The following is a 115,343-nucleotide window of genomic DNA, read 5'->3' on the forward strand; positions in this document are numbered from 1 at the left end:
TTCCAAATAAATGACATACTTAACTTTTAATGTAATGACTCCGTTTTTTACTATAAGTCGCGGGGGGATGACAAGGGTCATGGAGTGGTTTGTCTTTGCGTTTATAATTTGCCGGAATGAGAACAGGGATTAGTCGACCAAAGAAGACAGTTCGAGTCCAATCGGAATAACTAACCTAAAAAAGCTCGAAATCCTATAGTACATAAGGATTTCGAGCTTTTTGCATTCAGTCTGAATCATGGATTGTATTTACGGCCATTATCCACGCCCAATCGTATTATTCAATTTCGTACGATATTTATCTTTCCATGTTTTCGTGTCTTTCACTAATTCATCGCAGAAATCGGCCACGTCCCCACCCGTTAGATCGATGACTTTCTTGCCTTCCGCTGCACCTTCCTCAAAAAGATCGAGAATCCCACCGAAAATACGGCTGATGTCTTTCCAATCGGATAGACCGCTAGAAGCCCACATATATTTTTTGATAGCGTTGTAAGCAGTTTGATACTCGCTAGGAAGTGCATTTGCACGCTTCTCCATTGCTTTCCATTCTCGCTTGTCATCCAGGTCTCCAATAATCTTTTTTATTATACTCATATCATTTCTCCTTTTGATTTGTTTTAAGTTCGTATATTTTGTTTGAAACGAATTCCCACTTTTCCCAAAAAGACGTAAGTTTCTCTTGACCAGCTGCGTTGAGTTTGTAAAACTTTCTCGGCGGTCCCATCGTGGATGGCTTTTTCTCGATGTCCACTAAGTTATTTTTCTCAAGGCGCATGGTAATCGTATAAACTGTCCCTTCTATAACATCAGTGAAGCCAAGATCCCGCAGCTGCTGCGTGATTTCATAGCCGTACGTTTCGCCACGGCTGATAATTTCAAGCACACAACCCTCAAGTACCCCTTTCAGCATTTCTGTAATATTTTCCAATAATTGCCCCTCCATTTCGATATATAATAATATGTTATACCGGTATTATGTGTTAATGATAATAAGTGATACATCATACCGGTATATAGTATTACGTAGTACTGGATTTGTCAAGGATAAGAATGATCGGATTACTTTATCGGGTGAAGCAAAGGGGATAATCTCAAGTCATTATTAAGTAAACAGTTTTTTTGTGATGAAACAGAAATGGTGCGTTGACATTTCCTTATTACCATAAGTATTCGAGGCTTCTTTTATGACAGGTCAATTGTAGTTTTTGGGTAGGATTTATTACATGCAATCTTGTTATAATTTTCTTATTATGGTAGTTTAATAGCACTATGAAAATTATGTATCTAATCATTTGTAGCTTGTTGTTTCTATTATCTGCATGTTCCTTCACTAGTGGTGCCGAGTCTGCCGCAGGTTCTGGTGCAACCCCAGGCTATGATCCGTTAATCATAGCCCATCGGGGTGCATCTGACTTAGAACCGGAGCACACCTTTGCTTCTTATGATCGAGCAGTCAAGGATAAAGCTGATTATATTGAAATAGATCTAAGGGAGACGAAAGACGGGGAATTGATTGCGATGCATGATGAAGATGTAAACCGCACCACTGATGGAGAAGGGTTCGTGGGGGAGCTGACCCTGGATTATATTGAATCCTTGGATGCGGGGGGTGGACAGAAGGTTCCGACGCTGCGGGACATCGTTTCCCATTATAAGAACAAGGTAAAATATTATATTGAAACAAGGAGCAATGCAGATGGCAAGATCACGATGGAAGATCAGTTGTTGCAGATTTTAACAGAAAACAAGATTGATGATGACAATGTAATTATTCAGTCATTCGACGAAGCGAGCTTGTTAAAGATTCACGAGCGGAATCCAGACGTACAGCTTGTACGATTGCTTCGCAAAAAAGAAATTCAGGAGCTAACAACAGAACGCTTGAACGAAATCAGTACGTTTGCATTTGCTATTGGTACTTATGCAGGTAGTACAGATAAAGACCTTGTCAGTATGGCTCGTGATAATGGATTGGATATTCACACTTATTATTATGACGATGAAAAGGAGTTAGCGAGGGAAATGTTCCAGTTGAAAGTCGATGGTACTTTTACTAACAATCCGAAATTTGCGAGAGAGACAATGAATCCATCTAAATGATGGATTTTTTTTATAGGAGAGTTCTTAGCAATCCTGAATGTCCATTGTCATCCTTATCCCGAACCTCGGTTTCTTTTTCCATCTGCCTCGATGACTCCTCAAGAACCGCATGGACACATGTAATCCTGCCCATATTTTATTTAACTAAATGAGTGGTTTAATTATGGGGGTACAGGACTTTCAAAGATATTCATTGGCAAGGGTTACCGTTCATACCGAATCGTATCTACATGTACAGCTTTCAATTAAAGGTTCAATCAAGTCCGACCGAAGATACATATAAAGTTTCTTATATAAATATATGTTACATAAGGTTAATATTTACAAATGGTGTGCCGATAAAAAAAGAGACATAGTCAGGAGGGAATCGAATGCGTCTGAATCATCAATATATCCGCACCCAAGTCATGGCACAAAATATCTGGAAAAAGGTTTCATCTGATAAAAGTACATCTGTAGATACACAATCAGTGAGGGAAAAGGCATACAGATTGGAGACCCAATCACCTGAGATGGGTATCAATCAGATCAATTACTCTAAGACCACAGTAGCGGGAAACGAAAGGAATTTCAGCAGATTATATCAATCTGCGAATGATCGAACAGTAATAGACAAGGGAGAAGTAACGGTAATCAACTCCAAAAACCCTTATGAATCTGAGGGTGATATCAGAATCAAAATATTAGATAAAAAATACAGCAGGGTTAATGCGATTAACAGAACAAAGTCTGATCCATTAGGCTATATCAAGGATAAGTATCAAAATGCAAAGTCGCCCTATTTCAGAAGTGATCTGACAGCTGCTGAAAGACAGGCTGCTTACGATAATGAAACAGAATGGCTATTCAAAGGGAAAGCGCAAAACTATAATCTGCAGGATGCTGCATTTCGCAATATCAGGTTTAATGGGGAAGTGGAGGCTGAGAATGCCAAAGTGTATCAGCGAAGTCAGGTGAACCAGCAGCTGCAAGTATTGTTGAACAGAAACAAGATTCACATACCACAAGGCACAGAGCTTACATTTACGATTACACCGATTGACTATAAGGTGCGGGTCAGCGGAACAGATGATGAGACGCTCATCGAGCAAATAGAGCAAGTGCTGCAATCTGGTGACAATGGCACAGAGCTATTCTTACATATCATGAAAAGCCAAAGCAGTGATTCAGCACAATTTTCCGAAGAGGCATATAAAAAATATCAAGCCGCACGTGAAATGTATGACGTCACAGGCTATCGGCTGAAGAATTTAAAAGTGGTCGATGGGCGTTACGTAACACCTGATGGACGTGATTTATTAGAAGTATATAAAGAAGGGCTGGAGAAAGATCCTGTACAAAAGCATACTGCTTCCTATGCGATAGCTCACTATAGTTCGGAGCTCAGTAAAATAGCAGAAGCCGGGTATGATAACATTCCGGATTTCATCCTATCGATTGATTATAGCAATGGATCTTTACGGGATGTGGGACAAAGCAAGGGCTATGGCACCGGAGATACCAATTGGCTTGTAACTTTAAAGCATAAAACGGGTGTGAATTATTAGAAAGCTGTTCATTGAGAACGGCTTTTTCTAGATTTAAGTTCCCTATTTAAATTATTCCATTATGGTGATGCAAGAGTGATTAAATTTAGTGGATTATGTAACAGTTTTGACCCAGAGCATTGGAGCAGCAGTTGCCGTTCGTTTCCTTGTTGGTGGTATGAAAAATCATGAACGGCTCCCCTGAACCGACCAAGCTTATCTAAATAGCACATGCGAGGACTGCAGGATCACATAACGTGTTTTTGTTCACGATACACTGATTGGATTCATCCTAGCTCTCTTCATCCGCCGTGTTGTAATCAAACATTTCACTTCGCCCAGAATGATGGAAGCAGCAAGTCGGATTTCCGTTATAAAAACAGTGGAAATTCGGAAGTAGCAAGGTTACTACCAGGAAAGAGATGATCATCAAGCCCAATTGGTATAACATATGATATAATCCATATGTTTCACTATTCTCTTTTACGGTTTGTACAATTGTTACAGATGTTTGTAAGCAGTTTGCTATCAAATCAAAATAGAATAACGTGGGTAAGTTGAGAGCAAGGGGCTTTGATATGGAAAGAAACAACCGATCGATAAATGATTTACAAAAAGGTTTGAAAAATCGCCATGTGCAGATGATTGCACTGGGCGGGGCAATTGGAACCGGCCTATTTTATGGCTCTGCGTCTTCCATAGGATTAGCAGGTCCGGCTATCCCGCTTGCTTATCTGGCAGGGGGCTTGATGATTTTCCTGATCATGCGTGCTCTGGGCGAACTTTCTGTCGATACGCCAAATTCCGGTTCCATCAGTTATTATGCTTATGAGAACTTAGGAGACTTTTTCGGATTCTTCTCCGGATGGAACTATTGGTTTAATTATATAGCTGTAACGATGGCTGAATTGACGGTCGTCGGTATATATGTTCAATATTGGTTCCCGGAAGTGCCGGCTTGGCTGACAGCATTCGGCTTCCTGGTCTTGATTACTTGCATAAACCTATTAAGTGTCAAGTTGTATGGTGAATTCGAGTTCTATTTCGCTCTGATCAAAGTGATAGCTATTATCGGCATGATAGTCCTGGGCTTGGTAATCATCTTCACTGGTATTGGAAATGATGGTATACCGACTGGATTCTCCAATCTTTTTGATGAAGGAGGATTCTTGCCCAATGGGATGATAGGCGTTCTTCTTTCCATTGTACCCGTGATGTTCAGCTTTGGTGGCGTTGAGCTGGTAGGTATAACAGCGGGTGAGGTTGAAACACCAAAGAAGACGATTCCCAAGGCAATTAATCAAGTTGTTTACCGCATTTTAATCTTTTATGTAGGGTCAATGATTGTCATAACGTCTATCTTTCCATGGAATCAAATTGATGGGGAAAGCAGTCCATTTGTCCAAATACTCGATGGTATCGGTATACCCGCAGCAGCTGGAATATTGAATCTTGTTGTCTTGACTGCAGCTGTGTCGGCACACAATAGTGGTCTGTACAGTAATGGACGCATGCTGCATTCCTTAGCGAAGCAAGGCAACGCGCCACGGTTCCTGCAGCGTGTCGGGAAACGGACAGGTGCACCAGTACCAGCTATTTTACTGTCTTCGGGAGTGGCTGGAATTGCTGTTATCATTAATTACTTATTCCCGGAAAAGGTATTCGGCTACGTGATGGCTACTGCGACGGTTGCAGGTATCATCAACTGGATTATGATCGTTACCATTCACTTGGCATTTCGGAAGCGCATAGGAAAGGAAGCAGCACGCAAGCTATCCTTTAAGCTGCCGCTGTATCCTATATCCAATTATGTCGTACTCCTATTCCTTGTAGCGGTGCTTGTCATCATAGGCTTCATGCCGGATTATCGTTTGGCTCTTTATATAATGCCATTATGGATACTTATACTTGTGATAGGATATAAGCTGAAGAAAAAATGAAAAATGCGTGCCCCTAGTATAGGGACACGCATTTTTTTAATGAGATTACCGCTGAAAATGAACTAAGGACGAAGGTTTTTTTCGAAAATCAATTCAAAATAGGCGGCTGAACCGTATCCCTTGGTGGAAGGAGCGAATATCTGAATGAATCTCCATCCGCTGGCTGCATGTTTGTTGATGATGTCCTGATAATCTTCTTTAGGTTTACTGTTCCAAGTACCCAATTCAACTTTAACAAATTTGTATTCGAACATTAGTGTCACCTCTAAATGATATACGAATGAAATGGTTGATAGTTTCTAAAAGTTAACAAATTGTCTTGTGTGGGAAAGCGGTAGGAGCAAGCTTGAGTTAGAGAGATTTTGAAGAAGAATCTCATTGAACAGTTGGTACGGAAAAACCCCTTAGCATGAAAAGGGTTTAATACTACTTAATTTTATTAACTAACTCTTTAGCCTGGACAATATCAAGTCCGATTAATTGTTGAGTTTGGCGGCCGAATTAGATGACAAACTTGCGAATGGTTAATTGAAACAGGAAAAGTTACTCAATGGCTAAAGTTCAATGAGTGTACGAGGAATCTAATAGAAATAAGGATAACAAATACTATTATACTGAGAACCGAAATTGCATTGGAAGGTGTTAGTATACTAGCTGCCATACATAAAGAGCTAATACGAATAATGTTGTAAACAAGGGGCTAACTGGTATAAGACAGCTAGTACAGATAGCAATGCCATTGGAAATCGGCTTCAGTGTCAATACTATCCAATCGCTGCTCTCCGCGAGTTGTGGTTAACCGGGCATTTTAGAATAAAAAAATATCCTCCATTTTATTCACACGAAAATGGAGGAGTTATTTTTTATATTGCATTGCTTTTTTTAATAATATGATGTCTTGGTTAATATTTTTTTTGATATGGTCACTTGGGCATCTTTCAAAATCACGCATCAATCGGACTAGCTCCCTATAAATTAATTTCTTTTCATTTAAGCGCACTTCTACTATCCCCCTAACTATACTTGTATCCCCTGTTAGTATGAAGTTAAACCTTTTTATTCCTAAGGATTCATTTTACATTTTTTTTCATGTTTATATACTTTTACGCTCATATACTAGTTCAATAGACATCTACACCGATGCATATGTTTACTTGTAATTTTGTTGCAAATACAACAAAAATGCATTACTATTACATCCTACACACAAATCAAAAAGAGGTGGCTATATGAAAGAAATCCTACGGGAAATCGGGATGATTGCCAGGGCCTTAGATTCTATCAGCAATATAGAATTTAAAGAATTTGACCTTGCCAAGGGGCAATATTTATATCTTGTGCGCGTAGTTGAGAATCCAGGAATCATCCAAGAGAAGTTGGCCGAAATGATCAAAGTGGATAGAACAACCGCAGCGCGTGCCATAAAGAAACTTGAAATCAATGGCTTTATTGAAAAGCGGAATGATAAGCAGAACCAGAAGATCAAAAAACTATTCCCGACAGAGAAAGGGAAAGAGGTTTATCATTCGATTATCAAAGAAAATGATCATTCCAATATGGTTGCACTAGCTGGATTTTCTGAAAGTGAAATAGAAACTATCTATCATCTTTTGCAAAGAGTGAGAAAGAACGTGGAAATAGACTGGGAATACGTTAAAAAAGGAAATACGCGAGACTATTGAATCATAAAGGAGTTACTGTAAATGACGATAAATATAAGAAAATGCTGCCTTGAAGATGTATTGATGCTGCAGGAGATTAGTATCGAAACATTCCACGATACATTTAAAGATCAGAATTCTCCTGAGAATATGAAAGCCTACTTGGACAAGGCGTTTAACATCAATCAGTTGGAAAAAGAATTATCCAATAGCTTATCGGGGTTCTATTTCATCTATAAGGATGAAGAACTTGCTGGTTACCTTAAAGTAAACACAGGCGATGCCCAGTCCGAAAAAAAGGATGACGAGTCCTTTGAAATTGAAAGAATTTATGTAAGAACAATATTTCAAAAACAGGGGATAGGTAGATACCTGATGAACAAGGCGATAGATCTAGCAACTGGGCTGGGAAAAAAGACCATTTGGCTAGGGGTATGGGAAAAGAACCTAAATGCAATCGCTTTTTATAACAAAAATGGATTTGTTAAAACTGGTGCGCATTCTTTTTATATGGGGGACGAACAACAAACGGATTTCATACTGACTAAAACGCTTTGATGTGAGCAAGTACAGTAAGTACCATACAAATTCGAACACTGAAAAAAGCATGCCGCAACGCATGCTTTTTTATAAAAAGGAATTTAGAACAGAAGATGGAACAAATATCCCTTGAATGAAGTTGATTCAGAAGCGATTGTTGGTTCGAGTGGATTTTATATAATTTTCAGCGTCGATTTTCGCTTTTTGCGTGACGGCTGTAGAAATTTCGTCAGGAGAATGAAACAGGTCTTTAGGCGTTGTGATGGTTATAACGACTACAATAAGCAAACCAAATAAAAGCAATAACATCTTACGTCTCCTTTGTTTTTTCATTATTCTCATTATAAATATGCCTTGTGTACATTATGTGTTGTTTGCCAGCAAGGATTGTAAAATAATTTTTTTATTGACATGAGATCGATTCCAGGATGTATGCTTCAGTCGTACTTACTGCAGATGAAGGAGAGAGGCAATATGTTAAAACTGGTTGTGACAGACTTGGACGGAACTTTTCTGAATAATAAAGGGAGTTTCGACAGGGAGCTATTCAGTGAAACACATAAAATGATGAAAGAAAATGGCGTTATCTTTGCTGCTTGTACAGGGAAACAGTGTGAAAGGGTGGAAGAATTATTTGAAGGTCATTCAGATATCTGGGTGTTGGGGGATAGTGCCACTCGGATCAAAAGAGATGGCGAACTGATAAGGGATTTTCCGCTCGACAAAAAATTAGGAATTGATCTTATACATCATATCCAATCATATGAGCAAGAGTTGGTTGTTATTGCTTGTACTAAAGAAGCTGCGTATGTACGGTCTGATATACCGGAAGCAGAATATAAAATTGTTCGAGGTTCTTATAAAGAATTGAGAAAAATGAATGATTTAACTGCTATTCCATCTGAACTTGTCAAAATAACCGTATATGATAAGTTGCACAGGTCGGTCAAACTAAAACAGCATTTGCTGGATCAGACATATTCTGAACCTGTCTATATGGTTGCTTCTGAGCCAGCTTGGCTTGATATTACAGCAGCAGATGTCCATAAAGGAAAAACCGTTCAAATATTACAGGAACTTGTGGGAGCGACGAAGGCAGAAACGATGTCATTTGGTGATGGGGAGAATGACGTGGAATTGATGCATATCGCAGAATATAGCTTTGCGGTTGCAAATGCGTGTGAGAATACAAAAGCAGCAGCTAGTTTCATTACGAAGGCAAATGAAGAAAATGGTGTATTGCTCACCATTCAAAAGATGATTCATTTGATGAACTAAAATTTATTTTGTATACTTATTAAACTAGTTTAATAAGTGTGGAGAGGGGTCTTGATGATGAAAATTGAACATATTGCTGTTTGGGTGAAAGATATCGAGCAGATGAGGCAGTTTTATACACATTATTTTGGTGCAAAAAGTAACGGCTTATATGTGAATGAAAAGAAAGGTTTTTCATCCTATTTCCTTACCTTTTCGAGTGGAGCACGATTGGAATTGATGAAGAAAAAGACGATCAATGGGCAATCGCTTCCTGATCATTTAGGATGGGCGCATACAGCATTTTCTGTTGGCAGTAAAGAAGCGGTTGATAGATTGACTGAAAAACTTAAGGCGGACGGTTATGCAATCAAGGGTAATCCACGCACTACAGGAGATGGCTACTATGAGAGCGTCATTGAAGACCCAGAAGGGAACACTATCGAAATCACTATATAGAGGGGATAAAACATGACGGAGAAAGAAAAAATGGCCGCAGGAGAGTTGTACCTATCTGCGGACAAAGAACTGGTACAGGACAGATTGGAAGCGCAAGAACTCCTATACCAATACAACTATACAAGAGGATATGAAAAAAAGCATCGCAAGGAAATTCTGAAGCAGCTTTTGGGAGCAGCTGACGATACAACAACCATCATGCCGAATTTCCGCTGTGATTATGGGTTTCATATTTTTGTCGGGAAGAATTTTTATGCGAATTACGATTGTGTTATGGTGGATGTATGTAAAATACGAATCGGTGATAATTGTATGCTCGGGCCGGGTGTTCACATCTATACGGCAACACACCCTTTGGAGCCGGCAGAACGTAATTCCGGATTGGAATTTGGCAAGCCGGTTACCATTGGAGATAATGTATGGATCGGCGGGCGTGCAGTGATTAATCCAGGAGTTTCCATTGGCAATAATGTCGTCATTGCCTCAGGATCTGTTGTGACGAAGAGTGTTCCTGACAATGTTGTGGTCGGTGGTAATCCTGCGCGCGTTCTAAAGCATATAGAAGTATAAGAGGAAGTGTTCACGTTGGATGATCAAATGACGATGCAGGAACAAGTGAAGATAAATATAATTAGGGGAATAAGACGTTTGCTGATGGACCATCATAGGATGTCCAAGGCAGAAATTGCCGAAGCTCTTTCGATAAGCTTTCCCACTGCAAGCAAATTTATCGAGGAGTTGGTGAACCGAGGAGAAGTACTCTCCTTGGGCCTTACACCATCGGCAGGGGGAAGGAGGGCTCGCAGCTATGCTTATAATCCGGACTTTGCCCATGCATTATTGGTTTATCTTGAAAAAAAGGAAACGAAGTATGTCATTACGAATGCATATAAGGAGAAGATCCTTGAAGATACTGCGAAGAGCTTTTTAGAGCACGATCCCTCTATTTTAGCAGAATTTTTTAAAACAAAACTGGCAGAGAACCCTTCTATAAAAACCATCGCGATTGGCATACCAGGTGCTGTTAATGGGGACGTGATAAGCTATATTCCGGATTATTCACTTTATGCAAATCAAAATATAAAAGCTATCTCGAATCTAACAGTCGATTTAACAATCGAGAACGACATGAATGCTGCAGTACTCGGATATCAAAAACGAAATGGACTATCCCATGAAGCTTCCGTTGTGTACATATATATGGGAGCGAATGGACCAGGTGCCGGTATCCTGATCAATGGGGAATTAGTAAAGGGACACACAATGTTCAGCGGGGAAATCTCATTCATTCCTTTAAATGACGATAGCAGAGTTATTACAAAAAGTGATTTTGACAAAGATGATGAAAAGTCCATCTCATTGGTCTCAAAATTGATCCAGACCATCAGTGCATTAATAAATCCTTCGCATATCGTTTTTCATCAAGCAGAAGCCAGCGAAGAATTCTTGCATAAGGCTGCTGAAAATGTAAAGAGATATTTTCCATCTGATCATATGCCTGCGTTGTACATTAGTGATTGGGATAAAGATTATAAGGAAGGGCTTTGGCAGTTGGCGAAATTAAATTTAATATGCTTGGATATGAATTCTTGACTAAGTTAAGGCTTATATAGGTGTTTGAATTTTCTGATGTTTAGTATACTAATATAGTGACTCAATAATATTTTATCTAAAGGGGTAGCCATGAAAAACAAGATTGTGGCAGGTGTGCTTGGGATTTTATTGGGCAATTTAGGGATTCATAAGTTTTATCTGGGGAACATTGGGATGGGGATTGTGTACTTGTTATTTTCATGGACAGTCATTCCGGGTATCATTGGTTTTATTGAAGGCCTTATATATTTATTTCAGTCGGATGAAGATTTCGATGCGAAGTATAACAGGTGAAACGAATAAAAAACCGGCAGCTACGACCTGGCAATTGCCGGTTTTTTGGGAGTTTTATCTATGCCTGTTAGTGCAGGAGAAATAGGAGGATTAGTGTGAAAAGGTATAATGCAATCATTTCAGCATGTTTCTTCAGTGTGTTCTTTCTTGCTTTGTCTATTTATGAAGGAAGTAATATTTTAGATGATCCGTTTGATTGGGAACGCTCCACACCTTTTACCCAGTTATTGATCGCTGACCCATCTTTCCCAACAGATATCGTTTTCTTGGATTACTTTGTATACGCTATAAAGTTCTATCCTTTTTATCCAATCCTGGCTCTTATCAGCGGAGTTATGCTATTCGTTTTATCTCTGCCGATTATTAACCGAGATAAAAATACTATAAACATCCTGCTAGTGCTGATGGGGATTTTGGGTATCAGTTTATCGGTTTCTTTCTTTTCGGCTCAAAGCTTTGGATCCGCCGTATACCGTTACTCTTTTGTAATCATGGGGCTATTCTTAACTATATACGGCGGCGTTTCAATCGCTAGAAATCGTCGTACAGCTTAATGGAAGAAGCCGCCTTAACTCATAGGGCGGCTTCTTCCTTGTTTTAAGAGAGGTCGTAAAGGGAATAAAGGACGTTTTGCTCCTATACCGATTGTGGATGCAAGAACAAAAAAATTGTTATTACTTCAGTGCATGATCAGCCAGCGTATAAACAATTGCATCATCCGTCGGAGGATTGTGCAAACCTGCCCGTACATCCCGGAAGTGTCGCTGTAAAGGATTATTAGCAGATAAACTTCTGGCGCCAACGATTCGCATGCAAAGATCAACAACATGATTCGCATTATTCGTGACTATGTGTTTTGCGGCTGCCAGATCTGGACTCATTGCGGATCTTTTTTCAGGGTAATCGATCCACTTCCTGGCGGTCGCATAAAGAACTTCCCTGGCATTGAAGAGAGCTAGTTCTATTTCACCGATTTTCCTTCTGACCTCCGGGACTTCCTTGATTGGACCAGGCAAGGAAGCAGGTCGTAATTCGGATGCAAACTGAATTGTATAATCTCTTGCAGCTGCAGCAATACCGAGATAAACAGCTGCGATTTGCAAGTACCAGCCTCTTGGAGTTACTGTACCTTTGTTTTCTTCCACAAGCAGCGCCTCTTGATCCACGAGTACATCATCCAATATGATGTCGTCACTCCTTGTGCCTCTCATCGCGATACTGTCCCAAGTTTCCTCCACAGCTACACCTTCCAAGGAATGATCTATTAAAAAGAACCCTTTGTTGCCGGAAGGATGAATCGTCGCCGTGACAATGCTATAGTCCAATGCTGCAGCTATCGAAGCAAAGGATTTGCGACCATTGATTCTCCATTTTGTTCCTTCCGAACTTGCGATAGTGGTAGGAGCCGCTCCTCTTGAAGGGCTGCCGGTAGCATTTTCCGTCTGTGCTAAATTCAGCAGGATCTTATCATGCACGATTTTATAGCTGAGATCTTGAAAGCTATGTTCATCCCACTTCCGGTTTTCGGTATTTTCCAAGATGACACCAAGTTGCCAGCCGAATGACAGGGCTGTTGCAGCATCTCCTTGGGCAAGTATTTCTTGGATCTGTAAGTACTCTGAGAGATTCAATCCTTTGCCGTCATATTCTGGAGGGACAGTCAATGACAAGAAGTTGCTTTCTTTTAAAGCTTGGAAGTTTTCGTACGGAAATTCACCGGTCGTATCAGTATGGGCGGCACGTTCTTTAAACACTGCAGCTAGTTTTATAGCTTGCTGTTTCACTTGAGCGAACAATTCAGTTTTTTCGGCAGTCTCTCGCATCTTCATTCTCCTCATCCAATAAAATTAAAAACCTCTTTCTAAGAGAAAGAGGATACGTTTATGTACATATACTTTCTCATCTCTCAGACACATCTGTCTGCTGGAATTAGCACCTTGCTTTGTTGAAGCGGTTGCTGCAGGGTCGCAGGACCAGTTCCTACCCTGACTCTAGATAAGTGATTTATTAGGTTGTCGGCATAAATATAAATCATACACAGAATGTTGTCAATTATCAAACCAGTTTCGAAAACTCGATTGACAGGTAGAGGACTGTCCTGTATATTGAGCTTTAATTCAATAAGCATTTCTTATCCAGAGAGGTGGAGGGACTGGCCCTTTGAAGCCTCGGCAACAGACTGCTGCAGTACTGTGCCAATTCCAGCAAGCTACTAGCTTGAAAGATGAGAAGAGAGTGGACGTTGTACGCCTGCGTCGACTAAGCAACCTCTTCTTATCTGAGAAGAGGTCTTTTTATTTGTTAAAACGGAGGGATAAAAGTGGGGAAGCAAATCATTTTGAATGCATTCGATATGAATAGTGCGATGCATAACTCGCATGGGTTGTGGAAGCACCCAGAGAGTAAACGGCATCGGCAGTATAAGGATTTGAATTATTGGATTGATCTGGCGAAGCTACTCGAACGCGGAAAATTCGATGCCATCTTCTTTGCCGATGTACTGGGAATATATGATGTTTACCGGAATAGTAAAGCTCCTTCGATCCGGGATGGTCTGCAGGTTCCCCTGAATGATCCAGCGCTATTGATTTCTGCGATGGCAAGTGTAACCGCGAATTTGGGTTTCGCCGTTACAGTAAGTACTACATATGAACCACCATTTGGAAATGCGCGTCGTTTTTCCACGCTGGATCATTTGACGAAGGGCAGAGTTGCTTGGAATGTTGTGACGTCATATCTTCCGAATGCTGCGCGGAATTTTGGTTTGACCGAAATGATCAAGCATGATGAGCGGTATGAGATTGCCGATGAATTCCTGGAGGTTTCTTATAAGCTATGGGAAAGCAGCTGGGAGGAGGATGCAGTGATTGAAGATCTGCAAAACCAAGTATTGGTGAATCCTGAAAAAGTACATGAAATCAATCATGAAGGCCATTACTTCCAGGTAGAGGGACCGCATTTAAGTGAGCCTTCCCCACAGCGGACACCTGTGATTTATCAAGCAGGTACATCCGAACGTGGACGGGAATTTGCTTCCAAGCATGCAGAATGTGTTTTCGTTGGAGGGCCCACGCCTGAGCGCATCCGTTATTATGCAGAGGATATAAGGGAGAGAGCTGCCAAGCATGGTCGAAATCCAGATCATATTAAGATTTTCTCTTTCCTGAGTGTCATCGTAGCGGAAACAACAGAAGAGGCACAGCAAAAGTATCAGGAATATGCAAGTCATTGGAGTCCAGATGCTGCCAAGGCGCAATTTGGCGCAAGTGGCTATGATATTTCAGAATATGAAGAGCTAGATCCTGAAGAGCCGTTTACATATGGCAAAACAACAGAAGGAGGGCATTATAAAGCAGCCTCTTTGACAAAGGATGCAGCCAAGCAGCTGACGGTAGGCGAAGCATTGAAGCGATTTGATACCCCTGACAAAAGTTTGATAGTTGGGAATCCAGAGGAAGTAGCAAATGCTATCCAGCTTCAATTCGAGGAATCAGGAGTGGACGGTTTTAATTTGAACCATCTTGTTACACCTGGAGATTTGAAAGACTTTGTTGATCTGGTTATCCCGATTCTGCAAGAACGCGGACTATATAAACAGTCCTACAAATCAGGCACATTGAGAGAAAAATTGTTTGACTATGAATCAAGCAGACTGCCATCTGGACATCCTGCAAGCAACTATCGACTGCTGAAAACACCAACAGGAGAGGGAGATGAAAGGTGATAAAACTAGAGAATATTACAAAGAAGTACACCAGCAAGGGCAAGCAGATTATTGGCGTTGACGATGTGACATTAACCGTTGAAGCTGGTGAAGTTTTTGGGATTGTTGGGTACAGCGGTGCAGGCAAGAGTACCTTGCTGCGCTGCATCAATTTATTGGAAAAACCAACGTCTGGTAAGGTCTTTGTCGACGGAGTTAATTTGCACAAGTTGTCACCTAAAGATTTGCGAAAAGCTAGACAGTCGATTGGTATGATTTTTCAAGGCTTTCATCTAGTCTCCTCAAAAACGGTATATGAGAATGTGGCATTTGCTTTACGAGCTGCAGGAGCAGATAAAAAACAAATAAAGCAGCGAGTAGATGAGCTGCTTGCCTTGGTGGGGTTAGAGGATCGAAAACATCAGTATCCAGCACAGCTTAGCGGCGGTCAGAAGCAGCGAGTCAGTATTGCGCGGGCACTTGCGAATCAGCCGAAGATTCTTTTATGCGATGAAGCTACTTCTGCCTTGGATCCTGGTACGACAAAATCAATTTTGGCTTTGCTGAAGAAAATAAATAAAGAACTGGGGCTGACAATCGTTGTCATCACGCACGAGATGGAGGTTGTAAAGGAGATTTGCAGCCGCTGTGCAGTGATGCAGGATGGGAAAGTGGTAGAGCACGGGCCAACTTATGATATTTTCTCCGATCCTGCTAATCCTCTGACACTATCGTTTATTCAAACTGTACTTAGTTTTGATCTCCCGGAAGAATTATTGGGGGAGATAAACGGAAAGCTGGTCAGGCTGCAATTCAAAGGCAACATTGCTGCCGATGCTGTTGTATCGGATATGCTACAGGCTTTTCCGATCCGCGGCAATATACTGCACGGCAAAGTAGAATACATCCAAAGCAAGCCGTTAGGAATTTTCGTGATGGAATTGAACGGAAATGAAGCAGAAGTAAATAAAGCAATTGCTTATCTGAGAGATAAAGTAAGCAAGGTGGAGGTGTTTGATGATGGATCGCGTAATCGCCATCTTGCCTGAATTGAACCAAGCATTTCTTGAAACGCTTCTAATGGTTTCCATCGCTTTGGCTGTGGCGATCTTGATTGGGCTGCCATTTGGAATCCTATTATTTGTAACAGACCGAGGCTTGTTTTTAGAAAATGTGGTGGTAAAAAGAATAGCCGGACTAATTATTAATCTCATTCGATCGGTTCCTTTTGTTATTCTGCTTGTATTCTTACTGCCTTTCACACAATTTCTGCTCAATACGACGATCGGTCCTTTAGCTGCTTCTGTATCTTTATCTGTTGCAGCTATCCCATTTTATGCAAGGATCGTAGAATCCTCAGCCAGGGATATAGACAAGGGTGTGATTGAAGCAGCAATTGCGGTAGGTGCCTCTCCGTGGATGATTATCAGAAGTATCATCCTTCCAGAAGTAAAGCCGGGCTTAATCACAGGACTAACCATTACAGCTATCAGTCTCATTGGATATTCTGCTATGGCCGGCACAATAGGCGGAGGTGGGATCGGAGATTTGGCAATACGGTATGGATACTACAGATACGATAATACAATCATGTTCACCACAGTTATCGTGCTGATTGTACTCGTTCAACTTGTTCAATACCTAGGTGATCTCGTAGCAAGAGTCGTATCAAAAAGATGAACTTTCAGGGGGAACAAATATGAAAAAAGCTATTTTAGTGTTATTTGCCGCAGTGTTTACAGCAATTTTAGCAGGCTGTGGTTCTGGAGAAAGCAGTGCGTCATCTGATAAGAAAATCGTTTTAGGCGCAACAATTCCTTACAGCGACATGCTTGAACAAGGCGTAAAACCGTATTTAGAGGATAAAGGTTATACAGTGGAAGTAAAGGAATTCAACGACTATGTGCAGCCGAATAAATCATTGGCAACTGGTTCACTGGATGCCAATCTATTTCAGCATAAAGTATATATGGACGCCTTCGCCGAAGAAAATAATATGGACCTGACTAGCATTATCACAGTTCCAACGGCACCTATCGGCATCTATTCGAACGAATTCGAAACACTTGATGAAATAGAAGACGGAAGCACAGTTGCACTGGCTAATGATCCGACTAATCTTGGCCGAGGTCTGACTGTACTAAGAGATAACGGTCTAATAGAAATCGATGAAAGTGCCGATCCATTGCGTGTAACCGAAAAAGACGTCACAAGCAATCCAAAGAATTTAAACTTCGAACCAGTTGAAGCAGCTCAGCTGCCACGAACATTAGAATCTGTTGACTTGGCAGCTATCAACGGTAACTTCGCTATATCTGCTGGAATCGATTTATCTACAGCATTAGCACTTGATGAATTGCCGGAGGACATACAGAATCGAGTTGTCGTCTCAACTGAAAACAAAGATGAACAATTTGTTCAGGATATAAAAGAAGCTGTTGAATCAGAGGGTTTTGCCAAAGTGATAGAGGAAGAATTTGCTGAATTTCATAAGCCTGCGTGGATGGGGCAATAATTTTTTAAGAGGGGGGAATTTCCCTCTCTTTTTTGTGTATGTTTAGTATAGGAAATCTCGAATACTCCGAAGTTTAGTGAAAAGTGAGAGTGATTATCTTGAATAAACTGCAAGCCGCTGAGATTGCAAAGGGTTATGGTTTGAATGTAAAAGAAGACTCGATAATATTCAATGAGTCTGGTTTGGATTTTAAGGTTGCTTACGCTGAAGATATCAAGGGGAATGAATGGGTACTGAGGTTTCCAAGACGTGATGATGTCATGAAGAGGACGATCGTAGAAAAGAAAACACTGGATATAATCAACAAATATGTTGATTTTCAATTTCCATTTTGGTCGGTCTATGAAGATGATTTAATTGCGTACAGAAAATTGGCTGGCGTTCCAGCGGGTACCATTGACCCAGAGATCCAAAACTATGTATGGGAGATGAATCATGAAAATGTACCAGAACAATTTCATCAGACATTAGCCAAAACTTTAGCTTCTCTACACACCATACCGATAGAAGAGGCATCTAAAGCAGGATTAATAGTTCATACAGCAGACGAAGCGAGGGAATCAATGATGGATCGTATGAAGAAGGTTAAAGAAAGATTTGGAGTAGGAGAATCCTTATGGAAACGTTGGCAATACTGGGTCAATAATAAGGATTTATGGCCAGAAAGAACAGGTCTCATACATGGAGATTTACATGCAGGACACACGATGATTGATAAAGACGCAAACGTAACTGGTTTGATTGACTGGACCGAAGCAAAAGTAACGGATGTAGCAAATGACTTTGTTTTCCAATATCGAATATTCGGGGAACCACAATTAGAGAAATTAATCGCCTATTACAAGCAAGCAGGAGGGATTTATTGGCCTAATATGAAAGAACACATCATTGAGCTTAATGCTGCTTATCCAGTGGCAGTTGCTGAATTTACAATCATTTCAGGGTTAGAAGAGTATGAGCAAATGGCGAGAGAAGTATTAGAAATCGCCAATTCTTAAAGTGAGACTGATATCATCTATCTATACTCGAGAAATAAATTTGAGCTCCACTTCCAATTACAGTATAGTAAAACGTATAGCAAGTGAGATACGAATAGGTGGAATTTCTTATGATGACAAACCATGCGTTCATGGATGATTGGTTGGCTTTGGATAATTTGCAATTGAAGATCAAGAAAGAACTTGAAACTGCATTGCAAAACGAATTGGGGTTATCGATAAAAGAGTTTTATGTATTGTACCATCTCTCCAAGGCTCCCGAGAAAAAGCTCCGACTGCAAAAGCTTCAGGAATTGATCGGTTTGAGCCAGAGTGCTCTGTCCAGGTTGGTTGGGAATATGGAAGCAAAAAACTGCGGCGCTTTGCAAAAACATATGTGTACGGAGGATCGCAGAGGGACATATACTCAGTTGACAGCCTTAGGGGAAGATAAATTAAATCGCGGCCTTCTTTCCTTTTATGAAGTAATAAGTAACAATTTAGCTCAGATGGATTCTGAACGAATACTAAAGCAATTACTGCAGAAACTATAAGATGCAGGGTGGTAAAAGTACCTCATAAGGTACTTTTTTGTTTATGCCTTTTATTTGACATGAGAAATGGATAACGATAAATTGAATGTATGCGTTATGCATATAAAATGTTAGCTAAGGAGTTTTTAATATGGAAAACTTGTTCAGTACATATAAAATCAAAAATCTCGAACTGAAAAACAGAGTCGTCATGCCGCCAATGTGCCAGTATTCCGTTGAAAAGAAAGACGGTATTGCCAATGAGTGGCATTATCAGCATTATGTCAGCCGAGCAGTGGGCGGAGCCGGCTTCATCATTGTGGAAATGACAGATGTAGAGCCTGATGGAAGAATCACGGATTATGACCTGGGATTGTGGTCTGATGAGCAGGTTCCCGCTCTAACTAGAATTGTGGAAGCTGTTCATAGTCATGGGGCGAAAATTGGTATTCAGATTGCACACGCTGGGCGTAAAGCAGAAGATGCAGCTGAACCGGTTGCGCCGTCTGCAATTCCATTTGACGAGAATTCCAAAACACCTAGAGCCTTGACGACAGAAGAAGTAAAAGGCATGGTCGAAAAATTCCGTTTAGCAGTTAGACGGGCCGTACAGGCAGGCTTCGATGCCATTGAAATACATGGCGCTCACGGTTACCTCATCCACCAATTCCATTCCCCGCTTACCAATAAACGGGAAGATGAGTATGGGCAGGATCTGACGAAATTTGGTCGGGAAGTCATTCAAGCAGCTAAAGCCGAAATGCCAGCAGATATGCCGTTGATTGTGCGAATTTCAGCAAAAGAATATGTCGAGGGCGGCTATGACATTAAGGAAAGTATCGAGTTTTCGAAAGCCTATAAAGAGGCAGGAGCAGACGTCTTTGACGTATCCTCTGGTGGGGAAGGACAGATTGCTGCTTGGGGAAGACCTGGTACACATGCAGCATATCAAGTGCCGCTAGCGCGTCAAATCAAGGAAGCACTCCAAGTCCCGGTTATGGCTGTCGGAAGACTGGATGATCCAATCTTGGCCAATGCCGTCATCGGAAATGAAGATGCAGATCTTGTACAAGTTGGCAGAGGTATGCTTAGAAATCCATATTGGACTTTGGAAGCCGCTAAGCAGCTAAGAAAAGAGACGAATGTACCGAAGCAGTATGAAGCTGGATTTTAAGTAACCTTATAGTGCGCCCACCTTGCAGCAGCAGGTGGGCTTTTTTAAATTACCGGAAATGGAGGAGTGGCCTCATATTTGATGTCTTACTCATTCAGATTCATTTTTCTTAACCTATCTGGATTGTGGATCATCAACCACTTTTCGGACTCCTTTACCATCCATTCACCCATTTCATTCAAAAATGAAAGTAATTGTTCCGCATCTGGGCTGGGGTTGATTGCATAATCCAGTGCCTGTCTCATATTTGGTTCTTGATCAGGAAAATGCTTGGCAAATGCTTTATATGCGGGATATAAATCTCGGGTATATTGTTTTTCTATCTCCATTATCAGGGCAAGGCCAGCCCTGATAATGATTTTCATGATCCAAATACAACAATCTAAAATATCTTCTTTATCTTCATTGCCTTGAAGGTCATGTTTTGCTGATTCGATGTATTGCTGCAGGTTTATGATATGATCATTGGCGAGCGTTCTATCAGCTCTATAAGAAGGCAAGTGATGTCCTGCATCTTTTCCGTATACACATATGCTATGTGTTTTAATCATAAAGGGAATGATGGAAAAGGTACTCGAATTACAAATTTCCTCGATGTGGTAGAAGCTCAACTCCACCCCATTCACACAACTGAAGGCTTGGTTTATTTCGTTTTCAGCTTTGTTAACCCAAGTTAAATCCAGCTCATCCATTTTATTATTCGTGATGCATAGTGTATCTAAATCAGAAACACCGACTATTCCCAAGCCACGCGGAATAGATCCCCTGATATATATACTATGAAGGTTCGGCCCTAGCTGGTCCTTATAAACTTGAACCACCCTCTTTATCAAGTCATCATATACTGGATCTATCCATTCTTTTCTTGCCTCATTGACTATGTAACCCTTGACGTCGTTTGCGCAAAAACGTCCGATTTTTTTATTTGTACCAATTAAGCATCTCCTTCGTTTAACATTCATTATTAAAGTGACGGTGTATTGAATTTGTTGCATTCTTCCTTGTTGTTTTTGCTCAGTTCCAACTAACATCTTCACAGCTTGGAGACATGGCCCTGACCAGCTCTCTTCCCAAGCACGAGAAATCCGCCATGTAATAAGTGCGGGCTGTAATTATTTAGTTCAAAATAAAAACTATGATACACTTAAAAATAAATTTGGCAACTTATGGATGCATGAAAGGGTGTTTCTCTTGAATATACTATGGGACTTCGATGGAACATTATTTAATACATATCCTGCTTATACCAATGCATTTTCTTCCGTGTTAGGAGAAGCAATCGATAAGGAAGAGATTTATAGGAATTTAAAAATCTCTTATTCTCACGCAATTGAGCACTATAACATTGCGCAAGAGAAAGGTGCAGAAATAAAAAGTCTCATAAAAAAATTATTGCCTCAGGATTTAAGACCGTTTAATCATGTCGAAAAAATACTTCAGTATGCAAATAAAAATGTCATTATGACGCATAAGCATAGAGAAGGTGTTTTGGCTATCCTGCAATATTATGGTTGGGATAAGTACTTTTCTGACATGGTAACAATCGATGATGGCTTCCCGCGTAAGCCTGATTGTGCAGCGTATAAGTATTTGCATGAAAAACATCGTATTGATTTAGTCATCGGGGATAGGGAATTAGACTTACAGCCTGCTAAAGATCTTGGTATCGCAACTTGCATGTATCAGGGTGAAAGCTCCATAGCTGATTATCATATACAGAATTATGATGATTTCTTTAAACTGGATTTTCTAGGGCGCTAAAAAGTTGAAACTCATGTATTTGAAATGCCTGTTTCTTCATAGGTGCGAATTAATTTCCATTCACTGTCTTTCCTTTTGAACGTTTGGAAGAACAAGTTTGAAGTATCGATTAGCATACCCTCGAGAGTCATGGTTGCCCTTATGGTGGCCATGACCTCTTTTTCATTAAGTGGCAGGAGAGAAATTGGTGTTAGGATCCATTCCATCTCTTTATCTTTGAAATGATCAAAGGCTTGATGCCATCCTGCGATAGATTCTTCTTTTTCATGTGTGGAGATGATTCCATCCCTTATTTCGATTCCAAGGAAGGAATCATCGATTACTTTCTCCATAAATGTTAAATCGGAAGCTTTCCACTTCGATAGATAGCGATTAAGGAATATATGGAAGTCTTTCATTGTTTCTCGCTCCAATCTAAGGTTATTGTTAAAATTCAAATCGACTTGTTATCAGTAAGTAAAAAGAGTATTTACTCAGGTTACGTAAAGGCATACTATGATAAACTGAAATTATCAGATTGTAATAGAATTCTGGACGATAATAAGGATACTTGGGGTATATATAATATATATCGCTAAGAGAAGAACAAAAGTGTCTATTCCACGGTTTTTATTTGGCATTCTGAATGAATAACATCAAGGGTAGCAGGTTATATCTCGGCTAGGATAGAAAATAACCAGAGCTTTCATAGGAAATCCGGGAGTGATTTTATACCGTAGGCTTATTACCAGTCTTAAGCCATAATGATAAAGTTATAATCAGCTCCTCTGATCTTATTTTCAAATTCACCTCTCTTAACAAGTCCCTCTTTTTCATGGGTTCTTATTGCCCGTTTATTAAAGTCTGCGACTGCTAATTCCAGATGAGCATATTTAAGCAGCTGTCTACCTTGTTCAATGATCGCCCTGAAAAATTCTGTACCGTTACCTTGTCCCGGCAGTGATGGCTTCATTTGGGGACCGACCACCAATATCTGATTTTCATCTTCTTGTACATCATAAAATTCACAATTGCCAACAAGATTGTTTTGGTCATCGATAACGGTGAATGCCCGCTCTAGGTTTACGCTTTTTTCAGCGCGTCGATTTTTTCCTGCTGAATGTTATTATCGTAAAATGAATATATTCCCTCATAAGTCCAAGTGATGAATTCATTGATGTCCTCATTCGCTCGTCTTCTAATAAAGAATGCCATTAGTTATGTACATCTTGTTATTTTGAATGCTTACTATATTTACAACTTCTTCCTATTTATATGATAAACTAATTATACGAAAATTCATATTTATTAGATTAAATGTCATTGTCGATAGGAATGGGGATGATTATGAGAGATATAAAAGTAGTTATCGGTGCTGGTTCATACATGAATAACCCTGGCTGGATTCATACACAGGAGGAAGAATTGGACTTATTGGACGAGAGAACATGGGAGAAAAGGTTCGACGAAGGGTCCTTAAAAGCCATTTTAGCTGAGCATGTATGGGAGCATCTCACATATGAAGAAGGTGTAAAGGCAGCAAAGACTTGCTTACGTTTTTTACAGCCAGATGGTTATATTCGATGCGCTGTTCCTGATGGATATTTTCCAGATGAAAGCTACCAAAATATTGTGAAGGTTGGTGGACCCGGACCTAAGGATCATCCTGCAGCCAGTCATAAAATCGTGTATACCTATCGGACATTCACCGAGATGTTCGAAGCAGCAGGGTTCAAGATTAAATTACTTGAGTATTTTGATGAAGATGGAACTTTTCATGAGGAATACTGGGATGGAGCAGATGGTGTGATTTTTCGTTCGAAAAAATATGATCCTAGAAATCAGGGCAGGAAACTAAGCTTTCCGTCATTGATAGCTGATGCATATAAAATCTAACTGATGGCCGATATTGGTAAAGCTGCATCACAAGGTTCAAGGGAACATGATACATATGAAATCGCTGATTAAGATATTATATGTTTGGTGGAATTGATTGCAATTTTGAGGTTTCCCTAAGTTTTGCAGCTATCTTTATCGTCACTGTGTATAGCTTTTGCTTTAGGTTTAGGGAAGTATTTGACTAGATTAAGCTGACTATTTTTCATTAGAAGATAAAAGGAGCAGGTTGCCTTGACACGGGAGATCCTTAACATTCTTGGTACCTTCGCTTTTGCGACAAGCTGATCGGCATCCCGACGGAAAACATTTAGAAGCAGGATTATCTTTTTGTGATAGCTTTTTTGGTTATTACCATTGTCTTTGTGCTGCCGAATAATTGGATTGATCGATGGAAAAAGTGGGTGGTCTTCTTTGATGCGATTGGCTTAGCCGCATTCGCCATCCAAGGTGCAAACTACGCAGTTTCCATCGATTCACCGTTGATTGCCGTTATCATAGCAGCTACTTTGACAGGAGCGGGAGGCGGGATGCTACGAGATGTATTTGCAGGCCGAAAACCGATGATTTTTCGCTCGGAAATTTATGCTCTATGGGCAACGTCAGCAGATTTAATCATCGAAATGGATTGGATACAGGGACCCTTCATAACTTATTTTCTCTTGATAGCCATCGTCCTGCTGAGGATGTTATCCGTTCATTATGAATGGAATTTGCCGCATCATTTTGAAATGGATACGAAAAGGAACGGAGATAATGGATAAACGTCATCGAAAAACACGAAAAAGTATAGTATGCTGAAATGTATACTTCATTCAATTGTGTTTTAAAGGAGAATCAAAATGAAAGATACCTTAAGAATTGGAAGCGCTTTTATAGGGGTTATAGTAGGTGCTGGGTTCGCTTCTGGACAAGAAGTCTTACAATACTTTACCAGCTTTGGATTGATGGGTATTCTGGGAGCCATTACGGCAACTGTTCTTTTTTCCTATCTTGGTATGGTTCTTGTTTGGCTGGGTAGTCGGACAAAAACAACATCGCATAAAGAAGCCATTCACAGAATAAGCGGCCGTTACCTAGGAACAGTGATTGACTATGTCATTATTTTTACACTATTTGGTGTCGGGGTCGTCATGATTGCAGGTGCAGGCTCCAATCTGAATCAACAGTTTGGATTGCCATACTTTGTTGGTACGACGGTAATGACCATACTAGTGATTTTAACAGGATTATTAAAAGTCAATCGTGTGGTTTCCATCATTGGAAGCATTACACCATTCCTGATATTCTTTGTTGTACTTATTTCCATTTATAGCTTGATAACGATGCAAGGGCCCCTTGCCACCCTTGATCAAGAAGCACAATCTATTCCAACTACGCTGCCAAATTGGTTTATATCCAGTATCAACTATGTTTCCTTCAATATTGCAGTAGGAGCTTCGATGTCCATTGTAATGGGAGCTGGGGAAAAGAAACCCAAAACAGCCGCAATCGGCGGATTGGCAGGCGGACTTGTTCTAGGAATCCTCATTATCCTAAGCCATTTGGCTATATTCTCAAAAATCGAAGAAGTCGGCAGTTTGGACATGCCTATGTTAGGAATTGTAAGTAATTTATCGCCTATACTAGGCATTATCATGGCACTTGTCATATTTGGGATGATTTACAATACAGCTACTGGAATGTTCTTTTCTTTCACAGCCCGATTTGCACAAACCGAAACAAATAAGTTTAGGACTGTCTTTATTGTCACCATGGTTATCGGATATTTGGCAAGTTATGTCGGGTTCACCGACCTAGTCAGCTATTTTTATCCATTGATTGGATACCTTGGTATTGTATTGATGGTCGCCTTAGTGGTAGCTCCATATATGATCAAGAGAGAAGGTACAAGAAAATGAAATTGGCTGGGAATTCTATCAGTAAGGTGGTCTCTAACCAAAGAGTACTTCATTTTCTACGAGTAGGAAATTGAGAGGCCAACCAGGAGCATAAAAAACCGAAGAAATTGGGGTAAAGTTAAATGTACCCCTCCTTTTCCTCTTCATAAAGATATATCGTTACTTCTTGGATTTCGTCAGTGTATAACTTCGCTCAATCATGTCGTAGATATCCTCTTCTGGAACGGTCCCATCAAGGATGATGGAATTCCAATGATCCTTATTCAAATGAAAACCGGGGACGATGGAATTGTACTTATCCCTCCAGAAATAAAGGAAACCAGGTTCACACTTTACGTTGATCCAGATGTGCGAATTCTTTTTAAAAATCCAGGCAAATATTTTCTTGTTTGATTCATGGCGCACAACCGACCAATTCTGGTCTTGGAAAGGTTTATCATGGTAAGCATCACCAAGACTTAAACAATATGCGATTGCTTCCTCTCTAGTCCTCATGTTGTCCCTCTTTCCGTACAAATGAATGTTCTTAATAGATGGCTGTCTCCTTTAGTTACTGTTATGAATAGATAAAGCAAATCGGTTCCGCCAATAAGTTGTACCTATGTTATTGTTTTTTTGTAAGGTATAACTGACGGGTAATGGAGCTCTGATTGGTTTAAGAGTATGGCAAGCGAGATAGTGGATGGATACAGCATAACCTATTAGAAGGCGTAAGGACCCTCCATCATTAAGAAGGATTTTGATTTTTTGCTGGTTTATTGCCCATTGCTATGGATATCCTATTCCAACTGTTTATCTGATTGATGATCAAAACCAGATCTACATATTGCTTTTCATTGTAGTGTTCCCGTACTCGATGATATAACGGTTCCGGTACTCTTTTAGTAGGGATTAATGTGATATGTTCGGATAATTCGAGTGCAGCCTTCTCTGCCGGGGTATAAAAGTCACATTCATCCCAAGTATGTAAACAATAAATCCTTTGTTCAGTTTCACCCATCTTACGGGCATCGGAACAATGCGTATCTATACAATAGGCGCAGCCGTTCATTTGCGAAACCCTGATCTTTATCAATTCCCTGGTTGTGCGATGGATAGCAGACTTCTTCGTGTACTTTTCCATATCCATCATGATCTTCAAACCATCAGGTGCAACATCGTAGTAAGATACTCTTTGACTCATAAGCCTGGCGCTCCTTTTTGTTTTCACCTACTTATGCCATCACGATACCATTTGCTTGGCTTCAGCCAGTTCAATAGCAGTGAATTTCATCCAGCATATGGGTATATGGTAAGCTCATTATATCAAACTTAATTATGAAGGAGTTAGCGCTGATGTTTATTGTCAATGTTGAAGGTGCTATCCACCGTGATGGCAAGTGGCTGTTGATCAGAAGAGGTGAAAAAGAAGAGCATGCAGCGGGATGCCTTTCCATGGTCGGTGGTAAGTGTGATTTGGAAGGTGCATCTTCTGATATCTTGGAAAGGACATTGAAACGGGAAATATTCGAAGAGATTGGAATTGAAGTGGAAGGCCTGACTTATGTGAACAGTTCCGCTTTTGTCACGGAAAGAGGGGCACATGTGATTGATATTGTATTCCTTTGTCAGCGTATTACTGGGGAACCTTATGCAAAGAGCGAGGATGAAGTCGGGGAGATTAACTGGATGACCACAGAGGATATATTGGTACATCATGATGCTCCTTCTTATTTAAAGAAGAATATTTCACTGGCCGCAGATAAGCTCACCTTAAAAGTGTATTCCAGTGTTGAGAAAAGCTGAAGTGACAAGGTAGACTGTGATTTTCTCCAAATGGGTAGCAACTTGTGCCTAAAGAAAAGCTGTCACAATAGACAGCTTTTCTTACTTCTTCAAAGGGGTTGCTTCTCTTATGTTGTAATTATGTTTTACATAAGCATTACCTTCCATAATTCTTCTGGCCGTGCGGATTACTTTTATCTCGGTTAGATTGGCGTAAGCTGTTTCGGTGATACCTGATGGATGGGCAATGCGCAGGCTGCCGGCTGTCTTTCTTGCAATTTTTTGTGGCAGCGTACCAGGAATGGCGCAAGCGGCGGTCGTACAAATTGCACCAGTTATGGCTAGTGCTTCATGGGGCTTTTGCATGGATAGCATACGCACATGTATGTCCATGTCTTGAACGGAATAGAAGTTATCGTTCATATCGGTATATTCTTTCGGTTTTCCTATCAACGCCAATTTCGGTACTGCCGGAGACAGTTTGGTAGCTTGATCCCTTTTGGCAAAACCGCAGTGTTCAGCAGCGGCAGCGCGTATTTCCTCGCATTGCTGCAGTTTTGCTTCCGTAAACGTAGCAGGCATGATGGTTTCTTCCAAACCAAGAGAAGCAGCTTCAATAAAAACAAGAGGATTGGCTGCATCAACGATGGAACAGGCAATAGTGCCAAAACTGGTATCCAGTACATCGGTACTATTTCCTGTAGGCAGTAATTCACCCGTCACGGATCCTTCGGCATTACAGAATGTCAAGGCTATTTCAGAGCCATAGCCTGGTACTCCAGGTATGGATGTCGACCCCAAAGTTTGAACTTCGCCATCCATTACCGCTACTTCCGCAACAATCAATTTTTGTGTATTCGTATTCCATATTCTTACAGTCGTCACCGGTTCGGTTATAGCTACAAGTCCTTCCTGAATGGCAAATGGACCTACCGCTGAAGAAATATTACCGCAGTTCCCTTTCATATCAACTGTTTCATCTGTAATACTTACTTGAGCAAAGGTGTAGTAAACATCGAAGTTTTCCTCTTGTTCTGCTTTTCGTATGATGGCAGCTTTGCTGGTCAGCGAATTGGCTCCTCCCAATCCATCAATTTGCCGTTTATCCGGGCTTCCCATCAAGTCGAGAAGGAATGGTGTCCAGTCTTTCCTTTCCGCAGGCATGTCTCTCTCATGAAGAAAAACACCTTTGCTTGTACCGCCGCGCATATAGACAACAGGAATTTTATTCATCTGCTCACATCCTTTTTTGCAGGAATTGGTTTATACTGACAGCATAGTCCCGAGCACTGATAAAATAAAATACAATTATTTTTCCTTTCGTTAAGATTTTTTTTATAACTGTGAGAAAATACCTAGGAGGATGTGCAATGGATGAGAAAGATTGGATTTTATTAAAGCTGTTAGGAGAGGAAAAGAGTGTCACAAAAGCAGCCGAGAGGTTATTCACGTCTCAGCCTTCTTTGACGTACCGAATTCAAAAGATAGAAGAGAGCTTTCATGTAAAGCTGTTTACCAAGCGGAACAGGGGAATCACATTGACGGCTGAGGGGGAATATCTTGCTCATTACGCTGTGGAGATGCTGCGAAAACTGCAAGACACAAAGGATGCATTGGCGAATCTGGGAAAGGAAGTACAAGGCACGCTTCGTTTGGCGGTTTCCAGTAACTTCGCCCAATATAAACTGCCGGGATTATTGGCGAAATTCTCTTCCATCTACCCGAATGTCCAATACAATGTACAGACAGGCTGGAGCACAAGGGTGATGAAATTACTGGATGAAGGAGATGTACACTTAGGTATCCTGCGGGGAAACCATCGCTGGCAAGGGAACAAGGAGATTTTGACAAGAGAACAGCTGTACGTTATATCAAAACAAAAAATCAGCATCGGTCAGCTGCCGCTGCTTCCTTTCATTAAATACAATACAGACACATCGTTGAAGACAATAATCGATGGCTGGATTCATGAGCATCTGCAACACGCACCGCTTACGGCAATGGAAGTGGATCGGCAGGAAACCTGTAAAGAAATGGTCAAACATGGGCTGGGATATTCGATTGTGCCTGAGATATGTCTTCGTGAATCCGACCAGCTGCATCGTATTGGGTTGACAAATGAAAAGAGGGAACCCTTGCTACGGGAGACATGGCTGATGTACGATCCCAAGTCGCTGGAACTTCAAGTCGTAAAGGCATTTATCAGTTTCTTAAAACAGGAACAGCATGTAACAATATAAAATTTTCTTATGAGTATTCTAAAAATAGTTATATTTAACTTATCTCCTGCTATGTAATATGCTATGTCAAATGCTTTTTTAAGCAAATTATGAAAGCGTATTCAAAGAGAGGGGAAGGAACATGCTGACAATACTAGGGTTTTCCATGATGATCGTGTTTACTGTTTTGATCATGTCCAAGAAGCTATCTCCCATTGTTGCCTTGACAATCACACCGATTTTTTTCGCTTTGATTGGTGGATTTGGAGGAAGCCTTGGGGATATGATCTTGGAAGGATTGCAAACTGTCGCCAGTTCAGCGGCCTTGCTGCTATTTGCCATCTTATTTTTCGGGATTCTGATTGATGCCGGGCTATTTGATCCCTTAATAAAGAAAATACTGGCACTCGTCAAAGGGGATCCAGTCAAAATTGCCATCGGTTCGGCTGTACTGGCAATGCTGATAGCGTTGGATGGAGATGGTACGACCACCTATATGATCACGGTCTCAGCCATGCTGCCTTTGTATAAGCGGATTGGTATGAATCCATTGGTTATGGCGACGGTTGCGATGCTGGCCTTGAGTATCATCAGTGGCATGACACCCTGGGGAGGGCCGGCGACTAGAGCGATTGCGGTATTAGGGCTGGATCCGTCTGATTTCTTTATTCCGCTTCTTCCGACGATGCTTGGAGGTATCATTTTTGTCATCTTTACTGCCTTTATGCTAGGTCTCAAAGAGCGCAAACGTATCGGTGTATCGCAAATAGAAACAAACGCTTATGATTCAGAACCGTATATGGCAGCAGCCTTGGAAGGAGATTTGCTAAAACGGCCGAAGCTGCGCTGGATTAACCTATTCCTTGTAATTGCCATTTTGGTGCTGCTCGTTATGGGAATCATGCACCCTGCAGTTTTATTCCTTATCGGATTTGTACTGGCATTGTCCATCAATTACCCAAATCTGCAGGTACAGAAGGAACGCATCGCCGAACATGCCAGCAATGCGATAACTGTTGTTTTACTTGTATTCGCAGCGGGTGTTTTTGCTGGTATTTTGTCCGGAACGGAAATGGTGAATGCTATAGCTGGATCGATTGTGGCATTCGTTCCGCCTTCCATGGGGGAGTTTTTCCCGGTGGTTGTCGCTATTACAAGCCTCCCATTGACCTTTGTCCTTTCAAACGATGCCTATTACTTTGGAATGGTACCGATTTTCGCAGAAGCAGCATCAGCTTATGGTGTTGATCCAATCGAAATCGCCAGGGCATCGATCTTAGGTCAGCCAGTTCATCTGATGAGTCCGCTGGTTGCTTCCACCATCCTTCTCGTCAGCATGCTGAAAATCGACCTTGGTGCCTTCCAGCGTTATGCTGTAAAATGGGCTGTTTTGACCTCTTTGTTTATCATATTGGTAGCGATAGTGACAGGTGCTATCTCATTCAGATAGAAAAGTATCCAATGTTGGCCTTTTGTGACTCCTCCGTTTCATATTCAGTGAAAAGTGGAACATGTATCCATGACAAAACGCAGCAAAGGAGACATGATCATGGAACCGAAAGATATGCAAACAGACGGTACACCGAAGCAGGAACAAGGCCGTCAGCCAGGTATAGATGCACAGATGGAGCCGCTTCCGCATCAGCCGTATGATTATAAAGGTGCTGGCAGACTGCAGGGCAAGTCAGCACTCATCACAGGCGGCGATTCGGGAATCGGCAGGGCGGTGGCGATCATGTATGCCAAGGAAGGGGCAGATGTTGCCATTTCCTATCTGGACGAACAAGAAGACGCCGAAGAGACAAAGCGTTTAGTCGAAGCAGAGGGGCGGAAATGCTTGCTGCTGCCTGGGGATATCAAGGATGAGTCGCATTGCATCGATTTGGTCGAAAAGACGGTGGAGGAATTCGGCAAAATCAATATACTGGTCAGCAATGCAGCTATACAATATGTGGTGGACGATGTGCTGGAGATTTCCAGCGCCCAATTTGAAGAGGTGTTCCGAACGAATTTCTTCCCTTTGTTCTATTTGTCAAAGGCTAGTGTCAAACATATGCAAGAAGGTGATTCCATCATAGCGACTTCTTCTATCAATGCCTTCCAGGGGAATCCGATCTTCATGGATTATTCCGCTACAAAGGGTGCCATCACGGCCTGGATCCGCAGTATTGCACAGAGTCTGGCGGGCAAAGGGATTCGTGCGAATTCTGTTGCGCCGGGTCCGGTATGGACACCGCTTATCCCAGCTTCCATTCCAGCTGATCATATCGAAGACTTCGGCCAAAGCAGTTTGATGGGGCGGCCTGGTCAACCGTCTGAGCATGCATGGCCGTATGTGATGCTTGCTTCTGACGAGAGCTCTTATGTGACGGGCCAGACGATCCATATCAATGGAGGGCAATGGACTTCCTCCTGAACAAATGAGCACCAGCGGCTTCTATGCTGGTGCTCATTTTTATGCATTTTAAATTGTGTCCCGCCTTGCGAATACCAAAACACATGAGACAGTCATCACTTGGGACCAAAGCGCCGCCATAGCGAGCGGATTCCGAAGCAGATTGCAGTTCCGAGAGCTAATACAATAATGAATAGTGTGGTAACATTCCCCATGTAAATCTTCTTTCTAGAAGGACCACTATACAATAGTCGCATAATGCCACGGTCAATCCAAAGCAGCAAGCGGAATGGCAAGATAAGCAGCTCCGGCCCCCAGAGCAGAAGTTCGACTATAAACTAGATTGCCTTCCTTTTTTCGTTTTCTTCATCATAACAGAGTACAAACAATGGCCTGGTTTATCATGGCTGCCTTGACAGGAAGAGCTATCTGGAACACTATGAAAGAAAGCGCTTTCTAAAAACGGGCAATGGCTTGATAAAGGAGTGTCATGCTTGGATACAATGGAATTGTGCAGGACGCTGATCGTTGATGATGAAATTCTAATTCGGCAAGGTATAAAACATTATCTGGACTGGGAACAAGAAGGATTCACAATTGTCGGTGAGGCTTCCAATGGAAGAGAAGCATTGGAGCTGATCGAGAAGCTGGATCCGCATATTGTTGTCACAGATGTCGTCATGCCGATTATGGATGGAGAAGCTCTGACTAGAATCATGAAAGAAAAATACCCGCATATCGGTCTTATCGTACTGAGCAGTTTCAGCGAATTCGATTATGTAAGAGGAGCTTTTCAGAACGGTGTCATCGATTATATCTTGAAACCGAAGCTGAATGCCGAGGTGCTGCTGAAAGCACTGCGTCTTGCAGCAGGACGGTTGGAGGATTTTCATCTTAGCACCGCCGAACATGATCAGTCTTTAGTAGAAAAACTGCGGCGACTTTATGAAGGATCAGATATTTCTATTAATGAAGAAACAGCAGCTTATTTCCCGCATAAGTATTTCCAAGTATTAAGTGTTAGGTATCTAAACGCCAAGCATCTTCCTAAAGATTTTCCGAATCAGAACGGGATATTTTCACCTATCTTATTAAGTGCAAATTACGATATTTACTTGTGGAATGGTGGAAAAAAGCTTGATGCAAATATGTTCTCGGATCTTCCGAAGTCAGCTTGCATTTGTGTCACAGAGTCTTTCCAAAAAATTATGGAGCTGAAAGATAAACAGAAGGAACTCGAAAAAGTGGAGAGTTATCGATTCTATTTTCCAGATTGGGTGTATCTTTCGGAAGAAATCCTGCCTCCAAACCCTGTAACAGAACATGTATTTCAAATGGACTGCTTTATCGAGGAGTGCAAACGGGATAACTTTCAGGAGGCATTCAGTTATTTGAACCAGCATATGAATGAGGCAGCGCGAAATTATAAACAGGATATTGTCGAGTACAAAGCTTTTCTCAATAATATCATGTTCAACTTGATCGTCCTCCTTGGCAATTTGAAATATGAAACAGGGTTGCTTGAGAAGAAGAAATATGATTACTTCCAGCGTGTCGGCCAAGCAGAGGATGTATATAGAGCAAATGAAACGGTTGAATCTTTTTTGGGGGAAGTGGAGGGGATTGTAAAGAAAGAAGAAAGACAAGGACATATGCGGATGCTGAAGGAATACATCAAAGCGCATTATCATGAGGCACTATCATTAGCTGATATTGCGAACCATTTTCATTTCAGTCCTTCTTATTTATCCAACTACTTTTCTGCGCACAGCAAAGAAGGATTCAGCGGCTACCTGAATCGAATCAGGATAGAGGCGGCTATCATCTTGCTAAGACAAAATGATATACCTATTTCAAAAATCAGTGAACAAGTCGGATTTTCTGATCACAGTTATTTCTGTCGTGTTTTCAAAAAGCAAACAGGCTATTCTCCTTCACAATACCGGCGAAAACGGATAATGAGCTGAGGAGGGAAGGCTGATGAAGTTGATCAAAGACCGTCTTCATCCAAATGGCTTATTCATGAAGATGTTCCTGGTGACTGTTGCACTCATCATTTTGGTAGCTGTTGCAGTGACGTTTGCGATAATCCGGATGGCCGAGCAATTTTTCGTCGAAAAGTTCAGCATTACAAATTCACAGATCATCAATCAGATTCAGTTTGATTTTGAGGAATTGAATTACAGTATTGTGATGGCGGCTTCCGATGTGGATCAAAGCAGCACGATCGAGGCGTTTTTATCCAAGGAAGAACCAGATAATGAGCGCATGCAAAGCCTTTTTCATGTCATGCAGCAAGTGGATCATCTCAGGGAGCGGTTGGGAGATCAGAATGTGGAGATTGCCATAGCTGACCAGGAGAAAATCACGTATACGACGAATTTTACGTATTGGCCAGCTGATCCTGGCTCGATTCGCGGACATGACATTACGGAAACGATTGCAGAGCAGCCGAACAGGCTGCTTTATTTTCAAGATTCACTGGAAGCAAATGATTATGTGATTGCAGCGAAGGCGCTGCACAATCGGGAAACAAATCAATCCTTTGGTGCTGTGTACTTTCCGATCAAAGAAGGTCAGCTGCGATCCTTCTATATGGACTACGTAAAGCCAGGAAATGACTTTTATGTGGTCGACAACAACGGCAAAGTGGTTTCCAGCAGCTCATCAAGCGTGATTGGTCAATCGCTGCCGGAACTTAGTGAGCAAGCGAAAAATATGAAAGCTTCTAAAGAGACATATCGGGAAGTCAAGTTCCAGGATACCAACCAGATCATGCTGGCAGAGTACCTGCCTTATTTCGATATGTACCTTGTCAATATGGTGGACAAACAAACTGCTGTCGGGAATTTAGTCGATACGAAACAGATAGTGCTATTACTTGCAGGTGTTGTTTTTCTTGCGCTGATCATTGTATTCCTTGTAACGAAGCGTTTGACCAACTCGCTTTCCAAACTTGTCCAGGATATTGAAGCAGTACCGAAAAAAGGATTGCAGCGACGGCTTTTATATGAAGGAACATATGAAACAAAACAGATTGGATTGGCGTTCAACAGTATGATGGATGAACTGCAAGTGCATGTGGAAAAACTTATTGAAGCACAAAAACAGCAGCGTCAAGCTGAATTAGCTGCTTTGCAGCAGCAGATAAATCCACATTTTCTTTACAATACGATGGCTTCCATAAAGTTCTTGGTAATGATGGGGGAAAAGGGTGAAGCAGAAAGAACGATGGATGCGTTCATTACCCTGCTTCAGAACACGATTGGCAATGTGGATGAGGCTGTCACGGTGGAGATGGAAGTAGAAAACCTGAAAAACTATGTGGTGATCAATCAGAAACGATATGGGGATAGGGTACAGGTTCAATTCATGATTGCGCCCGATTGTATGGATTACCGAATTCCCAAACTGATTCTTCAGCCTTTTATCGAAAATTCATTTTTCCATGCTTTCAATAAGACAGCTCAAGGCACAATCACGGTGCTCGTTTGGTGTGAGGCAGATGACCTCCTATGTGAAATCGCGGATGATGGTGATGGGATGGCTGCCGATACAAAAAGCCTACCGAATACAAATCGTAATCGGCAGCTGTTTTGCGGTATCGGCGTCAAGAATGTCCATGAACGAATTCAGCTATTGTATGGGCCGGACTACGGGGTTTCCATCACTAGCCAAGAGGGACATGGAACGAGAGTCAAACTGAGACTGCCTGCGTCAAAAGAAAGCGAAAGAAACATCATCTAGCTGAATGAACAGATCCTTCCGATGTATGGAGCGTTCATCATAACAGAGAAGATGATTACAAAAAATAATACAATTAACGAAAAATAATCCTAATCCTTTTTGTGAGCGTTATCAATAGGGGGATTAACTCCTAAGATAGCTTAATAATCTCCTAACGGAAGCAGTGAAGTGCATGCTACGATAAAAACCATGAAGATAGCGCTTACAAAATGAAGGGGGTAAACAAGATGAAGAGAATTTTTGCACTTTTATTTGTTGGTTTGCTCGTTCTGTCAGCATGTTCCTCGGGTTCCGGTTCGGAAGCCGATGCTGATACGAACGATATCAAAGTTTGGGCATGGGATCCGAACTTCAACATAAAAGCGATGGAACTTGCGAAAACAGCTTATCAAGAAGAAAACAGTGAGCTGAATATCGAAATCATCGAGAATGCACAGGATGATATTATCCAAAAACTGAACACAAGTCTCAGCTCCGGAACGACAAAAGGTCTTCCTAATATCGTTTTGATTGAAGACTACCGTGCGCAAAGCTTCCTCCAGTCCTATCCGGATATGTTTTATGCAGTGGACGATAGCATCTCAACCGATGATTTTGCAAAATATAAAATTCCAACCACCAGCTTCGAGGGCAAGCAATACGGTGTTCCGTTCGATTCCGGTGTAGCTGGGCTGTATATTCGCACGGACTACTTGGAAGAAGCAGGTTACAGCAAAGATGATCTGCAAAACGCAGACTGGGAGAAAGTAATTGAAATTGGAAAAGCAGTCAAAGAGGCAACAGGCAAGCAAATGATCACGCAGGATCCAAAAGACCTTGGTTTGCTGCGTATGATGATTCAGTCAAGTGGAGCTTGGTATTTGGATGAAGACGGTGTCACACCGGACATTGCTGATAACGATGCGTTGAAAGAGGCATTTCGTCTGTACAAGGAAATGATTGATGCAGACTTGGTGAAGCCGCATTCCGACTGGAGCCAGTTCATCGCGGCAATCAATAACGGTGATATTTCCATGGTGCCAAGCGGTAACTGGATCACCCCTTCGATCAAAGCGGAAGCGTCACAGTCAGGGAAATGGGCAGTCGCACCATTTCCAAAACTTCCTGGTATAGAGTCCGTCAATGCTTCCAACCTTGGGGGCAGCTCCTGGTACGTACTAAACGTTCCTGGTAAAGAAAAAGCTGCTGAATTCTTGGGCCAGACATTCGGGGCGGATGTTGATTATTATCAGCAGTTCGTCGAAGAGGTAGGCGGTCTTGGAACATACCAGCCTGCAGCAGAAGGGGAAGCATACCAAGCAGAAGACGAATTCTTTGGCGGACAGAAAATACTATCTGATTTCGCAGCTTGGACAGAAGAGATTCCGCAGGTGAATTACGGTTTGCATACGTATGTGATCGAAGACATTCTTGCAAATGAAATTCAGAAGTATTTGGATGGAGAAGATCTCGATACAGTTCTGGAAAATGCACAGTCGCTGGCAGAACAGCAAGCGAAGTAAATCTATGGCCCTGGGACGCCCGCGGACGCATGACGGCTCCCGGGGCTTCTTTCGAAAGGAGTCCACCTTCATGAATATCCCTGATAAGCTCGGACCGGAAAAGCTTGCAAAAAAACCGGCTCCGCGTCCAGCCCGATCCCTTCGGCTGAAAAATACAATGGTCGGCTGGTCATTTGTCACGTTAGCGTCCCTGCTGATCGGAATCTTTTATTTCTTCCCCATGGTACAGGCGTTGATACTATCGTTCCAATCGGGAAGCGGCGTGAATCTGTCATTCGTCGGATTCGAGAATTATATCCGTTTATTCCAAGATCCTGTGTTCCTGACAACAGTGAAAAATACAGTCATTTATTTGATCATCCAAGTACCCGTCATGATTTTGCTGGCGTTATTCCTGTCGGTTGTACTGAATAATAAGACGTTGAAATGGAAGGGCTTTTTCCGTACTGCCATCTTCCTTCCTTGCGTAACTTCGCTGGTTGCCTATTCAGTGGTATTCAAATACTTGTTTGCACCAGATGGGATCGTAAATATGACACTGATGAAAATCAATCTCGTTTCCGAACCGATTCAGTGGCTGACAGACCCTTTCTGGGCAAAAATCACCATCATCCTGGCAATTACGTGGAGATGGACTGGTTACAACATGATCTTCTATTTATCTGCTCTTCAAAACGTGGACCGATCCATCTATGAAGCTGCCAAAATTGATGGTGCTTCTGCTATTCAGCAGTTTTTCAAGATTACGATCCCGATGCTGAAGCCCATCATTCTTTTCACGTCCATCACTTCGACAATCGGCACGCTTCAATTATTCGATGAAGTCATGAATATCACGGCTGGCGGACCGGGTAATGCGACAATGACCATTTCGCAATATATCTATAATCTGTCCTTCAAGTACACGCCTGATTTTGGCTATGCAGCGACCGTTTCCTATGCCATCGTAATTTTGATCGTCATTTTCTCGATCATCCAATTCAAAGCGGCAGGTGATAAGAAATGAAGCTATCTAATAAAGTAATTGGTTATTTGTTCCTCAGCATCTGTGCGATCATTTCCATTTTTCCGTTTTACTGGATGGTCGTCAGTATGACGAACACGTCAGCAGATGTGACAAGGGGGAAATTGCTTCCTGGCGGGCATTTTGTCGAGAACTTCAAAAACTTATTGCAGTCGGTCGATCTGGTGCCGGCATTGACGAACTCGGCGATCATCGCTGTTGCGACGACTGTACTCAGCTTACTTATCGCTTCCCTGGCAGGTTATGGATTTGAAATTTACCGCAGCAAAGCGAAGGATGTCGTTTTCAATATTTTGCTATTGTCCATGATGATTCCATTTGCTGCATTGATGGTACCATTATTCCGTATGTTCGGCTCGATTACGCCGGTTGTACCCCTTATCGGAATCGATACATTATCGGCAGTCGTGTTGCCGACAATCACGACAGCGTTCCTGATTTTCTTTTTCCGTCAGAGTACGAAGATGTTCCCGAAAGAGATTTTGGAGGCCGGCAGGATTGATGGCTTGAAGGAAATTGGCATTTTTTTCCGAATATATGTACCAACGATGAAAACGACATATGCTGCAGCAGCCATCATTACGTTCATGGCTAGCTGGAATAATTATCTATGGCCGCTAGTTGTCCTACAATCCCCGGAAAAACAAACGATTCCATTGCTTATATCGAATCTTGGTTCCAGCTACTCGCCGGATTACGGCATGATCATGATGGCGATCGTCATCGCAACATTGCCGACAGCAATTATTTTCTTCTTGATGCAGAAGCATTTCGTAGCAGGAATGATGGGTTCGGTGAAATAACAGATATAAAAAGGGAGGAAGAGATGATGACAACCAATACGAATGTAACTCCGAGCTTAGATTGGCTTGTCGATACGAGTGTGTTTGCGGTGAATCGCGTACCTGCACATTCGGATCATGTTTATTACGAAACTTTGGATCAAGCGAAAGCAAAACAAAGCATGCCATGGCGGCAAAGCTTGAATGGAAAATGGAAATTTCATTATGCCGAGAATCCAAGTTCCAGACCAGCTGATTTTTACAAGCCAGAATTCAACTGCAGCTATTGGGATTCCATATCGGTACCAGCTCATATCCAGCTGGAAGGGTATGGGACACCGCAGTATGTGAACACGATGTATCCTTGGGATGGTGTGCATGATATCCGCCCGCCGCAGGTGCCCATGGAGGATAATCCGGTCGGCAGCTATGTCCGGAACTTTAATGTACCAGAACATATGGAAGATATGCCGCTGTATATTTCGTTTCAAGGCGTAGAGTCTGCTTTCTACGTTTGGCTGAATGGTCGATTTGTCGGCTATAGCGAGGATTCATTCACACCGGCAGACTTTGAACTGACGGATTACCTTCAGCCTGGAGAAAACAAACTGGCAGTCGAAGTATACCAGCGCAGCACAGGCGCTTGGCTGGAGGATCAGGATTTCTGGCGCTTTTCGGGTATCTTTCGCGATGTGTATCTGTACACGACTCCAGAATTGCATGTATTTGATTTATCTGTGCAAGCGCGATTGGATGACACGTACAGCGAAGGTTCTTTGAAGGCCGCAATGCTCTTTCAAAAGACAATCCCGGCAGGGGCGAAGATTATGGGGAGCTTATATGACCAAACTGGCCGCTTGATACAGGAAGCAGATGGATTATTTCAGAAGCAGACTGCCGTTGTTACGTTCAAAGTTGATCAGCCCAAGTTATGGAGTGCAGAAGATCCTTATCTGTATTCCCTTTACTTGCAAATTTTCAATGAAGAAGATCAGCTTGTCGAGGTCATTCCGCAAACCGTGGGCTTCCGTCGCTTCGAAATAATTGATAAAGTGATGTGCCTAAACGGCAAACGAATCGTTTTCAAAGGTGTCAATCGCCATGAATTCAATGCCCGCACTGGCCGCGTCGTCACTGAAGAAGATATGGTGTGGGATATCAAAACGATGAAGCAGCATAATATCAATGCTGTCCGTACTTCCCATTATCCGAACCAGACTCGCTGGTATGAATTATGTGACGAATATGGATTGTATGTCATAGATGAAATGAATCTTGAAACACATGGATCCTGGCAAAAGCTCGGGCAAGTGGACCCAACCTGGAACATACCAGGCAACTTATCCGAATGGCAGGATATCGTCATGGATCGGGCGATTTCGATGCTGGAGCGGGATAAAAACCATCCATCCATCCTGATTTGGTCTTGCGGGAACGAATCATATGCCGGCGAGGTGATCGTCAATGTGGCGAATTATTTCCGCGATAAGGACCCCAGCAGACTCGTCCATTATGAGGGTGTGTTCCACGCACGCGAATATGAGGAAGCAAGTGACATGGAAAGCCGCATGTACGCCAAAGTTGCCGATATTATCGAGTATTTGGAAAATGAACCCAAAAAGCCATTCATTAACTGTGAGTATACCCACGCGATGAACAACTCATTGGGCGGAATGTACAAATATACAGATTTGGAAAATAAGTATCCGATGTATCAGGGCGGCTTCATTTGGGATTATATCGATCAGGCGCTGTGGAAGAAGAATCGAGAAGGGCAGGAGTACCTTGCTTATGGCGGTGATTTCCATGACCGGCCGACAGATTATATCTTCTGTACGGATGGCATCGTATTTGCTGATCGCAAGCTTTCGCCAAAGATGCAGGAAGTAAAATATCTGTATCAGAATATCAAACTGGATGTAAACGATAAGGGTATCGTGCTGCGCAATGAAAATCTCTTTGCCGATACATCTGCGTATGATTTGGTCTGGACAGTCAGAAGAAACGGTATAACTTGCTGGGAAGAAAAACTTGATCAGCTGGTGACAGCCGGTGAGCAGGCGGAATTCGATATCGATATGCCAGCAAGTGTGACAGCACAACCAGGCACCTATACAATCGATGCAACCATGAGACTGCGTGAGCCGTCTGAGTGGGGAGAGGCAGGATTCGAAGTAGCATCCGGACAATACGTATGGGAAAAGAAAGCTGCTATTCTTAAAGCAACAGGCAACCTTCGTGTTGTCGAAGGTGATGTGAATATTGGTGTGCATGGGCATGACTTCAGCGTCCAATTCTCAAAGGCAGCAGGAAGCCTGACATCTCTTAATTATGATGGAGAGGAATTGATCGAGACACCGCCTTATCCAATATTTTGGCGAGCCAGCACGGATAATGATAATGGCTATCAGCACAGCTATACTGCTGGAGTATGGCTGGCAGCAAGTGTGGCGAGAAGGTGTATAGATGTAACGGTTGATGCGTTGGCGGAGCAAGTGGATGTAAGCTTCACCTATGCTTTTTCCATAGCGGAAAAGCTGCATGTTCAAACAATTTATTCGGTCTTCCCTGATGGTAGCATCCGAGTGAAGGCGCATTGCCGAGGGGCAGAAGGGCTACCTGATCTGCCGACCTTTGCGCTTTCATTCCGTACTTCTGCAGATTACAGTGATTTGGAATGGTTCGCAAATGGTCCTGAAGAGAACTACGAAGACCGAAAACATGGAGCACGGCTAAGCCGCTTCCAGAATACGGTCAAAACGAACGGTACAGCGTATGTGCGTCCGCAGGAATCCGGTACTAGGACTGGAGTGCGATGGTTGAAAGTCACTCATGTGAAAGGGAGGGGGCTGGAGCTGCGTGCACATGATTTGCCGCTCACGTGTAATGTTTCTCCGCATACTGCGCTGGAAATCGAGCAAGCGAATCATGCCTATGAACTGCCGCCGGTTCATTATACTGTGCTGACTGTATCCGGCAAGCAAATGGGTGTGGGAGGAGATGATAGCTGGGGTGCTCCAGTTCATCCAGAGCATAAGCTATCTTCCGGAGTTGATCATCATTTTGTATTCACGATAAATAGAGCATGAAGAAAACCCCTTCTGTTACAGCAGAAGGGGTTTGTACTACTTAAGCGAAGCTTGCTTCCTCATATTGCAGCAAAGTTTTTGTCATGACAGGCGCTTGGTCCTTTTTCTCTTTACGCATGGCACGGTGCTCTGCCACATGGGATTCCCGGGAGATCCAAGCGACAAAATCTGCTTTGTTATCCCATTTCGTTACAATGGCGTAAGCTACTGTATCGCTTTTTTTCGTATCTTTGTTCCAGCACTCGGCTGAATGCAAGCCGGCTACGTCAGTCAGCTCTTCCATCGTATGCTTCACTTTATTTATGATTTTATCCTCAGCGTCGATTGCGCCTTCGAAAATGACTTGATTGACAAACATAGGATTGCCTCCTCATCCAACTTGTTCTTCTTTAACGCTACCAGAATTTTGAGGAACAGTCAATGAGAATGATTATCAATATTAAGCGTATAAGTGACATGATTGGGTAGAAACGCTTTAATGAAAAAGCTGTCGAGAGATTCTCGACAGCTTTTTTGTTCAATATACTTTGTCCCCGTTGAAGATGCTGTTTTTAACGACAACATAATCGACATTACGGATGGCGTCCAATTTCGTGCCGCCAGCATAGGAAATGGAAGACTGAAGGTCCTGTTCCATTTCTGTCAATGTATCCTGAAGGGATCCCTTATGCTCGACAAACATTTTCTTACCTTCGACGTTGCGTTTTTCGCCTTTTTGGAACTCGGATGCAGACCCGAAGTACTCTTTATACAGTTTACCGTCTTTTTCGACCGTTTCACCAGGAGATTCTTCATGGCCGGCAAACAAGGAGCCGATCATGACCATTGATGCGCCAAAGCGGATTGATTTAGCGATGTCGCCATGTGTGCGGATACCGCCGTCGGCGATGATCGGTTTGCTTGCTGCCTTCGCGCACCAGCGCAATGCTGCCAGCTGCCAGCCGCCAGTTCCGAAGCCTGTTTTGATTTTCGTAATACAAACCTTTCCAGGTCCGATACCGACTTTCGTGGCATCGGCGCCAGCATTCTCAAGCTCACGTACAGCTTCCGGTGTGCCTACGTTGCCGGCAATGACAAAGCTATTTGGCAAGTGTTTCTTGATATGCTGGATCATGCGGATGACAGAGTTTGAATGACCGTGAGCAATGTCGATCGTGATGAATTCAGGTACTAAAGATTTGTTTGCCAGTGACTCAATGAATCCATATTCTTCTTCTTTGACGCCAACACTGATGGAGGCAATCAGATTCTGTTCCTGCATGTTGCGGATGAATGCTTCCCGCGTTTCTGGCTCGAAGCGGTGCATCACATAAAAATAATTATTTTTTGCCAAATAAGCGGCAATGTTTTCGTCAATGATCGTCTGCATATTTGCCGGTACGACAGGCAGACGGAATGTATGGTTTCCAAGTGTAACAGCTGTGTTACATTCTGAACGGCTGTCTACTACGCATTTTGCGGGAATTAGTTGAATATCTTCGTAATCAAATACATTTTCCATGATTATACCCCTCTAAAGACGAATTATTTTTAGCGTTACTATTTATTTTGTTCGCCCTTTGGTACTATACAATAATACTGAAAACAAAGCAAAGGTTTTTATTCAAAAAATAAAAAAATATACAGATGGGGTAGAATAATAAAAGAGGTGATAAAGTGAAACTGCGTATGAAGATGACTTATCGGACACCCAAAGGCACAGAAGCGGAATTTTTATCGGATTATTTACCGCCAGGTGCTGCACTTTTGCTCATGGAAGATATGCAGCAAAGCGGCAGGATTCCGAAAGTGGAAGTACTGGATCAATATGAGACAGAATGGACAATAAAAGAGTTGAAAAAGTACATGAAGGAGTTGGAAACAGAACCGCATCATGTTCGGATATATGCGGATGGGGGATTTGATAAAGGAACAGGCAGAGCAGGCCTGGGCTGTGTTATTTATTACGAACAAAATCAGAAAGAATTTCGGCTTCGTCGTAATCAGATGATGGAACAGTTGATTTCCAATAATGAAGCAGAATATGCAGCACTGCATTTTGCTGTCCAAATATTGAGTGAAATTGGAGTGAAAGACCAGGAAATCGAGGTGTACATGGATTCCCGCATCGTTGTCAATCAGATGGCAGGGGAGTGGCCGATGTATGAAAAGGAGTTGAAATATTGGGCGGATAAAGTAGATGAGGACGTTAAAGGGCTCGGTGTTACCGTGCAATATGCCCATATAGACAGAAAGCAGAACAAAGAAGCCGATCAGCTTGCGAGCCAAGCATTGCATGATATTCAAATCGACAGCACGATACAAAAATAACCGCCCAAGGCAAAAGCCCGGGCGGTCATTTTATTTGGAAGTCTGTTGATTGATAGCTTCAGTCAAACTGGTTTTGGTTGGACCAGTTGCTGCTTCCACTAATGTCTGGAAACGTTCTGTCAGCAATTCCTTGTTTTTATACTCCTGCGGGTGGTTCTGATTATAATAGAAACGGAAGACAGCTTCCTCAGGGAAATGCTGTTTACCTGTCTTGATCATGAATCCTACAGGGAGCTTATCATAAGCATATGCTGCTTTAGTTTCGGCTGGCGTATCAGCTGCTACTGTTTGATTTTCAGTTGCCAGCTGCTGCATTGCCTGCTTGATGAATTTTTTGCGTGCACGCTTTTTCTTGGAACGCATATTCATCTCAGCAAGAACTTTATCCAGACTTTCGGTTTTCGTAAGTACTGTCACGACTAAAAACTCCTCTATTATTGTCTGCACCCTCTATCATATGATATTTTCGCAGATTTTAGAAGGCTAGCATTAGAATTGCTAACATTCTGACAAGTTATCAATAATAGTATGTGTCGGAATAGGTTGGATCAGAATCTGGCATTAGTGCAATACCTAAGATCATGAACACCATGAAGATAATGAAATAGATTACGATGAATGCGGCCATTACGATGAACATGGCAATACTGTAATTCCTTCGTGGATTGGTACGATCAGCAGCCCAAATGATCAGCATGATGATATTGACAATCGGAATACCTGTCAGCACGATCGTCCATACCCACTGCATGATTCTCATTTGGCCATTGATTTGATTTTCTCTTTGTTGCGGTTCCATTCACAATCACTCCTGCACAAAATAAATAATGACAGAAATAACTATAATGGATAGTTTCTGTTAATTCAACCAGTGTCAGTTATGTTAAAAACATTGATGCAGAGCCGTTTTAGGGACTTTTCTCCTGATTTGCGACTCGTTCAAGCATACTCTTCATTTCCAGCATTTCCAGTCGCATCAACGGATCAAATTGCCCTTCCGCCAGTGTTTTATCAATATATTTGATCGCTTTGTCCAATTGATAATCCATTTTATCTGCTCTCCTCTTCCATAGGATTTCTCTACTACTCGGATTTATAATCACTTCCAGTATGATGGCACATAATCGCATCCTTTATACTAGGTAAAATGCAGCTTGTTTACCGGAACTATTATGTTTCTAGAGCTTGTTTGCGAACTCCTCTTTGTTTATGCTGGATTTACCAGAATTACGGAGGTGAACGAAATGTTATACGATGTTATCATTCTTGGAGCAGGAACAATGGGATTGAGCGCTGGTTATCAGCTGGCAAAGAAAGGGCAGAAGGTATTGATGGTGGACAGCTATCATCCTCCGCATGTCCACGGCAGCCACCATGGCGAAACAAGAATCATCCGTTATGCATACGGAGAAGGCGAAGCATATGTACCATTTGCGCTTCGTTCCAAAGAATTGTGGAAAGATCTGGAGAAAAGAATCAATCAATCCATCTTAGTGGAAACAGGTGTGCTGAACAGCGGTCTCGAGACGAGCCCTTTCATCCAAAATGTATGGAAGAGCGGAGATAAATACGATTTGCAAGTGGAAAAACTTTCTTCTCAACAGCTGCAACAACGTTGGGCGGGATTGACCGTTCCAGACAATTATATCGGCGCCTACGAAAAGGATGGAGGTTATCTGCGGACGGATCAGATCTTGAACGGTTATGCCACGCTGGCTGCTTCTTATGGGGCGGTGTTAGCGGGCGGACAGCGTGTACAAGAGGTACAAATCAACGAAGGCACTGTCGAGGTGAAAACACAAGGGACGATATACCAGGCAAAGAAGCTGATCGTGACAGCAGGAGCGTGGGGAAGAGAAGTGCTATCGCAGCTTGGGCTGCAGCTTTCGATTACAGTTATCCGTAAGACGTTTGCTTGGCTGCATGCAGATGAGAGTTTCCGGGAAAGCAAGTTTCCTTGCTTCAGTTTTGATACAGAAATGGGTACGTATTATGGATTTCCAGATATCGATGGTGCGGGACTGAAAATCGGACGACATGACACCGGCATGCCGATACATCCAGACCAAAAAAGCGTTCCCTTCCACGATGGAGACACAGAAGAACTGTTAGGCTTCTTATCCCGGTTCATGGGAAAGGGGACATTCCGTCTGCGGGAAGGGAAAACATGCATGTACAGCATGACACCAGATGAAGATTTCATCATCGATTATCATCCGGAGCATCCGGAAGTCATGTTCGCCCTTGGTTTTTCAGGTCATGGATTCAAATTTGCCAGTGCTGTAGGCGAAGCTCTGAGTGAAATGGCAATGGAAAAAGACACAACAGTGGATATGGGACCTTTTCGGCTGGATAGGTTCTGAAACTGCATGACTACAAGAGGTATAGATGGAAGTAAAAGAATATGTATCGGAGTACGAAGATAGTTGGTTGCACTGCCGCGTCTTGGCAATTTTACATACAGCTTATTTTGATGACGTAGTCCAAGCAAAGCCAATGTATGATAATCCTTCTTTGGAACTTGTTGTAATAGAAAATGATGTTGTCATTGGTCAATTTGATATACAAATAGAAAATCGAGCAGAAAGAATTGTGTACCTTAAAAACTGAGCCGGTGCCATGTTATGGAACATAGCCGTACATCCATATCATCAAAGAAAAGGTGTGGCGGCGATGCGCTTGAAAAAAGCTATCGAAGAGTTGCAGCAGCGTGGTATCACGTACTTGGAAGCTTGGACGAGAGAGGCTGATTGGATGTGTGGATTGGTACAGGAAACAAGGGTCTCCTTATTTTCATGTATTTCTAAAAGATGGTGAAGTGGAACAATCGTTAAAGCCGCCTTTTACAGCGACTACACGTAAGCCCATTACATCGGGTCAGACTTTGATCGGCAGAAGAAGTTATATAGCAGAGCTCATGTATGCAGCCGTTTTGTTGAAGAATGGACATAAATCAAAGCAAAGGGTTCCTTAATCGTGGTATAATGAAGAAATAGATTATTTGTAAGGAGATGCTGTATCATGCCACCAGGCGTGCGTTTGATTCTGATCATGGCAGTTGCCTTGCTTACTGTCGGGCTCTTAGTATACGGAGCTGTAAAGAGTAAGCAGATGCGGGTGCCTTTCACTATCTTAGCAATATTTTTGGCATTTATTTATATCGTGTCATTCGTTGTATTATTTATTTTTTGACAAAGAGGCTGGACAAAACCCGGTAAAATAGGCAGGGATCTCGATTCTCGGAGATACCTGCCTATTATTTATGAATGCATTCGTTAGTATAAAACAAAAGAGAAGGTAGGAAATGAACTAGGGTTCACCTTTTTGCCGACCTCAAAACAAACAATCAAAGATCGCAATCACCAAAAAACGGTGACGGCGATCTTTTTCGTTATGGCCCAGGCTCTATCATTTACTGTCTAAAGGTTATCGGAGTGAAAACTATAGTTCCTTGCTCCGAGTAGTGTACTGGAGATCCTATATAAGCTCGGGCACTACCATACACATCTCTATTGCAAAGAGTCTATCTTTGGCCAGGCCATTTCGCCCCGCTGTTACAAGTGCAACGGTAACAAAAATGTACATGCTTTTTTGTTTTTCTACAGTAGATGGATCATTTTATATTATAGATAGCGTAATTGAAATATTATTGTAATGTTTTGTCACACTTTCGTATAGTATACTATTTCCGGAGATTACTTTATTTTCTATTTCATTACAGATTAATCGTACCAAGGCTATGAGAACCAATAAATGATAGATTCACAGGGGGAACAGAATTGAGAAAAAAATGGCTGCATATCGGTTTGGCTGCAGTGATCGGAACTGCTGCATTGGCCTTGCCGGTATCAGGAAATGTTGCATATGCCTATGAAGATTTGGATGAACAACGAAATGAAGTCGAACGGAAAAAATCGGAGAACGAAAAGGAACAATCCAAAAAAGCAGAGAAGCAGGATGATTTACAGGCTGCTGCGGAAAAACTCCGCTCCGAGCTTGAGAAAATCGATGGTGAAATCGGTGAAACGAATACACAGCTGGCAGATACGGAATCAGAAATCTCTGGGTTGGAGCAGGATATTGAAACACTGAAAATTGAAATCGCCGATTTGGAAGTACGGATCGAAGAACGGCATGGTTTGCTGAAGGATCGGATACATTCTTTACAGAAAAACGGCGGTCAGGTAAGTTATTTGGATGTCATCATGGAATCCAAGAGCTTCTCTGATTTCCTGAACCGAGTAGATGCTGTCAGCACTATCATGGGTGCAGATCAGGAATTGATGGAAGCACAGCAGCAGGATTTGAAAGACGTCGAATCAAAGAAATCCGAACATCAGACAAAGCTTGAAAGTGTAGAGAAACAGGCAGTTGTTTTGGAAGAGACAAAGCAGACTTTGACGGCACAGCAGGAAGAGAAGGACAAGCTCATTGCGGATGTCGTAGAAGAATATGATGTCACATCCGAAGAGCTTGTCAGTTTAGGCGAGGAAGCTGATTTGCTTGCGGCGCAGGAAGAAGCGATTGCGGCTGAAGCAGCATACCGTGATAAACAGAAGGCGGAGGAAGAAGCCCGCAAAGAAGCAGAGCGTCAGCGTGCAGAGCAAGAGGAGCAGGAAGAAGCTGCCAGGATAGCGGCTGAAGAGGAAGCCGCAAAGGCGGAACAGGAAAAAGCAGCTGCATCTGCTGCTAGTGTACCGGCAGCAAAACCAGAACCTGAGCAGGAAATGACTGAAACGAAGACAGCGTCCAAGTCACCGCAAGCGCAACAGCGGCCATATTCCGCGCCAAAACAAGAGAAGCAAACATCTCAGGCGCCAGCGACCAATGCTACTTTCATCACTCCGGCGCCCGGCAGCATCACGTCTGGTTTTGGTCCAAGGTGGGGTACATTCCATTACGGAATCGATATTGCCAAACGCGGTTCCAATGTGCCGGTTTGGGCTGCAGCCTCTGGAACAGTGTCACGGGCTTACTATTCTTCCAGCTATGGAAATGTCATTTTTGTAACGCATTCCATTGATGGTAAAACGTATACAACGGTATATGCCCATTTGACATCTATGCATGTAAGTACAGGTGAGCGCGTGTCCCAAGGTCAACAGATTGGAACAATGGGGAACACGGGTATGTCGCAAGGGCAGCATCTTCATTTCGAATTGCATACAGGTCCTTGGAATGGAAGCAAATCGAATGCTGTGAATCCAATACCGTATTTGAACTGATGAAATCCAACACCCATGGGTGTTGGATTTTTTTGTTAGTTAGTATAAGCTTGTAGGAATATATGGAAAAGGAGGGTGCTAGATGCAGCAAGCAGCATTGCAAGAGTTGGTTAATATCCTCGCAAACGAAGAAGAGGTCAAAGCTGTATTCGTAAAAGGGTCATTCGGGCGGGGAGAAGATGATCCGTATTCGGATATTGATTTATATTGTCTGGTCGATGAACAGGATGTAACTAAATTCCTGCCAAAAAGACTGGCCTTGCTCTCGGCTTATAAGGATGTTCTGTATAGTGAAGAGCTAATCATCATCGCACCGCAGCTGATTGTCGTGTACGATAACCTGCTGCACGTTGACTTGTTCACTGTCACGGAAAAGTCATTCAAGCAAAGCGACTATTTTCGGGTTCTTTATGATCCAAAGCAGTTGTTGGAAAAATACAGGGCGACACAAAAACTTACAATGACTGATGAGGAATATGGCGATCAGGTAATCGATCTTACTTGGTTTTTATTCCAGTATCAAAAGGCAGCTCATCGTAGGAATGGGGTGTGGGCAGCTGCCATGCTGCAACAGGTGACAGAGCCGCTGGCAAGAATGTTGCTGCATCATCATAATCCTGCGCGTGCACAGCTTGGTTTGAAACGGGCAGAACAGCTACTTCCATCGGTTATATTTGACGAGTTAAGCGATGTTTTGGAAAACGTGACGCCAGAGGGACATTTTAAGGCAGCAGCTGCTATCCTGCGATTGCTTGAAAAAGAACGAATCTTTTTGGAAGAACATTTACGAGGAAAAGAAAGAAAGATTATTTACCGGCTATATCAAAAGTTAATGACAGACGAATTGCTAATTAATACGTAAAAGAAGCCATTTCCCATCTGGGATGTGGCTTCTAATCTATACAAGCTTGAACCGACCATTGGATTTCACTTTTCGTCTGTGCATTAAGCTTTTGCATCAAATCTGTCGCTTCTGTCTCGTTGCGGAACAGCATATCTGAAGTTGAATTGGAATGTTTTAGGTAGGTTTTCGTTCCGTTCGCTTCTCGGACAATTTTATAGAGCATCGAACACACTTCCTAACCTATTGAATTATGTTTCTGATTCCATCTTCTCATAGGTTAAGATGATTGTATACAGAATATATCGAATATACCATTAAGATTTTGTGGGAATTTAGTATAATCTGCATTTTAATTGAAGATGTATGGAGAGAATTGGGTAAAAAGTCACCTGATTCACGTTATTAGGAATGCCCTTTTTTAATTCAACAATTTATATAATGATTGTAAATTATTTACGTTATGAAATCTTCTTTTATGAAGGGATGTTAATCTGACAGCTTTTACGCTTTCTTCTAAAGAATCTTACTTTTTACAACAATTAAACATAACTTCACATTACTTTAAACACCAGCTTCACAAACAGCTTGTAAAGTTAACAATATAGGAACAAATGAAAGGAGCAATGCTGTGAAGGCAAATCAATTTTCGTCAATGATCGCATGGTGTGAGCCTCAGGAACAGGCAGTACAGAACGCACTGGGAGGCTTTGACACTGCTCAAGCAAAGGGGGGATCGCATGAAGATTATGGTCACCAATGAAGATGGTATTTTCTCTCCAGGTGTGGAGGCGATGATCGAGACACTGCAGCATTTCGGCGAAGTGTATGTTGTATGTCCGGATCAGGAGTACGGTACATTCAATCATAGCATTACAGTACGACAGCCTATCCGAGTCAAGGAAATGTACCACTTTCCTGGGGTGGCGGGCGCTTGGAGTCTGAATGGAACTCCAGCTGATTGCGTCAAGCTTGGAGTGGAAGTGCTGCTTCCGGAGAAACCGGATTTCCTTTTCTCGGGTGTGAATACTGGACCGAATCTGGGTCGGGATGTCTACTATTCCGGTACAATGGCTGCTGCGGTAGAAGCTACCCTTTATAATATTCCAGCTGCTTCGGTCAGTCTCAACAGCAGTTCTTTGAAACATGTGAACTATTCGAAAGTAAAGACGCTTTTTTATCAGGTTGCTGAGGTCCTCCTCCAGCACAAAACGAAATCGGTCGGTTTTTTGAATATAAATCTGCCGAATATAGACAAACGTCAATTCAAAGGAATTCAAGTGATACCGATGGACATGAGTGTTTCGCGGTATCGTTTTGTCGGTCTGCATGATCCCCATGGGGAAGTTTATTACTGGCTGAAAGATCAGCTGCAGGAGCTCGCGGCTTTCCATCCAACAAGCGATTATCTTCTGCTGAAAGAAGGATACATAACGGTTTCACCAATTGAATTGCGTACGCATTATAAGCGGAAACAAGAACAAGTCGAACGCTGGTTCAGATCGATGGAGACGAATACATCGGAATAAAGGAGAGATTGGGATGAAAAGAAAATGGATGGCTGGTTTTATGGGAACTGTATTACTTGCGCTGACAGCATGCGGGCAAGAAGATGCCGGAAGCAGCGCAGGGGCATCTGATGGAGGAATCGGCGGTACACTCAGCTTCTATACATCCCAGCCGGATGCCGATGCCCAAAAATTGGTGGAGGGTTTTGAAAAACGTTATCCGGAAGTGGAAGTGGAAACATATCGTTCCGGTACGGAAGAAGTGATTTCCAAGCTGAATGCCGAGAAGATGGCAGGGGATGTACAGGCGGATGTTCTGCTCGTGGCGGATAGTGTGACCTTTGAGGATTTGAAGGAACAGGATATGCTGCAGGTGTACGAGTCGGAAGAATTGGATGGGGTACCGGATGAATTTGAGGATAAAGATCACTATTATACAGGTACAAAAATCATGGCGACGGGAATTGTCGCCAATACAGAAGCCGGTGATATCCCGACTGGCTGGGAGGCATTGACAGAAGCGGATGCAAAAGGAGGAATTGTCATGCCTAGTCCGTTGTATTCAGGTGCTGCAGCCTACAATCTTGGCGTATTGACCAGACAGGACGACTTTGGCTGGGAATTTTACGAACAACTGAAGGATCAAGAAACTGCCGTTGTAAAAGGGAATGGAGATGTGTTGAAATCAGTAGCCTCTGGTGAGAAACGATATGGCGTCATTGTGGACTATCTCGCTGCAAGAGCAAAAGCTGATGGGTCTCCGGTTGAGCTCGTTTACCCCGAAGAAGGTGTTCCGGTGATCACCGAACCGATTGGTATTACGAAAGATACAGATAATGCCGCAGCAGCTGAAGCGTTTGTTGACTATGTCTTATCTGATGAAGGTCAGGAACTGGCTGCAGATTTGGGATATACACCGATCAGAGAAGGAATTGAAGCACCTGAAGGATTGAAGACTTACGAGGAGATGACTGTATTGCAGGCAGATACAGAGGCATTGTATACATCCCGCAATAAAGATAAACAACAATTTGAGGATCAATTCGGCAAATAAGCAAAAAGGAGGGGCGACTCATGCAACTAACGATGAAATCAAGGAGTCTGGGAGAAGGTACACACACTGCCTTTCGTAAGTTCCCCGTCCTTATTGGGCTGTTGGTTCTTATCTTCTTTTTCCTGCTGCCGATAATCCGCCTTGTCTCCATGAGTTTCACCTCAGCGGAGAGCTTTTCTGTAAGTGCATATTCCGAAGTGCTGCAGGAGTCCGTGACGTGGAAAACGCTCGGGAATACCATTTATATCGTTGCAGGCAGCACGGTTATATCCATGATTCTTGGGATAACGATGGCAGCGATCATGGCTTACACAGACGTGCGCGGCAAGGCGATGATGCAGCTGTTCATCTATCTGCCCTTCATCATCCCGTCTTATATCACGACGCTTGCTTGGGTGCAGTTTTTCAGCACTTCAGGCCCGCTTGGAAGTCTGCCGGATTGGCTGATACCTAATTTGTATAGTTCTGGAGGCATTATATTTGTACTCGGGATATCGCATTATCCGCTTGTTTATTTGATGACAGTGCAAGTGTTTCGCAGAATCCACCGTGATGCAGAACTTGCTGCTTTTGTTTCGGGAGCATCACGCTTTACCTGCTGGCGGAAAGTTATCCTGCCGATGGCACTTCCGGGAATCTGCAGCGGTGGTCTGCTTGCGTTCCTTTCCAATCTGGACAATTTCGGGGTGCCTGCCATTCTTGGTATTCCGGCTAATATCCGAGTACTGAGTACATATATTTATGAACAGGTCATCGGATACGGACCGAGTGCCTTCAGTCGGGCAGCCGTGCTTTCCGTACTGCTTGGTATCGTTGCCATAGCCGCCACACTGATTCAAGTGTGGTTCCTTCGAAGAAGTAAAGTCACGGAAACGACTGTGCCGGACCATGAGCCCCGTATCCAGCTGCAGCCAATTCGTCGCAAGTTGCTACAGACATTGCTTTGGGTATTTCTTTTAGGTACAAGCTTGGTACCTTTTTTGGCAATGGCTACGGTCAGTCTGATTCAGGCATATGGAGTTGATTTAACCTGGGAGAATATTTCTCTGGAAAATTACCGCTACATCTTATTCGAGGATGAGAAAGTGCTCAGATCCTTGAGTAACAGCATGTTGCTCGGATTCATAACGGCTATCATCTGCTTGGTTTTCGGAACCTTATTTGCCTACTACCGATTCCATAAATCGGGTCGATTACCGAAGGCAATGGAAGCAATCATCACGATGCCATACGCGCTTCCAGGTACCGTATTGGCGCTATGCATCATTTTGATGTGGATGCAGCCTTTGCCAGGATGGTACCCAGGTGTATACGGTACACCTGTTATCCTATTGATTGCTTATATCACCCGTTTCTTTGTTCTGCAATTCCGGGGCAGTTATACAGCATTCAGTCAGCTGGATGTTCGCATGGAAGAAGCGGCCAGGACAAATGGTGCAAACCTTTTTGGGAGATGGAGACAAATTGTACTCCCCTTGATTCTGCCTGGTGTCCTTAGCGGTGCATTACTTGTCTTCCTGACATCACTGACTGAGCTCACCGTTTCCAGCATGCTTTGGTCCAGTGGCGCCGAAACAGTGGGCGTTATCATTTTCAGTTTCGAGCAAGCGGGTTACAGCACTTACTCGACAGCATTTTCGTCATTGGTCGTGTTGACGATCCTGTTTGGCAGCGTTGCTTATCTCTTCATACAGCGTAAATGGAAACAAAGGGGGAGAAAAGTTTGATCACCTTGCGAGGATTAGAAAAACATTATGGGAAAACTTCTGCGTTAAGCCAAGTTGATTTAACGATCCGAGATGGCGAATTCCTTGCCATACTTGGTCCTTCTGGCTGTGGCAAGACAACTTTGCTTCGTTTGCTGGCTGGTTTTATGAAACCTACAGCAGGTTCAATTCAATTCGGTGAAACGGAAGTAGCCAATTCGAAATACTGCAGCAAACCTGAAAATCGAAATATAGGCATGGTTTTCCAATCATTTGCCCTTTGGCCGCATATGACGGTGGAAGAGCATATCCGTTTTTCATTGAAGAATCATCGATTTGCCAAAAAGCGAACAGCAGCCGAACAAGCTGATAGGGTGACAGAAGTGCTGCGACTTGTCGGGATGGAGTCGTTCAGAAAGAGATATCCGACAGCTTTATCCGGAGGGCAGCAGCAGCGCGTTGCCCTGGCGCGGGCCATCGCTCCGGAACCTGATATCCTGCTCATGGATGAACCGCTCAGTGCGTTGGATGCGGAACTGCGCATCAGTATGCGGAAGGAAATAAAACAGATACATAAAAAGCTTGCTGCTACCATCATTTATGTCACCCATGATCAAGGGGAAGCGCTGGCAATGGCTGATCGGGTACTTGTCATGCAGCATGGACAGATAGAACAGACAGCTGCACCGGAAGAGATATATCAGCATCCCAAAACGCCTTTTGTCGCTACATTCGTCGGCAAGGCAAATTTAGTGGCAGGAACATGGGAAGAAAATCACTTCATTCCTGCTGGAAGTCACTATCGCTGGCAGGATAACGGTGTATCGGAGCAATTGAAACAACAGCAGTTTTACCCAGTGAGACCGGAAGAGTGGCAGCTGCTGCCGCCAGATGCAGAGGGCTTGAAAGGAGAAGTCATCATCAGCCAGTTCCAAGGAACCGAAAGGCATTATGTGATCCGGGTAGATGGCCAGGAATACCAAGCATCTCTTCCCATCTCTGTTCCAGCATGGAGGGAAGGGGACTTGCTGACTTTGCAGGTCAAAGGAATGGAGACGGCAGTTTCCCGTGAAAAAATACTTTTTCGTTAACAAACAGGACTCCCTGACGAAGGGAGTCTATTTTCTTTGAAGGAAAATAAAAAAGGAGACAGAAATAATGAGATAGAGGTGATGCCGTTGAAACGGGATATGTCTATTATCAGAAGTCTCCTACTGGATATCGAGGCTGAATTCACAGAAGGCGGTTTTGCACTGGAGGTGGCAGAAGAAGATGAGTATTCCGAGGAAGAAATGAATTATCACTTACAGCTGATGAAAGAAGCAAAGCTGATTAAGCTGGAAACTGTAATCGATGAGGAAGAAGAGGAAGAAGAAATGCTCATCTATGGATTGACCTGGGAAGGGCATGAGCTGCTGGACAGTATCCGGGAAGATGAAATATGGCAACAGCTGCTCGTCAAGTTGAAACGGGAAAGAGGCAGTATGCCATTTTCGGTTTTGCGCAAGCAAGCAGCAAAAGCTGCCGAAGCGTATTATGCTTCCGAATAGACTTACAGGAAGGTAAAGTGCCTACACATCATTCATACCAAGATAGCATATACATGAGATGGGTCTATAAAGACAGCAAAAGATAAGGAACTTTCAAAAAACAAGTTTTATTCGAATTCAACCTGGCAAAACAGAAGTATAAAGATTATGGGAGGGTTAGGCATGCTCTGCATCTTTTCCGCAGCAAAAGATAAATTCCGGGAAGATTATCTGAAACAGCAGCAGGCGGTACAAAAGCAAGGAGCCAAAACGGCTGCTGCGGTCAAGAAATAAGAGGTAGACTGTATACTCATAAAAAGCGGCAGCTAAGGAAAGACTATGGGTAAAAGCAAAAGAGGTGCAGATTTGTGAGTAGTCGGTCTACATTCATCAAAGGGTTTATGCTTGGAATTGTCGTTGCCTTGGCAGTATGGCTTGTCGTGACTTATATAGCTTCCAAATTCATTTGAAACAGGAAAACACAGCTCCTTAGAGCTGTGTTTTGTTCTGCTTGCGGGCATTGTTTTCAAATTCAGTTTCCGGGTGACCATAATCCCCATTCATCACTTGCTCATCTTCATCCAAGCCGATAGCTTCTGCTGTTTCATCACGCTGATTTGATTTGTTCTGTTTTTGCTGCATATATCCCACCTCCTGCCGATAGTGTGGCACTTCTGGCGGTAATTATGTAAGGACAGGCATGCTGTCCCTCTATTTTAACGCTGTTGGGCAGAGTAGTAATAATTGTACGGATAAGGTGTCGGATACGGATAAGGAACAGGGTATGGTACCGGATAAGGAGTATTATATCCATATTTATAACCATATCCAGGACCGCTGATCAAAGCACTGCCAAGAAGTCCGCCTGCTAGCCCGCCGATGAACGGAATAAATGCAAATCCGAAACGCTGATCCTCTTGGTTCGTTCTGTAGTCTGTTGTATAGGTCGATTGTCCATATGGATGCGGATAATATGTGTAGCTCATCAACATTCCTCCTATCCCTTTACTGTATGCACGACAGACCATGTGAGGGTGGGCAAGTATCCAGGGTGAAGGTGAAAAGATTTCCAAACAAGAAAGACTTTGACAGGACTAGTTTGCACGGATGTTCATACACTAGTAATGATATGTCCATGTTTGTATGACAAGATGACTGGGTATTAAGCGTTATGGATTGATCACGCACTTACATAACGAAGAAAAGGACTTGATTATGCAGAAACTTCTTACGGTTTTATTATTGACTTTCTTTTTTATTAGTAACCTTTGTCTCGTTTTATACTTGCCATTCCAGAACATGAGCCAGGAAATCTATCCTGCAACAGTCTATGCAGATGCAAGAACTCGAACCGTGCTGTCTGAAAAGGATGTTCATTCCCTGAAAGGTCCTCACTCCATCGTTTTGTCTGATAGTGACGCACAACCACCCAAAGACTTGACCGAAGCAACGATCGAACAAAAACAATATACTACGGAAGAAATAGAGCTGCTCCAAAAATTAGTCCAAGCTGAAACGAGCGGAGAAGACTACATTGGTAAGGTAGCAGTGGCCACCGTCGTACTCAATCGTATCGAAAGTGGTGAATTTCCGGATAGCATTCATGATGTGATCATGCAGGAAGGCCAGTTTCAGCCAGTAAGCTCTGGTGTTATTTGGAAGAGTAAGCCGACCGATGAAACGGTACAAGCAGTGGCAGATGCTTTAGCCCGAAAAGATGACATGCAGAAAATTGTCTGGTTCATGAATCCGGAAACGGCTACGACAAATTGGATAGCCGAAACACAGGTGCAAGTGAAACAGATTGGCAACCATGTTTTCTATCGGTAAAATGGCCCCCTACTCGACTGCAATCAGCAACATGCCTTGTCTTGGCTGCTAATTTGGCGGCCGACTTTGAAAAGTATGTTTTACATCTTTCCTGCCCGGTAAAACATTAGGTAAGCATACTACAAGGAGTTGTTGGCATGGGGAAATTAAATGATCGTATTGCAGTCGTGACAGGTGGCGCCACCGGTATCGGAAAAGCGACTGCTTCTTTATTCGCAGAAGAAGGTGCTTCTGTACTAGTAGCGGATATCAAAAAAGAGGAGATGACAGATTTGCTTGTATCCATCCAATCGGCTGGAGGGCAAGCAGAAGCCTATGAAGTGGATGTCTCTGACGAAGATAGTGTAAAGTACTTTGCTGATCAGGTGAAGGATACCTATGGAAAAGTGGATGTGCTATTTAATAATGCAGGTATCGATCAAGAAGGCGGCAAAGTACATGAATATCCAATTGAATTGTTCGACAGCATCCAAAAGACAGATTTGCGGGGAACCTTCCTGATGAGCAAGTTCCTCATCCCGCTGATGCTCGGAAACGAAAAAGGTGCCATCGTCAATAATGCCTCGATGAGCGGAAGCTTCGCGGATCTGGACAGATCAGGCTATAACGCAGCCAAAGGCGGCATCATCAACTTCACGAAAGCAACAGCCATTGATTACGGAAGACAAGGCATCCGGGCAAATTCTGTTTCTCCCGGTACTATCGAGACACCATTGATTAATGAATTGACAGGAACGAAAAAAGAAGAACAAGGAAAAGCGTTCCGTGAATCAAATAAATGGCTTGCTCCAATGGGCAGACTGGGTGCTCCTGAAGAAATAGCCAAGGCTGTTTTGTTCCTTGCTTCGGATGACAGTTCCTATATTACTGGGCAGGATTTGATAGTAGATGGAGGACTGACAGCTTATACGTGGCCGGGTAAAATGGTGATGGACAACAGCTGGAAGGAAACGACGCAGTAAGTACAGCGTATAGATGAAATGTGACCAAACATCATATACAGCCAATTACAGATTGAATATCGGTGATTGGCTGTTTTTTATTAGAGTTCAGACTTCAGTGAGGATTTATAACAGGCTTGTGGAAATTATCAATTGCCATCTTTTTTCGGGCGCTCATGATGATGCCTTTCGCTTTAACAGTGTATTTCGAAATATCCATGGAAGATTTGCTTTTGTGATTTGATTTATAACTTTGAATAAAAGAATGAAATAATTACCGATATTATTTTCTCATTGATATTTGAAAGGGCTTTCATTTATAATGTGACTAAACCAGTTTACAAAACCGATTTAGTAAGAAATGATTTAAATTCAAACCGACAAATGCAAGGAATGAAAAGTTTCACAGAACAACCGTTAGGCGACCTTTTTACCACTTAACAATCGACACAGTCATCATAGAAAGTGTTGTGGTTATGCAAACATACGAATTGCTTCGTATAGAACATGCAAATCTAAAGTGGGGGGCAGGTAAGATGCCAACAGTAGTGATGGAAGCAGAAAAAGTGAAGAAGCTTGCAAGTAGGAAGTTGAAAGATGCGGGTTTGAACGATGATCATGCTGAGAAAGTAGCTGAAGTTCTTATTCATGCCGATCTGCGAAATGTGAATTCCCATGGTGTACTGCGCACAAAGCATTATGTGGATCGTCTGAAGGCGGGAGGGATTAATCCCGACGCCCAAACCTCATTCAACATGACAGGACCTGTTACCGGCATTGTCAATGGAGATGATGGATTTGGCCATGTGGTAGGGGATACAGCAATCAAGCATGCCATAGACATGGCAAGGCAGAACGGAGTAGGCATGGTGACAGTTATCAATAGCAGTCATTGCGGAGCACTAAGTTATTTTGTTCAAAAAGCGGCCGAAGCTAACTTGATTGGCATTGCCATGACCCATACCGACAAAGTGGTCGTTCCGTTTGGAGGAAGCTCACCTTTCTTCGGAACCAACCCAATCGCTTATGGTGTGCCAGCTAAAAACAATAAGCCATTTATCTTGGATATGGCCACCAGTAACGTAGCGTTGGGGAAAGTCCTCCAAGCGCGTGAGGAAGGAAAAGACATACCATCAGGCTGGGGCGTGGATGAAAACGGCGCGCCGGTGACTGACCCGAACAAGGTCGTAAGCCTTTCGCCGTTTGGAGGTCCAAAAGGTTATGGCCTTGCTGTCATTGTCGATATCTTTTCTGGTTTATTAGCTGGAGCGGCGTTCGGTCCTCATATATCCAAAATGTACGATGACTTGGATCAAAAGCGTAAACTGGGTCATTATTTCTGTGTCATCAACCCTTCGTTCTTCACAGATGCAGATACATTCCTCAAGCAAATGGACACGATGATGGATGAAATTAAACAGGTCCCACCTGCACCAGGCGTTAAGCGTGTATTTGTTCCAGGAGAAATTGAACAAATACATGAGGAAAACAATAAAAGGAATGGAATTAGAATCGCCTCAAGTGTTTACGAATACCTGACAGGGGAGATCGAAAATGAAAGCTATACAAATTAAAGGCCCTCGTGAACTAGCGGTCATTGAGGCTGATCAGCCTGTAATGAAAAATGCCCAAGATGTATTGGTAAAAGTCAAAAGAGTGGGGATTTGCGGATCTGATATGCACATTTATCATGGGACTAACCCGCTTGCGACTCTTCCGCGCGTAGTTGGGCATGAAGTTGCCGGTGAAGTTGTGGAAATCGGCAGCGAGGTAAAGAACATCAAAGTGGGGGACCATGTAGTCGTGGAACCTATCCGTTATTGCGGAGAGTGTTATGCTTGCCGAAAAGGGCGGCCGAATGTATGTGCTTCCCTGTCGGTGTTTGGTGTACATGAAGATGGCGGGATGAGAGAATGGATCGTTCTTCCTGAAAAGCAGGTGCATGTGGTGGACTCCGAACTTCCATGGGAAGAAGCTGTTATGGCAGAGCCTTACACGATTGGTGCACAGGCGGTATGGAGAGGCAGTGTTGAGAAAGGAGATAGTGTTCTGATACAGGGAGCTGGTCCAATAGGGTTATGTATCCTGAAGTTGGCAAAGCTTCAAGGGGCAGCTGTCATGATGACAGATTTAAGTGATGCCCGCCTTGCATTCGCGAGCGAAAATGGGGCTGATGTTACAGTGAATGCCGTAAATGAAGACGTGAAACAGCGCGTATTCGAATGGACCAAAGGGGCGGGTGCGAACGTGGTGATAGACGCAGTCTGCCTGCCATCCACCTTTGAGCTTTCATTGGAAGTGGTATCAGAAGCGGGATATGTTGTAGTTCTTGGGTTTGATGAAAGAACCTCTTCTATTCCCCAGCTGCCGATTACGAAAAAAGAAATAACCATAACTGGTTCGAGGTTGCAAACGAATCAATTTTCAAGCGTGGTGGATTTATTGAATAGTGGGCAGCTCAAGGAGAACGGTTTAATTACACACAAATTTCCACTCGAACAGGTACAGGAGGCATTTGACTTTATCGAAGCGAATCCAAATCAAGTGAGAAAAGCGGTTATCCTATTCGATTAAGAAGAAAAAACAGGATTGTTAAACATTCAATCGGAGCAAATCAACGAATGGTTCAGGCATGGGAATACGGGTGCGACGTCATTAAGTTTTTCCTTTCCTCCACCCTTCATCCGCTCCGTCAATGGGCACTTCCAAATTGGAAGGCGATGCCCGCAGACGGTGTTCGTTTAGATAATATATCAAATGGCTGGAGCAGTCGGAATCGGCAGCGATAGGAACAGCGTTATCAAAATGACGGTTATGACGCTGTGGTGGAACTATGCAGGGAGTACGTAAATAAAGCATATAAAGCTGGAGGTGTAGTATGAACATCACATTTCGTTGGTATGGAAGAGGCAATGACACCGTTCAACTGCAACAGGTAAAACAAATTCCGGGTACTAAAGGGATTGTCTGGGCTCTTCACCAAAAACCAGTAGGAGAAGTATGGGAAAAAGAAGAGATTAAGGACGAAGTCGAATACATCCGATCATTTGGTTTTCACACAGACGTTGTCGAGAGTGTAAATGTTCATGAATCTATCAAACTAGGCAATGAAGAAAGAATGCACTATATAGAGAACTACAAGGAGACGATTCGTAACCTTTCCGAATTCGGGGTTAAAGTGATCTGTTATAACTTCATGCCGATATTTGACTGGACGCGGACGGACATGTTTCATCCATTGGAGGACGGATCAACTGCCCTGTTTTATGAAAAGGCCAAAGTGGCAGATCAGGATCCGCAGAAATTGATCAGTACTGTAATGGAAGCTTCGGAACTAACCCTTCCAGGCTGGGAGCCGGAAAAGATGGAAAGGATTACAGAACTTTTTGAAGCCTATAAAAGCATCGATGAATCCAAGCTATGGGATAATCTAGCGTTTTTCCTTAAAGAAATTTTACCTGTTGCGGAAGCTTCCGGCATCCAAATGGCTATTCATCCCGATGATCCACCATGGTCCATTTTTGGGCTTCCCCGAATCATTACTGGGGAACAAAGTTATGAAAAATTGATAGCTATTTCCGATTCTCCTGCAAACGGTTTTACTATATGTACGGGGTCCATGGGAGCCAATCCTGAGAACGATATGGTTCAGGTAGCAAGAAAATATGCGTCACATGCACCTTTTTTCCACATCAGAAATGTGAAAATCCATGATAATGGAGATTTTGTAGAGACTTCCCACTATACGCAGGATGGTTCCATCAATATCAATGAGGTCGTAGCCGAGTTAAACAAGCAAAACTACGATGGATATGTAAGGCCAGACCATGGTCGCCATATATGGGATGAGGAATGCCGACCGGGTTATGGCCTCTATGACCGAGCGCTTGGAATTATGTATTTGCTGGGATTATGGGATGCATATGAAGCAAAGAAGTCAGGTGAAGTCTCTTGATACCTATACATGAAAATTTGAAGGATAAAGTGGCGGTCATAACGGGCGGGAGCGGGGTCCTCTGCTCCCAAATGGCCATTGAGCTGGCCAGACAAGGCGCGAAAACAGCTATTTTGAACAGGGATGTAAAAAATGGTCGTGATGTGGCGGAAAAGATTCAGGCATCTGGAGGAACAGGTATATCTGTGGAAGCAGATGTACTGGACAAAAGTTCTATGGAGCAGGCACGCAGTGAGATTTTAGGAACTTTTGGGCAAGTGGACTATCTAATCAATGGAGCTGGCGGAAATCATTCCGATGCCATTACAGATATGGAAGTCTATCAAGAAGAGGATACAGGGAAATCATTCTTTCATCTGGATGAAGACGGTTTTTCCAGGGTGTTTGCGACTAATTTTACTGGCTCCTTCATCTCCAGCCAGGTATTTGGAAAGGATCTGTTGCAGGCAAAGGCACCGTCGATATTGAATATATCTTCTATGAGTGCCTATGTACCAATGACAAAGGTTCCTGCATATAGTGCGGCTAAATCATCCATCAATAATTTCACGATGTGGATGGCTGTCCATTTCGCAGAAACCGGTTTACGGGTAAATGCCATTGCACCTGGCTTTTTCTTGACGACACAAAACCAGAACCTGCTATTGAATGAGGATGGGAGTTATACGGCCCGTTCCAACAAAATCCTTCAGGGAACTCCTATGAAACGATTTGGGAAACCGGAGGATCTGCTCGGAACGATGCTTTGGCTGCTTGATGACAGCTATTCAGGTTTTGTAACGGGGATTACCGTACCTGTGGATGGCGGATTCATGGCTTATTCGGGTGTATAAGGTGATTTGGTAGTGTTGAAAAGTTAATCATCCATAGTTTAACGTGCTTTCTTTTACGCTATAATAACCTGAAAGTGAATGAACGACTAAGACGTTTTATGAAGTAAAATCGAACAAATCAGACGAGGTTGACAGAATGAGACCCATTACAATCGCAGACGTGGCAAAGCAAGCCAATGTATCAAAAAGCACAGTATCTCAATACCTGAACAAGCGGTACGAGTATATGAGTGATAAAACACGAAAAAACATCGAATCCGCCATAGAGAAATTAAATTATCAGCCCAATATTGTGGCCCGAAGCCTAAAACAGAAATCTACTTTCACAGTTGGCGTCATCGTAGCGAATATTTTACATACATTCTCTACACATGTGATTCGGGCGGTTGAGAATTTCTTTCATGATAAAGGGTTTCAAATCATTGTATGTAATGCGGATGACGAACCAGTTAAAGAAAAGAAATATATCGAAATGCTAAGGGCAAAACAGGTGGATGGCATCATTATCTTTCCAACCGGAGGCAATCTGGATCTTTATGAGCGTATGCTCAGGGATGAATTTCCGATTGTATTCATGGACAGAACCATCAAGGATATGGATATTGCAACAGTGATGCTTGATAACCATCTGGCATCTAAGCTGGCAGTGGACCATTTTGCCGATAAAGGCTATGAACATATTGCCATACTCACTACTTCTGTTATTAGAAACATTAGTCCAAGGGTGGAAAGAATCGAAGGGTATCGAAATGCTATGGCAGCCCGTGGACTGGAAGTCAATGCGGAGTATATTAAAACAGCCGATCTCGATCGGATTGCTCTTGCACTAAACGAACTATTCCACCTTGAAAAACCACCGCAAGCTTTACTGGCTGGGAATGACATCGTACTTATCGAAATTCTGAAATATATAAAAGAACAGGGATTAAGGATTCCTGAGGATGTAGGGGTAATCGGAATTGATGAAGTTCCTTTCGCCAATTTCTTCACCCCGCCCATCACGACTGTATCTCAACCGGCAATCGATATGGCCCGTAAAGCAGTCGACTTATTACTGCAGCAAATGAATAATGACTTGGAAGAAAAGGACAAAAGCGTTATCCGTCTTAAACCAAGTCTTTTAGAAAGAAAATCTTGCATTACCATTAAATAAAAAGGGCTTGCGGCTCTTTTGACTTTAAAAGTAAATCGGTTTACCAACATGTATCCATAAGGAGAGATCATGGATGAAAAGGTGAATCGATCAATTAAAATGTAAGCGCTTTAAGGTATAAATCCATGATGTAATGACCATAAGGAGGGAATTTCATGTTTACGAAAGGCAAACTAGCCATCATGATTTTATTGTTTCTTGCCGGTGTCATTAATTACCTCGACCGTTCTGCCTTGTCCATTGCAGCTCCGTTCATTACAGAGGATTTGAATCTTACCGCCACGCAAATGGGGATTATATTCAGCAGTTTCTCTGTTGGCTATGCGATTTTCAACTTCTTGGGAGGAGTGGCCGCCGATAGATACGGAGCTAAACTCACTTTGTTTGTAGCCATGATTATTTGGTCCATATTTAGTGGTGCCATCGCGCTTGCTATTGGATTTACCAGTTTAATCATCATCCGTATCTTGTTCGGAATGGGAGAAGGCCCTCTATCGGCAACTATTAATAAAATGGTCAATAACTGGTTTCCAGCTGACCAGCGGGCCTCTGCAATCGGTCTGGCCAACAGCGGAACTCCACTAGGCGGCGCTATTGCCGGACCAATAGTGGGTTTCATTGCCATTTCATACAGTTGGAAGTTATCCTTCGTCCTAATCATGATCATCGGTTTTATATGGTCGATAGTATGGTGGAAGGTTGTCAAAGAAAAGCCGTCTGAGACAGCGTCCGAGAAAGTTATTACAACCGATGCAGCTCCGCATGAAAAGAAACCATTAACCTTCTATCTGAAACAGAAAACGGTCTTGATCACTGCATTTTCCTTCTTCGCCTATAACTATATTTTGTTCTTCTTTTTAACTTGGTTCCCAAGCTATCTGATAGATGCAAGGGGAATCAGCGTTCAGGAAATGAGTATAGTCACAGTTATTCCCTGGATTCTCGGCTTTATCGGCCTTGCAGCCGGTGGCTTTGTTTCTGACTTCGTATTAAGGAAGTTTGCTAAAAAAGGCGTCCTGTTCTCTCGAAAAGTGGTTTTGGTTACATGCTTACTTGCCTCTGCAATTTGCATAGGACTTGCGGGTCTGGTTACGACAACGTTTAGTGCAGTTGCATTAGTAGCATTTTCCGTATTCTTCCTATATCTGACCGGTTCCATTTACTGGGCAATCGTTCAAGACGTTGTTGACCAAAATAATGTTGGTTCTGTCGGGGGCTTCATGCATTTCCTTGCCAACACAGCTGGTATTATCGGGCCGACACTTACCGGTTTCCTTGTTGATAGATCGGGCACTTATACGGCAGCATTCCTCCTGGCTGGCGGATTAGCAGTACTCGCCTCCCTGGCTGTCCTCCGATTTGTTCGACCGATTAAAGGTGGCGTTGCTACAGGTGACTCAAATAATACGATTGCAGGGAACTAAAAACCGTCATTCGTAACAAAATAGGTTTCTTTTTGTAGAAAACTTTAAGAAAACTAATGTGATTTTCAACTGGTCATTGTCAGAATCATATAAAGGGGGAAAGATCATGTTAAAACAGCGCAGTATTGCTGATATAGTACATGACCCAAATAAACGCCAAACGCTGCCAGTGAAAATCCTTCAGATTGGGGAAGGTAACTTTCTGAGAGGCTTTATTGACTGGATGATACAAGAAGCAAACAGTCAGGGGAATTTCAATGGTGGCATTGCTGTAACAAATCCACGCGAATCAGGTAGTGAGAAAATTGAAAAGCTGAAACAGCAAAAAGGGCTGTTTACCCTTCTGACCAAGGGGATTCAGAACGGAAAAACGATTGAGACAAGACAAATCATTGATGTCTTCTCGAAGATAATAGATCCTTATCGGGAATGGAACAATTTTTTGCTTTTGGCAAAAGAGCCAAAGCTGAAATTTGTCATTTCCAATACGACAGAAGCAGGTCTTGTTTACACGCCTTGCGATGTGATGGAAGACACCCCTTTGGAAACATTTCCTGCCAAACTGGCTTATTTCCTTTATAAACGCTATGAGCTTTACAGTGAAGACCCCGACAAAGGACTCATTTTACTCCCTTGTGAATTGGTCGAACAAAATGGGGAAGTCCTTAAAGATATTGTACTATCGCATTGCCGGGACTGGAACTTACCACATGCATTTATTTCATGGTTGCATGATCATAATTCATTCCTAAATTCTCTTGTTGACCGGATTGTTCCCGGTTTTCCAAATCAGGAAGCAGAGACGATATTCAGGGAATCGGGTTATGAGGATCCCTTTTTAAATGTAGTCGAACCATATCATTTATGGGTGATTCAAGGAGATGACGGGTTTGATGATCAACTGCCTTTAAAGAAATCAGGACTAAACGTTCACTGGGTGGAGGATTTGAAGCCTTATCAGCTTAGGAAAATTCGTATCCTGAACGGATCCCACACGCTCATGGCGCCACTCGGCATTTTGATGGGCATCGAACTGGTGAGGGAGGCAGTAACTCATGAAAAGATGGCGCCCTTTATCAAGAACACGATAGAAAAGGAGATAGCCCCTTCTCTTGAGCTAGATTTTACGGAATCTTTAGTGTATGGAGAAAGTGTTTTGGAGCGCTTCCTTAACCCATTTTTACACCATAGACTCTCGGATATAGCCCTTAATGCAAGTAGCAAGTTTCGATCGAGGCTTTTGCCGACGCTAAAAGCATATCATATCAAGTACAATAGACTGCCAGAGAACATCATGAAGGCTTTAGCAGCTTTAATCTGTTTCTATAAAGTTGAATCAATAGAGTGGAAGTATGTTGGGAGAGATTTTAATGGCAAAACCTATGTTGTCAGGGATAGCGAACAAGTGCTTGAATTTTTCCAAGCGCAGTGGAACCGTTATGAAAGTGAAGGTTTGTCACTCCATGATATGACGAAGGAAATTTTGCAAAACAAGGTATTATGGGGTGCCGATTTACATGCCATGACAGGCATGACTGAAAAAACTGCGGAATTAATAACAGAGATGGAGGAAAAAAGATGACCTTGAATTCTTCTATTCTATTGCATAAAAATGACGGGGTAGCTGTAGCGTTGCGTGACATCCATAATGGGGAGGCTATCCTAATAGATGAGCTGTCGAAATCGATAACGGCTATCGAAGACATTCCAAAAAGCCATAAGTTTGCTGTCAAAACAATTGCGCAAGGAGATGATGTTCTAAAGTTCGGTTATTCGATTGGTGTAGCTACTGAAGCTATTACGGAAGGTTCCTGGATACACACGCACAATTTAAAAACCGGTTTGAATGGACTGCTGGAGTACGCCTATGAACCGGATGATATACCCAATCAGCCAATGAAAGAGAGTCGTTATTTCAACGGGTATGTTCGCGAAAATGGGGAAGCAGGCATTCGAAATGAAATATGGATCATCAATACGGTAGGCTGCATTAATAAAACGTGTGAACATCTTGCAAAAATGACCGGATCATTACATGGGGATCGCATTGATGGTATTTACCACTTTTCCCATCCATACGGATGCTCTCAGCTGGGAGATGATTTGACTTATACCCAGACGTTATTGGCTTCCTTGGCGAATCATCCTAATGCGGCCGGCATTTTGGTCGTCGGTCTAGGCTGTGAAAACAATCAAATCGAAGCGTTTAAAAAGGTAATAGGTGATCAGCCTGCCGGAAGAATCAAGTTTTTAACGTCACAGGAAGTGGACGATGAGTTCGAGGTGGGAATGGAGCTAATCGGGGAGCTTGTGGCGTATGCAGAACAGTTCAAAAGACAGCCTGTACCGGTTTCTAAATTAAAAATCGGATTAAAATGCGGAGGTTCAGATGGATTATCTGGAATCACAGCCAATCCATTGGCAGGAATGATATCTGACTGGATCATTTCAGAAGGAGGAACCTCCATCCTGACCGAAGTACCAGAAATGTTCGGCGCGGAAACGATCCTTATGAACCGAGCTGCAAATGAAGAAGTCTTCCATAGCATTGTTCATCTTGTAAATGATTTTAAAGAGTATTTTATAAGACATGGACAGGAGATTTATGAAAATCCATCGCCTGGGAATAAAAAGGGAGGCATTACGACCCTTGAGGAAAAGTCACTTGGCTGTACGCAAAAAGGTGGTCACTCTACCGTTCAAGATGTAGTCCCTTACGGAGAAAGAGTCAAAGTGAATGGATTAAATCTTATCCAATCACCAGGTAATGATCTTATTTCGGTGACGGCTCTTGCTGCTGCTGGTGCTCATATCATTCTGTTCACTACTGGTAGAGGTACTCCTTTTGGCGGACCGGTTCCTACGGTGAAAATCTCCACTAATACAGAATTGGCTCAGCGAAAGAAAAACTGGATTGATTTTGACGCAGGTCGTCTGGTTAATGGATTAAAAATGGATGATTTGACAGAAGAGCTGGTTGAAGATCTTATTGATCTAGCCTCTGGAAACAGACAAACAAATAACGAAAAGTTTGAATTTAGGGAAATCAGTATTTTTAAAGATGGCGTTATTCTGTAAATCGAGGTATTTAGAAACGCGAGGGGGAAAGAATATGAAAACGGTCGTATGTAATAGTCCCAACCACTTTTTAGTTACAGAAAGGGAAATGCCTGTTGTAAAAGAAGGAGAGGTTTTGGTGAAAATTCATAGGATCGGGATATGTGGAACAGATATCCATGCATATCATGGCCGTCAGCCGTTTTTTTCCTATCCTAGAGTTTTGGGACACGAGCTTTCAGGGGAAATTGCCGAATTGAACGGAAAGAATCATGATTTTTCAATCGGAGAAAAGGTGACTATTATTCCCTATCTGGAATGTGGTGAATGCATAGCCTGTCGAAAGGGAAAACCGAATTGCTGCCGGAATATTCAGGTGCTTGGTGTTCATACAGATGGGGGTATGCAGGAATACATTCGTGTACCCATCAGTCATCTAATTAAAATCAATCAATTGACTTATGACCAGGCCGCATTAGTGGAATGTTTAAGCATAGGCGCTCATGCGGTTCGTCGTGCGGCGATACAAAAGGACGAATTTGTACTGGTGATAGGGGCAGGTCCGATTGGATTAGGGATCATGCAATATGTAAGACTTGCCGGAGCAAAAGTCATTGCTATGGATATGGGTGAAGAAAGATTGGAATTCTGCCAAAAATGGGCATCTCCGGATTATACAGTAAATGCAAAGGAAAACCCCGAATCAGCTATTGAGGAAATCACTAATGGAGATTATCCAACAGTAGTGTTTGATGCGACAGGTAATATCAACTCAATGAATAATGCTTATAAATATACCGCGCATGGAGGAAGTTTAATTTATGTGGGACTTGTGCAGGCTGACCTTCAATTCCCGGATCAGGAGTTCCACAAGCGGGAACTGACCATGTTTGCAAGTAGAAATGCCAACAAAGAAGATTTCGAAACCGTGATAAAATCTTTGGAAGAAGGTGAAATTGACGTCCAACCATTCATTACCAGCAATGTACCCCTCGATGCCCTTCCAGATCGTTTCGAAGAATTGACAGCACCCGGAACAGGCAACATTAAAATAATGGTTGAATTATCATAATGGAAAAAGCTGGAGAATGCTTCTCCAGCTTTTTCGCATTCATCCAAGGGCAAAGCTTACTAAAGTAATCCTTTAGTTCAGTTGATTTAGAAATATTTTAATCCAACACAGGAGGGTTCTATATGAGGTCAAACTTCGACAATCGAGAAAAAGCACTTCAAGTAGGAAATCTTGTTAGTTGATGGAGCGTTATTAGCCAGCAGAGGAGTTACGATTTAAGCAGTCTTATTGACATCGACACTGTTTACATATATGATTGACGCATCAACAATTGATGCATCAACTATTAGACAAGGGAGTTATGCCGATGACTGCATGTTCCGTCCGTCTGCAGATTTTTCTGCAGCTGCAGGCAGTGAACAAGGAGCTCTGCTCAAAGTTCGAAGCGTGCTTAGGAGCCAGCACTTCGCGTGTGGAGATTCTTCATTATTTGCTCCAGCATGAGGAAGTGACCCAATCCACATTGCAACGGGAAGTCAATATCGATGCGGCCGCAGTAACCAGACATTTAAAGCAGCTTGAGCTTGCCGGTACGATTGTACGCTATAAGAAGGCAGATGATCAGCGAGCTACATGGGTGAAGCTGGAGGAGGAAGCGAAGCGGCATATCGAGCAATCGTATTCAGAAAAAAGCCAGTTTGTGAAAGAGACTTTGGATGGCTTTTCAGAAGCGGAGTTAGAACAATTCCTGCAGATGCTGAGCAAAGTAAGCAAAAATGTCTCACGTGTCACAAAGAATCATTTAGGAGGAGAAAACAAATGAATCAAACATCAATATATAATAAAGAAGCTTTCCTGCAAATCGTGCAGGATCGCCGTTCCATCCGTACGTATGACGAAAACGTGAAAATCAGTAAAGAAGAAATGTCTGAAATGCTCACTGTAGCAACCAAGGCGCCATCTTCTGTAAACCTGCAGCCTTGGCGTTTTGTAGTCATTGAGAGTCCGGAAGCAAAAGCCAAACTTGCACCGCTTGCCAGATTCAATCAGCAGCAAGTGAAAACTTCTTCTGCAGTAATCGCTGTTTTTGCTGATATGAATAATCTTGACTACCTGGAAGAAATCTATGGAAAAGCGGTAGAGAACGGTCTAATGCCGCAAGAAGTCAAAGATCAGCAAGTTGTCGCTATCCGTAATCTGCTTTCTGGTATTACAGAACAGCAAAATAGGGAAACAATCCTTATCGACAGCGGTTTAATATCCATGCAGCTGATGCTGACTGCAAAGGCATATGGTTACGATACAAATCCGATTGGTGGATTTGAGAAAGACCAAATCGCTGAAGCATTCGATTTGGATAAGGATCGCTATGTGCCAGTCATGCTGCTTTCCATCGGAAAAGCAGCAGATGCAGGTTACAAATCCTATCGTATGCCGGTAGAACAAATTACAGAGTGGAAATAAGGAGAGAGAAATCATGATCATCATCCATGCTAGAATGTCAGTGAAACCAGAGAAAAAAGAAGAATTCCTTCAAGAAATTGAAGCCGTCATGGAAGGTAGCCGTGCCGAAGCTGGTAACAACAGCTACGATCTGTTCCAGGATCCAAAAGATGCTAATAGCTTTATCATGGTAGAAAACTGGAAAGACATGGAGGCTGTACAAGCACACAATGCGAGCAGCCACTTCCAAAAATTCAGCGCAGCTGCTAAGGAAATGCTTAGTGCGCCCTTGGCAGCAGATGTTTATCAAGGCGAGAAATTGAACTAAACGATTGGATGGCCATCAGGGTCATCCTTTTCTTTTATATATAGCTTTATCGGCAGTTCTTTCGTAATTCGATTGGTTCCGTTTGGGAATGCAGAGAAGCAGTAGGGGAAACAATGACTAGAAAATCTGCCGCTACTTTTAGTATGAAGGGAAGCGGAATAAAGCCAAGGTGATGCAACTAGGACGGATAATACGGAAGAGGGCTATCCTAGGCATGATGAGCTGATGGAAAAATGGAGAGTGGAAATTCGATGATATTAAATTAAAATAAATGTGAAAAAATACCAATAAATGCGTTATAATTTAAATTAGTTGGAAGTTGTCTAAAAGACCTTGAAGGGACTGAATTATGCGCAGATATCAATGCTTATACCACACCACATAGGAACTTTAATAAAAAATGGAGGGTAAGCGTTTGATACACAACACCATTAAAACAAGCAGATTAATACTAAGAAAGATGGATAAAAATGATGTAAATGCTTTATTTGCAATCTGGTCAGACCCCAATGTCACAAAATATATGAACATTGATGGATTCTCTCAAATCGAACAGGCAGAAGAAATGATATCCATTTTAAGTGACCTATCTGAAAAAGGTGAAGCCATAAGATACACTATCTTAGAAGCGAAAACTAACAGTATCATAGGATCATGCGGATTCAATACGCTTGATTTCAAGAATGAGACAGCTGAAGTTGGTTATGATCTGGATAGTGGATTTTGGAACAAGGGTTATGGAACAGAAGCAGTTCAAGGCTTAGTTGATTATGCATGTCATCAACTGCAATTCAAGAAAATAGAGGCAAAAGTCGATCCAAATAACATACCATCAATCAAATTGTTGCTAAAACTCGACTTTATCTTAGAAGGTCAATTTTCTAATGACCTTAATCTATATACAAAGTATCTTCTTGATGATCAAAGGAAATTTCCTATAAGTTAGCATAACTGCAGAGAAAGTGTAAAGTTGATAATATTGAAATCCTCAACAACCTGTTATAAGTAATTGTAACTGGGAGTTGGGGATTTCATTTTGGGAATGCATCGATAACATAAGATACTATTACCTGGATTTTTAATAAGCTAAAGTTTGCTAAAAAGCGATGTAGTAGCAGAAGAGAATAAAAAGGGATAAGAGCACACATTAAAACGTATGCTTATTTTCCAAATAGCTCCTCTTCAGTATAAGCATGTGTCCAATGAAAAGGCTGAAGTTCCCGTAATGGAATATATTTAACTTCATCTGTTTTATGGGTCACGGCTACTTGTACATCACGCCCCCAATAAAGCAATCGTTCCTGACAAATACCGCAAGGGGTAAGAATTTTGAAAGGGCTATTTTCGTCATCTCTTATTACACAAATTGAATGTGTAACTCTCGTTTGCAGCTTATGGGCTTCCAGTATAGATCCTACTTCTATACATAGCTCAGTTGCTGCGTTCAACACATCTGGAGCTACACTAGTGATAATATTACCATCACTTGTACGCATGGCAGCTGCACCACCCCAGCCGGTTGGGTAACGTTTTTTGATTAACTGAATTGCTGATTGATATAGAGTGTCCTTCATAATCGCTCCTTCTAGGAAAAATATTATAGAGTTATCACATAGAGAATGAGAAATTTATAAAAATAAGCATTTTTACTGTTGTTTCTGGCATGAGAGAATGGCAGTTTATATTTCATTACATATTTTTTTGTGTATTGATAATGTTAAATAATTCATCGATTATTTGTTTATAACGTAACTGGGAAGAGGAGGGTAGTATTTGTAATTGGCGAATAGCACCCTCACAAACACCCCATCTTATATACGAGCTTTGGGTCTCATCTAAGATAAAAGAAATTATTTCTTTTTCTTCTAGTGAAAGTTCGCCATAATGTACAATCTTGTCAAGTAATTCCCGGATTTTCCTAATGGCCATTTCTTGATTGTCGGCTGAATGTGGGGATTTATACGGAAAAAGAACTTGATTGGTTCGTTTTGTTATTTCAATGTTATTTTCTAAACGTAGAATATTGTAATCTAAAATATCAGAACTATTTATATTCAGCTTTATTTGATCGGAATATCTAAATTGATAACCTAATCCTCCAATAAAATGGGTGGATAAATCCATTGCACTTTCTTCTATTTCATTCCCATAAACGTCTATTAAACGGCGTGCCAGCCAATTAAGCTCTTTATAATGGCTCTCTGTCATATATTTTTGTAACCCTTCATCATTCTCCCCTAAAGAAATATTATATAACTCTGATATCTTCTCGGTCCCATAAATGGAGTGTTTTACTCGAAGTTGAGAATAAAAAAGTTGCTTGTCATATAGATTCCCTTCTAGTAGCAACATATTTTGCTGTTCTTCAACTTTTTCATCAACTTTTCGAATAATATAGAGAATTAATTGTGATTTTGTAGAAAAATAATTATAAAATGTGCCTTTGGAAACTTTGGCCTGTTCCAAGATATCCTGGATTGAAGTGTCGTGATAGCCTTTTGTTCGAAATAATTGTTTTGCTACTTCAATGATTTTTTCTTTTTTACTCATACGTTGTTAACTCCTCAAATTAATATTGACATCTTTATAATACCAAATTATCATAAAAATAAACTTGAGTACAGAAAAATATACCGGAGTTTATTTATGTGAGAGGAAATTGAATAATATAAAAAATACAACAGAAGAGCTCTTACATTTTTACAAAAATTTCCTGTATGTAATTTTAACAATGAGGTGATGAAATGAGTGTTATTATTGAATCATTTACAAAAACTACCAAATATCACTATGAATTGCTATTAGATGCTGACCCATCCAGGGAGTTAGTCGATTCCTATTTACCTAAAAGTCATTGTATCGAAGCTAAAGTAGGACCAAAACTTATCGGAGTTATCATTCTTATGCCGACAAGACCTGAAACATTAGAGATAGTTAACATTGCAGTTAAAGAAGATTTTCGAGGAGAAGGGATTGGGAGAATATTAATTGAATATGCTCTTGAATATGCTAGGGAAAATAAGATGAAGACGGTTGAAATCGGGACTGGCAGTACAAGCGTTGGAGCACTTTACTTATATCAGAAATGTGGTTTTAGAATGACTCATATAGATAGAGATTTTTTCACACGTCATTATGATGAAAAAATAATCGAAAATAAAATTGAGCTAAGAGATATGGTGAGGATGTCACAAGATTTGCGTTAATTTTACTGAAAGCCCTCATTCCTATCAATGAGGGCTTTTATCTTTCATCTTATTTATTTAAAAAGGATAAGACTCGTTTATTTATCTGTTCGGGTTTCTCCATAGACATAAGATGCCCTACTCCTTTTAATATTTCTACCGTAATATGAGGAGAGGAGTTCTTTGCACGACGAAAAGCTTCCTCAGGATCATACATTACTTCCTTATCCCCTAATAACAGAAGAAGTTGAGTTTGAATTTGGCTTAACTCTTCATCCTTAAATACATAGGGAAAACCTTGTTCCTTTTGAGTTTCCTGTGGAGGAGAAGAAGGTGTCTTCCATAACATTCCATCTATCAATTGTTGCACTATAAGAGGGTCGACTAAATAACGGTTATCAAAAACCCATTCGAGAAAGCTTTTAACCCCTTCTTTGTTACTAACTAGCCCGATAGCATACGAGTAGAACACAGGACTGAAAGGAATGAAAGTAGCAGCTGGGCTCATGATGACAGCTTTATTCACTTTTTCAGGGTAATAGGAAAGAAAGTTAACCGTATGTAAGGCTCCGTAGGATAATCCTACAATAGCTGCATTATTAATTTGTAATTGATCTAGCACTTCGTTTAACCAATTGGCATAACTTAATCGATTTGTGAAATTTTTTTCTGAAATGCTTCTATTCTTGTCTCCTAAGATATCAATACAAATGACTCGATAGTGTTTACTCCATTCTGCTACATTCGGATACCACATTGTCGAACTCATTTTTGCTCCATGCAAAAGGATTAGAGGTGGAGATAACTTATCTCCACTCTCAATGATATATGTCTTTCCAAAAGAGGTTTCTAGAAAGTAAGAGGAAAATTCTGTCGGCCACAGCGATTGTAAGACCTTATCATATGATTGAAAATAGATGCTTTTTTGATCAACTAACTTTGAATGATTCATTTGAATCCCTCCATATAAGTGTTTTGTGTACTTGTAGAAAAAATCCTTCATCCGGATTACAATATTCCTTCTTAATTCTTATTCAGTTAATAATTGCTTTAATTTTATGAGATTGTCTTCTGGTATCTTACATGCTGATTTAAGATAACGATCTATATCTCCATACTGATTTAGAATTTTGTTACAAGCTTCTTCTAAATACTCTCGCCTAACTTCTAAAATAGGTTTTATCGATTCCGGTGATATACGAAACAAGCTCATCCATTGAATATATCTCTCCTTCTTTTTCATGGGAACAGCAATTAGTTGATTAGAAAAGAGATAGTCGTCCATTACTGTCTCATAAGGAACTCCTGCGAACAATTGGATAATGGCTGTTATAAAGCCAGTACGGTCCTTTCCTCCTGTACAGTGAATGAGGGCAGGCAAGTTTCTTTGTTCTGAAAGAAACGTGATAATCTGGTTTATTTCCTTGTATGTTTCACTAGCCATGTGCTTATACATATCTTTCATTATGTCTTCAAAGTTAATTGTATTGGACTTCGTAACTAGAAATTTAAAAAATTCAAAGCGTGTAAATGCTCTGCTTTTATCATGAATAGATACATTTAAGATTTTCACGTTACTATTTATACGGCTGATTTTAGACTTCTGTTCAGTAAATGTTCTTAAATCACAAATGGATTTTATATTTAGCCGATGGAATTTCTCTATATCATTTGCAGATAATTGTGATAATTCTTCTGATCGAAATAATAAACCAGTTCTCATCATACGCCCGTCTTTGGTTTGAAGTCCTCCGATATCTCTGAAATTATACAACTTATCGAATTGATATATGTATTTTCTCTCTTTCATGTTAATTCTCCATTATTTTTTTAGTTAAAGAAATTTCTTATTATTAAGAAAAAAGATTAAGTTATTTATTCAACTCTTTTATATTTATTGGGGATTTTATAAAAAGGCACAATATAAACGCAATGGATATTAGAATGAAAGCTGACATAAAGGCATTATTAAGTCCCTTCAACATTGGAAGTAATGGAGAGCCTTCATAGTTATTCGAATATGCGGTTATAGTAGCAGACATAACACCTACCATTACTGCGGATCCAAGCGAAGCAAACACTTGCCGAATAGTATTATTAATTGCTGAACCGTGACTTATTAAATCATTTGACAATGCATTTATTCCCGCGGTGGCTAACGGCATCATTACAAATCCCATTCCTAACATCCTTATTGAATAAAGGCAAACAATCCACCAAGTAGCTGTATCCTTCGTGAGGAATAAGAAAGGAAAAGTTGCGGCAGCTAGAATAAACATGCCAATCATTGATATTTTTCTAACTCCATACATATCAAATAACTTTCCGGAAATGGGTGAAATGATACCTAAAACAATCGCACCGGGAAGTAATATCAGACCTGATTGAAGGGCTGAAAAATCCTTTATGGATTGTGTATAAATCGGTAAGAGAATTTCTGATCCAATCATTGTCATAAAAATAATAGCGACAATAATTGTAGACAATGTAAAAGTTCTACTTTTAAATACTCGTAACTCCAAAAATGGCTGGGATAATTTAAATTGCCGACGGGAAAATAATATTATGATTACAATGCCTGTTACACAAGAAAAACAAGTAATCTTATTTTGCCATCCTATATTTCCTGCCACACTTATCCCGTAGAGAAGAGAACCTAAACCGAAGCTACTGAGCAAAATAGAAAAGAAATCAATCTTCGGTTTAGTCAAATTAATGATGTTTCTCATATAAAAGAATGCTAGTAGCATATTAACCACAACGATTGGAAGAATTATATAAAATAAATATCGCCAATTAAAATAATCAACAATCCAACCTGATACAGTAGGAGCAATTGCAGGAGAAAATGCAATAACAACTCCTACTAATCCCATTGCTTCCCCTCTCCGTTCAACTGGGTAAACTAAAAACATTAGTGTCTGCATTAATGGAATGATTAACCCTGAACCGATAGCCTGAATGATACGACCTAAGAGTAGTGTGTTATAGGTCGTGCTTAGGGCACAAATTACAGTACCTATTGCAAAGCTGACCATTGCTGCAAAAAATAACTTTCGATTACTTATGGTATTCAATAAAAAAGCTGAAGTAGGGATCATTATGCCGCTGATTAACATAAAGGCAGTGATGAGCCATTGAGCATTAATTGCACTGATGTCTAAATCAAGCATTATTTTTGGTAATGCTGTGACCAATAACGTTTGATTAATAATGGTTAAAAAAGTTCCAACCATTAAAACAAGTACAAATCCAGCTCGTTTGAAATGATTTCCATTTATATCGACTGGTTGCGTTTGTGTTTTTTCCACGATTTTACCTTCCTTTCTCACAAATGAACTTGTGTATATTATTGTGTACTTGAGTTTAGTCAATGGTAATATGGCATTATAAAGATGTCAATAACATTTTGAGATAACACTTCTTCAAAAGGACGAATAATCGTATGGCAAGTCATTTTATTTTGTTAACTGAATACTGGAAAAAATTGACGTGGATGATGAAGTTACGTTGATTATTTCAGGTTCAGATGAACAGTATGCACTAGTTGAAATGGAAAAATATCTATTGGAAAAGGGCTGCTTTCTTCTGCCTTTTAAAGAATAGATCTAGCAATTTATTGAACGAAAGGGAAACATTAGAGTTTGAGGAACATGTAATAAATGAGGAATCGTCATGTTGGGAGCGTGATTTTGGATAGAGGGCTTAAGCCAAGAGGGTATGTTAATCTCCTTTTCGATCAAGGATTCTCTTTGCGTGCAAGATTAAATGTTACCAACTCAAAAAGTGGCTATCGATTAAAATAGATACGTCCTATCTTCTTCGATTGTCTTATAGAGAAACTTCACGAGAGTAGGATACATAACAAGGAAAGATAATCAGACTATTATTGATATCTTAAAATAGGTTTGGTAACCTTATTTAAATTTGATAAATAAAGAACATGATCTGGATTTTTAAGTAGGAAAGGGAATTTAGATATAAGATGAAAGTGAACATTAAAGTCATTGACAAACTCAGAGAAGAATCCTGTACTTTCTGCATTCACAAAGTAACATCCTTTGTTGCGGATGTAATCTCAACGCTTGAGAATAAGCCTGATAACTACCTCATAGCAACATCTACTCAAAAAAATGAACAAGAGAGAGTATCTTATTCGGTTATTATTTATTTGGAGTATCTTGAAAGAAATATATTTATTTATACAAAGAAAAATGTCTTTGAAACCAAAGGACCTTTATATAAATTAGAACAAAATCTTCCTGATTATTTTATTAGAATTTCCAAGTCCCTAATCATAAATATCCATTTCTTAAATAAATTCTCCGTTAAAGCAAATGGAAATTTAGAAGCATTACTTTCAAACGAAGAGAAGGTAGTAGTTTCAAGAAAGTATGTTCCTTCTTTAAAAAAGGCACTATCTGATTATACTAAACCTCCACTTATGTATTAATTTATACCATTTGTGTTTAATAGTATTTCTTTGTATGTCCTTTCATGTAAAAATTAATGGAATTCAAAGGAGGACATACAATGTATACGTTGACAAAAGAAGTGTTTTTAAGAACGCCCATTTGGGTATGGATTTTATTATTTATTTTAATAAAAAGAGGAATTGCTATTTCCCAAGAAAGACCGGTTCATTTCACTAAGATGTTTCTTGTTCCCGGTATTTTTATGATATGGGGGTTAGACAAGATAATAACTGACTTTCCTCACATAATAGATTGTATGACAAGTTATGTCATATTCATTCTTATTGGAGGATTAATTGGATATTCGTTATATAAAAGATACCAAATGTTTTTCATGAAAGATGGCATTATGTTTAGAACGAAGTGTTATCTTCCCTTAATTGTTATACTAATTAATTTTGCTGTTAAATATTTATTAAATGTGTTCCTGGAAATTTCGCCAACTTCCATAAACGATATAATTTTCAACATCGTTTATTCATCTATAAACGGATTATCTGTCGGTCTGTTTTTTGGAGGAATCCTTTATACTTATCAGATACAATCAAAGTTAGATCGTTCCATATTAGAATCATAAAATTGAAAAGGATGAGACTTTATTGAAATTAAAAGATCGATTGTATTCAGGGATAGGAACAGGTTCATTTGTCTATATGACCCTTTTACTATTCGGAAATCACAATATATTTATTACGAGAATGGAAATTGTCAGTGTTTTTATAATCTCAGCTTGTGCTGGTATTTTTACATTTGTTTTTGAGATTGAAGGTATTAGTTATCTCTTTTCTTTGATCATTCACTTTTTACTAATGATTTTGATTGTTTATTTGATAGCTTTATACAATCATTGGATAGATAACTTCCCAAGTGCATCCTTTTTAGGAAGTATCTTAATTATTTATGCTTTCTCTTGGGCCATCTTGATTTCAAAAACAAAAAGAGATGCAAAAAAGTTAAATGTGCTATTAAAAAGTAAGAAATGATAAAAGTAATGAACAATCAAAAGAAGTAGGAAGTGTTCACAAATTAAGATTTAGATCCTGTAACAGTTGCTTGTCTTACTTAATCGAGTATTTATACAGCAGTATGTTGAAAGGCCAAATGGAATTCTATTGTCCGCAGCTGGTAGTTTGTAGCGAAGTAATATTCTGTGCTAACTTATGCAAATTGGCCGGAGAAAAGAAATAGAGCTCGCATCATAACGGGCTCTATATGTGAAATTTAGTATGCAGCAGTTCAGTATATTCTTCTTCAACTATAGTCTGCTTAGCAGCTACACCATCTTGCCATTCGGTAAAAGAAGAAGGAGTCAGGACATAAAGTCCATTGCTCGTCCGTCTTGTAAGAAGCTTGGACTTATTGAAGGGCGAGTTAGGGTGAGTCTCGATGATCTGCTGCATTTTCTGCAGTTCTGCCAAATGAGTAATTGAATCCCCCAGTGAAAACCGATAACCTATCCGCCAATCCTTGTCACGATCCGCTAATTTCAGTTCCAGTTTATAATTTTCCTCTGCGCGTTTAATACGAAATTGTCCATTGGCAGTTTTCACGACATTTCCTGCTAGAGGTACTGGCGCTAAGGCTATATTCGCACCAAATCCCGCATCCACTATATATTTTTCGCCATCATGATGTAATAGTATCGTTACGTGGGTATTGCCTGTGTTGCTCCAGTCATTTGATTTCTGGTCATATATACAAGCAGACAGCAGCGTAACATCCCATCCACATTCATTTAAATAATGATATAAAAGCGTGTTCAGTTCATAACAAACACCGCCTTCGTTTTGGATAAGGATCTTCTCCTGCAGCCCTTCTTTTGATAGATGACTTTGACGATGCTCGATGATCCGCAAGTTCTCAAACGGGATGGCCTCGGCAAACTTTTGCAGCAGGCTTGACAGCGTGCCAAACGAAGGTTCTTCATTTATCTTGATACGTTGATGAAATAAGGTTTTGAATGCTTGCACTGTGATTCCTCCTGACTTACCCATTATAAATGCTTAAATTAGAAATTGCTTGCATCGTGTTTTTGTATCTTATATAATATTCAGGTTATGAATACGGCAGATAGTTTTCTAGGGTTCCGCAGCTGCTAGCTGGTCAGGTCCGAGAGAAAACGCACAGCATCGCTGTGACACGGAGGGAAAAAAGCCCGGGAGATTTCTATCTCCCGGGCTTTTTTGATTGGAGGAAGGAAACATGACAAAACAATGGCTTAGTGTCGTGCTGGCTGGTCTGATCGAAGTATTATGGGTCATCGGGCTAAAGCACGCTGATAATGCAATAGAATGGGCAGGAACGATTGTTTGTATCCTGCTGAGCTTTTACTTGATGCTGCAGGCAAGCAAGCGCATGCCTGTCGGTACAGTATACGCCGTATTCGTTGGTCTTGGTTCGACCGGAACAGTGATTGTTGATATGTTGTTTTTTGGTGAACCGTTCAAGCTGGCAAAGGTCTTATTGATTGCTATCCTTCTGGCGGGCGTGGTCGGTCTTAAGCTAGTAACGAGCGATAAACAGACGGAGGAGGGTGCCTGATGGCTTGGATTGTGCTGATTATAGCCGGTTTATTTGAAGTACTGGGAGTTACGATGATCAATAAACTCAATGAGAAACCAAGTTTTGCGAATATTAGCTTGTTCATTCTCGGATTTGCTGGAAGCTTCGGCTGTTTATCCTACAGCATGTCTTACCTTCCAATGGGGACTGCTTATGCTATCTGGACAGGTATAGGAACTGCTGGCGGGGCAATCATCGGGATGCTCTTCTTTCAGGAGTCAAAAGATTGGAAGAGACTTGTGTGTATTGCGATGATATTGGCTTCTGCTGTAGGATTGAAATTGATTGCTTAAAAATGTAGGAGCATGTGAGGGCACATGCTTCTTTTCTATTTAGTTGAACATGCATGATTTCTGTTAAAATAATTGTAAAATCTGTGCTGCGCCAAAACTCGTCCTAATTTTGCAAAAAACCTCAAATTACCAGTTTATAAGACTTTTATAATGTTACTAAATTATTTCTATTGATAAACCGGGATATATGCCTATTAGATTTCGGGACTTCCCGCTTAATTTCTGGAAATCGTTTCATACTCCGTTGACTTTAAATTTTCCTTTCTTTAGGATTTATTTTAGAAGGTAACGGGTATACATTTATTGGAATCACTACAACCTTCTGTAAAAATTAATTTAATGAGGAGCTGAGCAAATGGCGGGACAAATTCGCATGACCCCAGAGCAGTTACAAAACCATGCAAAAAGATATCGTAATAGTTCTCAACAGATCGACTCAATTCTTGACGATTTATCTGCTTTGCAAGTACAACTTCGTTCAGAGTGGGAAGGTAGAGCTTTCGATCGCTTTGATGATCAATTCATACAGCTGAAGCCTAAAGTTCAAGAGTTCTCCCAGCTTATGCTTGATATCCAGCTACAGCTCGAGAAAACAGCTCAAGCAGTACAAGATCAGGACGAGGCACTTTCACAAAACTTCGGTTTCAAATAAGCATCCAGCTGGTTGCTGTTTGACCGTTGCATGACACGACAGGATGGGCTGCATGACGCATGCGTTATGTAGCCCAATTACTGTAAAAAGACATTTTTTTGTGATGCAGTCTTATGAATCACAATCTATGCAAACTGGAGACACCAGGAGTTGATAATACATTGAAAAAGTTTGATAAAAGATGGATTTTATTTTTAGTACTTATCGTACTGCTAGCGTCTGGTTTATCTTACTTAACCTTGCACCAGGAAACGACGAAGACAGCGGAACAGCCGAAGACACAGAATATGTCGGTTGCACTTGTCAATGAAGACCAAGGTTCTACGTTTAATGGTACCGATTTAGCATTTGGTGATGCCTTTGTTAATTCGGTTAGTGAGAATGAAAATCATGAGTGGTTCGTCGTTAGTCGGGGAGTTGCGGAAAGCGGCTTGAAGAATAATACATACGATATGATGATCGTAATTCCCAACGACTTTTCGGAGAAATCACTGAACATAACAGCTGAGGCACCTGAACAAGTGGTGCTGCAGTATAAGATCAATGCATCTGAAAATCCGCGTTTGAAAGAAGAGGCGGAGAAAACAGCAAGTGATATCCTAAATGACTTTAACAGAAGAGTCATTGATGTGTATTTTGCCAGCATCATCGGAAATCTGCAAAATGCGCAGGACAATATCGGTCAAATGGTCAACCGCCAAGCGGCGTATACAAATTCTTATAACTCAAATGTATTCCAGCCATTATCCGGCTACACCGATCAATTCGGTATGGTAAGAGAAAATACAGAAGTGTCAAAGGATAGTTTTACAAGTTTCGGAGAACTGCTGGCTTCTTATGAGGATCAGCTGGTTGATGAAACCCAGCTTGGAGAAGACTTCGTCAGCAACTTGGACGAAGTGATGAATCTAAAGGAAACGAATAATACGGATCTAGTAAACTTCCAGGATCAAATCAATCAATTCAGTCAAGGATTGACGGCTGGAGAAGTGGACCAGCGACTGGATCAGCTGGTTGCTACAAATGAAGCAATCAACCGTCAGTTTGCAGCAAGTCAGCAAAGTGTTGTTGATACAGTAATGGCTCGCCCGGCAACATCTTTGAATACGACGAATATCTATTCTGGTTCTGTATCGCTTAAACAGCAATTGCAGGATTCCTCGGAAAGAGTTGCTGCCCTCCAGCAGGATATTAACGCATATCTGACGGAAAGTAATGAGCAATTCCGGGCTAAGATCAGGGATAGAATCAGGAGTACGATTGAGGAAGAACTGGATGAAGATCAGTATTTGAATATCAATATGCTGTTCGAAGACCCTAATCAAGTCGCTGTAAATAGAATCAATCGAGCTATCGGCAAGCTGCCTTCTTTAAACAGTGAAGATTTTCAGAATGTAGGTTTACCTGATAGTACAGTAGATGAAATTACGAATGTTATTCGAATGACAGAAAAATATCAGGAAGAAATCAAGGGCGTGAGTATTGATCAGGATCCTTCCCCAACTTTAAAAGACGAGTTTGATAGATTGAATGAAAAACTTAAAGATGGTGTTGAAGTAAAAGACTCTGTAGAGATACCAGCAAATAAAAAAGAAGGACAGATTTTTAAGCTGGATCCTCCAGAAGGATTCTATATCGAAAGATTAGTTCTTCAGATGCCACATGGAAAGGAAAAAGAATATACAAAAGCGATAAGAGACGGAGAAGTTGAGCTGCCATCAAACGAGAATGGTGAATTCACAGTAAAGGCTACCCTTGCGAAAAATGAAAGTAAGAGTGACTTTGATGTATACAAGCCGATTGAGTGGAGCTGGACATTGGAGCAGAAAGATATAGACAATGTGGAAGAGCCGGATGAAATGGCTTATGCTCCATCTACAGGAAATCTGCTTGCAACGACTCAAGTCAAAAATGATGAGAATCAGACAGCTGAAGAAGATGTTACCGAAGAAGATACACAAGCTGATGTTACTCCATCTGATAATGGAGGGAATGGTCAAACTACTCCGGATGAAGGAAACTTGCCTGATGAGGATGATACCGAAACTCCAGTCACACCTCCTGAAAACGGTCATGATGAAAAACCAGGAGATGAAGGGTCAGATCAGCCAACTGATCCTGGTGAGGACGAAGGACCTGGAGATTCAGAGGAACAGCCTGGCACTGACAAACCAGATGAAGATGACGAAGATAAAGATGAACCAGAAAAGCTGTATATCAAGGACAACTTCATCCAGCATCGCATCAGTACACCTGTAGAGGAATTGGATGATACGACTGAGACATTGATCCGTACAGTGACAAATACAATCTCTGCTTATCAAGAACTTGGATCCCAGTATGAGAGCTATTTTGGCTTCGGTCTGCATGGATTACCAGAAAATTTTGGTTCTGCAAACTTAATTGATTTAGCTAGCAATGACTCTCTGTATTACTTATTCAAGAAAAAAGACATCAAGGATCTACTCACAGATTACATGACAGGCCAAATTACTGGCAGCGTCACAGAACAACTGCGTACACCAGCAGAAGCATTCCGCCAGCAAGTCGGCGACTATCAATCTCGAGTACAGCAAGCGATCGCTGATGCTGACACATTGACCGGCCAAGTTGCTGCAACGACAGAGCAAGCAGCTGTCTTGAATGACAATGTGAGTCAGACATTGGAGGATGTCACTGCGTGGCGTGATCAAATGCTGACACTTCTGGAAAACCAGACGGAGATTCAAACGAATGCCCAGGGTGAACAGGAAGCTGTCCTGTCATTGGGCAGTGAGTTCCAGCCATTACTGATGTCGAGTCAGACATTAGCTGAGCAGGCACAAAGCAATACGAATACAGCTGACCAAGTATATGAAACGTTCGATACTATTGATACGCAAGCCAGAGAAATCGAACAGAGCGGTACAAATCTAGTAAGCGATGCAGAGACACTTGCTTCCAACCTGACAGATAAGCTGTCAGATGATCAAAACTTCACGGAGAACTTTACGGAAGTGCTGGCAAACAGCCGAGTCGGTGACAGGCAGAATGAGAATCTATACGATTTCCTTTCCAGCCCTGTCCAAACAAGCAATGAAGGTACAATTGCAGCTCAGAGCCAGACAGTTTTCACGCCTTATTATCTAGTGCTGATCAGTTTCATTGTCGTTCTCTTCACGGCTTATGTCATCTCAACTTTGCATATGAGACGAAAACAGGATGACCAATTCGCATCTGATACGTCACTGATGGTACAGCACGCACCAATTACCATCATTACAGCTGGTATTGGGCTGCTGGAAGGGATCGTCATTGGTATTGTATCGAGTTACTATTTGCCAATTGACGATTTGAACAAGCTTCAACTAACAGCAGTCATGGCGCTGCTTATTATGGCGATGCTATTGATAGCGACATACTTGTTAAGACAAATGAAAATGATCGGGATGTTTATCTTGCTGGCGATATTCAGTCTGTATCTATTCTTTACAGATGCGATCGGTACAGCTAGTACAGCATTCCCGTCCATTGAGAAGTTTTCTCCTCTGCAGTACATGGAAACATTCATGCTACGTATTGTAGAAGGCTCGGTCAACTACATTGTTGCGATTTTTGCACTGGTCATCGCAGCAGCTATAGGCGCCCTAGCCAACCTATTGGTCATTAGCCAATCGGATAAAGGAGTAGATAATGCCGATGACAACCAAACAGAAGCTGGTTGATTTGGCGTTCATATTCACCATGATTCTGCTGATACTTCTGCCTATAGAAGTATCAGCAGAATCTAATTCTAATGAAAATGAACGTGGAAGTCTTCAGATGCAAATCGACCGTATACAAAAGGAAAAAGACGTTGGGACAGATAACCGGGTAACGGAGAAGGAAAAAGTTTTCCCGGGATTATTCAATACCGAAACTACCGATGATATTCAGCAAAAAGCTGAACGTAAGAAGGATGATGTTGAAGCATTGCAAGATAGCGTTTTTACACTCGACATCAATCAGCAAGCTACTTTAGAGAAAGTACAGGATACATTATTTACCGCAGACTATACCTCTGAAGCGGCTAGCGGCCAGAACGCAGCAGATCAAACGGAGTCGGATTCCGGAAACGGAGTACTTTACTTCCTGATCGGGATAGCACTTGCGTTATGCATCGGTTTATATATGATGATGCGAAAATTATTAGATTAGGAGAAAGACACGATGGCCAATAAGAAACATATTAACGTCACGATGGACTTCCGATCTGTCATCGGAGAGGGATCTGTTCATGACTTACGTATTCCCACCCAATTGACGGTGAAGCAGCTGCTTCATCATGTGATGGATATATTGCATATTGAATCAAACCAGATTCATTCCACGATCAAGATCGTTACCAAGCATCTTGTCCTGGCGGATGATGACTATCTAAGAGACTATCCAGTCACAGACGGCGATGTACTAGTAGTCTTATAAAATGAAAGAGCCGTGTGTGCTAATTGTGAAGGAGCCAGCAAAACATGAATGAGAGAAAAATAGAATTGGATAACGCTACCTATACCTTGCAGCAGGATAAACAAGCAATCCGGATAACAATGCCCAAATCCCAAACCTCGGTAAAAGATATTCGACAGCTTCATTTGATGCACCAGCCTTCCGATCAATTTGTGCCAATGGAGGTACAAGAAGAGGAAGATACGTTAGCTTTCATCTACAACACCAATCCCAATCATAAAAAGTGGTCTGACGTCCAAAAGCTGCGTCACGATGATAAACTCCGCATTCTAAGCAATATCGGCAAATTGGAACGCTTTCTTTCCAGTCGGATCACGTTTTTCCTTCATCCTGACAATCTCGTCTTCGATGAGAACTTGATGCCGCAAGTGATCCATCGCGGTGTTCGTGATATCGTACCCCCATTCGATATGCAGTCAGAGACATTCCTTAAACAATATAAATGCATGAGCATCGCCATGTTTTCTAAGAAGTACTCATTCGATCAGCTTTATCATGGTTCCCTTGAGAATGCAAATGAGTCGGATTTTGAGAAGAAGATTCAAAAGCTGGAATCAATCGAAGCGTTAAGACAATTTCTGCAAGAGAGCTATACGAAGGAACAGAAAAAAACAGATAAGACGATGAGCTTTTTACCGACAAAACGGTTTAGATTATATAAACGTCTATCCATCATTTTGATCATCCTTAGTGTTTTGCTGGCTGCGCCGCTTGTTTACTATGCGCTGATCAAGGATCCTTTCCAAGATAAGCAATTGGAAGCGCACGGTGAGTTCTTGGCGAATAATTACAATGATGTTATTTCAACTTTGGCAGAAGAGGATCCGGAAAAGCTGCCGAGCCAGACAAAATATACACTGGCATACTCCTATATCCAGGTCGAAGCATTATCTGACGAAGAAAAAGAATCGATTTTTAAAAATGTGACGCTGAAGAGTGACCAGGATTATCTGCTTTATTGGATCTACAACGGTCGTGGGGAATTGGATACTTCCTTGGAGAAAGCTAAATATATCGACGATCCGCAGCTCATCATTTACGGGCTGATCAAGAAAATTGAACAAGTGAAGAACAATCCGGATCTATCGGGTACGGATCGAGACAGACAAGTTGAAGATCTTCAAAATCAGCTGGATAAATTGCTGGAAGAATATAATTTGGATCCTCTTGGTGAGGAATCTGACAGTGAAGCGGCACCTGATCAGGAAGCTGCTACAGAGGAACAGCAAAACGCTGAGGATCAAAATCCTGATGAGAATAAGCAAGAAGAAGAGAAATGATGTCTTCAGCGACGGATGGAGTGCATAGAGAGGAAGAAGAATAGATGGCAAATAAAACACTGCTCGTAGCATATAAAGACAAACTGCATAAATGCCATTTGCCGGAACAATCCGGTCAGACCGTAATCATCGGGGATAAGCGCAGGGATCAGGTGACGATAGCCGGACTGACAACTGAAATAGAGCTGGAATGGGACGGTCAGAAACTATTCTTACAGCAGGAAGAGATTCGTGCTGCTAAACAAATAGGGGAACTACAGCTTTATTTGATTGATACGAAGAAGTACAACGTATTTGATATTGCTGGTGAGCAATCTGTCACATTCGGAGAAGCGTCTTACAATGATATGAATAAACAGCATTGGAAAGCCGATTTTGTCCTTTTGCGAGAAACGGGTGCGTCTGGTTTCCGCATAGATTTACGAAGCGGAAACGTCTACCATAACTACCGCCTGCTCCAAGATGATGTGCGGGTGGAAGCAGGAGATATCCTATTTGCGGATGGCGTCATGATGACAATATATGCAGATACAATTGAAATCAACTCGAATGGAAGTTTGAATGCTTCTTTCACGGAACTGATCGGCCAAGAAAAACCTTATGGCGGGGAGTACCCGGATTATCATCGTTCGCCGCGTATCATTTACCGGGAACCGGAAGAGAAACGTACGATTGCCAAACCAGCCAATAAGCCAAGTAAACCAAGTGAGCAATTGGCGAGGAATATTGTGCCGCCGCTTGTCATGATAGCTGCTTTGATTGCTATTTCACTGATTCAGCCACGCGGGATTTTCATTATCGTCATGGTAATCGCTACTTTGGTTACGGTCATCTTCTCCATCACGTCTTATGTGAAGAATGTACGCAAATACAAAGCGGATATGAAACACAGGGAAGCAACGTATAAAAGCTATTTGAAGCGAAAAACGAAGGAACTTTATCATGCAAGTGAAGAGCAGCGACATGCACTGCATTACCACTATCCTGATGTAGAGAAAATATCTGAAATGGCAGCTGCGACCGAAGCGCGCATTTATGAGAAAACAGCCTATCATCATGATTTTTTAAACTTCCGTACAGGACTGGGACGAGTGGATACAAGCTTCGAAATTTCTTACAACGAAGAAGAATTCACGCAAGAACAGGATGATTTGGTAGATGAAGCAAGACATTTACTCGACCAGTTCAAGGAATTGCAGGATGTTCCAGTCATTACTTCCCTAACGAAGGGACCAGTTGGTTATATCGGACAGAGAAAGCTTGTACTGGAACAGCTCCAGCTGTTAGTGATGCAGCTTTCTTTATTCCACAGTTATCATGATCTGCAGTTCATAACAATCTTCCCGGAAGAAGAAAAGAAAGAATGGGATTGGATGCGGTGGCTGCCGCATGCAAGTGTGCGAGACATCAACGTTCGAGGATTCATTTATCATGAGCGCTCTCGTGACCAGGTCCTTCACAGCTTGTATCAAGTGCTGAAAGAGCGGAAGCTGCAAGTTGATGAAAAAAGCAATTCGAATGAGAGGCTCTATTTCTCGCCTCATTATGTTGTGCTAATCACCGATGAGAAACTGATTCTGGATCATACGATCATGGAGTTTTTCAATGAAGACCCAAGTCAATACGGTGTATCGCTCGTCTTCGTTCAAGACGTTATGCGGGCATTACCGGAGCATGTGAAGACAGTCATCGATATCCGCGACAGTAATGACGGCAAAATCATCCTGGAAGAAGCTGAGCTCGTCAACAAAGCTTTCAAACCAGATCATTTTCCGAAGGATTTCAATAAAGAAGCTGTCTCACGAGCATTGGCACCATTAAACCACCTGCAAAACTTGAAAAACTCCATACCGGAACAAGTAACCTTCTTGGAAATGTATGGCGTAGAAAAGGTAGAAGAATTAGCGATTCAATCACGCTGGCGGACAAATGAGACTTACAAGACACTTGCTGTACCGCTTGGGCTGCGAGGAAAAGAAGATATTGTTCAGTTGAATCTTCATGAGAAAGCACACGGTCCGCATGGTTTGGTGGCGGGTACGACAGGATCTGGTAAATCGGAAATTATCCAGTCCTACATCCTTTCGCTTGCTGTAAACTTCCATCCATATGAAGTTGCATTTCTCTTGATCGACTATAAAGGGGGAGGAATGGCGAATCTGTTCCGCAAGCTGCCGCATTTGATGGGAACGATCACCAACCTTGATCGCGCGCAGTCAATGCGTGCTTTAGCTTCGATTAAAGCAGAGCTGCAGAAAAGACAGCGTCTATTCGGAGAATATAATGTGAATCACATTAATCAATATCAGAAGCTGTTTAAACAAGGGGAAGCAGCTGAACCGATGCCGCATTTATTCCTGATCTCGGATGAGTTCGCCGAATTGAAATCCGAACAGCCGGATTTCATGAAAGAACTTGTTTCTACAGCCCGTATCGGTCGTTCCTTGGGGATCCATTTGATTCTCGCGACACAGAAACCGAGCGGTGTAGTGGATGATCAAATTTGGTCCAACTCCAAGTTCAAGTTGGCATTGAAAGTACAGAATGCCAGCGATTCGAATGAAATTCTCAAAACCCCAGATGCAGCGGAAATCACATTGCCAGGTCGTGCTTACTTACAAGTTGGTAACAATGAAATCTATGAACTGTTCCAAAGTGCATGGAGCGGAGCAGACTATATTCCGGATAAAAACGCTGAAGACCACGTAGATCTTACCATCTATAGCATCAATGACCTGGGGCAATACGATATTCTGACGGAAGATTTAAGCGGACTGGAGCAGAAGGAGTCCATCGAAAAGATTCCATCAGAACTCGATGCTGTAATTGATCATATTGCTGACTATACGGAGCAGCAGCGGATAGAACCGTTAGCGCGCCCATGGCTGCCGCCTCTGCCAGAGAAAATTTTCGGACCGGAACTTCACCCAGTGGCATTCCGCGACGCCTGGAAAGAACCGAAAAAGCCTCTGGAGCCGATGATCGGTTTACTCGATCAGCCAGAAATGCAGCAACAGGTTCCATTGACACTGAATCTGTCAAAAGACGGACATATCGCTGTATTTGCAAGTCCAGGTTACGGGAAGTCGACATTCCTGCAGACGGTTGTCACCGATTTGGGCAGACAGCATAACCCGGAACATCTGCATGTGTACTTGCTTGACTTTGGTACAAACGGATTGCTGCCATTGAAAAATCTGCCGCATGTAGCCGATACATTCCTCGTCGATCAGGTCGAGAAAGTAGGGAAATTAATCCGGATGCTATCCGGTATCATGAAGCAGCGTAAACAAAAGCTGAGCCAATACAGTGTGGCGAACATTAGCTTGTTTGAGAAAGCAAGCGGGGAGACTGTACCGAATATCTGTATTGTGATTGATAACTATGAGTCTGTCAGGGACAGTGATTTCGGTGATGATTTCGAGAAAGTCATTACACAGATTGCCCGCGAAGGTGCCAGCATCGGTATTCATCTGATTATCAGTGCCGGTCGCCAAAGTGCCATGCGTATGCCTTTGCTATCGAATATTAAAACACAAATCGCCTTGTACTTGATTGAAGCCAACGAAGCAAGATCAATTGTCGGACGCACCGACATTGAAATCGAGGAAATCGCAGGACGTGGTCTCGTGAAAATGGAGGAACCAGCATTATTCCAGACCATGCTGCCTGAGAACGGGGAAGAAGCACTGGAAATCCTTGATCGGATACAAGATTTAGCCAAAGACATGAACGAATTCTGGGAAGGTGATTATCCTGATGCTATCCCGATGATGCCAGAAGGTGTCGTGGACTTCCTGGAATTCAAGGAACAGCGCCGTACCAAACGAATTGTGGAAGAGAAGAAAGTACCGCTCGGACTGGATTTTGAAGAAGTATTGCCTGTTGCCTATGACCCAGCAAAATACGATCATTTGACAGTAATCAGCGACCGGAAAGATGGATTGGATCGCATGATCAAATCTGTCGCCCAAAACGTTACCTTACTGAAAGATGTCTATCAAACCATGCTTATTGATACAGCAGATCAGGATCTGGCTGATATAGGGAAAGACATGCATACTTACGTGTCAGAATCAATTGGTATCTCCACTATCAAAAATGAGCTCATAAATGAGATCAAGCAACGTAATACAGAAGGAATCTCGGAACCAAAATGGCTTGTTCAGATTGCAGACCTGCAGGACTTCACCGAACGTGCCGGGCTCACCCTGGAGGAAGCAACCCTCATGATGGAACGGGGTGCGAAAGCAGGCATCCATTTCATCATTTGCAGCGACTACAACTATCTTGGCTTGAGCTATGAGCAAGTACCGAAATATCTTCGTAGTCAAGCAATCGTCGGTATTGTCGGCATGCGCCTTGGGGATCAGGATATTTTCAAACAGTCCTTCATCCGCCAGGAGAAGTACCCTGAAGCCTATGAGTGCTATTTCACACTAGATCATCAGCATGTGAAAATGAAAATTCCGGAATAGGAGGAGCTTATCCTTGAGTAAGAATTTGAGCCTTTTGCAATCACGCAAGCAATCTTTGCTGAATGGAATCAGTGATGCAAGAAGCCGAGCAAATATGTGGGGCGATAAAATCAGTCGCCTCCAGGAGGCTTCTAACAGTCTTCAGGCAGATATCACAGCATTGGAAGCCGATAAAGGGGAAATCGACACTTACGAAATCAATGCAAAACGCTGGAAAGGCAAAGAAGAAACCCGCTTTTCCGGTACCTATGCCGAGTACAAAGAACAAGTCCAGCTCTTCGTCAAAAAGACGAAGCAAGCAAAAGAAACAATAGATGATGAAATTGTTCGCTGTGAAGCGAATCGTGCTAGTTGTCTGACCAGTGCAGAAAACTTGTCTATGTCTTTAAGTACTGTGGAAGGAAGGATTAGACAAGAGATGGAGAAGGAGTGAGGATATGGGGAAAGAAGTAGCTATTAATATGGAAGTCTTCGAATCCAATGTCAGCAGTCTAAAAGCATCGGCAGAAGCATTGCTTTTTAGCCAGCATAAAAGCTATACACTGGAAAAAACAAATATCGCACCGTTTACGAAAGATTTGGAACAAATGATAAAAGCCATTGAACTTTTGGATAGATATAAGACATTACTGACACAGGATATCCAAACATTGAAAGAGGTAGGAGAAACAATGCGGGATACTGACGAGCAGCTAGGAAAGAAATAATACAACAGTCCGCTGAATAAATTGTTCGTGGAGGGTTGAGTAATGGGAAATAAAGTTGACATGAGTGAGATTAATCGCTTTTCGGAGGACTTAGCAAATATTTCGAGTAATATTGCAGAGGTATTAAAAAGGTTGGATTCAGATATTAAAAAAATTACAAACATGGATTCATTTGGTGGAAAAGCAGCGGATAATGCAAAAAGTTATTATACCAATGTACATGGATTAACTATCAAATTATTTCAGGAATTATGGAGTGAATTGGAGGTGAATCTATCCAATCATATAGAGACTTTTGCTACTGTCGTGGATACAGATAAATCAGCTATTATTGAGAATAACTATCTCATGGAAACTAGTAAAGAAATAGACACTCAACACGCTAAACTAGAAACAGCGGAATCTTCCATTCATAAAACAATTGATGGAATCTTGGATATTTGTAGTGTGGATAAACCACAGCTTAAAGAAGCGACCGCCCAGAAAGAAAAGTCTGAAGAGTTCGTAGAGACAACAGTCGATAATCTGGAAAGTTATCAATCTTCCAATTACGGTGACATTGGTGGATTGGCTAAAGTGATTGATCAAATTGGAAACGCGATGACAGAGGCAGGGAAGAAATCCGGAACTGAACGGTTTGAAAAAGGTGCTGATTCCTCCTTCGCGAATGTTATGGCAGCATTAAACAAGGCAACTACAAATATTACCTATGTTAAGGATGGTTTATCTGGTTATACGACCAATAAGCCCGTAATGCAAGCGGCAAAAGATCTAGGGTTAACAGTATCACGTTCAATTGATAAGACTACCGGTAAACCAATTTACCGCATCTATGCATCGGAAGAAGCACTAAAAAAATTAGGTGTAGAACCAGATTACCATGCGAGACAGCAGTTGAAACATAAAAGGTCTGGTATTGCAAAAAATAACTGGCGTTATGAAATGAAAGTAAGGTATAAACAAAAAGCAACGTTAATGTATTATGATAAAAAAGCAGGTAAGCATGTATGGTCTACTACAGGAAAGCCTGTGGTTGAAAAATATCCGGTGCTTAAAGGGTGGAAAAAGAAAGCATCCTTCGGAGAAAAATTTGAATCCTTTAAAACAGAATGGGGTAAAGGATTCAAAGGTGGGCTAAAAGATACTTTTAATGTGAAATCATTAGTAAGTGATTTGGATGATACTGCTAAAGGTGTGTCAAAAACAGCTGGAAAAGCAATAGCACCCCTTGGAGTTGGTCTTGGTTACTACACTAATTATAATGATGCCAAAAAGGATGGTCTTAGAGGAACAGAGGCTCATATAAGAGCTGCTGAGGATACTGCTATTGACACTGCTATAAGTACTGGTGTTCAAGCTGCGTTTACAGCTGCGGGCACTGCTTTTATCCCGATTCCAGGTGTAGGGACTGCAGTAGGGATAGGTCTTGGGGTTTTGACAAATTGGGCCATTAGCAAAGAGTGGAAAAATGGCAAATCTCTAACTGGTATGGTTAAAGACGGTTTTCATAAGTTTAAAGGTTGGTTTAAGTAGTAGGGGGTTGTAAACATGGGGAGACGAAATATAGGAGAGATGGACTTTTGGGCTCTGAGAAATTCGCTTGACACAAGACAGAGCATATCGTCTCTTGGAGCAATGTTAATTGTCTCGATCTTTCTGAATGCTATATTATTTTTGGTTGTATACATTGTTGTATTTGATTACTCCACCTATCCAAATAAGGAAAGCATATACAAGGCACATTTATATATAACAGTGATATTAAGTCTGTTAAGTTTGATTTTTGGACTGCCGTCCGTTTATAAACGTTTCGAAAAGATCCAATATCTTATTACTATAATTGTTTCACAAAATTTGTTTGGAGCATTTCCGCTTTTATTTGCCTTATTCGCATTTGGAAATGTATATGGAGTTACACAAGACGATTTACTAACAATAACTAAACTAGCATTATTTGCCGGAGGATTGGTTTTTATAGTCACTAGTATTCGTTTTTTTCTTCTTTTAAAGCGAGGAGAATACAGAGCCGATTCTTACAAAGAAAAAGTCAGAAAGAAATGGGAGAACTTTGTAAGGGGCAAATTACCTGTTTTTACAGCGATAGGCGTTGGTGCTGTATTTATAATTCAATTCTTATTTAGGGTTATCCCTTTAACGGATTTTGATACCATCATTATGGGTACGCTTAGTATCCTTATCTATTTGACAATGCTATTTGTACTGCCAGAGCAGCTTGTAATTCTGTATTGTAAGATTCGCTATGAGAGCTTTAATCACAACCGTAAAGGGAATTTAAAACCATTTGGATTTAAAACTCATCAAAAGAAGAAAAAAAAGAATTATAAGGTCAGATAAGGAATCTAGGGAGATGTTCATATGACTATTGAAACAAAGGAACTCTATTTTTCAAATGTATTAATATATAAAAATATAATGTTGAAAGAAGACTGGCAAGATGGTGTTGTTGTAATGGAAAACTTCACCTTGAGCGAGGATATCTACCGGAATGGACCAGTTTTCTTTTCGGTGAAATCGGTTGACAATGAGCCCAAGTTCGGACAATTTGAATATTTTTTGCCAATTAATGAAAGGGTTGAATTAGAGAAACATCCCAATTTTCGATTTGAACCAGAGTATGAAGTGGGAGAGGCGTTGGTTTTACGACAGGCGTCAGAAGAAATAGATTTCCAAACCGCGTACTCCAAGGTTAAGGATTATGCAGATTCAGAAGGTATAGAGTTGGAAGACACTTATTATTGTTTTTTACTAGAAGTGTACGAAGACATAATTATAGATGTTTATGTACCTATAAAGCGAGGCGATTCCAATTGATAACGAACCACAAGTTTGCTTATCGGAATGTAGCTTCTAAATATTACGAGTTCAGACCTCAAGATATCGATAAAGCGATGGACGATTTTAGGCGTATTTTAGAAGGTAGCGGTCTGCATTTATCTGGAAGAATGTTCTTTTCCATCCTAAGTGATCCTCAAAACGAAATTATGATAGCAGAGATTTTTTTCTCAGTAGAAGAAGATACAATAAAAGATCTTGTTGCTCCAGAGGAAGAGATTAGATTCCGTAGTTATTTCACACTAAGCCCAATGGTCATGACTAGAATTATTGATGATTTTGAAGTGAAATCTCAGGAAAAGTACTGGGATTTGATTAGCTATATACAAGTTAATCAGTTAGAGCAAGAGACGCCAGTATTCATTGAATACAAGACAAGTATGTCTGGCGTTAGTTATGTAGAGATGAGTGTGGGTTATAGAGCATATATAGAAAAAAATAATACATACAATGGAGCCAGTCAATAAATTACTGCGGTTTAATTGACTGGTTTGACAGCGAATGTCTGAAGAAATGATTATAACCTGCGTTTTGGTAGTAACTTTAAATAGTAAAGCATTAGGAATTGCTAATTTTTCTATAGAATTACTCGTATGTGTGTAATTCAAGAACAGTTTATTTGGTAATTAAGACGGTGGGAAGGATGCAGGATACGTAATTCATCTAGTTAAGGATAATTTCAAATAATAGAATGACTAATACATGGCTCAAACATTCACAGTTGAAAGGGGTTAGCACCTGCTTAATAGCAAAGTGAGGAGTGGGTAAAAAGTGTTAGAATGGCTCTTCGGTACAGAAAATGAGCGTAAACGAGATGAATATCACAAGCTATATAATAAGCTGGAAGACTTAAAAGCAGAGCATGACAAGCTGATAAGAGAAGCGGAATCGTCATTCTCCTCCTATAAAAGCAGTATGCCTTGTGTGGCAGAGGATTCAATGCCGTTTAATGATTTCCTTCCCGCACAGGAACGGCTCGATTCAAAGTTCTCGGATTACATCGATAAGGAAAATGATTATCGGAGCAAGCTGGTAAGTGCAAGCAATCAGGCGTACGATCGCTATCTGTATTACAAGCGCAAAGCGATGGAAGAAGCAAAGGAGGACTAAGCGATGGCAGAAGATGTTGTAATTGATCAGGAGGAATGGAGCTCCGCCAAAGATGCTGCGGCGAAGCTCAAGGAATCGCTGGATAATACGTATGCCAAGAGCGAGGAACTGCTGGCGTTGGTGCAGGGTTCGAATTGGAAGGGAAAATCAAGGGATAGTTTCCTTGCCTATTTGGAACTGCTCATCCAATATCATGCGGATTTAAAGGACGCTGCCAACCTGCAGAAGAAAGCGCTCGATAATCTGGAAGATTATAAAGCTGACTTCTCCAGCCATAAATCGGTGAGGGAAGTGAAAAGTCTATGAGCCAGGAGGAAAATGACAGTTTTCATGTGACGGAATTGTATTTGCTTGCCGCAGCTTTTGATGCAGAAGCTTTATTCGGTTTGCCTGATAAAAAAATCTATCAGCTGCAAGGGGAAGAGCCTTGGGCCCAAGCACATGAGCAGCTTACCCAAAAAGGGATTTTCACAGAAGAAGGCAAACTGACAAAGCATGGCGCCGTCATCATTAAAACATTGTATCAATACTTTTTCAGTCAGAAGTATGTACGAATCAATAATTTGATGTTTGCGTTCCGGGAGAAAGAAGCAGATGAGGTAATCATTCTCGTGGAGACGGAAGAAGGAACTTCCTACAGGCTCTATGTCATGGCAAAACCGCTCGTATTGAAACTTCTGGGTGAGAAAATACCTCTTATGAATCGGGAACCGCTTGACGGAGAAAAGAACTTCCTGCAAAGAGCCCTTCTGCCTGAGGAGAAAGAAGCAGTCAATCAATTACAAGCAGGTAGTGACATGGTCAATATCGAGCTGTTCCATCCGCGCGTCAAACCGCAGCTTGCCCAGAATCCAAACTATTACCAGCAATGGCTTGTTCTCACCAATGCTGACAAACTGATCATGATTGATACGTATCAAAAACAATACTACCAAGCGAGCCAATTCTGGTTTTTAAAGATGTTATTCGATGCTCTCGACTTTCCGTATCGACAGAAGGAGGTAAGGTGATTGCATACTACCCAAGGCAGTTCCGCAGCCATCACGATCGATCCGACAGAGATCACCAATATATATAAGACGCTGCTTGCCATCATGACAGATTTGGAATCGAATGCTCTCCCGGCTATCGAAAAAATCAAAGATACGAATTTCTACAAAGCAGGGAAAGCGATGGAAGCCATTGAAGCCTATCCGGATGCCAATGAGAAATTCATGGAATTGCAAGATCACTATGCCCGTATTTCCACATTGGTTATTCATACGCTCGAGAAGATGGTCGAAACCGACGAAGCAATCGCCGCGAAAATCATCGAAGCATTGGAGGTATAGCGATTGGATGTAAATTATCGAAGTAAGCAATGGGAGAATACGAGAGAAAGTATCCGAAGCTTCATCGAATTAGGTGTCTGGGGAAAAGGCGGCATCGATACGATGAAAGATGTCACCAAGAATTTGGAGAAGGCCAGTGACGCTGTAGATAAGTATGATCCCGATGGTGTCGTTTCCTTCTCGTATACAAGCGATAAAGATAAGTACCAGCGGCTCTATGAGGATTATCTTGTGCTGGAGAAATTCACAGCAGACGTTGGGACCATCGTCGAAGACACGATCGATCAGCCCTTTTATGAAGATATCGATGAATTTGTCCAAACGGTCCGGGATGCCTCCATTTCCAACTACACAACCAAAAACCACATCGGCGCGGTCGAGGTGAAAAGCATGCCATATGGATATGGGGCATATTCGACTTATGAAACAGAGAAAACGGAAATCTCCATCGATGATATCCTTAGCGGAGATAATTATTACGCCGATCAGATCAAAGCTGAATTTGAAAAGTGGAAGGTCGAAAATCCAGATGAGGATATCAGCGAAGAAGACTATCGGACAGCTGCGGTCAACACGCGGGCATTCGAATATGAATCGATTGAAGACGACCAGTTCACGAAGGAATTCTGGATTAATATGGCCGCCCTCGTCGTCACTGTCGCCGTCACCGTAGTATGTCCTCCAGCCGGCGCCGTATTGGGAGCTGCCTATGCCAGTGTGGAATTGGGCAGTGCCATCTCCGGAAAGGACTGGGCATCCGGCCGGGAGCTTGACACATCCGAACGAGTGACACGCGGTATATTGGCACCATTGGATATCATACCGGTGAACCGGGCGGTGACAGGCTTCAGTGGAAGCGCCCGAACAGGCAGTAAACTGCTGGGCAAAGGCGATGCTATAACACTGAATACAGGCAAGCCAGGCACCCAAGGAATAAATAACCTTGCAGATGATTTAAAACAGTTGAAAACTTCTTCAGAGACGAATAAGCTGGATGTAAGAATGAAAAGTGATAACGTTGAAGAAACTGGTAAAGTCATTGAATTCCCTATCCAGGATGCATCTAAGGTAGATATATCAGCTTCAAAAAACAACGGAGCTTCAGGAAATAATGTTGTAAGTCTACAGGAAGTAGCAGAACAGAAAGCAAAAGAACGTATCCGCAATAGCCAATTGGCAGCCCGTGAGCAAGACAAAGTCCTAAAACTGCAAAAAGCAGCCGGAGCAGAGAATCTATCATTCAGCCACGGTAATATCCCCGGCAGCGTAAGTCCCATCATGATGAGAAATAGCGGAACAACCGTCAACAGCGTCGGACCTGTGAAAGGGTCAGCGGATGTTGGGCATGTGAGCGGTGGTAATGTAGGGAGAGTGCATTCTGGAGGGACGAAGGCTTCTGGGGTGGATGGAAGTGCTGTTAAGGGTACGGGTAATGTTCACTGTTCTGAAATTGATGAAGTGATAAAAAAAGATTATGATTTAAATGGAAACTTGGTAAATAGATCTATTGTTCCAAAAGGTTACGATAGTATGGAAGACTTTTTAAAGGTTGTTGACGATGCAACGATCAAGGAATTTGGTTACGACAGTGTTGAGGAATTCAAATTAGTTGTGGGCCATGTGGATGACTATTTAAATGCCTCACCTAAGAACAATATAGTTAATAAAGGATTAGCGGGAGGAAAACACGTGAAAGGCGTAGATTATGATGTATTAGGTTTTCCGATTTTTAAAGGTGATGATTTAGCATATACTTTAAAATTAGATAAAGAATACTATATTATGAAAGATACTGATCAATTCAAAGAGTGTACAAGAATATTAAAAGAGGCGATTGAGAAGGGTGAGGTTCCAAAAGATATTTTTAATCCACAACAGATTGACCAAATTGAAAAAGGACGAGCCAGGATAAAGGGTTTTACTTGGCATCATCATCAGGTACCAGGGAAAATGCAATTAGTACTAGAGGATACTCATGGTTCGGTTAGCCACCTTGGTGGAAATAAATTATGGGGAGAGGGTATAAGATGAGAAAAGACTTAGAATGGGAGTATGCTGATTCTGAGATACCAGAATCAATAATTAAGCAAATCGGTTTACAATTAGGCTTCAATTTACCCCAAGATTATATTGAGTGTGTGAAAATAAATGGTGGTGCAAGTGTATTTCCCGAGGAGTTTAGTGTAGGGAAAGTAGAGCGTTGTTTTGGTAGCTTATTTAGTTTTGATAAGGAAAGTAGCGAATATATTGTTAAAAAGTACGACATATATAGTATCTTTCTCCCGCGCGCGGTCTTACCTATTGCAAATGATCCAGCTGGAAATCTAATATGTTTAGACTACAACGATAATGAGAGCCCCATTGTAGTCTACTGGGAACATGAAAATGCATGGGAATTAGAAACCTTAATAAAAGAAGAGGGTTACACAAAAGAAGGTGCTGAAGAACGTGTAAGAGAAAATGTAACTTACGTCGCAAAGACATTTACAGAATTTCTTGATAAGTTGCATGACTAAAATTGAAATAAGATAAGGCTAAATGTATTAATAATAGTTACAAAAGAGAAAAAGCACTTGAGATATCAAGTGCTTTTTCACATGTAATAATATTGGTTGAAAAGAGTAAAGATAAAGATAACTTATGTGAAATAGAGACTTCATGATGGCTGTACCATCATGGAGTACTTAGTAATACTTTATCTGAAGAGAAAAGTGCGAGAACCGAACGAGATGATATTTTATAAGGCTGGGATACTTATGATACTGCAAAGCACTTAAACTAACGAGAATGACAAGGCTCGTAGCGATAAGCAATGGATAACCCAAAAGGTCGCATTAATAAAACAGAACAAATAAAAATTAGGGTTGTTATTTTCTTAGAGGAAACCGTATAATACTCGCTATTCGCTAAAAAAGCGTTACACAAACTACAATTTATGTAACGGGAGGTTGGAAAGTTGAACGTTGCTGGGTATATACGAGTCTCAACTCAAGGGCAAGCAAGAGATGGATATAGCTTGAAATATCAAGAAGAGGAAATCAAAGCATATTGTGAAGAACAAGGCTGGAACTTGATACACATTTTTAGAGATGAAGGAATCAGTGGCGCAAAACTTAATGAAGAAGCATTGGAAATAGACAGGGTGGGCTTACAAGAGATGTTGGCTCACCTTTCGTCTGTCCGGATTGACTATGTGGTAGTGCTCAACACAAGCCAATTATGGCGGTCGGATATTGTGAAGGTATTGATACATCGAGAGTTGAGGAAATATGGCTGTGATATTAAAAGCATCAGACAGCCATTTTACAGTATCCATAAAAAAGACCCAAATGATCTTTTAGTTAACGGCTTAATGCGCTTATTTCAGCTTAAGCAAGATAATAGAGAATGATCACTTGCTAGGTTGGCAGATGCTTTGAATAGGAAGGTTATCGGGCAACATGTAGTGAACGTTTTTCGAAAAATAAATATCTATATAAAAAGCGCCCCCAATTTTAGATAATGTCTAAAATTGGGGTGCAGTTCCATTTACATGCTCCTTTTACAATGGATTAATCAATTCCTTACTATTATTCCTCGGTGAATTCACCAGCGTTGATACTGGATATGCCGTCAATTCCTCCGTATAAGGCTCCAGCAATGACTGCAATTTGTCTGGGTCATGTTCATCCCGGTCGAGCCATATACCTTGAGCGTTAGCTGGCAGGATGACTGGCATTCGATTATGAATCTGCTGCATGAAGCTGTTTGCTTCGGTTGTGATGATGGTGCAGGTGAAGACGTTGTAGCCGTCTTCATCCTGCCATTTTTCCCAAAGTCCAGCGAAGGTAAAGGGGTTCTTATCTTTGCGTTGGATGCGCATGGGCTGTTTTTTTCCGTCTTCGGATTTCCATTCATAGAAGCTGTCAGCTGGTATGAGGCAGCGTTGTTTCTGGAAGGCTTTTTTGAAACTGCGCTTTTCCAGTAGTGTTTCGGATCTGGCATTAATCATTTTGCTGCCAATTTTCTTGTCTGGCGCCCATGGTGGGATCAAGCCCCAGCGCAGGCTACCGAGTCGTCGTTTCTGTCCATCATGGATAATGGCTGCAATCTGCTGGGTAGGAGCGATATTATAGGTAGGCTCTAGCGCTTCCATTTCAGAGACTGCGTCATATGTACGCAGGATTTCTTCCCAGGGAGTGAGTAAGGTGAATCTGCCGCACATGGTCATCTCTCCTTTTTTCATCCAGTATAACCCTTTTGCTTATTACCGAAACGATCCAGAAACAATGATACAGAGGTGGATGGCTCCCAACATGACGATGGCAAATGCCCAATCGGTCCAGCGTACGTGATAGGAGCGGTAAAATGTGCGGTCCCTCTCGCCTGTAAAACCTTTGGACTCCATGGCAACGGCAGTACGCTCGGCTTTGCGGATGGCGCTGGCCAGCAGCGGGATGGTGTATTGTTTGTACCTGGTAAAACGGCTGGTCTTGGTTCTGGCACCCCGGATGAGGTGGGCGGAACGGATTGTCGATAGCTCATCCTTTAATAATGGCAAAAAGCGATAGCCGGCCAGAATACCGTAAGCGAGCTTGGGTGAAACACGGCATTGCTGGATCAAACTCAAGATAAACGCCACTTTATCTGTTGTCAGGACGAATAGCAGGGACAGCGTGGCGTAGCTGAATACGCGGATAGCCAAAGCAAGTGCATCCTGTACTGTTTCCCTCGGCATTTCCCAGAAAAGGAATTGCTGGGTGACAGCGGGATTCTCCGGTGTTTTCGCAAACAGCAGTGTGGAGACCAGCATGCCAAGCGCAAATAATGTGAAGGGGAGCAGATAGAGAAGATATTTCTTTATCTGTACCTTCCCGAACAGCATGGTGACAGCCATTGTCCAGCCAATATACAGAAGGAGTGCGATCGGATCAAAAAGGAAAGCGATGATGATCGCTGCAAGGGTGACGGTTCCAGCTTTGACGCTTGGGTTGATGTCATGCATAAAGGCTCGCCTCCTGTTTGCGCTTTCGGTAAGCTTCCCTGGCAGGGAGGGAGAGTCCATAGCCGGACAGATTGGCCTTGGACCAAACGTTCTCCGGTTTGTCATCGTGAACGATGCAGCCTTGCTCGACAATCAAAACGCGTGTGGCAAAACGATCGACCAGCTCCATATCGTGTGTGATCATGACAATGGTGCAGCCGCGCTGATGATGTTTACAGATCAGATCCATCAGTACGTCGGTCGTATGGCTGTCCTGGCCGAATGTAGGTTCATCAAGGACAAGCAGCTGTGGTTCCTGGACCAGCATCGTCGCCACGCTGAGCCGTCTTTTTTGTCCTTGGCTCAAGCTGAAAGGATGCTTGTCGGCTTGTGGAGCTAATTGGATTTCCTCTAAAGCCTTCTTGATTTCCCCCTCGTATGCCGTCTGACCGAAGGCAATTTCTTCCCAAACAGAGTCGGTAAGAAATTGATGCTCGGGATTTTGAAATACATAGCCGATCTGCTGATATAGTTCATCCGTTTTCCAACGTGAAAGTTTGTTTCCGAGAAATTCGATACCCCCAGCAGTGGGTTTCAATAATCCAGTCATCAGTCGGGAAAGAAGCGTCTTTCCGCTGCCGTTTTTTCCTGTAATAGCTAGAAATTCTCCTCGCCAAAGATTAAGGTTGGGGATATCCAGAAAGACTTTTTCTTTATTGCGGAAGATAGCATTCTCTACACGGACAATACATTTCTCTGTCTGCATAACTTCCGGCGTTACTGTCTGGAATTGCAAACCGTCAGGAAGCCGATCGATTGTAAGCGGCCAGGGCTTTGGACGCTGTGCTTGCTTGGCCAGAAGAACGGCCTCGGGCAGCCAAATGCCGCGTTGCTGCAGATCCTCGTCATACAGATTGATCGCATCACTCAAGTCTCCGTCAAAGAATAACGAGCCATCTCGGTCCAGAAGCATTGTCCGGTTAATAAGTGGCAGCCAGTAGTCAATATTGTGCTCAATTATCAGAAGTGTGATATCTTGCTGTTTTTTTAAGTAATGGATCGTTTCTACAAGATCCTTACTCGCAGCTGGATCCAGATTGGCTGTCGGCTCATCGAGAATGAGCAATCGAGGCTGAAGTGCCAGTACCGCTGCCAATGCCAATTTCTGTTTCTGCCCACCGGATAAGGTGTGGATCTGATCTTTTCTCCTATGCTGTAAACCAATAAGGGAGAGTACACGATCTATTTCTGCATCCATCTTCTCGGGAGCTAACTTTCTATTTTCCAATCCGAAGGCTATTTCATCTTCCACCGTCAGCATGCAAAATTGTGTTTCGGGATCCTGAAATACAGTTGCAACCTCTAAATTAATTTCTCCGCTTTTGAAATCCTCGATCTTGGACCCTTTGAAGGAGATACTGCCGCTCATCTTTCCATCCAGTTCTTTTGGATACAACCCGTTCAAACAATAGGTGAGGGTACTTTTTCCGGATCCACTTGGTCCGAGCAGGAGAATGCTGTCCCCTTGCTGTATCGTAAAACTCAAATCAGTTAAGGTAGGGATGCTTTCTTCCTCAAATGTGACGGTAAGCTGGTTTACTTCCAGAAGGGGCTGTTTCATCCTGCTTTTCGCTGGCGGTATGTTTTGCCGAGCGGGAAGCTCGTCAATGTACCTGTTTTAGCCAGCGCCTCACTGATTGCTTTGCCGATCAGGCCGCTAATCACAGCTCCGCTGATGATCCGGACAACAAGCATAAGCACAACGTAAGCAGGGTCAAGTGCTACAAAGCCCCCGCGGAAATATCCCCAGATGAAACTTGTGATGGCTGCGCCAATTCCTGCACCCATCAGTACGAGCACATGATACGAACGGTAGCGCGTCATGGCAAATACTGCTTCTGCACCAAGACCCTGCACAATGGCTGTAAGGATGACGATCGGACCAGCGCTGCTGCCGATCAGCACCTCGACAATGCCGGCAATCGTTTCCGAGACTAGGGCGATACCAGGTTTTTGGATAATATAAGCAGCCACGATGGAGACAAGGAACCATACCCCGAAGATGATATCGGTTCCAATCGGACCGACAAGCCCCATCATCACGACATTGACAGGCAGGAATAATAGATAAACAATACCGAATACGACGGCAAGCGCCGCCATGACGACAATATCCTTCATCCGCCAGCTTTTCATTTGATCACACCCTTGGCAGAAGGACTGTTAGCTGACATGGTCACCGTCATGACTGTGTGGGAGGACCCGGAGATTTCCGTTTCGGTGAAAACATGTTCCAAGCCTTCAAGCACATCAATGGCATTGCCATCAAGCCGGGTGGAATAATGAGACTTGGAAACAGTGATTCCACGTTTACGCATATTTTCGATCTGGCTGTAGATGGTATCCATATAATTACCGCCGCCTAATGGATAGAGCGAGAATTTGGATGCTGTTTCAAGCTTTATCCCTGCTGTAATGAGAAGATTCAGCTTGATTCCGTCTTCGGCCATATAGACGTCACCAGTTGAATCGCCAGGGCAGCCAATGGAGTAGGTGCCATTGAACACAACATGATCTCCATCTTTGGCTGCTGCTAGGAAAATAGCAGATGTGACATCGAATACATGTGGAATTCTCCCACGTACAAGAGTTGTTACATCATCTGTCTCCATCCATACTTTTGAGGTATCGACGATCTCTAATGCCTCCAAAATGATTTCCTTGAATCTGTCTGTCATCGGATAAACCGAAAAACTGCAGCCGGCAATTCGGCTGGTCCCACAATAATTTTGCAGTTCCAAAATGATTCCTCCTATTTTTTTGCATATAAAAAGCGACGGCACCATAGGGCGCAGTCGCAGAATATACACAAAAAGAATAGGACAATTCTGGCTGCACTTCCCCACGCTGGTATTATCCAGATCGAGTTCAAAGGGTCAGAATCAAGGATTCCTCTCAGCCGTTGCCAGCTCCCCTAGTGCGTCGCTCGTTATGCAATTTATAGATTCATAGTAAGAAATAAAATGGAGTTTGTAAAGCGTTTCTTGTTGGACGTCATGATTTTCTGTATGCATGGTGGGAGGGAAGGGATTAGATAACTTGACATAAGGGAAAATAAAAAAGAAAAAATGGAGGGGAAAATATGGAGAAGCACGCTTTTTCGGATACAGAGTGGGAGTGGCTTCAACTCAATCGGGAAATAGACTTAGAAAGAAGTTCAGAATTGAAACATTACACGAAGGAAATACCTTGGCTCGAACATATAAACGACACAGAGACCAATAGTTTGCAAATGGAGACAACCAATCATAAATCCTTGGCTGTTTGGGGAACACTCATCTATGTACAAGAAGTGGATAAAGAGGAAGAGAATCATCTTTTACAATTCTTCGTAAAAGAAAAAACCCTGTTAACGACAGAACTTGATTTTACTTTATTACCGACAGCAACAAAAGAAGGGATTCTTGCTAAAATGCAAGATGCAAACAATGCAATTGAAGGATTCATGATACTCCTCGGGGAGATCATGTCGGCCTTTCTACATAAAATAGATCAATATGAAGTCAGGCTGAACGATTTGCTTTGGCAAGTCAAAGAGCATAATGACACTAGGCTGCTTAATAAGATAGCCGAAAACCGGCATGAAATATTGGTGTGGAAAAACTTCCTGATCCCATTCATGGAGGTTAAGACAGGCATAGTCGAAGCATTTGGAGAGAAATATACGCAGAACGTACATTTTAAACGGACAAACTATCGATTTGAACGTTGTGACAATCTCATTCGCGCCTATGAAGAAGAGATCAGGGCATTGATTGATTTTGAGGATGTTGTTTCTTCTTTTAGAGGCAATGAGATCATGAAGACACTTACTGTCATGACTGTTCTCTTTACCCCTATCATGGCATTCGGTGCATTATGGGGCATGAATTTTGATAACATGCCTGAATTAAAGTGGAAATTCGGATATATTGCGGCTATGATTTTAGTCATTCTTTCGACCTTTCTCGTTTATTGGTTCTTGAAAGCAAAAGGCTGGACAGGAGATATGCTGAAGTCGAAGAAGAAGCGGAAGTATGTGGATTAAAAACGTATCATAGTACTGTAAATTATATGCTGGTTAGTTTTCTAGCTAAATACCAGGCTTATATTTATGAGCTCATATATTATTATACGGTATGTGTCCTGCTTGCAGATGATCGAGCAAAACAAGCAGGACTTATTCATGTCCTTTTGAAAAGTGTAATGATTACAATTTACAAATTGTAATCATTACGATATAATCTACCAGGAAATCTAAAATCAAGCGAGAAGGAGAGTTTGCAGTTGAAGAAAAACATATATTTTTTCACGTCACTTGCTTTCATTTCAGTACTATTTTTAGGTGCGTGTTCGAGCAGTTCAAATGCAACTACTGATAAAGAAGATACGGAATCGCTAAACATCTACACAACTATTTATCCTATCCAATATTTTGCTGAAACGATCGGAGGAGATCATGTAAATGTTGAATCAATAATCCCTAATGGGTCCGATGCACATACTTTTGAGCCTACTTCTAATCAGATGGTAGACATAGCAAAAGGTGATGCATTCTTCTATGCCAGTGACGAGATGGAAACGTATGCGAGCGCGATTGCAAATGCAATAGGTGAGGATGAACTGCCTATTGTTGAGATGGCAGAAGGAATCGATCAGATACCATATGAAGGTCACGATCATGAAGGAGAAGCAGGAGCGCATAGCCACGACCATGAAGGAGAAGAAGCAGGAGCGCATAGCCACGACCATGAAGGAGAAGAAGCAGGAGCGCATAGCCACGATCATGAAGGAGAAGAAGCAGGAGCGCATAGCCACGATCATGAAGGAGAAGAAGCAGGAGCGCATAGCCACGATCATGAAGGAGAAGAAGCAGGAACGCATGACCATGATCATGAGGGAGAAGCAGCACATCACCATCATGGGGATAAAGATCCACACATTTGGTTAGATCCTTTACGCGCGAAGCAACTGGCAGAGAATATGAAAAACGAGTTGATTGCACTTGATCCTGATAATGAAACAGACTACGAAGCTAATTTTGAGAAAGTTGCGAATGACTTAAGTGATTTAGATCTCAGATTTAAAGAAGTTGTAAAAGACAAACCTACGAACAAAATTATTGTTTCACACGCGGCTTACGGTTATTGGGAAGCAAATTATGGCATCGAACAAGTTCCAATCACTGGACTGTCACCAAGTGACGAACCATCGCAAAAGGAACTAGAGGGCATCATTCACACTGCGGAAGATAACGATTTGAATTATGTACTTTTTGAGCAAAATATTTCCCCTAAAGTAGCAGAAGTTGTCCAAGAAGAAATAGGTGCAGATATTTTAAGAATCCACAATCTGGAAACACTGACTGAAGAAGATATTGAAAACAATGAGGATTATATTACTTTAATGGACAAGAATATTGAAATTTTAGAACAAGCACTGACAAACGAGTAGATGGAATATTAGTATTCTGCTATCACATGAATTTGGGGGCTTTGTTCTTGTTGCAAGCGAAAACGATTGTGTGCCAAAATGGCATTATTTTTCGTAAATCGTAAATATTACTTTTTAAATAAGGAGGAGCATACATATGGATGCTCACTATGACGTGGTGATTGTAGGAGCTGGTCCATCTGGACTAGGAATAGGGAGTATCCTGCAAGAAATGGGTTGCGATAGTTTCGTTATTTTGGAAAAAGAGGAAGTTGGGAGCAGCTTTAAAAAATGGCCAGCTGAGATGAGATTCATTACGCCTTCATTTCCAGCACAAGGGTTTGGGCAAACAGATTTAAATGCAATAGTGCCTAAAACTTCACCTGCTTTCACGTTAGACCAGGAGCATCCGACAGGTAAGGAGTATGCTGAATATTTAGCTTTGATTGCTGAACATTTTGATTTGCCAGTAGAAGAAAAAACTACTGTTTTGACAATAGAAAAAAATATAGAGACAGATTGCTTTACTGTTGTGACTTCAAGAAAGAAGATTCAAGCTCAATTCGTTGTTTGGGCCGCCGGTGAGTATCAATATCCAAATAGTAATCCTTTTCAAGGTGGAGATCTGGCAATCCATACCAGTGAGGTAGAATCATGGAAAGATATACCTGTCAGTGATCATATTGTAATCGGTGGGTATGAAAGCGGGATGGATGCAGCTTATCATCTCTGTAAATTTGGTTCTCATGTAAAAGTACTGGCAAAAACGAACACTTGGGAATTTGATCATAGCGATCCGAGTGTTTCGCTTACCCCATATACGTACAATCGTATTTCAGAAAAATCGATATCGGATGATCTGGAATTGATCGGCGATACGGAAGTTGTATGCATAGTGAAACAAGACGGTGGCTATCAAGTGCTGAGCAGCGATGGAAGGAAGTTTGTCTGCACTGAGCCCCCTATTTTGGCTACAGGGTTTACAGGAAGCACAAAGTTGATTAAATCACTTATTTCCTTTGGGGAACATGGAGAAGCATTGTTAACCGAGAATGATGAATTGATAAAAACGCCCGGAATATTTCTGGCAGGTCCCGAGATTAGGCACAGGAGTCATATATTTTGTTATATCTATAAATTTCGACAACGATATGCAGTGGTGGCCAAAGTCCTTGCAGAGCGATTAAAGCTGAATAAAGATATTTTAGATATGTATAGACAAGAAAATTTCATATTAGATGATCTTTCAATGTGCGGAGAAAGGTGTCAATGTTAAAAAATAATGTTCATGCTCAAAAGGTAATATTGATAGGGTATGAATCTGTGGGAAAGTCTGCTGTTTATCGTACGCTAACCAATGATAGGACGATTAACAGTTCTTATGTGAAGGGATCTACTTATGAGACTGCTGCTGCTTTATTTACGGGACGAAATTTAAAGCTGATTGATACACCTGGAATCAGATTTGAGGTTGATTCCCTTACCACTCAATCAGCATTAGCGGCAGCTGATAACGCTGATGTGGTCATGCTGGTAATAAAAGCATCAGAGCTTAAAGAAAATCTTATAAGTCTAAATGAAAAGCTCCTATTAAGAAGCAAAAAAGTAGTTATATTAGTCACTCACGCAGATGAATATCAGCAGACAGAATTAGAACAGAAGCAGATAAAAAGACTTTTAAACATACCCTTGGTTTGGTTGGATGCCCGAGACATCAAAGAGAAGCATATCAGTGAAATATATGAAGCGATAAAAGCAGCAGCAACTTGGAATATCAGTGGCAGTATACTCACGTTTTTGCCTGACTCTATCCAAGAAAAACAAAAGCTGATCTTTCCTTTTCATCTACCGGTCTTGGGTCCGTTATGTGCGATGATCGCTTCCCTTTCCATTTTTGGAGCACCGGTGATTTTAGCGTATTTGTTGGCAAGTAATGTCCAGATTGTTACGGAAAGTTGGCTGATCCAGCCTCTGCAACGTGCAACGACAAACTTTCCGAGTTTATTAAGGGAAGTGTTAGTCGGGGATTATGGTCTGGTGACGCTAGGCTGGTACTCGTTCATCTGGGCTTTTCCCGTCATAATACTTGTTGGTTTAGCAACATCTATTACGGAAGAAAGTGGCGTACAAGAGCACATTACCCATACCTTGGACCCTTGGCTGAGGAAGATTGGATTAACTGGAAGAGATTTAGTGCCTGTCTTAACTGGATTTGGGTGTAATGTTGTTGCGGTGATGCAAAGCAGGAACTGCAGTTCATGTACAAGAGGTGCATGTGTGTCACTGATTTCGTTTGGTTCAGCATGCAGCTACCAAATAGGTGCCACCTTGTCTATATTTGCTTCTGCTGGCAAGCCCTTATTATTTATCCCGTATATATGTATATTGTTTTTAGTCGGGGCCATCCATATCAGAGTATGGAATAGACAAAAAAGTATCATGGGTCAACTAGAGCGAGTTGCCACACTTCCTCATATCCAGAGGGTGGATTGGAAGGCTGTAACTTGGAGATTAAAATCTGTAATGAAGCAATTTCTACTGCAAGCGATGCCCATTTTTTTATTGATTTGTCTAGTGGCATCATTAGTGCAATCTACTCCTATCATGACCTGGTTAGGGTTTTTATTATCGCCTGTGATTGGAGTCTTGCAGTTACCTAATGATACAGTTACCGGAATAGTATTTTCGTTCATAAGAAAAGATGGTTTGTTGGTATTGAATCAGGATTCAGGAAATCTGTTGTCCATGATGACAGCGTCACAAGTGTTTGTGTTGGTGTACTTGGCTTCCACATTAACTGCTTGCTTAGTTACTTTATATACAATCGGAAAAGATTCAGTATCAGATATACACTAGGATTACTATCAAAACAAGCGGTGACTTCGATAGCAAGCACAATAGTAATCGCCGGTGTTTTATACAGAATTTTTTAAGATATCTTTGATAGTTATAGGATTTGAGGATATTTAAGCAAATGTTCACCAATCCAACTAAAAAAGATCGCAGAGAATGAAAGTTTCTCTGCGATCTTTTTTCATTTCTTTTTAATCGTTATCGTCCAAGCCGCTTCACCCAATTGCTCATAAGCTGTTACTTCATGACCTGCTTCGGCTGCCCATCTGGGAATGGATTCGGTTCCTTGGGTGCAATCGAATTGAACCTCCAGCTCATCACCCGATTGTATGTCTTTAATGGCTTCCTTTGCTTCCACTAATGGGAAGGGGCAGACCATTCCCATTACTTCCAATGTTTTCTTCATTTGAATACACTCCTTTATGCTGGTACAGCATGTGTAGTTTGCTTGGCTTTTTTACGTGGTCGTACATAAACAAAATAAGAAGCAGTCCATGTTCCTAAAATCATGAAGGCTAACGAAATCCATCCTTGCCACGTCATCATGGCAGTCATCACAAGACCGTTACCGATTGAACAGCCACCTGCTAAGGCTGCACCGAAGCCCATCATCAGTCCGCCGCTGAAGCTATGAATGGTTGTTCTCAAATCAGGCAGCCTGAATCTGAATTCACCACTCATTTTTGCTGCGAACAAAGAACCTAAAAAGATACCAAGGACAAGAAAAACACCCCAGTTGATAAAACTCAATTCCCCTGTAACCAAATATTGAAGAATATTTGCCGAGGGAGTGGTGATACCCAAACCTGAGATACGCCCGGTAGCAACACTCAACGGCCATGCCAAGATGGCGATGAGCCCTACGAGAATGGCGGTGACAAACGGATGCCAGCGCTTCTCGAAAAGAATATGAGCCAGACCTGTTCTTTTCGGCTTCAAACCTGGAATCTTGACTTTTGGTTTACGCAAAGTACGATAAACGATGAACCCGACTGCTAAGCCAAAGATGCCAACCAATATCCAGATATTTACCCCTAATGTAGCTGCAATGGAGTTGTTCTCCAGCTGCACCTCTTTTACAGCTGTATCCAATGGCAGTAATACACCAGACTTCATGACGGCTGCCATTAGCATATAGCCGGCCAGTGCAATCCAGCTACCGATTAATCCTTCCCCCGCTCGATACCAAGTACCAGTCGCACAGCCGCCAGCAAAAATAATACCGATACCGAAAATGAATGAACCTATGATTACCGCAATGATTGGCAGCGTACCTGCATTGAATTCAAAGACTCCTACATGGATCAATGTATATACGCCAATACTTTGAATCGCAATTGCAATCAGCAAGGCATAAAACATTCGGTTATCTTTCGTTAAAAACATGTCGCGAAAGCCGCCAGTCAAACAAAAACGCCCTCGCTGCATCACAAAGCCCAGTAATGCTCCGCAAAGCAAACCGGTCAGGATCATTTGAATCATTGTTACACCTCTCTTAATCCGAGTATTCTTATAAGTTTTTATGATAATGCTTTCTTCATGCAGAATCAACCTTTAATTTGTTTTTTCTGAATTTACAGTGTGCTATTAAGATGTTTAGAGAGTTGGTTATTTTTGTAAGGGGGTTATTGTGATAAAGTTAGGAGAAAGGGAGGTGCCTGAGGTGAAGGGAATCATTATTCTATGTTTATTGTTCACTGTCTCTGGTTGTACAAGAGAACTTGAGCCGAGTACGTACGGAGATGTCATAAAAGAGACGGATCCTTTGGTAACACTTGAAATAGAAATTGATACCAGAACAGTTCCCGATGAGATACCTTATCTGATAAAAAATCAAAGTGACCATTCTTTGACCGAAGGCAGGGAATTTGTAATAGAAAAATATGATGACAAACAAGAAAAGTGGTTTCAGGTACCTTTTAGGGAAGGCGGTGCACACCAGCTTGATGCTTGGATCATCGAGCCCGATTCACAAAGCAGAGCATCTGTCAATACAGATGTTTTGGACCGATCTCTTACTGATGGTGTTTATCGGCTAATCAAGGTTCTATCGTGTGATGGAAACGGAATAGTCGTTTATGGCGAGTTCACTGTGGAAAATGACAAAATCAGCAAAGGAGCTGAACAATGAAAAAAGTGATCATAGCTGGCGGAACAGGCTTCG

120 protein-coding genes, 1 pseudogene and 4 riboswitches (1 of these 125 only partly in view) are annotated in these 115,343 nt (G+C 41.8%); of the genes and pseudogenes, 90 read left to right on the forward strand and 31 right to left on the reverse strand.

Annotated features, from left to right (window positions below; all coding sequences use genetic code 11):
* Positions 1 to 258 precede the first annotated feature (258 nt).
* Both BLQ53_RS09040 and BLQ53_RS09045 read right to left on the reverse strand, forming a co-directional pair.
* Positions 259 to 597 (reverse strand): DUF1048 domain-containing protein, encoded by a 339-nt coding sequence (locus BLQ53_RS09040; RefSeq protein ID WP_093726986.1) that lies wholly within the window; start codon positions 595 to 597, stop codon positions 259 to 261.
* Between the two features lies 1 nt (position 598).
* Positions 599 to 931, reverse strand: coding sequence for a PadR family transcriptional regulator (locus BLQ53_RS09045; protein ID WP_093726987.1), 333 nt, complete (start codon positions 929 to 931; stop codon positions 599 to 601).
* A 341-nt stretch (positions 932 to 1,272) separates the two neighbouring features.
* On the opposite strand from BLQ53_RS09045, the gene BLQ53_RS09050 reads away from it, so the two are divergent.
* The 3 genes from BLQ53_RS09050 to BLQ53_RS09060 all read left to right on the forward strand — a co-directional run bounded on the left by BLQ53_RS09050 (position 1,273) and on the right by BLQ53_RS09060 (position 5,569).
* On the forward strand, positions 1,273 to 2,103 hold the full coding sequence (locus tag BLQ53_RS09050) for a glycerophosphodiester phosphodiesterase family protein (protein WP_093726988.1): 831 nt from the start codon (positions 1,273 to 1,275) through the stop codon (positions 2,101 to 2,103).
* 371 nt (positions 2,104 to 2,474) lie between these two features.
* On the forward strand, positions 2,475 to 3,650 hold the full coding sequence (locus BLQ53_RS09055; protein ID WP_093726989.1) for a DUF4885 family protein: 1,176 nt from the start codon (positions 2,475 to 2,477) through the stop codon (positions 3,648 to 3,650).
* A 557-nt stretch (positions 3,651 to 4,207) separates the two neighbouring features.
* The gene (locus BLQ53_RS09060; protein ID WP_093726990.1) at positions 4,208 to 5,569 is read left to right on the forward strand and encodes an amino acid permease; all 1,362 of its coding nucleotides are present in this window, start codon (positions 4,208 to 4,210) and stop codon (positions 5,567 to 5,569) included.
* Between the two features lie 62 nt (positions 5,570 to 5,631).
* Here BLQ53_RS09060 and BLQ53_RS09065 read toward each other — a convergent pair whose 3' ends face one another.
* The gene (locus BLQ53_RS09065; RefSeq protein ID WP_093726991.1) at positions 5,632 to 5,823 is read right to left on the reverse strand and encodes a DUF4177 domain-containing protein; all 192 of its coding nucleotides are present in this window, start codon (positions 5,821 to 5,823) and stop codon (positions 5,632 to 5,634) included.
* A 975-nt stretch (positions 5,824 to 6,798) separates the two neighbouring features.
* Here BLQ53_RS09065 and BLQ53_RS09070 point away from each other — a divergent pair.
* The 8 genes from BLQ53_RS09070 (at position 6,799) to BLQ53_RS09105 (ending at position 11,927) form a co-directional block, all read left to right on the forward strand.
* Positions 6,799 to 7,251: a MarR family winged helix-turn-helix transcriptional regulator gene (locus BLQ53_RS09070; RefSeq protein WP_093726992.1), complete on the forward strand. Its 453-nt coding sequence runs from the start codon at positions 6,799 to 6,801 to the stop codon at positions 7,249 to 7,251.
* Between the two features lie 21 nt (positions 7,252 to 7,272).
* Positions 7,273 to 7,788: a spermidine/spermine N(1)-acetyltransferase gene (gene paiA, locus BLQ53_RS09075; protein WP_093726993.1), complete on the forward strand. Its 516-nt coding sequence runs from the start codon at positions 7,273 to 7,275 to the stop codon at positions 7,786 to 7,788.
* Positions 7,789 to 8,244: 456 nt separating this feature from the next.
* Positions 8,245 to 9,048: an HAD family hydrolase gene (locus BLQ53_RS09080; RefSeq protein ID WP_093726994.1), complete on the forward strand. Its 804-nt coding sequence runs from the start codon at positions 8,245 to 8,247 to the stop codon at positions 9,046 to 9,048.
* A 57-nt stretch (positions 9,049 to 9,105) separates the two neighbouring features.
* Complete coding sequence (locus BLQ53_RS09085; protein ID WP_093727102.1) at positions 9,106 to 9,486, forward strand: VOC family protein; 381 nt, start codon at positions 9,106 to 9,108, stop codon at positions 9,484 to 9,486.
* A 12-nt stretch (positions 9,487 to 9,498) separates the two neighbouring features.
* Positions 9,499 to 10,056 (forward strand): maltose acetyltransferase domain-containing protein, encoded by a 558-nt coding sequence (locus tag BLQ53_RS09090; protein WP_093726995.1) that lies wholly within the window; start codon positions 9,499 to 9,501, stop codon positions 10,054 to 10,056.
* A gap of 15 nt (positions 10,057 to 10,071) precedes the next feature.
* The gene (locus BLQ53_RS09095) at positions 10,072 to 11,079 is read left to right on the forward strand and encodes an ROK family transcriptional regulator (RefSeq protein ID WP_093726996.1); all 1,008 of its coding nucleotides are present in this window, start codon (positions 10,072 to 10,074) and stop codon (positions 11,077 to 11,079) included.
* Between the two features lie 90 nt (positions 11,080 to 11,169).
* On the forward strand, positions 11,170 to 11,373 hold the full coding sequence (locus BLQ53_RS09100) for a TM2 domain-containing protein (protein ID WP_093726997.1): 204 nt from the start codon (positions 11,170 to 11,172) through the stop codon (positions 11,371 to 11,373).
* Positions 11,374 to 11,468: 95 nt separating this feature from the next.
* The gene (locus BLQ53_RS09105) at positions 11,469 to 11,927 is read left to right on the forward strand and encodes a DUF4306 domain-containing protein (RefSeq protein WP_170829634.1); all 459 of its coding nucleotides are present in this window, start codon (positions 11,469 to 11,471) and stop codon (positions 11,925 to 11,927) included.
* Between the two features lie 120 nt (positions 11,928 to 12,047).
* Here the strand turns inward: BLQ53_RS09105 and BLQ53_RS09110 are convergent, their stop codons facing one another.
* Entirely contained in the window at positions 12,048 to 13,202 is a 1,155-nt protein-coding gene (locus BLQ53_RS09110) for an acyl-CoA dehydrogenase family protein (protein ID WP_093726999.1), read from the reverse strand.
* A gap of 67 nt (positions 13,203 to 13,269) precedes the next feature.
* Positions 13,270 to 13,375: riboswitch (SAM riboswitch) on the reverse strand.
* A gap of 126 nt (positions 13,376 to 13,501) precedes the next feature.
* Positions 13,502 to 13,604: riboswitch (SAM riboswitch) on the forward strand.
* Positions 13,605 to 13,693: 89 nt separating this feature from the next.
* Here BLQ53_RS09110 and BLQ53_RS09115 point away from each other — a divergent pair.
* From BLQ53_RS09115 to BLQ53_RS09145, 7 genes are all read left to right on the forward strand, one after another.
* Positions 13,694 to 15,097, forward strand: coding sequence for an LLM class flavin-dependent oxidoreductase (locus BLQ53_RS09115; protein WP_093727000.1), 1,404 nt, complete (start codon positions 13,694 to 13,696; stop codon positions 15,095 to 15,097).
* Positions 15,094 to 16,125, forward strand: coding sequence for a methionine ABC transporter ATP-binding protein (locus tag BLQ53_RS09120; RefSeq protein ID WP_093727001.1), 1,032 nt, complete (start codon positions 15,094 to 15,096; stop codon positions 16,123 to 16,125). Before BLQ53_RS09115 ends, BLQ53_RS09120 begins: the two co-directional genes overlap by 4 nt.
* Complete coding sequence (locus BLQ53_RS09125) at positions 16,094 to 16,756, forward strand: methionine ABC transporter permease (RefSeq protein ID WP_425288291.1); 663 nt, start codon at positions 16,094 to 16,096, stop codon at positions 16,754 to 16,756. The genes BLQ53_RS09120 and BLQ53_RS09125 overlap by 32 nt, the downstream gene beginning before the upstream one ends.
* Before the next feature lie 19 nt (positions 16,757 to 16,775).
* Entirely contained in the window at positions 16,776 to 17,591 is an 816-nt protein-coding gene (locus BLQ53_RS09130; protein WP_093727003.1) for a MetQ/NlpA family ABC transporter substrate-binding protein, read from the forward strand.
* 95 nt (positions 17,592 to 17,686) lie between these two features.
* Entirely contained in the window at positions 17,687 to 18,589 is a 903-nt protein-coding gene (locus BLQ53_RS09135) for a macrolide 2'-phosphotransferase (protein ID WP_425288294.1), read from the forward strand.
* 110 nt (positions 18,590 to 18,699) lie between these two features.
* Positions 18,700 to 19,122 (forward strand): MarR family winged helix-turn-helix transcriptional regulator, encoded by a 423-nt coding sequence (locus tag BLQ53_RS09140; protein ID WP_093727005.1) that lies wholly within the window; start codon positions 18,700 to 18,702, stop codon positions 19,120 to 19,122.
* Between the two features lie 130 nt (positions 19,123 to 19,252).
* Complete coding sequence (locus BLQ53_RS09145; RefSeq protein WP_093727006.1) at positions 19,253 to 20,275, forward strand: NADH:flavin oxidoreductase/NADH oxidase; 1,023 nt, start codon at positions 19,253 to 19,255, stop codon at positions 20,273 to 20,275.
* 86 nt (positions 20,276 to 20,361) lie between these two features.
* Here the strand turns inward: BLQ53_RS09145 and BLQ53_RS09150 are convergent, their stop codons facing one another.
* The gene (locus tag BLQ53_RS09150) at positions 20,362 to 21,306 is read right to left on the reverse strand and encodes a nucleotidyltransferase (protein ID WP_244499308.1); all 945 of its coding nucleotides are present in this window, start codon (positions 21,304 to 21,306) and stop codon (positions 20,362 to 20,364) included.
* Positions 21,307 to 21,466: 160 nt separating this feature from the next.
* On the opposite strand from BLQ53_RS09150, the gene BLQ53_RS09155 reads away from it, so the two are divergent.
* Complete coding sequence (locus BLQ53_RS09155) at positions 21,467 to 22,036, forward strand: HAD-IA family hydrolase (RefSeq protein ID WP_093727007.1); 570 nt, start codon at positions 21,467 to 21,469, stop codon at positions 22,034 to 22,036.
* An 11-nt stretch (positions 22,037 to 22,047) separates the two neighbouring features.
* On the opposite strand, the gene BLQ53_RS09160 is transcribed toward BLQ53_RS09155, so the two are convergent.
* Together BLQ53_RS09160 and BLQ53_RS09165 are read right to left on the reverse strand one after the other, a co-directional pair.
* Positions 22,048 to 22,434 (reverse strand): nuclear transport factor 2 family protein, encoded by a 387-nt coding sequence (locus tag BLQ53_RS09160; protein ID WP_093727008.1) that lies wholly within the window; start codon positions 22,432 to 22,434, stop codon positions 22,048 to 22,050.
* Between the two features lie 335 nt (positions 22,435 to 22,769).
* Positions 22,770 to 23,075 (reverse strand): GNAT family N-acetyltransferase, encoded by a 306-nt coding sequence (locus tag BLQ53_RS09165; RefSeq protein WP_244499315.1) that lies wholly within the window; start codon positions 23,073 to 23,075, stop codon positions 22,770 to 22,772.
* Between the two features lie 287 nt (positions 23,076 to 23,362).
* Here BLQ53_RS09165 and BLQ53_RS09170 point away from each other — a divergent pair, with 287 nt between their 5' ends.
* The 3 genes from BLQ53_RS09170 to BLQ53_RS09180 all read left to right on the forward strand — a co-directional run bounded on the left by BLQ53_RS09170 (position 23,363) and on the right by BLQ53_RS09180 (position 25,812).
* Entirely contained in the window at positions 23,363 to 23,911 is a 549-nt protein-coding gene (locus tag BLQ53_RS09170) for a class I SAM-dependent methyltransferase (RefSeq protein WP_425288292.1), read from the forward strand.
* Between the two features lie 332 nt (positions 23,912 to 24,243).
* The gene (locus BLQ53_RS09175; RefSeq protein ID WP_244499309.1) at positions 24,244 to 24,675 is read left to right on the forward strand and encodes a trimeric intracellular cation channel family protein; all 432 of its coding nucleotides are present in this window, start codon (positions 24,244 to 24,246) and stop codon (positions 24,673 to 24,675) included.
* Positions 24,676 to 24,753: 78 nt separating this feature from the next.
* Positions 24,754 to 25,812, forward strand: a complete 1,059-nt coding sequence (locus tag BLQ53_RS09180) for a YkvI family membrane protein (RefSeq protein WP_093727009.1) — start codon at positions 24,754 to 24,756, stop codon at positions 25,810 to 25,812.
* Between the two features lie 159 nt (positions 25,813 to 25,971).
* Here the strand turns inward: BLQ53_RS09180 and BLQ53_RS09185 are convergent, their stop codons facing one another.
* The gene (locus BLQ53_RS09185; RefSeq protein ID WP_093727010.1) at positions 25,972 to 26,307 is read right to left on the reverse strand and encodes an MmcQ/YjbR family DNA-binding protein; all 336 of its coding nucleotides are present in this window, start codon (positions 26,305 to 26,307) and stop codon (positions 25,972 to 25,974) included.
* A 232-nt stretch (positions 26,308 to 26,539) separates the two neighbouring features.
* Positions 26,540 to 26,995 (reverse strand): carboxymuconolactone decarboxylase family protein, encoded by a 456-nt coding sequence (locus BLQ53_RS09190; protein WP_093727011.1) that lies wholly within the window; start codon positions 26,993 to 26,995, stop codon positions 26,540 to 26,542.
* Positions 26,996 to 27,147: 152 nt separating this feature from the next.
* Between BLQ53_RS09190 and BLQ53_RS09195 the strand changes: the two genes are divergently transcribed.
* Positions 27,148 to 27,597 carry an NUDIX hydrolase gene (locus BLQ53_RS09195; RefSeq protein WP_093727012.1) on the forward strand — a complete coding sequence of 150 codons (450 nt, stop codon included), beginning with the start codon at positions 27,148 to 27,150 and terminating at the stop codon, positions 27,595 to 27,597.
* 81 nt (positions 27,598 to 27,678) lie between these two features.
* Here BLQ53_RS09195 and BLQ53_RS09200 read toward each other — a convergent pair whose 3' ends face one another.
* Positions 27,679 to 28,809, reverse strand: coding sequence for a 2-methylaconitate cis-trans isomerase PrpF family protein (locus BLQ53_RS09200; protein ID WP_093727013.1), 1,131 nt, complete (start codon positions 28,807 to 28,809; stop codon positions 27,679 to 27,681).
* A 137-nt stretch (positions 28,810 to 28,946) separates the two neighbouring features.
* Here BLQ53_RS09200 and BLQ53_RS09205 point away from each other — a divergent pair, with 137 nt between their 5' ends.
* The 9 genes from BLQ53_RS09205 to lacZ all read left to right on the forward strand — a co-directional run bounded on the left by BLQ53_RS09205 (position 28,947) and on the right by lacZ (position 42,334).
* Entirely contained in the window at positions 28,947 to 29,816 is an 870-nt protein-coding gene (locus BLQ53_RS09205) for a LysR family transcriptional regulator (RefSeq protein WP_093727014.1), read from the forward strand.
* Positions 29,817 to 29,937: 121 nt separating this feature from the next.
* On the forward strand, positions 29,938 to 31,245 hold the full coding sequence (locus BLQ53_RS09210; RefSeq protein WP_093727015.1) for a CitMHS family transporter: 1,308 nt from the start codon (positions 29,938 to 29,940) through the stop codon (positions 31,243 to 31,245).
* Positions 31,246 to 31,344: 99 nt separating this feature from the next.
* Positions 31,345 to 32,211: an SDR family oxidoreductase gene (locus BLQ53_RS09215; RefSeq protein ID WP_093727016.1), complete on the forward strand. Its 867-nt coding sequence runs from the start codon at positions 31,345 to 31,347 to the stop codon at positions 32,209 to 32,211.
* Positions 32,212 to 32,693: 482 nt separating this feature from the next.
* Positions 32,694 to 34,157 (forward strand): response regulator transcription factor, encoded by a 1,464-nt coding sequence (locus BLQ53_RS09220; RefSeq protein ID WP_244499316.1) that lies wholly within the window; start codon positions 32,694 to 32,696, stop codon positions 34,155 to 34,157.
* 13 nt (positions 34,158 to 34,170) lie between these two features.
* Positions 34,171 to 35,937, forward strand: coding sequence for a sensor histidine kinase (locus BLQ53_RS09225; RefSeq protein WP_093727018.1), 1,767 nt, complete (start codon positions 34,171 to 34,173; stop codon positions 35,935 to 35,937).
* A 227-nt stretch (positions 35,938 to 36,164) separates the two neighbouring features.
* On the forward strand, positions 36,165 to 37,439 hold the full coding sequence (locus BLQ53_RS09230; protein WP_093727019.1) for an ABC transporter substrate-binding protein: 1,275 nt from the start codon (positions 36,165 to 36,167) through the stop codon (positions 37,437 to 37,439).
* Positions 37,440 to 37,596: 157 nt separating this feature from the next.
* Complete coding sequence (locus tag BLQ53_RS09235) at positions 37,597 to 38,445, forward strand: carbohydrate ABC transporter permease (RefSeq protein ID WP_244499317.1); 849 nt, start codon at positions 37,597 to 37,599, stop codon at positions 38,443 to 38,445.
* The gene (locus tag BLQ53_RS09240) at positions 38,442 to 39,266 is read left to right on the forward strand and encodes a carbohydrate ABC transporter permease (RefSeq protein ID WP_093727021.1); all 825 of its coding nucleotides are present in this window, start codon (positions 38,442 to 38,444) and stop codon (positions 39,264 to 39,266) included. Before BLQ53_RS09235 ends, BLQ53_RS09240 begins: the two co-directional genes overlap by 4 nt.
* Positions 39,267 to 39,292: 26 nt before the next feature.
* Positions 39,293 to 42,334, forward strand: coding sequence for a beta-galactosidase, LacZ type (lacZ, locus tag BLQ53_RS09245; RefSeq protein ID WP_093727022.1), 3,042 nt, complete (start codon positions 39,293 to 39,295; stop codon positions 42,332 to 42,334).
* 40 nt (positions 42,335 to 42,374) lie between these two features.
* On the opposite strand, the gene BLQ53_RS09250 is transcribed toward lacZ, so the two are convergent.
* Positions 42,375 to 42,692, reverse strand: coding sequence for an antibiotic biosynthesis monooxygenase family protein (locus tag BLQ53_RS09250; RefSeq protein ID WP_093727023.1), 318 nt, complete (start codon positions 42,690 to 42,692; stop codon positions 42,375 to 42,377).
* Between the two features lie 159 nt (positions 42,693 to 42,851).
* Positions 42,852 to 43,835 (reverse strand): GMP reductase, encoded by a 984-nt coding sequence (gene guaC, locus BLQ53_RS09255; protein ID WP_093727024.1) that lies wholly within the window; start codon positions 43,833 to 43,835, stop codon positions 42,852 to 42,854.
* A gap of 155 nt (positions 43,836 to 43,990) precedes the next feature.
* Here guaC and BLQ53_RS09260 point away from each other — a divergent pair, with 155 nt between their 5' ends.
* A complete protein-coding gene (locus tag BLQ53_RS09260; RefSeq protein ID WP_093727025.1) occupies positions 43,991 to 44,644 on the forward strand; it encodes a reverse transcriptase-like protein in 654 nt (217 codons plus the stop codon).
* 30 nt (positions 44,645 to 44,674) lie between these two features.
* Here BLQ53_RS09260 and BLQ53_RS09265 read toward each other — a convergent pair whose 3' ends face one another.
* The 3 genes from BLQ53_RS09265 to BLQ53_RS18925 all read right to left on the reverse strand — a co-directional run bounded on the left by BLQ53_RS09265 (position 44,675) and on the right by BLQ53_RS18925 (position 45,693).
* Positions 44,675 to 45,061, reverse strand: coding sequence for a hypothetical protein (locus BLQ53_RS09265; protein ID WP_093727026.1), 387 nt, complete (start codon positions 45,059 to 45,061; stop codon positions 44,675 to 44,677).
* 100 nt (positions 45,062 to 45,161) lie between these two features.
* Positions 45,162 to 45,443: a hypothetical protein gene (locus tag BLQ53_RS09270; protein ID WP_093727027.1), complete on the reverse strand. Its 282-nt coding sequence runs from the start codon at positions 45,441 to 45,443 to the stop codon at positions 45,162 to 45,164.
* A 109-nt stretch (positions 45,444 to 45,552) separates the two neighbouring features.
* Positions 45,553 to 45,693: a hypothetical protein gene (locus tag BLQ53_RS18925; protein WP_170829635.1), complete on the reverse strand. Its 141-nt coding sequence runs from the start codon at positions 45,691 to 45,693 to the stop codon at positions 45,553 to 45,555.
* 195 nt (positions 45,694 to 45,888) lie between these two features.
* Between BLQ53_RS18925 and solA the strand changes: the two genes are divergently transcribed.
* The 6 genes from solA (at position 45,889) to BLQ53_RS09295 (ending at position 50,731) form a co-directional block, all read left to right on the forward strand.
* Complete coding sequence (solA, locus tag BLQ53_RS09275) at positions 45,889 to 47,007, forward strand: N-methyl-L-tryptophan oxidase (RefSeq protein WP_093727028.1); 1,119 nt, start codon at positions 45,889 to 45,891, stop codon at positions 47,005 to 47,007.
* Between the two features lie 25 nt (positions 47,008 to 47,032).
* Positions 47,033 to 47,254 (forward strand): hypothetical protein, encoded by a 222-nt coding sequence (locus BLQ53_RS09280; protein ID WP_093727029.1) that lies wholly within the window; start codon positions 47,033 to 47,035, stop codon positions 47,252 to 47,254.
* Positions 47,255 to 47,263: 9 nt separating this feature from the next.
* The gene (locus BLQ53_RS09285) at positions 47,264 to 47,461 is read left to right on the forward strand and encodes a GNAT family N-acetyltransferase (RefSeq protein WP_093727030.1); all 198 of its coding nucleotides are present in this window, start codon (positions 47,264 to 47,266) and stop codon (positions 47,459 to 47,461) included.
* 204 nt (positions 47,462 to 47,665) lie between these two features.
* Positions 47,666 to 47,836, forward strand: a complete 171-nt coding sequence (locus BLQ53_RS18930; RefSeq protein ID WP_170829636.1) for a hypothetical protein — start codon at positions 47,666 to 47,668, stop codon at positions 47,834 to 47,836.
* A 587-nt stretch (positions 47,837 to 48,423) separates the two neighbouring features.
* Positions 48,424 to 49,869, forward strand: coding sequence for a murein hydrolase activator EnvC family protein (locus BLQ53_RS09290; protein WP_093727031.1), 1,446 nt, complete (start codon positions 48,424 to 48,426; stop codon positions 49,867 to 49,869).
* A gap of 82 nt (positions 49,870 to 49,951) precedes the next feature.
* On the forward strand, positions 49,952 to 50,731 hold the full coding sequence (locus tag BLQ53_RS09295) for a nucleotidyltransferase domain-containing protein (protein ID WP_093727032.1): 780 nt from the start codon (positions 49,952 to 49,954) through the stop codon (positions 50,729 to 50,731).
* 31 nt (positions 50,732 to 50,762) lie between these two features.
* Here BLQ53_RS09295 and BLQ53_RS18935 read toward each other — a convergent pair whose 3' ends face one another.
* Positions 50,763 to 50,936 (reverse strand): hypothetical protein, encoded by a 174-nt coding sequence (locus tag BLQ53_RS18935; RefSeq protein ID WP_170829637.1) that lies wholly within the window; start codon positions 50,934 to 50,936, stop codon positions 50,763 to 50,765.
* 514 nt (positions 50,937 to 51,450) lie between these two features.
* Here BLQ53_RS18935 and surE point away from each other — a divergent pair.
* Genes surE through BLQ53_RS09320 form a run of 5 tightly spaced genes read left to right on the forward strand, consistent with a single transcriptional unit; the run spans position 51,451 to position 56,528 of the window.
* Positions 51,451 to 52,239 (forward strand): 5'/3'-nucleotidase SurE, encoded by a 789-nt coding sequence (gene surE, locus BLQ53_RS09300; RefSeq protein ID WP_093727033.1) that lies wholly within the window; start codon positions 51,451 to 51,453, stop codon positions 52,237 to 52,239.
* A 13-nt stretch (positions 52,240 to 52,252) separates the two neighbouring features.
* Positions 52,253 to 53,272, forward strand: coding sequence for an ABC transporter substrate-binding protein (locus tag BLQ53_RS09305; RefSeq protein WP_244499310.1), 1,020 nt, complete (start codon positions 52,253 to 52,255; stop codon positions 53,270 to 53,272).
* 20 nt (positions 53,273 to 53,292) lie between these two features.
* On the forward strand, positions 53,293 to 54,999 hold the full coding sequence (locus BLQ53_RS09310; RefSeq protein ID WP_093727034.1) for an ABC transporter permease: 1,707 nt from the start codon (positions 53,293 to 53,295) through the stop codon (positions 54,997 to 54,999).
* Complete coding sequence (locus tag BLQ53_RS09315) at positions 54,996 to 56,069, forward strand: ABC transporter ATP-binding protein (RefSeq protein WP_244499311.1); 1,074 nt, start codon at positions 54,996 to 54,998, stop codon at positions 56,067 to 56,069. The genes BLQ53_RS09310 and BLQ53_RS09315 overlap by 4 nt, the downstream gene beginning before the upstream one ends.
* A 36-nt stretch (positions 56,070 to 56,105) precedes the next feature.
* Entirely contained in the window at positions 56,106 to 56,528 is a 423-nt protein-coding gene (locus BLQ53_RS09320) for a DUF2513 domain-containing protein (protein WP_093727036.1), read from the forward strand.
* A 468-nt stretch (positions 56,529 to 56,996) separates the two neighbouring features.
* On the opposite strand, the gene BLQ53_RS18740 is transcribed toward BLQ53_RS09320, so the two are convergent.
* Positions 56,997 to 57,149 (reverse strand): DUF4021 domain-containing protein, encoded by a 153-nt coding sequence (locus BLQ53_RS18740; protein ID WP_139180862.1) that lies wholly within the window; start codon positions 57,147 to 57,149, stop codon positions 56,997 to 56,999.
* A gap of 74 nt (positions 57,150 to 57,223) precedes the next feature.
* Positions 57,224 to 57,493 (reverse strand): hypothetical protein, encoded by a 270-nt coding sequence (locus BLQ53_RS09325; RefSeq protein WP_093727037.1) that lies wholly within the window; start codon positions 57,491 to 57,493, stop codon positions 57,224 to 57,226.
* A gap of 229 nt (positions 57,494 to 57,722) precedes the next feature.
* Between BLQ53_RS09325 and BLQ53_RS09330 the strand changes: the two genes are divergently transcribed.
* From BLQ53_RS09330 to BLQ53_RS09400, 15 genes are all read left to right on the forward strand, one after another.
* Complete coding sequence (locus BLQ53_RS09330; RefSeq protein WP_093727038.1) at positions 57,723 to 58,337, forward strand: cell wall hydrolase; 615 nt, start codon at positions 57,723 to 57,725, stop codon at positions 58,335 to 58,337.
* Between the two features lie 137 nt (positions 58,338 to 58,474).
* The gene (locus BLQ53_RS09335; protein WP_093727039.1) at positions 58,475 to 59,299 is read left to right on the forward strand and encodes an SDR family oxidoreductase; all 825 of its coding nucleotides are present in this window, start codon (positions 58,475 to 58,477) and stop codon (positions 59,297 to 59,299) included.
* A gap of 515 nt (positions 59,300 to 59,814) precedes the next feature.
* Positions 59,815 to 60,852 carry an ureidoglycolate dehydrogenase gene (gene allD, locus BLQ53_RS09340; protein WP_093727040.1) on the forward strand — a complete coding sequence of 346 codons (1,038 nt, stop codon included), beginning with the start codon at positions 59,815 to 59,817 and terminating at the stop codon, positions 60,850 to 60,852.
* Positions 60,833 to 61,852 carry a zinc-binding alcohol dehydrogenase family protein gene (locus BLQ53_RS09345; protein ID WP_093727041.1) on the forward strand — a complete coding sequence of 340 codons (1,020 nt, stop codon included), beginning with the start codon at positions 60,833 to 60,835 and terminating at the stop codon, positions 61,850 to 61,852. The genes allD and BLQ53_RS09345 overlap by 20 nt, the downstream gene beginning before the upstream one ends.
* Before the next feature lie 304 nt (positions 61,853 to 62,156).
* Positions 62,157 to 63,233 carry a mannonate dehydratase gene (uxuA, locus tag BLQ53_RS09350; RefSeq protein WP_093727042.1) on the forward strand — a complete coding sequence of 359 codons (1,077 nt, stop codon included), beginning with the start codon at positions 62,157 to 62,159 and terminating at the stop codon, positions 63,231 to 63,233.
* On the forward strand, positions 63,230 to 64,066 hold the full coding sequence (locus tag BLQ53_RS09355; protein WP_093727043.1) for an SDR family oxidoreductase: 837 nt from the start codon (positions 63,230 to 63,232) through the stop codon (positions 64,064 to 64,066). Before uxuA ends, BLQ53_RS09355 begins: the two co-directional genes overlap by 4 nt.
* Positions 64,067 to 64,202: 136 nt before the next feature.
* On the forward strand, positions 64,203 to 65,219 hold the full coding sequence (locus tag BLQ53_RS09360) for a LacI family DNA-binding transcriptional regulator (protein ID WP_093727044.1): 1,017 nt from the start codon (positions 64,203 to 64,205) through the stop codon (positions 65,217 to 65,219).
* A gap of 155 nt (positions 65,220 to 65,374) precedes the next feature.
* Positions 65,375 to 66,643, forward strand: coding sequence for an MFS transporter (locus tag BLQ53_RS09365; RefSeq protein WP_093727045.1), 1,269 nt, complete (start codon positions 65,375 to 65,377; stop codon positions 66,641 to 66,643).
* Positions 66,644 to 66,749: 106 nt separating this feature from the next.
* Complete coding sequence (locus BLQ53_RS09370; protein ID WP_093727046.1) at positions 66,750 to 68,225, forward strand: tagaturonate reductase; 1,476 nt, start codon at positions 66,750 to 66,752, stop codon at positions 68,223 to 68,225.
* Complete coding sequence (locus BLQ53_RS09375) at positions 68,222 to 69,721, forward strand: UxaA family hydrolase (RefSeq protein WP_170829638.1); 1,500 nt, start codon at positions 68,222 to 68,224, stop codon at positions 69,719 to 69,721. Before BLQ53_RS09370 ends, BLQ53_RS09375 begins: the two co-directional genes overlap by 4 nt.
* A gap of 34 nt (positions 69,722 to 69,755) precedes the next feature.
* Positions 69,756 to 70,772 (forward strand): zinc-binding alcohol dehydrogenase family protein, encoded by a 1,017-nt coding sequence (locus BLQ53_RS09380; protein ID WP_093727047.1) that lies wholly within the window; start codon positions 69,756 to 69,758, stop codon positions 70,770 to 70,772.
* Positions 70,773 to 71,079: 307 nt separating this feature from the next.
* Positions 71,080 to 71,535, forward strand: a complete 456-nt coding sequence (locus BLQ53_RS09385; RefSeq protein ID WP_170829639.1) for a MarR family winged helix-turn-helix transcriptional regulator — start codon at positions 71,080 to 71,082, stop codon at positions 71,533 to 71,535.
* Positions 71,532 to 72,176: a nitroreductase family protein gene (locus BLQ53_RS09390; RefSeq protein ID WP_093727049.1), complete on the forward strand. Its 645-nt coding sequence runs from the start codon at positions 71,532 to 71,534 to the stop codon at positions 72,174 to 72,176. Before BLQ53_RS09385 ends, BLQ53_RS09390 begins: the two co-directional genes overlap by 4 nt.
* A gap of 13 nt (positions 72,177 to 72,189) precedes the next feature.
* The gene (locus BLQ53_RS09395; protein WP_093727050.1) at positions 72,190 to 72,483 is read left to right on the forward strand and encodes a putative quinol monooxygenase; all 294 of its coding nucleotides are present in this window, start codon (positions 72,190 to 72,192) and stop codon (positions 72,481 to 72,483) included.
* A 400-nt stretch (positions 72,484 to 72,883) separates the two neighbouring features.
* On the forward strand, positions 72,884 to 73,429 hold the full coding sequence (locus tag BLQ53_RS09400) for a GNAT family N-acetyltransferase (RefSeq protein ID WP_425288293.1): 546 nt from the start codon (positions 72,884 to 72,886) through the stop codon (positions 73,427 to 73,429).
* Between the two features lie 214 nt (positions 73,430 to 73,643).
* Here the strand turns inward: BLQ53_RS09400 and BLQ53_RS09405 are convergent, their stop codons facing one another.
* Together BLQ53_RS09405 and BLQ53_RS09410 are read right to left on the reverse strand one after the other, a co-directional pair.
* The gene (locus BLQ53_RS09405) at positions 73,644 to 74,057 is read right to left on the reverse strand and encodes a cytidine deaminase (RefSeq protein ID WP_093727051.1); all 414 of its coding nucleotides are present in this window, start codon (positions 74,055 to 74,057) and stop codon (positions 73,644 to 73,646) included.
* A gap of 115 nt (positions 74,058 to 74,172) precedes the next feature.
* Positions 74,173 to 75,033: a TetR/AcrR family transcriptional regulator gene (locus BLQ53_RS09410; RefSeq protein ID WP_093727052.1), complete on the reverse strand. Its 861-nt coding sequence runs from the start codon at positions 75,031 to 75,033 to the stop codon at positions 74,173 to 74,175.
* Positions 75,034 to 75,227: 194 nt separating this feature from the next.
* Here BLQ53_RS09410 and BLQ53_RS09415 point away from each other — a divergent pair, with 194 nt between their 5' ends.
* Positions 75,228 to 75,689: a GNAT family N-acetyltransferase gene (locus tag BLQ53_RS09415; RefSeq protein WP_093727053.1), complete on the forward strand. Its 462-nt coding sequence runs from the start codon at positions 75,228 to 75,230 to the stop codon at positions 75,687 to 75,689.
* Positions 75,690 to 75,738: 49 nt separating this feature from the next.
* Here BLQ53_RS09415 and BLQ53_RS09420 read toward each other — a convergent pair whose 3' ends face one another.
* The 3 genes from BLQ53_RS09420 to BLQ53_RS09430 form a co-directional block, all read right to left on the reverse strand.
* Positions 75,739 to 76,620, reverse strand: coding sequence for an alpha/beta fold hydrolase (locus tag BLQ53_RS09420; protein WP_093727054.1), 882 nt, complete (start codon positions 76,618 to 76,620; stop codon positions 75,739 to 75,741).
* Positions 76,621 to 76,698: 78 nt separating this feature from the next.
* Complete coding sequence (locus BLQ53_RS09425) at positions 76,699 to 77,478, reverse strand: tyrosine-protein phosphatase (RefSeq protein ID WP_093727055.1); 780 nt, start codon at positions 77,476 to 77,478, stop codon at positions 76,699 to 76,701.
* A 61-nt stretch (positions 77,479 to 77,539) separates the two neighbouring features.
* Positions 77,540 to 78,979, reverse strand: a complete 1,440-nt coding sequence (locus BLQ53_RS09430; protein ID WP_244499312.1) for an MDR family MFS transporter — start codon at positions 78,977 to 78,979, stop codon at positions 77,540 to 77,542.
* A gap of 674 nt (positions 78,980 to 79,653) precedes the next feature.
* Between BLQ53_RS09430 and BLQ53_RS09435 the strand changes: the two genes are divergently transcribed.
* The 3 genes from BLQ53_RS09435 to BLQ53_RS09445 all read left to right on the forward strand — a co-directional run bounded on the left by BLQ53_RS09435 (position 79,654) and on the right by BLQ53_RS09445 (position 81,126).
* Positions 79,654 to 80,121, forward strand: a complete 468-nt coding sequence (locus tag BLQ53_RS09435; protein ID WP_093727056.1) for a LytTR family DNA-binding domain-containing protein — start codon at positions 79,654 to 79,656, stop codon at positions 80,119 to 80,121.
* A gap of 80 nt (positions 80,122 to 80,201) precedes the next feature.
* Positions 80,202 to 80,720, forward strand: coding sequence for a DUF6622 family protein (locus BLQ53_RS09440; RefSeq protein ID WP_093727057.1), 519 nt, complete (start codon positions 80,202 to 80,204; stop codon positions 80,718 to 80,720).
* Between the two features lie 22 nt (positions 80,721 to 80,742).
* Positions 80,743 to 81,126, forward strand: a complete 384-nt coding sequence (locus tag BLQ53_RS09445; RefSeq protein ID WP_093727058.1) for a DUF3021 domain-containing protein — start codon at positions 80,743 to 80,745, stop codon at positions 81,124 to 81,126.
* Positions 81,127 to 81,351: 225 nt separating this feature from the next.
* Here the strand turns inward: BLQ53_RS09445 and BLQ53_RS09450 are convergent, their stop codons facing one another.
* On the reverse strand, positions 81,352 to 82,113 hold the full coding sequence (locus BLQ53_RS09450) for an arylamine N-acetyltransferase family protein (RefSeq protein WP_170829640.1): 762 nt from the start codon (positions 82,111 to 82,113) through the stop codon (positions 81,352 to 81,354).
* 97 nt (positions 82,114 to 82,210) lie between these two features.
* A riboswitch (guanidine-I (ykkC/yxkD leader) is annotated at positions 82,211 to 82,307 on the forward strand.
* Positions 82,308 to 82,345: 38 nt separating this feature from the next.
* On the opposite strand from BLQ53_RS09450, the gene BLQ53_RS09455 reads away from it, so the two are divergent.
* The 21 genes and pseudogenes from BLQ53_RS09455 to BLQ53_RS09555 all read left to right on the forward strand — a co-directional run.
* Positions 82,346 to 82,684, forward strand: coding sequence for a DMT family transporter (locus BLQ53_RS09455; RefSeq protein WP_093727060.1), 339 nt, complete (start codon positions 82,346 to 82,348; stop codon positions 82,682 to 82,684).
* Positions 82,684 to 82,998 carry a DMT family transporter gene (locus BLQ53_RS09460; RefSeq protein WP_093727061.1) on the forward strand — a complete coding sequence of 105 codons (315 nt, stop codon included), beginning with the start codon at positions 82,684 to 82,686 and terminating at the stop codon, positions 82,996 to 82,998. Before BLQ53_RS09455 ends, BLQ53_RS09460 begins: the two co-directional genes overlap by 1 nt.
* 355 nt (positions 82,999 to 83,353) lie before the next feature.
* Positions 83,354 to 83,650: a WXG100 family type VII secretion target gene (locus BLQ53_RS09465; RefSeq protein WP_093727062.1), complete on the forward strand. Its 297-nt coding sequence runs from the start codon at positions 83,354 to 83,356 to the stop codon at positions 83,648 to 83,650.
* Positions 83,651 to 83,811: 161 nt separating this feature from the next.
* Positions 83,812 to 87,354 (forward strand): type VII secretion protein EsaA, encoded by a 3,543-nt coding sequence (gene esaA / locus BLQ53_RS09470; RefSeq protein WP_093727063.1) that lies wholly within the window; start codon positions 83,812 to 83,814, stop codon positions 87,352 to 87,354.
* Positions 87,329 to 87,826 (forward strand): type VII secretion protein EssA, encoded by a 498-nt coding sequence (gene essA / locus BLQ53_RS09475; protein ID WP_170829641.1) that lies wholly within the window; start codon positions 87,329 to 87,331, stop codon positions 87,824 to 87,826. Before esaA ends, essA begins: the two co-directional genes overlap by 26 nt.
* Positions 87,827 to 87,838: 12 nt before the next feature.
* Positions 87,839 to 88,093: an EsaB/YukD family protein gene (locus BLQ53_RS09480; protein ID WP_093727065.1), complete on the forward strand. Its 255-nt coding sequence runs from the start codon at positions 87,839 to 87,841 to the stop codon at positions 88,091 to 88,093.
* A gap of 44 nt (positions 88,094 to 88,137) precedes the next feature.
* Positions 88,138 to 89,412: a type VII secretion protein EssB gene (gene essB, locus BLQ53_RS09485; protein WP_093727066.1), complete on the forward strand. Its 1,275-nt coding sequence runs from the start codon at positions 88,138 to 88,140 to the stop codon at positions 89,410 to 89,412.
* Positions 89,413 to 89,456: 44 nt separating this feature from the next.
* Positions 89,457 to 93,890 carry a type VII secretion protein EssC gene (essC, locus tag BLQ53_RS09490; protein WP_093727067.1) on the forward strand — a complete coding sequence of 1,478 codons (4,434 nt, stop codon included), beginning with the start codon at positions 89,457 to 89,459 and terminating at the stop codon, positions 93,888 to 93,890.
* A gap of 13 nt (positions 93,891 to 93,903) precedes the next feature.
* Positions 93,904 to 94,323, forward strand: a complete 420-nt coding sequence (locus BLQ53_RS09495; protein ID WP_093727068.1) for a YwqH-like family protein — start codon at positions 93,904 to 93,906, stop codon at positions 94,321 to 94,323.
* Positions 94,324 to 94,327: 4 nt separating this feature from the next.
* Positions 94,328 to 94,597, forward strand: a complete 270-nt coding sequence (locus tag BLQ53_RS09500) for a TIGR04197 family type VII secretion effector (RefSeq protein ID WP_093727069.1) — start codon at positions 94,328 to 94,330, stop codon at positions 94,595 to 94,597.
* Positions 94,598 to 94,639: 42 nt separating this feature from the next.
* On the forward strand, positions 94,640 to 96,130 hold the full coding sequence (locus BLQ53_RS09505) for a T7SS effector LXG polymorphic toxin (RefSeq protein WP_093727070.1): 1,491 nt from the start codon (positions 94,640 to 94,642) through the stop codon (positions 96,128 to 96,130).
* A gap of 15 nt (positions 96,131 to 96,145) precedes the next feature.
* Positions 96,146 to 96,952, forward strand: a complete 807-nt coding sequence (locus BLQ53_RS09510) for a hypothetical protein (RefSeq protein WP_093727071.1) — start codon at positions 96,146 to 96,148, stop codon at positions 96,950 to 96,952.
* Positions 96,953 to 96,973: 21 nt separating this feature from the next.
* Complete coding sequence (locus tag BLQ53_RS09515) at positions 96,974 to 97,429, forward strand: DUF5085 family protein (RefSeq protein WP_093727072.1); 456 nt, start codon at positions 96,974 to 96,976, stop codon at positions 97,427 to 97,429.
* Positions 97,426 to 97,917, forward strand: coding sequence for a DUF5085 family protein (locus BLQ53_RS09520; RefSeq protein WP_093727073.1), 492 nt, complete (start codon positions 97,426 to 97,428; stop codon positions 97,915 to 97,917). Before BLQ53_RS09515 ends, BLQ53_RS09520 begins: the two co-directional genes overlap by 4 nt.
* Positions 97,918 to 98,221: 304 nt before the next feature.
* The gene (locus BLQ53_RS09525) at positions 98,222 to 98,560 is read left to right on the forward strand and encodes a hypothetical protein (protein ID WP_093727074.1); all 339 of its coding nucleotides are present in this window, start codon (positions 98,222 to 98,224) and stop codon (positions 98,558 to 98,560) included.
* 3 nt (positions 98,561 to 98,563) lie between these two features.
* A complete protein-coding gene (locus BLQ53_RS09530) occupies positions 98,564 to 98,866 on the forward strand; it encodes a WXG100 family type VII secretion target (protein ID WP_093727075.1) in 303 nt (100 codons plus the stop codon).
* The gene (locus BLQ53_RS09535; protein ID WP_093727076.1) at positions 98,863 to 99,570 is read left to right on the forward strand and encodes a DUF5081 family protein; all 708 of its coding nucleotides are present in this window, start codon (positions 98,863 to 98,865) and stop codon (positions 99,568 to 99,570) included. The genes BLQ53_RS09530 and BLQ53_RS09535 overlap by 4 nt, the downstream gene beginning before the upstream one ends.
* Positions 99,571 to 99,891: a hypothetical protein gene (locus BLQ53_RS09540; protein WP_093727077.1), complete on the forward strand. Its 321-nt coding sequence runs from the start codon at positions 99,571 to 99,573 to the stop codon at positions 99,889 to 99,891.
* A gap of 3 nt (positions 99,892 to 99,894) precedes the next feature.
* On the forward strand, positions 99,895 to 101,922 hold the full coding sequence (locus tag BLQ53_RS19200) for an HNH endonuclease (RefSeq protein WP_244499313.1): 2,028 nt from the start codon (positions 99,895 to 99,897) through the stop codon (positions 101,920 to 101,922).
* Positions 101,919 to 102,407 (forward strand): SMI1/KNR4 family protein, encoded by a 489-nt coding sequence (locus tag BLQ53_RS09550; RefSeq protein ID WP_093727078.1) that lies wholly within the window; start codon positions 101,919 to 101,921, stop codon positions 102,405 to 102,407. The genes BLQ53_RS19200 and BLQ53_RS09550 overlap by 4 nt, the downstream gene beginning before the upstream one ends.
* A gap of 440 nt (positions 102,408 to 102,847) precedes the next feature.
* Positions 102,848 to 103,267, forward strand: a pseudogene (locus tag BLQ53_RS09555) (recombinase family protein); the annotation flags it as partial.
* Between the two features lie 165 nt (positions 103,268 to 103,432).
* Here the strand turns inward: BLQ53_RS09555 and BLQ53_RS09560 are convergent.
* From BLQ53_RS09560 to BLQ53_RS09580, 5 genes are read right to left on the reverse strand one after another with little or no spacing between them, the layout of a single operon-like run.
* The gene (locus tag BLQ53_RS09560; protein ID WP_093727079.1) at positions 103,433 to 104,095 is read right to left on the reverse strand and encodes an SOS response-associated peptidase; all 663 of its coding nucleotides are present in this window, start codon (positions 104,093 to 104,095) and stop codon (positions 103,433 to 103,435) included.
* A 42-nt stretch (positions 104,096 to 104,137) separates the two neighbouring features.
* On the reverse strand, positions 104,138 to 104,875 hold the full coding sequence (locus tag BLQ53_RS09565) for an energy-coupling factor transporter transmembrane component T family protein (RefSeq protein ID WP_170829642.1): 738 nt from the start codon (positions 104,873 to 104,875) through the stop codon (positions 104,138 to 104,140).
* Positions 104,868 to 106,475 carry an ABC transporter ATP-binding protein gene (locus tag BLQ53_RS09570; RefSeq protein WP_093727081.1) on the reverse strand — a complete coding sequence of 536 codons (1,608 nt, stop codon included), beginning with the start codon at positions 106,473 to 106,475 and terminating at the stop codon, positions 104,868 to 104,870. Before BLQ53_RS09570 ends, BLQ53_RS09565 begins: the two co-directional genes overlap by 8 nt.
* Positions 106,472 to 107,050 (reverse strand): ECF transporter S component, encoded by a 579-nt coding sequence (locus BLQ53_RS09575; protein ID WP_093727082.1) that lies wholly within the window; start codon positions 107,048 to 107,050, stop codon positions 106,472 to 106,474. Before BLQ53_RS09575 ends, BLQ53_RS09570 begins: the two co-directional genes overlap by 4 nt.
* Entirely contained in the window at positions 107,047 to 107,649 is a 603-nt protein-coding gene (locus tag BLQ53_RS09580; protein ID WP_244499318.1) for a Ykof family thiamine-binding protein, read from the reverse strand. The genes BLQ53_RS09575 and BLQ53_RS09580 overlap by 4 nt, the downstream gene beginning before the upstream one ends.
* Positions 107,650 to 107,736: 87 nt before the next feature.
* Positions 107,737 to 107,840: riboswitch (TPP riboswitch) on the reverse strand.
* Between the two features lie 156 nt (positions 107,841 to 107,996).
* Between BLQ53_RS09580 and BLQ53_RS09585 the strand changes: the two genes are divergently transcribed.
* The 4 genes from BLQ53_RS09585 (at position 107,997) to BLQ53_RS09600 (ending at position 113,182) form a co-directional block, all read left to right on the forward strand.
* Positions 107,997 to 108,941 (forward strand): magnesium transporter CorA family protein, encoded by a 945-nt coding sequence (locus BLQ53_RS09585; protein ID WP_093727083.1) that lies wholly within the window; start codon positions 107,997 to 107,999, stop codon positions 108,939 to 108,941.
* A 239-nt stretch (positions 108,942 to 109,180) separates the two neighbouring features.
* Positions 109,181 to 110,347: a metal ABC transporter solute-binding protein, Zn/Mn family gene (locus BLQ53_RS09590; protein WP_093727084.1), complete on the forward strand. Its 1,167-nt coding sequence runs from the start codon at positions 109,181 to 109,183 to the stop codon at positions 110,345 to 110,347.
* Positions 110,348 to 110,483: 136 nt separating this feature from the next.
* Positions 110,484 to 111,602 (forward strand): NAD(P)/FAD-dependent oxidoreductase, encoded by a 1,119-nt coding sequence (locus tag BLQ53_RS09595; RefSeq protein ID WP_093727085.1) that lies wholly within the window; start codon positions 110,484 to 110,486, stop codon positions 111,600 to 111,602.
* On the forward strand, positions 111,596 to 113,182 hold the full coding sequence (locus tag BLQ53_RS09600; protein WP_093727086.1) for a nucleoside recognition domain-containing protein: 1,587 nt from the start codon (positions 111,596 to 111,598) through the stop codon (positions 113,180 to 113,182). Before BLQ53_RS09595 ends, BLQ53_RS09600 begins: the two co-directional genes overlap by 7 nt.
* Positions 113,183 to 113,360: 178 nt before the next feature.
* Here the strand turns inward: BLQ53_RS09600 and BLQ53_RS09605 are convergent, their stop codons facing one another.
* Positions 113,361 to 113,585, reverse strand: coding sequence for a sulfurtransferase TusA family protein (locus BLQ53_RS09605; protein WP_093727087.1), 225 nt, complete (start codon positions 113,583 to 113,585; stop codon positions 113,361 to 113,363).
* Positions 113,586 to 113,599: 14 nt separating this feature from the next.
* Positions 113,600 to 114,661 (reverse strand): YeeE/YedE family protein, encoded by a 1,062-nt coding sequence (locus BLQ53_RS09610; RefSeq protein WP_170829643.1) that lies wholly within the window; start codon positions 114,659 to 114,661, stop codon positions 113,600 to 113,602.
* A 181-nt stretch (positions 114,662 to 114,842) separates the two neighbouring features.
* On the opposite strand from BLQ53_RS09610, the gene BLQ53_RS09615 reads away from it, so the two are divergent.
* Positions 114,843 to 115,310 (forward strand): immunoglobulin-like domain-containing protein, encoded by a 468-nt coding sequence (locus tag BLQ53_RS09615; protein ID WP_139180864.1) that lies wholly within the window; start codon positions 114,843 to 114,845, stop codon positions 115,308 to 115,310.
* On the forward strand, positions 115,307 to 115,343 hold the beginning of the coding sequence (locus BLQ53_RS09620; RefSeq protein ID WP_093727089.1) for a TIGR01777 family oxidoreductase. It continues 851 nt past the right edge of the window; the window shows 37 of its 888 coding nt (coding positions 1–37); it begins with the start codon at positions 115,307 to 115,309; the stop codon falls past the right edge of the window. Before BLQ53_RS09615 ends, BLQ53_RS09620 begins: the two co-directional genes overlap by 4 nt.

This window comes from Terribacillus halophilus, assembly GCF_900101385.1.
GTDB lineage: Bacteria > Bacillota > Bacilli > Bacillales > Amphibacillaceae > Terribacillus > Terribacillus halophilus.

What these genes read in the sequence shown, in the direction of transcription:
- BLQ53_RS09040 (WP_093726986.1), bottom strand. Translation starts at nt 597, where the DNA reads ATGAGTATAATAAAAAAGATTATTGGAGACCTGGATGACAAGCGAGAA.
- BLQ53_RS09050 (WP_093726988.1), top strand. Translation starts at nt 1,273, where the DNA reads ATGAAAATTATGTATCTAATCATTTGTAGCTTGTTGTTTCTATTATCT.
- BLQ53_RS09055 (WP_093726989.1), top strand. Translation starts at nt 2,475, where the DNA reads ATGCGTCTGAATCATCAATATATCCGCACCCAAGTCATGGCACAAAAT.
- BLQ53_RS09060 (WP_093726990.1), top strand. Translation starts at nt 4,208, where the DNA reads ATGGAAAGAAACAACCGATCGATAAATGATTTACAAAAAGGTTTGAAA.
- BLQ53_RS09065 (WP_093726991.1), bottom strand. Translation starts at nt 5,823, where the DNA reads ATGTTCGAATACAAATTTGTTAAAGTTGAATTGGGTACTTGGAACAGT.
- BLQ53_RS09070 (WP_093726992.1), top strand. Translation starts at nt 6,799, where the DNA reads ATGAAAGAAATCCTACGGGAAATCGGGATGATTGCCAGGGCCTTAGAT.
- paiA (WP_093726993.1), top strand. Translation starts at nt 7,273, where the DNA reads ATGACGATAAATATAAGAAAATGCTGCCTTGAAGATGTATTGATGCTG.
- BLQ53_RS09080 (WP_093726994.1), top strand. Translation starts at nt 8,245, where the DNA reads ATGTTAAAACTGGTTGTGACAGACTTGGACGGAACTTTTCTGAATAAT.
- BLQ53_RS09085 (WP_093727102.1), top strand. Translation starts at nt 9,106, where the DNA reads ATGAAAATTGAACATATTGCTGTTTGGGTGAAAGATATCGAGCAGATG.
- BLQ53_RS09090 (WP_093726995.1), top strand. Translation starts at nt 9,499, where the DNA reads ATGACGGAGAAAGAAAAAATGGCCGCAGGAGAGTTGTACCTATCTGCG.
- BLQ53_RS09100 (WP_093726997.1), top strand. Translation starts at nt 11,170, where the DNA reads ATGAAAAACAAGATTGTGGCAGGTGTGCTTGGGATTTTATTGGGCAAT.
- BLQ53_RS09110 (WP_093726999.1), bottom strand. Translation starts at nt 13,202, where the DNA reads ATGAAGATGCGAGAGACTGCCGAAAAAACTGAATTGTTCGCTCAAGTG.
- BLQ53_RS09125 (WP_425288291.1), top strand. Translation starts at nt 16,094, where the DNA reads ATGATGGATCGCGTAATCGCCATCTTGCCTGAATTGAACCAAGCATTT.
- BLQ53_RS09130 (WP_093727003.1), top strand. Translation starts at nt 16,776, where the DNA reads ATGAAAAAAGCTATTTTAGTGTTATTTGCCGCAGTGTTTACAGCAATT.
- BLQ53_RS09140 (WP_093727005.1), top strand. Translation starts at nt 18,700, where the DNA reads ATGATGACAAACCATGCGTTCATGGATGATTGGTTGGCTTTGGATAAT.
- BLQ53_RS09145 (WP_093727006.1), top strand. Translation starts at nt 19,253, where the DNA reads ATGGAAAACTTGTTCAGTACATATAAAATCAAAAATCTCGAACTGAAA.
- BLQ53_RS09150 (WP_244499308.1), bottom strand. Translation starts at nt 21,306, where the DNA reads ATGTTAGTTGGAACTGAGCAAAAACAACAAGGAAGAATGCAACAAATT.
- BLQ53_RS09160 (WP_093727008.1), bottom strand. Translation starts at nt 22,434, where the DNA reads ATGAAAGACTTCCATATATTCCTTAATCGCTATCTATCGAAGTGGAAA.
- BLQ53_RS09170 (WP_425288292.1), top strand. Translation starts at nt 23,363, where the DNA reads ATGAGAGATATAAAAGTAGTTATCGGTGCTGGTTCATACATGAATAAC.
- BLQ53_RS09180 (WP_093727009.1), top strand. Translation starts at nt 24,754, where the DNA reads ATGAAAGATACCTTAAGAATTGGAAGCGCTTTTATAGGGGTTATAGTA.
- BLQ53_RS09185 (WP_093727010.1), bottom strand. Translation starts at nt 26,307, where the DNA reads ATGAGGACTAGAGAGGAAGCAATCGCATATTGTTTAAGTCTTGGTGAT.
- BLQ53_RS09190 (WP_093727011.1), bottom strand. Translation starts at nt 26,995, where the DNA reads ATGAGTCAAAGAGTATCTTACTACGATGTTGCACCTGATGGTTTGAAG.
- BLQ53_RS09195 (WP_093727012.1), top strand. Translation starts at nt 27,148, where the DNA reads ATGTTTATTGTCAATGTTGAAGGTGCTATCCACCGTGATGGCAAGTGG.
- BLQ53_RS09200 (WP_093727013.1), bottom strand. Translation starts at nt 28,809, where the DNA reads ATGAATAAAATTCCTGTTGTCTATATGCGCGGCGGTACAAGCAAAGGT.
- BLQ53_RS09205 (WP_093727014.1), top strand. Translation starts at nt 28,947, where the DNA reads ATGGATGAGAAAGATTGGATTTTATTAAAGCTGTTAGGAGAGGAAAAG.
- BLQ53_RS09210 (WP_093727015.1), top strand. Translation starts at nt 29,938, where the DNA reads ATGCTGACAATACTAGGGTTTTCCATGATGATCGTGTTTACTGTTTTG.
- BLQ53_RS09215 (WP_093727016.1), top strand. Translation starts at nt 31,345, where the DNA reads ATGGAACCGAAAGATATGCAAACAGACGGTACACCGAAGCAGGAACAA.
- BLQ53_RS09220 (WP_244499316.1), top strand. Translation starts at nt 32,694, where the DNA reads ATGGAATTGTGCAGGACGCTGATCGTTGATGATGAAATTCTAATTCGG.
- BLQ53_RS09225 (WP_093727018.1), top strand. Translation starts at nt 34,171, where the DNA reads ATGAAGTTGATCAAAGACCGTCTTCATCCAAATGGCTTATTCATGAAG.
- BLQ53_RS09230 (WP_093727019.1), top strand. Translation starts at nt 36,165, where the DNA reads ATGAAGAGAATTTTTGCACTTTTATTTGTTGGTTTGCTCGTTCTGTCA.
- BLQ53_RS09235 (WP_244499317.1), top strand. Translation starts at nt 37,597, where the DNA reads ATGGTCGGCTGGTCATTTGTCACGTTAGCGTCCCTGCTGATCGGAATC.
- BLQ53_RS09240 (WP_093727021.1), top strand. Translation starts at nt 38,442, where the DNA reads ATGAAGCTATCTAATAAAGTAATTGGTTATTTGTTCCTCAGCATCTGT.
- lacZ (WP_093727022.1), top strand. Translation starts at nt 39,293, where the DNA reads ATGACAACCAATACGAATGTAACTCCGAGCTTAGATTGGCTTGTCGAT.
- BLQ53_RS09250 (WP_093727023.1), bottom strand. Translation starts at nt 42,692, where the DNA reads ATGTTTGTCAATCAAGTCATTTTCGAAGGCGCAATCGACGCTGAGGAT.
- guaC (WP_093727024.1), bottom strand. Translation starts at nt 43,835, where the DNA reads ATGGAAAATGTATTTGATTACGAAGATATTCAACTAATTCCCGCAAAA.
- BLQ53_RS09270 (WP_093727027.1), bottom strand. Translation starts at nt 45,443, where the DNA reads ATGGAACCGCAACAAAGAGAAAATCAAATCAATGGCCAAATGAGAATC.
- BLQ53_RS18925 (WP_170829635.1), bottom strand. Translation starts at nt 45,693, where the DNA reads ATGGATTATCAATTGGACAAAGCGATCAAATATATTGATAAAACACTG.
- solA (WP_093727028.1), top strand. Translation starts at nt 45,889, where the DNA reads ATGTTATACGATGTTATCATTCTTGGAGCAGGAACAATGGGATTGAGC.
- BLQ53_RS09280 (WP_093727029.1), top strand. Translation starts at nt 47,033, where the DNA reads ATGGAAGTAAAAGAATATGTATCGGAGTACGAAGATAGTTGGTTGCAC.
- BLQ53_RS09285 (WP_093727030.1), top strand. Translation starts at nt 47,264, where the DNA reads ATGTTATGGAACATAGCCGTACATCCATATCATCAAAGAAAAGGTGTG.
- BLQ53_RS18930 (WP_170829636.1), top strand. Translation starts at nt 47,666, where the DNA reads ATGCCACCAGGCGTGCGTTTGATTCTGATCATGGCAGTTGCCTTGCTT.
- BLQ53_RS09295 (WP_093727032.1), top strand. Translation starts at nt 49,952, where the DNA reads ATGCAGCAAGCAGCATTGCAAGAGTTGGTTAATATCCTCGCAAACGAA.
- BLQ53_RS18935 (WP_170829637.1), bottom strand. Translation starts at nt 50,936, where the DNA reads ATGCTCTATAAAATTGTCCGAGAAGCGAACGGAACGAAAACCTACCTA.
- surE (WP_093727033.1), top strand. Translation starts at nt 51,451, where the DNA reads ATGAAGATTATGGTCACCAATGAAGATGGTATTTTCTCTCCAGGTGTG.
- BLQ53_RS09305 (WP_244499310.1), top strand. Translation starts at nt 52,253, where the DNA reads ATGAAAAGAAAATGGATGGCTGGTTTTATGGGAACTGTATTACTTGCG.
- BLQ53_RS09310 (WP_093727034.1), top strand. Translation starts at nt 53,293, where the DNA reads ATGCAACTAACGATGAAATCAAGGAGTCTGGGAGAAGGTACACACACT.
- BLQ53_RS18740 (WP_139180862.1), bottom strand. Translation starts at nt 57,149, where the DNA reads ATGCAGCAAAAACAGAACAAATCAAATCAGCGTGATGAAACAGCAGAA.
- BLQ53_RS09325 (WP_093727037.1), bottom strand. Translation starts at nt 57,493, where the DNA reads ATGAGCTACACATATTATCCGCATCCATATGGACAATCGACCTATACA.
- BLQ53_RS09330 (WP_093727038.1), top strand. Translation starts at nt 57,723, where the DNA reads ATGCAGAAACTTCTTACGGTTTTATTATTGACTTTCTTTTTTATTAGT.
- BLQ53_RS09335 (WP_093727039.1), top strand. Translation starts at nt 58,475, where the DNA reads ATGGGGAAATTAAATGATCGTATTGCAGTCGTGACAGGTGGCGCCACC.
- allD (WP_093727040.1), top strand. Translation starts at nt 59,815, where the DNA reads ATGCCAACAGTAGTGATGGAAGCAGAAAAAGTGAAGAAGCTTGCAAGT.
- BLQ53_RS09345 (WP_093727041.1), top strand. Translation starts at nt 60,833, where the DNA reads ATGAAAGCTATACAAATTAAAGGCCCTCGTGAACTAGCGGTCATTGAG.
- uxuA (WP_093727042.1), top strand. Translation starts at nt 62,157, where the DNA reads ATGAACATCACATTTCGTTGGTATGGAAGAGGCAATGACACCGTTCAA.
- BLQ53_RS09360 (WP_093727044.1), top strand. Translation starts at nt 64,203, where the DNA reads ATGAGACCCATTACAATCGCAGACGTGGCAAAGCAAGCCAATGTATCA.
- BLQ53_RS09365 (WP_093727045.1), top strand. Translation starts at nt 65,375, where the DNA reads ATGTTTACGAAAGGCAAACTAGCCATCATGATTTTATTGTTTCTTGCC.
- BLQ53_RS09370 (WP_093727046.1), top strand. Translation starts at nt 66,750, where the DNA reads ATGTTAAAACAGCGCAGTATTGCTGATATAGTACATGACCCAAATAAA.
- BLQ53_RS09375 (WP_170829638.1), top strand. Translation starts at nt 68,222, where the DNA reads ATGACCTTGAATTCTTCTATTCTATTGCATAAAAATGACGGGGTAGCT.
- BLQ53_RS09380 (WP_093727047.1), top strand. Translation starts at nt 69,756, where the DNA reads ATGAAAACGGTCGTATGTAATAGTCCCAACCACTTTTTAGTTACAGAA.
- BLQ53_RS09385 (WP_170829639.1), top strand. Translation starts at nt 71,080, where the DNA reads ATGACTGCATGTTCCGTCCGTCTGCAGATTTTTCTGCAGCTGCAGGCA.
- BLQ53_RS09390 (WP_093727049.1), top strand. Translation starts at nt 71,532, where the DNA reads ATGAATCAAACATCAATATATAATAAAGAAGCTTTCCTGCAAATCGTG.
- BLQ53_RS09395 (WP_093727050.1), top strand. Translation starts at nt 72,190, where the DNA reads ATGATCATCATCCATGCTAGAATGTCAGTGAAACCAGAGAAAAAAGAA.
- BLQ53_RS09400 (WP_425288293.1), top strand. Translation starts at nt 72,884, where the DNA reads ATGGAGGGTAAGCGTTTGATACACAACACCATTAAAACAAGCAGATTA.
- BLQ53_RS09405 (WP_093727051.1), bottom strand. Translation starts at nt 74,057, where the DNA reads ATGAAGGACACTCTATATCAATCAGCAATTCAGTTAATCAAAAAACGT.
- BLQ53_RS09410 (WP_093727052.1), bottom strand. Translation starts at nt 75,033, where the DNA reads ATGAGTAAAAAAGAAAAAATCATTGAAGTAGCAAAACAATTATTTCGA.
- BLQ53_RS09415 (WP_093727053.1), top strand. Translation starts at nt 75,228, where the DNA reads ATGAGTGTTATTATTGAATCATTTACAAAAACTACCAAATATCACTAT.
- BLQ53_RS09420 (WP_093727054.1), bottom strand. Translation starts at nt 76,620, where the DNA reads ATGAATCATTCAAAGTTAGTTGATCAAAAAAGCATCTATTTTCAATCA.
- BLQ53_RS09425 (WP_093727055.1), bottom strand. Translation starts at nt 77,478, where the DNA reads ATGAAAGAGAGAAAATACATATATCAATTCGATAAGTTGTATAATTTC.
- BLQ53_RS09435 (WP_093727056.1), top strand. Translation starts at nt 79,654, where the DNA reads ATGAAAGTGAACATTAAAGTCATTGACAAACTCAGAGAAGAATCCTGT.
- BLQ53_RS09440 (WP_093727057.1), top strand. Translation starts at nt 80,202, where the DNA reads ATGTATACGTTGACAAAAGAAGTGTTTTTAAGAACGCCCATTTGGGTA.
- BLQ53_RS09455 (WP_093727060.1), top strand. Translation starts at nt 82,346, where the DNA reads ATGACAAAACAATGGCTTAGTGTCGTGCTGGCTGGTCTGATCGAAGTA.
- BLQ53_RS09460 (WP_093727061.1), top strand. Translation starts at nt 82,684, where the DNA reads ATGGCTTGGATTGTGCTGATTATAGCCGGTTTATTTGAAGTACTGGGA.
- BLQ53_RS09465 (WP_093727062.1), top strand. Translation starts at nt 83,354, where the DNA reads ATGGCGGGACAAATTCGCATGACCCCAGAGCAGTTACAAAACCATGCA.
- essA (WP_170829641.1), top strand. Translation starts at nt 87,329, where the DNA reads ATGACAACCAAACAGAAGCTGGTTGATTTGGCGTTCATATTCACCATG.
- BLQ53_RS09480 (WP_093727065.1), top strand. Translation starts at nt 87,839, where the DNA reads ATGGCCAATAAGAAACATATTAACGTCACGATGGACTTCCGATCTGTC.
- essB (WP_093727066.1), top strand. Translation starts at nt 88,138, where the DNA reads ATGAATGAGAGAAAAATAGAATTGGATAACGCTACCTATACCTTGCAG.
- essC (WP_093727067.1), top strand. Translation starts at nt 89,457, where the DNA reads ATGGCAAATAAAACACTGCTCGTAGCATATAAAGACAAACTGCATAAA.
- BLQ53_RS09500 (WP_093727069.1), top strand. Translation starts at nt 94,328, where the DNA reads ATGGGGAAAGAAGTAGCTATTAATATGGAAGTCTTCGAATCCAATGTC.
- BLQ53_RS09505 (WP_093727070.1), top strand. Translation starts at nt 94,640, where the DNA reads ATGGGAAATAAAGTTGACATGAGTGAGATTAATCGCTTTTCGGAGGAC.
- BLQ53_RS09510 (WP_093727071.1), top strand. Translation starts at nt 96,146, where the DNA reads ATGGGGAGACGAAATATAGGAGAGATGGACTTTTGGGCTCTGAGAAAT.
- BLQ53_RS09515 (WP_093727072.1), top strand. Translation starts at nt 96,974, where the DNA reads ATGACTATTGAAACAAAGGAACTCTATTTTTCAAATGTATTAATATAT.
- BLQ53_RS09530 (WP_093727075.1), top strand. Translation starts at nt 98,564, where the DNA reads ATGGCAGAAGATGTTGTAATTGATCAGGAGGAATGGAGCTCCGCCAAA.
- BLQ53_RS09535 (WP_093727076.1), top strand. Translation starts at nt 98,863, where the DNA reads ATGAGCCAGGAGGAAAATGACAGTTTTCATGTGACGGAATTGTATTTG.
- BLQ53_RS09550 (WP_093727078.1), top strand. Translation starts at nt 101,919, where the DNA reads ATGAGAAAAGACTTAGAATGGGAGTATGCTGATTCTGAGATACCAGAA.
- BLQ53_RS09560 (WP_093727079.1), bottom strand. Translation starts at nt 104,095, where the DNA reads ATGTGCGGCAGATTCACCTTACTCACTCCCTGGGAAGAAATCCTGCGT.
- BLQ53_RS09565 (WP_170829642.1), bottom strand. Translation starts at nt 104,875, where the DNA reads ATGCATGACATCAACCCAAGCGTCAAAGCTGGAACCGTCACCCTTGCA.
- BLQ53_RS09570 (WP_093727081.1), bottom strand. Translation starts at nt 106,475, where the DNA reads ATGAAACAGCCCCTTCTGGAAGTAAACCAGCTTACCGTCACATTTGAG.
- BLQ53_RS09575 (WP_093727082.1), bottom strand. Translation starts at nt 107,050, where the DNA reads ATGAAAAGCTGGCGGATGAAGGATATTGTCGTCATGGCGGCGCTTGCC.
- BLQ53_RS09585 (WP_093727083.1), top strand. Translation starts at nt 107,997, where the DNA reads ATGGAGAAGCACGCTTTTTCGGATACAGAGTGGGAGTGGCTTCAACTC.
- BLQ53_RS09595 (WP_093727085.1), top strand. Translation starts at nt 110,484, where the DNA reads ATGGATGCTCACTATGACGTGGTGATTGTAGGAGCTGGTCCATCTGGA.
- BLQ53_RS09600 (WP_093727086.1), top strand. Translation starts at nt 111,596, where the DNA reads ATGTTAAAAAATAATGTTCATGCTCAAAAGGTAATATTGATAGGGTAT.
- BLQ53_RS09605 (WP_093727087.1), bottom strand. Translation starts at nt 113,585, where the DNA reads ATGAAGAAAACATTGGAAGTAATGGGAATGGTCTGCCCCTTCCCATTA.
- BLQ53_RS09610 (WP_170829643.1), bottom strand. Translation starts at nt 114,661, where the DNA reads ATGATTCAAATGATCCTGACCGGTTTGCTTTGCGGAGCATTACTGGGC.